Annotated in this window: 106 protein-coding genes, 4 tRNA genes and 2 pseudogenes (2 of these 112 only partly in view); 73 read left to right on the top strand and 39 right to left on the bottom strand. The window is 64.3% G+C overall.

Annotation, left to right across the window (positions count from 1 at the left end; all coding sequences use genetic code 11):
- The 3 genes from nusB to AC0L20_RS15760 form a co-directional block, all read left to right on the top strand.
- A protein-coding gene (gene nusB, locus AC0L20_RS15770; RefSeq protein WP_027518326.1) for a transcription antitermination factor NusB crosses the window boundary here: on the top strand, positions 1–75 show its 3' portion. 423 nt of this gene lie to the left of the window's left edge; the window shows 75 of its 498 coding nt (coding positions 424–498); its start codon lies beyond the left edge, outside the window; it ends in the stop codon at positions 73–75.
- Positions 76–191: 116 nt separating this feature from the next.
- Positions 192–1,190: a thiamine-phosphate kinase gene (thiL, locus tag AC0L20_RS15765; RefSeq protein ID WP_473289474.1), complete on the top strand. Its 999-nt coding sequence runs from the start codon at positions 192–194 to the stop codon at positions 1,188–1,190.
- A gap of 236 nt (positions 1,191–1,426) precedes the next feature.
- Positions 1,427–3,547 (top strand): sodium-translocating pyrophosphatase, encoded by a 2,121-nt coding sequence (locus AC0L20_RS15760; protein WP_473289471.1) that lies wholly within the window; start codon positions 1,427–1,429, stop codon positions 3,545–3,547.
- Between the two features lie 305 nt (positions 3,548–3,852).
- Here the strand turns inward: AC0L20_RS15760 and AC0L20_RS15755 are convergent, their stop codons facing one another.
- Both AC0L20_RS15755 and AC0L20_RS15750 read right to left on the bottom strand, forming a co-directional pair.
- The gene (locus AC0L20_RS15755; protein WP_027567257.1) at positions 3,853–4,854 is read right to left on the bottom strand and encodes a Bug family tripartite tricarboxylate transporter substrate binding protein; all 1,002 of its coding nucleotides are present in this window, start codon (positions 4,852–4,854) and stop codon (positions 3,853–3,855) included.
- A gap of 86 nt (positions 4,855–4,940) precedes the next feature.
- The gene (locus AC0L20_RS15750) at positions 4,941–5,426 is read right to left on the bottom strand and encodes an outer membrane protein assembly factor BamE (RefSeq protein WP_247435105.1); all 486 of its coding nucleotides are present in this window, start codon (positions 5,424–5,426) and stop codon (positions 4,941–4,943) included.
- Between the two features lie 98 nt (positions 5,427–5,524).
- On the opposite strand from AC0L20_RS15750, the gene AC0L20_RS15745 reads away from it, so the two are divergent.
- The 7 genes from AC0L20_RS15745 to AC0L20_RS15715 all read left to right on the top strand — a co-directional run bounded on the left by AC0L20_RS15745 (position 5,525) and on the right by AC0L20_RS15715 (position 10,257).
- Positions 5,525–6,091 carry a ubiquinol-cytochrome C chaperone family protein gene (locus AC0L20_RS15745; RefSeq protein WP_473289468.1) on the top strand — a complete coding sequence of 189 codons (567 nt, stop codon included), beginning with the start codon at positions 5,525–5,527 and terminating at the stop codon, positions 6,089–6,091.
- Positions 6,088–6,651, top strand: a complete 564-nt coding sequence (locus tag AC0L20_RS15740) for a YceD family protein (RefSeq protein ID WP_473289466.1) — start codon at positions 6,088–6,090, stop codon at positions 6,649–6,651. Before AC0L20_RS15745 ends, AC0L20_RS15740 begins: the two co-directional genes overlap by 4 nt.
- Positions 6,652–6,949: 298 nt before the next feature.
- Complete coding sequence (gene plsX, locus AC0L20_RS15735) at positions 6,950–8,011, top strand: phosphate acyltransferase PlsX (protein ID WP_473289464.1); 1,062 nt, start codon at positions 6,950–6,952, stop codon at positions 8,009–8,011.
- A complete protein-coding gene (locus AC0L20_RS15730; protein WP_026233249.1) occupies positions 8,008–8,988 on the top strand; it encodes a beta-ketoacyl-ACP synthase III in 981 nt (326 codons plus the stop codon). The genes plsX and AC0L20_RS15730 overlap by 4 nt, the downstream gene beginning before the upstream one ends.
- Positions 8,989–9,121: 133 nt before the next feature.
- Positions 9,122–9,463, top strand: coding sequence for an integration host factor subunit alpha (locus tag AC0L20_RS15725; protein WP_018456841.1), 342 nt, complete (start codon positions 9,122–9,124; stop codon positions 9,461–9,463).
- 27 nt (positions 9,464–9,490) lie between these two features.
- The gene (locus AC0L20_RS15720) at positions 9,491–10,069 is read left to right on the top strand and encodes a MerR family transcriptional regulator (protein ID WP_219685258.1); all 579 of its coding nucleotides are present in this window, start codon (positions 9,491–9,493) and stop codon (positions 10,067–10,069) included.
- A gap of 110 nt (positions 10,070–10,179) precedes the next feature.
- Positions 10,180–10,257, top strand: a tRNA-Pro gene (locus AC0L20_RS15715).
- A gap of 479 nt (positions 10,258–10,736) precedes the next feature.
- On the opposite strand, the gene AC0L20_RS15710 is transcribed toward AC0L20_RS15715, so the two are convergent.
- Together AC0L20_RS15710 and AC0L20_RS15705 are read right to left on the bottom strand one after the other, a co-directional pair.
- Positions 10,737–12,461: a P-loop NTPase fold protein gene (locus AC0L20_RS15710; protein ID WP_473289459.1), complete on the bottom strand. Its 1,725-nt coding sequence runs from the start codon at positions 12,459–12,461 to the stop codon at positions 10,737–10,739.
- A 519-nt stretch (positions 12,462–12,980) separates the two neighbouring features.
- Positions 12,981–13,220, bottom strand: a complete 240-nt coding sequence (locus tag AC0L20_RS15705) for a hypothetical protein (RefSeq protein ID WP_007603449.1) — start codon at positions 13,218–13,220, stop codon at positions 12,981–12,983.
- Between the two features lie 330 nt (positions 13,221–13,550).
- On the opposite strand from AC0L20_RS15705, the gene AC0L20_RS15700 reads away from it, so the two are divergent.
- The 3 genes from AC0L20_RS15700 to AC0L20_RS15690 all read left to right on the top strand — a co-directional run bounded on the left by AC0L20_RS15700 (position 13,551) and on the right by AC0L20_RS15690 (position 16,953).
- Complete coding sequence (locus tag AC0L20_RS15700) at positions 13,551–14,459, top strand: dihydrodipicolinate synthase family protein (RefSeq protein WP_473289456.1); 909 nt, start codon at positions 13,551–13,553, stop codon at positions 14,457–14,459.
- Positions 14,460–14,604: 145 nt separating this feature from the next.
- On the top strand, positions 14,605–15,576 hold the full coding sequence (locus tag AC0L20_RS15695; RefSeq protein WP_473289454.1) for an SDR family NAD(P)-dependent oxidoreductase: 972 nt from the start codon (positions 14,605–14,607) through the stop codon (positions 15,574–15,576).
- A 264-nt stretch (positions 15,577–15,840) separates the two neighbouring features.
- Entirely contained in the window at positions 15,841–16,953 is a 1,113-nt protein-coding gene (locus AC0L20_RS15690) for an alpha/beta hydrolase family protein (RefSeq protein ID WP_473289452.1), read from the top strand.
- 10 nt (positions 16,954–16,963) lie between these two features.
- Here AC0L20_RS15690 and AC0L20_RS15685 read toward each other — a convergent pair whose 3' ends face one another.
- A complete protein-coding gene (locus tag AC0L20_RS15685) occupies positions 16,964–17,470 on the bottom strand; it encodes a MarR family winged helix-turn-helix transcriptional regulator (protein WP_027567247.1) in 507 nt (168 codons plus the stop codon).
- 404 nt (positions 17,471–17,874) lie between these two features.
- On the opposite strand from AC0L20_RS15685, the gene AC0L20_RS15680 reads away from it, so the two are divergent.
- Entirely contained in the window at positions 17,875–19,431 is a 1,557-nt protein-coding gene (locus AC0L20_RS15680; RefSeq protein ID WP_456764052.1) for a porin, read from the top strand.
- Between the two features lie 332 nt (positions 19,432–19,763).
- Here AC0L20_RS15680 and AC0L20_RS15675 read toward each other — a convergent pair whose 3' ends face one another.
- The 3 genes from AC0L20_RS15675 to AC0L20_RS15665 all read right to left on the bottom strand — a co-directional run bounded on the left by AC0L20_RS15675 (position 19,764) and on the right by AC0L20_RS15665 (position 21,655).
- Complete coding sequence (locus AC0L20_RS15675) at positions 19,764–20,243, bottom strand: GcrA family cell cycle regulator (RefSeq protein WP_473289445.1); 480 nt, start codon at positions 20,241–20,243, stop codon at positions 19,764–19,766.
- Between the two features lie 72 nt (positions 20,244–20,315).
- On the bottom strand, positions 20,316–20,513 hold the full coding sequence (locus tag AC0L20_RS15670) for a hypothetical protein (protein WP_007603456.1): 198 nt from the start codon (positions 20,511–20,513) through the stop codon (positions 20,316–20,318).
- Between the two features lie 200 nt (positions 20,514–20,713).
- Positions 20,714–21,655: an acetamidase/formamidase family protein gene (locus tag AC0L20_RS15665; RefSeq protein WP_473289443.1), complete on the bottom strand. Its 942-nt coding sequence runs from the start codon at positions 21,653–21,655 to the stop codon at positions 20,714–20,716.
- 182 nt (positions 21,656–21,837) lie between these two features.
- Between AC0L20_RS15665 and AC0L20_RS15660 the strand changes: the two genes are divergently transcribed.
- The 4 genes from AC0L20_RS15660 to AC0L20_RS15645 are packed head-to-tail and all read left to right on the top strand — an operon-like array spanning position 21,838 to position 25,823.
- Entirely contained in the window at positions 21,838–22,587 is a 750-nt protein-coding gene (locus AC0L20_RS15660) for a YdcF family protein (protein ID WP_473289441.1), read from the top strand.
- Positions 22,588–22,644: 57 nt separating this feature from the next.
- Positions 22,645–23,427 (top strand): DUF169 domain-containing protein, encoded by a 783-nt coding sequence (locus tag AC0L20_RS15655; RefSeq protein ID WP_219682248.1) that lies wholly within the window; start codon positions 22,645–22,647, stop codon positions 23,425–23,427.
- A 14-nt stretch (positions 23,428–23,441) separates the two neighbouring features.
- Positions 23,442–24,620: a saccharopine dehydrogenase family protein gene (locus AC0L20_RS15650; RefSeq protein ID WP_473289438.1), complete on the top strand. Its 1,179-nt coding sequence runs from the start codon at positions 23,442–23,444 to the stop codon at positions 24,618–24,620.
- A 27-nt stretch (positions 24,621–24,647) separates the two neighbouring features.
- A complete protein-coding gene (locus tag AC0L20_RS15645) occupies positions 24,648–25,823 on the top strand; it encodes a saccharopine dehydrogenase family protein (protein ID WP_473289435.1) in 1,176 nt (391 codons plus the stop codon).
- On the opposite strand, the gene AC0L20_RS15640 is transcribed toward AC0L20_RS15645, so the two are convergent.
- A complete protein-coding gene (locus tag AC0L20_RS15640) occupies positions 25,774–26,280 on the bottom strand; it encodes a hypothetical protein (RefSeq protein ID WP_473289432.1) in 507 nt (168 codons plus the stop codon). The two genes, AC0L20_RS15645 and AC0L20_RS15640, sit on opposite strands and share 50 nt — an antisense overlap.
- A 117-nt stretch (positions 26,281–26,397) precedes the next feature.
- Between AC0L20_RS15640 and AC0L20_RS15635 the strand changes: the two genes are divergently transcribed.
- The gene (locus tag AC0L20_RS15635) at positions 26,398–26,871 is read left to right on the top strand and encodes a MarR family winged helix-turn-helix transcriptional regulator (RefSeq protein WP_473289429.1); all 474 of its coding nucleotides are present in this window, start codon (positions 26,398–26,400) and stop codon (positions 26,869–26,871) included.
- 87 nt (positions 26,872–26,958) lie between these two features.
- On the opposite strand, the gene AC0L20_RS15630 is transcribed toward AC0L20_RS15635, so the two are convergent.
- Positions 26,959–28,155 (bottom strand): FAD-dependent monooxygenase, encoded by a 1,197-nt coding sequence (locus tag AC0L20_RS15630; RefSeq protein ID WP_473289427.1) that lies wholly within the window; start codon positions 28,153–28,155, stop codon positions 26,959–26,961.
- A gap of 146 nt (positions 28,156–28,301) precedes the next feature.
- On the opposite strand from AC0L20_RS15630, the gene AC0L20_RS15625 reads away from it, so the two are divergent.
- On the top strand, positions 28,302–28,778 hold the full coding sequence (locus tag AC0L20_RS15625; protein ID WP_473289546.1) for a MarR family transcriptional regulator: 477 nt from the start codon (positions 28,302–28,304) through the stop codon (positions 28,776–28,778).
- Here the strand turns inward: AC0L20_RS15625 and AC0L20_RS15620 are convergent.
- The 3 genes from AC0L20_RS15620 to AC0L20_RS15610 all read right to left on the bottom strand — a co-directional run bounded on the left by AC0L20_RS15620 (position 28,747) and on the right by AC0L20_RS15610 (position 32,966).
- Entirely contained in the window at positions 28,747–30,003 is a 1,257-nt protein-coding gene (locus AC0L20_RS15620) for an O-antigen ligase family protein (RefSeq protein ID WP_473289425.1), read from the bottom strand. The genes AC0L20_RS15625 and AC0L20_RS15620 overlap by 32 nt on opposite strands.
- A 157-nt stretch (positions 30,004–30,160) precedes the next feature.
- Positions 30,161–31,711: an undecaprenyl-phosphate glucose phosphotransferase gene (locus AC0L20_RS15615; RefSeq protein ID WP_473289422.1), complete on the bottom strand. Its 1,551-nt coding sequence runs from the start codon at positions 31,709–31,711 to the stop codon at positions 30,161–30,163.
- A gap of 121 nt (positions 31,712–31,832) precedes the next feature.
- On the bottom strand, positions 31,833–32,966 hold the full coding sequence (locus tag AC0L20_RS15610) for a glycosyltransferase family 4 protein (RefSeq protein WP_473289420.1): 1,134 nt from the start codon (positions 32,964–32,966) through the stop codon (positions 31,833–31,835).
- A 203-nt stretch (positions 32,967–33,169) separates the two neighbouring features.
- Here AC0L20_RS15610 and AC0L20_RS15605 point away from each other — a divergent pair, with 203 nt between their 5' ends.
- Positions 33,170–35,428, top strand: coding sequence for a GumC family protein (locus AC0L20_RS15605; RefSeq protein ID WP_473289418.1), 2,259 nt, complete (start codon positions 33,170–33,172; stop codon positions 35,426–35,428).
- Positions 35,429–35,680: 252 nt separating this feature from the next.
- Here AC0L20_RS15605 and AC0L20_RS15600 read toward each other — a convergent pair whose 3' ends face one another.
- The gene (locus AC0L20_RS15600; protein WP_473289416.1) at positions 35,681–36,862 is read right to left on the bottom strand and encodes a GNAT family N-acetyltransferase; all 1,182 of its coding nucleotides are present in this window, start codon (positions 36,860–36,862) and stop codon (positions 35,681–35,683) included.
- A gap of 127 nt (positions 36,863–36,989) precedes the next feature.
- On the opposite strand from AC0L20_RS15600, the gene AC0L20_RS15595 reads away from it, so the two are divergent.
- Entirely contained in the window at positions 36,990–38,033 is a 1,044-nt protein-coding gene (locus AC0L20_RS15595; protein WP_473289414.1) for a polysaccharide deacetylase family protein, read from the top strand.
- Here the strand turns inward: AC0L20_RS15595 and AC0L20_RS15590 are convergent.
- Positions 38,023–38,244 (bottom strand): DUF2842 domain-containing protein, encoded by a 222-nt coding sequence (locus tag AC0L20_RS15590; RefSeq protein ID WP_473289411.1) that lies wholly within the window; start codon positions 38,242–38,244, stop codon positions 38,023–38,025. The genes AC0L20_RS15595 and AC0L20_RS15590 overlap by 11 nt on opposite strands.
- Before the next feature lie 93 nt (positions 38,245–38,337).
- Here AC0L20_RS15590 and AC0L20_RS15585 point away from each other — a divergent pair, with 93 nt between their 5' ends.
- Entirely contained in the window at positions 38,338–39,420 is a 1,083-nt protein-coding gene (locus tag AC0L20_RS15585) for a COX15/CtaA family protein (protein ID WP_473289409.1), read from the top strand.
- Between the two features lie 13 nt (positions 39,421–39,433).
- Here the strand turns inward: AC0L20_RS15585 and AC0L20_RS15580 are convergent, their stop codons facing one another.
- From AC0L20_RS15580 to AC0L20_RS15565, 4 genes are all read right to left on the bottom strand, one after another.
- On the bottom strand, positions 39,434–39,778 hold the full coding sequence (locus AC0L20_RS15580) for a hypothetical protein (protein WP_247289433.1): 345 nt from the start codon (positions 39,776–39,778) through the stop codon (positions 39,434–39,436).
- A 119-nt stretch (positions 39,779–39,897) separates the two neighbouring features.
- Positions 39,898–41,178: an O-acetylhomoserine aminocarboxypropyltransferase gene (locus AC0L20_RS15575; RefSeq protein WP_027567230.1), complete on the bottom strand. Its 1,281-nt coding sequence runs from the start codon at positions 41,176–41,178 to the stop codon at positions 39,898–39,900.
- Positions 41,179–41,316: 138 nt separating this feature from the next.
- The gene (locus tag AC0L20_RS15570) at positions 41,317–41,901 is read right to left on the bottom strand and encodes a CoA-binding protein (protein WP_456764066.1); all 585 of its coding nucleotides are present in this window, start codon (positions 41,899–41,901) and stop codon (positions 41,317–41,319) included.
- Positions 41,902–42,019: 118 nt separating this feature from the next.
- Complete coding sequence (locus tag AC0L20_RS15565; protein ID WP_456764067.1) at positions 42,020–42,844, bottom strand: enoyl-CoA hydratase; 825 nt, start codon at positions 42,842–42,844, stop codon at positions 42,020–42,022.
- Between the two features lie 86 nt (positions 42,845–42,930).
- Between AC0L20_RS15565 and AC0L20_RS15560 the strand changes: the two genes are divergently transcribed.
- From AC0L20_RS15560 to AC0L20_RS15535, 6 genes are all read left to right on the top strand, one after another.
- Positions 42,931–43,359 carry a PaaI family thioesterase gene (locus tag AC0L20_RS15560; RefSeq protein WP_473289404.1) on the top strand — a complete coding sequence of 143 codons (429 nt, stop codon included), beginning with the start codon at positions 42,931–42,933 and terminating at the stop codon, positions 43,357–43,359.
- A gap of 158 nt (positions 43,360–43,517) precedes the next feature.
- Positions 43,518–43,982, top strand: a complete 465-nt coding sequence (gene rplM, locus AC0L20_RS15555; RefSeq protein ID WP_092028874.1) for a 50S ribosomal protein L13 — start codon at positions 43,518–43,520, stop codon at positions 43,980–43,982.
- 1 nt (position 43,983) lies between these two features.
- A complete protein-coding gene (gene rpsI / locus AC0L20_RS15550; RefSeq protein ID WP_007603485.1) occupies positions 43,984–44,463 on the top strand; it encodes a 30S ribosomal protein S9 in 480 nt (159 codons plus the stop codon).
- A gap of 229 nt (positions 44,464–44,692) precedes the next feature.
- Positions 44,693–45,925: a GGDEF domain-containing protein gene (locus AC0L20_RS15545; RefSeq protein WP_473289399.1), complete on the top strand. Its 1,233-nt coding sequence runs from the start codon at positions 44,693–44,695 to the stop codon at positions 45,923–45,925.
- 57 nt (positions 45,926–45,982) lie between these two features.
- A complete protein-coding gene (locus tag AC0L20_RS15540) occupies positions 45,983–46,219 on the top strand; it encodes a hypothetical protein (RefSeq protein WP_473289397.1) in 237 nt (78 codons plus the stop codon).
- 100 nt (positions 46,220–46,319) lie between these two features.
- Positions 46,320–46,616 carry an antibiotic biosynthesis monooxygenase family protein gene (locus AC0L20_RS15535; protein WP_473289395.1) on the top strand — a complete coding sequence of 99 codons (297 nt, stop codon included), beginning with the start codon at positions 46,320–46,322 and terminating at the stop codon, positions 46,614–46,616.
- A gap of 6 nt (positions 46,617–46,622) precedes the next feature.
- Here the strand turns inward: AC0L20_RS15535 and AC0L20_RS15530 are convergent, their stop codons facing one another.
- Positions 46,623–47,756, bottom strand: coding sequence for an AI-2E family transporter (locus AC0L20_RS15530; RefSeq protein ID WP_473289393.1), 1,134 nt, complete (start codon positions 47,754–47,756; stop codon positions 46,623–46,625).
- Between the two features lie 133 nt (positions 47,757–47,889).
- Between AC0L20_RS15530 and AC0L20_RS15525 the strand changes: the two genes are divergently transcribed.
- Positions 47,890–48,594: a hypothetical protein gene (locus AC0L20_RS15525; protein ID WP_473289390.1), complete on the top strand. Its 705-nt coding sequence runs from the start codon at positions 47,890–47,892 to the stop codon at positions 48,592–48,594.
- A 90-nt stretch (positions 48,595–48,684) separates the two neighbouring features.
- Entirely contained in the window at positions 48,685–49,458 is a 774-nt protein-coding gene (locus AC0L20_RS15520) for a gamma-glutamyl-gamma-aminobutyrate hydrolase family protein (RefSeq protein ID WP_456764073.1), read from the top strand.
- A 19-nt stretch (positions 49,459–49,477) separates the two neighbouring features.
- Here the strand turns inward: AC0L20_RS15520 and AC0L20_RS15515 are convergent, their stop codons facing one another.
- A complete protein-coding gene (locus tag AC0L20_RS15515) occupies positions 49,478–50,455 on the bottom strand; it encodes a GlxA family transcriptional regulator (RefSeq protein WP_473289386.1) in 978 nt (325 codons plus the stop codon).
- A 152-nt stretch (positions 50,456–50,607) separates the two neighbouring features.
- Between AC0L20_RS15515 and AC0L20_RS15510 the strand changes: the two genes are divergently transcribed.
- Positions 50,608–50,865, top strand: a complete 258-nt coding sequence (locus AC0L20_RS15510) for a tautomerase family protein (protein ID WP_473289384.1) — start codon at positions 50,608–50,610, stop codon at positions 50,863–50,865.
- A gap of 156 nt (positions 50,866–51,021) precedes the next feature.
- Here AC0L20_RS15510 and glnA read toward each other — a convergent pair whose 3' ends face one another.
- Positions 51,022–52,431: a type I glutamate--ammonia ligase gene (gene glnA, locus AC0L20_RS15505; RefSeq protein ID WP_007603494.1), complete on the bottom strand. Its 1,410-nt coding sequence runs from the start codon at positions 52,429–52,431 to the stop codon at positions 51,022–51,024.
- 149 nt (positions 52,432–52,580) lie between these two features.
- On the bottom strand, positions 52,581–52,919 hold the full coding sequence (locus tag AC0L20_RS15500) for a P-II family nitrogen regulator (RefSeq protein ID WP_007603495.1): 339 nt from the start codon (positions 52,917–52,919) through the stop codon (positions 52,581–52,583).
- A gap of 381 nt (positions 52,920–53,300) precedes the next feature.
- Between AC0L20_RS15500 and AC0L20_RS15495 the strand changes: the two genes are divergently transcribed.
- Complete coding sequence (locus AC0L20_RS15495) at positions 53,301–54,800, top strand: NAD(P)H-hydrate dehydratase (RefSeq protein ID WP_473289382.1); 1,500 nt, start codon at positions 53,301–53,303, stop codon at positions 54,798–54,800.
- Positions 54,800–55,231 (top strand): annotated as a pseudogene (locus AC0L20_RS15490) (GNAT family N-acetyltransferase); the annotation flags it as partial. The gene AC0L20_RS15495 and the pseudogene AC0L20_RS15490, both read left to right, overlap by 1 nt.
- 14 nt (positions 55,232–55,245) lie before the next feature.
- Here AC0L20_RS15490 and AC0L20_RS15485 read toward each other — a convergent pair.
- Positions 55,246–56,550 (bottom strand): multicopper oxidase family protein, encoded by a 1,305-nt coding sequence (locus AC0L20_RS15485; RefSeq protein WP_473289380.1) that lies wholly within the window; start codon positions 56,548–56,550, stop codon positions 55,246–55,248.
- A 152-nt stretch (positions 56,551–56,702) separates the two neighbouring features.
- Here AC0L20_RS15485 and AC0L20_RS15480 point away from each other — a divergent pair.
- The 8 genes from AC0L20_RS15480 (at position 56,703) to AC0L20_RS15445 (ending at position 65,341) form a co-directional block, all read left to right on the top strand.
- Positions 56,703–56,787: transfer RNA gene (locus AC0L20_RS15480), tRNA-Leu, on the top strand.
- 173 nt (positions 56,788–56,960) lie between these two features.
- On the top strand, positions 56,961–58,322 hold the full coding sequence (gene tig, locus AC0L20_RS15475) for a trigger factor (RefSeq protein ID WP_456764078.1): 1,362 nt from the start codon (positions 56,961–56,963) through the stop codon (positions 58,320–58,322).
- Between the two features lie 305 nt (positions 58,323–58,627).
- Positions 58,628–59,263 carry an ATP-dependent Clp protease proteolytic subunit gene (locus tag AC0L20_RS15470; protein ID WP_007603501.1) on the top strand — a complete coding sequence of 212 codons (636 nt, stop codon included), beginning with the start codon at positions 58,628–58,630 and terminating at the stop codon, positions 59,261–59,263.
- A gap of 440 nt (positions 59,264–59,703) precedes the next feature.
- Positions 59,704–60,975 carry an ATP-dependent Clp protease ATP-binding subunit ClpX gene (gene clpX, locus AC0L20_RS15465; protein WP_007603503.1) on the top strand — a complete coding sequence of 424 codons (1,272 nt, stop codon included), beginning with the start codon at positions 59,704–59,706 and terminating at the stop codon, positions 60,973–60,975.
- Positions 60,976–61,296: 321 nt separating this feature from the next.
- The gene (lon, locus tag AC0L20_RS15460) at positions 61,297–63,720 is read left to right on the top strand and encodes an endopeptidase La (protein ID WP_456764079.1); all 2,424 of its coding nucleotides are present in this window, start codon (positions 61,297–61,299) and stop codon (positions 63,718–63,720) included.
- 87 nt (positions 63,721–63,807) lie between these two features.
- The gene (locus AC0L20_RS15455; protein ID WP_473289375.1) at positions 63,808–64,212 is read left to right on the top strand and encodes a GFA family protein; all 405 of its coding nucleotides are present in this window, start codon (positions 63,808–63,810) and stop codon (positions 64,210–64,212) included.
- A gap of 63 nt (positions 64,213–64,275) precedes the next feature.
- Positions 64,276–64,352 (top strand) — tRNA-Val (locus tag AC0L20_RS15450).
- A 128-nt stretch (positions 64,353–64,480) separates the two neighbouring features.
- Positions 64,481–65,341 (top strand): class I SAM-dependent methyltransferase, encoded by an 861-nt coding sequence (locus tag AC0L20_RS15445; protein WP_473289373.1) that lies wholly within the window; start codon positions 64,481–64,483, stop codon positions 65,339–65,341.
- Positions 65,342–65,465: 124 nt separating this feature from the next.
- Here AC0L20_RS15445 and AC0L20_RS15440 read toward each other — a convergent pair whose 3' ends face one another.
- The 6 genes from AC0L20_RS15440 to AC0L20_RS15415 all read right to left on the bottom strand — a co-directional run bounded on the left by AC0L20_RS15440 (position 65,466) and on the right by AC0L20_RS15415 (position 72,665).
- Complete coding sequence (locus AC0L20_RS15440; protein ID WP_473289371.1) at positions 65,466–66,428, bottom strand: cation diffusion facilitator family transporter; 963 nt, start codon at positions 66,426–66,428, stop codon at positions 65,466–65,468.
- Positions 66,429–66,430: 2 nt separating this feature from the next.
- Complete coding sequence (locus AC0L20_RS15435; RefSeq protein WP_473289369.1) at positions 66,431–69,649, bottom strand: efflux RND transporter permease subunit; 3,219 nt, start codon at positions 69,647–69,649, stop codon at positions 66,431–66,433.
- Entirely contained in the window at positions 69,642–70,631 is a 990-nt protein-coding gene (ihpB, locus tag AC0L20_RS15430) for a divalent metal ion exporter adaptor subunit IhpB (RefSeq protein ID WP_473289367.1), read from the bottom strand. The genes AC0L20_RS15435 and ihpB overlap by 8 nt, the downstream gene beginning before the upstream one ends.
- Positions 70,628–71,902, bottom strand: coding sequence for a divalent metal ion exporter subunit IhpA (gene ihpA, locus AC0L20_RS15425; RefSeq protein WP_473289365.1), 1,275 nt, complete (start codon positions 71,900–71,902; stop codon positions 70,628–70,630). Before ihpA ends, ihpB begins: the two co-directional genes overlap by 4 nt.
- A gap of 55 nt (positions 71,903–71,957) precedes the next feature.
- On the bottom strand, positions 71,958–72,320 hold the full coding sequence (locus AC0L20_RS15420; RefSeq protein WP_473289363.1) for a hypothetical protein: 363 nt from the start codon (positions 72,318–72,320) through the stop codon (positions 71,958–71,960).
- Positions 72,321–72,440: 120 nt separating this feature from the next.
- Positions 72,441–72,665, bottom strand: coding sequence for a hypothetical protein (locus tag AC0L20_RS15415; protein ID WP_473289361.1), 225 nt, complete (start codon positions 72,663–72,665; stop codon positions 72,441–72,443).
- Positions 72,666–73,016: 351 nt separating this feature from the next.
- Here AC0L20_RS15415 and AC0L20_RS15410 point away from each other — a divergent pair, with 351 nt between their 5' ends.
- Complete coding sequence (locus tag AC0L20_RS15410; RefSeq protein WP_473289359.1) at positions 73,017–73,910, top strand: hypothetical protein; 894 nt, start codon at positions 73,017–73,019, stop codon at positions 73,908–73,910.
- Positions 73,911–73,965: 55 nt separating this feature from the next.
- Here AC0L20_RS15410 and pepT read toward each other — a convergent pair whose 3' ends face one another.
- From pepT to AC0L20_RS15380, 6 genes are all read right to left on the bottom strand, one after another.
- Complete coding sequence (gene pepT, locus AC0L20_RS15405) at positions 73,966–75,216, bottom strand: peptidase T (RefSeq protein WP_473289357.1); 1,251 nt, start codon at positions 75,214–75,216, stop codon at positions 73,966–73,968.
- Between the two features lie 102 nt (positions 75,217–75,318).
- Entirely contained in the window at positions 75,319–75,648 is a 330-nt protein-coding gene (locus AC0L20_RS15400) for an HU family DNA-binding protein (protein WP_007603525.1), read from the bottom strand.
- A gap of 195 nt (positions 75,649–75,843) precedes the next feature.
- Positions 75,844–75,920, bottom strand: a tRNA-Asp gene (locus tag AC0L20_RS15395).
- A gap of 157 nt (positions 75,921–76,077) precedes the next feature.
- The gene (locus AC0L20_RS15390) at positions 76,078–76,281 is read right to left on the bottom strand and encodes a hypothetical protein (RefSeq protein WP_026232877.1); all 204 of its coding nucleotides are present in this window, start codon (positions 76,279–76,281) and stop codon (positions 76,078–76,080) included.
- Between the two features lie 141 nt (positions 76,282–76,422).
- Positions 76,423–77,718 carry a spinster family MFS transporter gene (locus AC0L20_RS15385; RefSeq protein WP_473289355.1) on the bottom strand — a complete coding sequence of 432 codons (1,296 nt, stop codon included), beginning with the start codon at positions 77,716–77,718 and terminating at the stop codon, positions 76,423–76,425.
- 61 nt (positions 77,719–77,779) lie between these two features.
- Positions 77,780–78,970, bottom strand: coding sequence for a Rieske 2Fe-2S domain-containing protein (locus AC0L20_RS15380; RefSeq protein WP_473289353.1), 1,191 nt, complete (start codon positions 78,968–78,970; stop codon positions 77,780–77,782).
- Positions 78,971–79,151: 181 nt separating this feature from the next.
- Here AC0L20_RS15380 and AC0L20_RS15375 point away from each other — a divergent pair, with 181 nt between their 5' ends.
- The 29 genes from AC0L20_RS15375 (at position 79,152) to AC0L20_RS15235 (ending at position 108,800) form a co-directional block, all read left to right on the top strand.
- On the top strand, positions 79,152–79,667 hold the full coding sequence (locus AC0L20_RS15375) for a MarR family winged helix-turn-helix transcriptional regulator (RefSeq protein ID WP_473289351.1): 516 nt from the start codon (positions 79,152–79,154) through the stop codon (positions 79,665–79,667).
- Between the two features lie 190 nt (positions 79,668–79,857).
- Positions 79,858–82,110 (top strand): TonB-dependent siderophore receptor, encoded by a 2,253-nt coding sequence (locus AC0L20_RS15370; RefSeq protein ID WP_473289544.1) that lies wholly within the window; start codon positions 79,858–79,860, stop codon positions 82,108–82,110.
- Positions 82,111–82,684: 574 nt separating this feature from the next.
- Positions 82,685–83,050, top strand: a complete 366-nt coding sequence (locus AC0L20_RS15365; protein ID WP_007603535.1) for an NADH-quinone oxidoreductase subunit A — start codon at positions 82,685–82,687, stop codon at positions 83,048–83,050.
- On the top strand, positions 83,041–83,628 hold the full coding sequence (locus AC0L20_RS15360; RefSeq protein WP_007603537.1) for a NuoB/complex I 20 kDa subunit family protein: 588 nt from the start codon (positions 83,041–83,043) through the stop codon (positions 83,626–83,628). Before AC0L20_RS15365 ends, AC0L20_RS15360 begins: the two co-directional genes overlap by 10 nt.
- An 11-nt stretch (positions 83,629–83,639) precedes the next feature.
- The gene (locus tag AC0L20_RS15355) at positions 83,640–84,254 is read left to right on the top strand and encodes an NADH-quinone oxidoreductase subunit C (RefSeq protein WP_018455092.1); all 615 of its coding nucleotides are present in this window, start codon (positions 83,640–83,642) and stop codon (positions 84,252–84,254) included.
- Between the two features lie 2 nt (positions 84,255–84,256).
- The gene (locus AC0L20_RS15350; protein ID WP_473289349.1) at positions 84,257–85,453 is read left to right on the top strand and encodes an NADH-quinone oxidoreductase subunit D; all 1,197 of its coding nucleotides are present in this window, start codon (positions 84,257–84,259) and stop codon (positions 85,451–85,453) included.
- Positions 85,453–86,415 carry an FkbM family methyltransferase gene (locus tag AC0L20_RS15345; protein WP_473289347.1) on the top strand — a complete coding sequence of 321 codons (963 nt, stop codon included), beginning with the start codon at positions 85,453–85,455 and terminating at the stop codon, positions 86,413–86,415. Before AC0L20_RS15350 ends, AC0L20_RS15345 begins: the two co-directional genes overlap by 1 nt.
- Positions 86,416–86,427: 12 nt before the next feature.
- A complete protein-coding gene (gene nuoE, locus AC0L20_RS15340; protein ID WP_473289345.1) occupies positions 86,428–87,039 on the top strand; it encodes an NADH-quinone oxidoreductase subunit NuoE in 612 nt (203 codons plus the stop codon).
- Complete coding sequence (locus AC0L20_RS15335) at positions 87,039–87,242, top strand: hypothetical protein (RefSeq protein WP_247289471.1); 204 nt, start codon at positions 87,039–87,041, stop codon at positions 87,240–87,242. Before nuoE ends, AC0L20_RS15335 begins: the two co-directional genes overlap by 1 nt.
- Positions 87,243–87,257: 15 nt before the next feature.
- Positions 87,258–88,583 carry an NADH-quinone oxidoreductase subunit NuoF gene (nuoF, locus tag AC0L20_RS15330; RefSeq protein WP_007610981.1) on the top strand — a complete coding sequence of 442 codons (1,326 nt, stop codon included), beginning with the start codon at positions 87,258–87,260 and terminating at the stop codon, positions 88,581–88,583.
- A 5-nt stretch (positions 88,584–88,588) separates the two neighbouring features.
- On the top strand, positions 88,589–90,664 hold the full coding sequence (gene nuoG, locus AC0L20_RS15325; protein WP_473289343.1) for an NADH-quinone oxidoreductase subunit NuoG: 2,076 nt from the start codon (positions 88,589–88,591) through the stop codon (positions 90,662–90,664).
- 4 nt (positions 90,665–90,668) lie between these two features.
- Positions 90,669–91,736, top strand: coding sequence for an NADH-quinone oxidoreductase subunit NuoH (gene nuoH / locus AC0L20_RS15320; RefSeq protein WP_007603555.1), 1,068 nt, complete (start codon positions 90,669–90,671; stop codon positions 91,734–91,736).
- A 14-nt stretch (positions 91,737–91,750) separates the two neighbouring features.
- Entirely contained in the window at positions 91,751–92,239 is a 489-nt protein-coding gene (gene nuoI / locus AC0L20_RS15315; RefSeq protein ID WP_026232873.1) for an NADH-quinone oxidoreductase subunit NuoI, read from the top strand.
- A 9-nt stretch (positions 92,240–92,248) separates the two neighbouring features.
- On the top strand, positions 92,249–92,887 hold the full coding sequence (locus AC0L20_RS15310) for an NADH-quinone oxidoreductase subunit J (RefSeq protein WP_473289340.1): 639 nt from the start codon (positions 92,249–92,251) through the stop codon (positions 92,885–92,887).
- Positions 92,884–93,192, top strand: a complete 309-nt coding sequence (nuoK, locus tag AC0L20_RS15305) for an NADH-quinone oxidoreductase subunit NuoK (RefSeq protein ID WP_007603558.1) — start codon at positions 92,884–92,886, stop codon at positions 93,190–93,192. Before AC0L20_RS15310 ends, nuoK begins: the two co-directional genes overlap by 4 nt.
- A 61-nt stretch (positions 93,193–93,253) precedes the next feature.
- Positions 93,254–95,353, top strand: coding sequence for an NADH-quinone oxidoreductase subunit L (gene nuoL, locus AC0L20_RS15300; RefSeq protein ID WP_456764098.1), 2,100 nt, complete (start codon positions 93,254–93,256; stop codon positions 95,351–95,353).
- Between the two features lies 1 nt (position 95,354).
- Positions 95,355–96,863: an NADH-quinone oxidoreductase subunit M gene (locus AC0L20_RS15295; RefSeq protein WP_456764099.1), complete on the top strand. Its 1,509-nt coding sequence runs from the start codon at positions 95,355–95,357 to the stop codon at positions 96,861–96,863.
- A 22-nt stretch (positions 96,864–96,885) separates the two neighbouring features.
- Entirely contained in the window at positions 96,886–98,322 is a 1,437-nt protein-coding gene (gene nuoN, locus AC0L20_RS15290) for an NADH-quinone oxidoreductase subunit NuoN (protein WP_473289338.1), read from the top strand.
- Position 98,323: 1 nt separating this feature from the next.
- Entirely contained in the window at positions 98,324–99,130 is an 807-nt protein-coding gene (locus AC0L20_RS15285) for a biotin--[acetyl-CoA-carboxylase] ligase (protein ID WP_473289335.1), read from the top strand.
- Entirely contained in the window at positions 99,130–100,800 is a 1,671-nt protein-coding gene (locus AC0L20_RS15280; protein ID WP_473289333.1) for a ribonuclease J, read from the top strand. Before AC0L20_RS15285 ends, AC0L20_RS15280 begins: the two co-directional genes overlap by 1 nt.
- A 13-nt stretch (positions 100,801–100,813) precedes the next feature.
- Positions 100,814–101,218, top strand: coding sequence for a methylmalonyl-CoA epimerase (gene mce, locus AC0L20_RS15275; RefSeq protein ID WP_007603572.1), 405 nt, complete (start codon positions 100,814–100,816; stop codon positions 101,216–101,218).
- Between the two features lie 9 nt (positions 101,219–101,227).
- Positions 101,228–101,503 (top strand): DUF1467 family protein, encoded by a 276-nt coding sequence (locus tag AC0L20_RS15270; protein ID WP_473289330.1) that lies wholly within the window; start codon positions 101,228–101,230, stop codon positions 101,501–101,503.
- A gap of 30 nt (positions 101,504–101,533) precedes the next feature.
- Entirely contained in the window at positions 101,534–101,881 is a 348-nt protein-coding gene (locus tag AC0L20_RS15265; RefSeq protein ID WP_027518238.1) for a hypothetical protein, read from the top strand.
- An 88-nt stretch (positions 101,882–101,969) separates the two neighbouring features.
- The gene (gene mtnK / locus AC0L20_RS15260) at positions 101,970–103,253 is read left to right on the top strand and encodes an S-methyl-5-thioribose kinase (protein WP_473289327.1); all 1,284 of its coding nucleotides are present in this window, start codon (positions 101,970–101,972) and stop codon (positions 103,251–103,253) included.
- Between the two features lie 133 nt (positions 103,254–103,386).
- Complete coding sequence (locus tag AC0L20_RS15255; protein WP_473289325.1) at positions 103,387–104,976, top strand: ABC transporter substrate-binding protein; 1,590 nt, start codon at positions 103,387–103,389, stop codon at positions 104,974–104,976.
- A gap of 60 nt (positions 104,977–105,036) precedes the next feature.
- Positions 105,037–105,960 (top strand): ABC transporter permease, encoded by a 924-nt coding sequence (locus AC0L20_RS15250; RefSeq protein ID WP_473289542.1) that lies wholly within the window; start codon positions 105,037–105,039, stop codon positions 105,958–105,960.
- A complete protein-coding gene (locus AC0L20_RS15245; RefSeq protein ID WP_027518234.1) occupies positions 105,957–106,778 on the top strand; it encodes an ABC transporter permease in 822 nt (273 codons plus the stop codon). The genes AC0L20_RS15250 and AC0L20_RS15245 overlap by 4 nt, the downstream gene beginning before the upstream one ends.
- Positions 106,775–107,755 carry an ABC transporter ATP-binding protein gene (locus tag AC0L20_RS15240; RefSeq protein ID WP_473289323.1) on the top strand — a complete coding sequence of 327 codons (981 nt, stop codon included), beginning with the start codon at positions 106,775–106,777 and terminating at the stop codon, positions 107,753–107,755. The genes AC0L20_RS15245 and AC0L20_RS15240 overlap by 4 nt, the downstream gene beginning before the upstream one ends.
- Complete coding sequence (locus AC0L20_RS15235) at positions 107,748–108,800, top strand: ABC transporter ATP-binding protein (RefSeq protein ID WP_473289320.1); 1,053 nt, start codon at positions 107,748–107,750, stop codon at positions 108,798–108,800. Before AC0L20_RS15240 ends, AC0L20_RS15235 begins: the two co-directional genes overlap by 8 nt.
- Before the next feature lie 97 nt (positions 108,801–108,897).
- On the opposite strand, the gene AC0L20_RS15230 is transcribed toward AC0L20_RS15235, so the two are convergent.
- The 3 genes and pseudogenes from AC0L20_RS15230 to AC0L20_RS15220 form a co-directional block, all read right to left on the bottom strand.
- Positions 108,898–109,524, bottom strand: coding sequence for an alpha/beta hydrolase (locus AC0L20_RS15230; protein ID WP_473289318.1), 627 nt, complete (start codon positions 109,522–109,524; stop codon positions 108,898–108,900).
- Between the two features lie 2 nt (positions 109,525–109,526).
- The gene (locus AC0L20_RS15225; RefSeq protein ID WP_473289316.1) at positions 109,527–109,832 is read right to left on the bottom strand and encodes an isochorismatase family protein; all 306 of its coding nucleotides are present in this window, start codon (positions 109,830–109,832) and stop codon (positions 109,527–109,529) included.
- Between the two features lie 472 nt (positions 109,833–110,304).
- Positions 110,305–111,243 (bottom strand): annotated as a pseudogene (locus AC0L20_RS15220) (alpha/beta fold hydrolase); the annotation flags it as partial.
- A 105-nt stretch (positions 111,244–111,348) separates the two neighbouring features.
- Between AC0L20_RS15220 and AC0L20_RS15215 the strand changes: the two are divergent.
- On the top strand, positions 111,349–111,951 hold the 5' portion of the coding sequence (locus AC0L20_RS15215; RefSeq protein WP_473289313.1) for a LysR family transcriptional regulator. It continues 357 nt past the right edge of the window; 603 of the gene's 960 nt are visible here — the first part of the coding sequence; the start codon lies at positions 111,349–111,351; its stop codon lies beyond the right edge, outside the window.

Raw genomic sequence — 111,951 nt, 5'->3', positions numbered from 1 at the left:
GAGACCGGCATGGTCAACGCGGTGCTCGACCAGATCGGCCGCCAGTTTCGCGGTGACGAGTTCGGGCGGGGGTAGATATGGGGTCGTCATTGCGAGGAGCGTAGCGACGAAGCAATCCACACTGTTTCTTCGGAAGCAGTCTGGATTGCTTCGCTTTGCTCGCAATGACGGGGAGATGACGGATCGAGCTCATGACCAGCCCGCACAATCCCTCCGCCGAAGACTCCCTCATTGCGCGCTATTTCAAGCCGCTGGCGACTGATCCCGGCGCGTTCGGGCTGGTGGACGATGCCGCCATCCTGCAGCCTCTCGGCAGCGACATCGTCGTCACCACCGACGCGGTGGTGGAGGGTGTGCATTATCTTGCCACCGATCCGCCCGATACCATCGCGCGCAAGGCGCTGCGGGTGAACCTGTCCGATCTCGCTGCCAAGGGCGCCGTGCCCGCCGGCTTCGTGCTGACACTGGCGCTGCGCAGCAGGGAAGACGGCTGGCTCAGGCCGTTCGCGGACGCGCTCGGCGAGGATGCGAAAACCTTCGCCTGTCCGCTGCTCGGCGGCGACACGGTGTCTACGCCGGGGCCGCAGATGATCTCGATCACCGCCTTTGGCCGCGTGCCGCAGGGCCGGATGGTCGGCCGCACGGGCGCCAAGCCGGGCGATCGTATCCTGGTCACGGGGACAATCGGCGACGCCGCGCTTGGCCTCGATGTGCTCAAGGGCGGCGCGGTGGCGAATGCGCTGGCCTCCGATCCGCACGCGCGCGAGACGCTGATCTCGCGCTATCGCGTGCCGCAGCCGCGCAATGCTCTCGCGCACGGCGTGCGCGACCATGCAACGGCTGCGATGGATGTCTCCGACGGGCTTGCCGGAGACCTGATCAAGCTCTGTGCGGCGTCAGGCGTCTCGGCCACGATCGACGTGACCAGCGTGCCGCTCTCGGCCGCTGCCGCCGGCCTGATCGCGAGCAACGTCGTTTCCGTTGAGACGCTGCTGGCCGGGGGGGACGATTACGAGGTGCTGTGCACCGTTCCGCCGGCGCAAGGCGACGCGCTGATTGCCTTGGGGCGGGCGGCCGGCCTTGCCGTCACGGCCATCGGCACGATCGTCGCGGGCCATGAGGGGCCGCGCTTCCTGGACGGGCAGGGCCAGGAGCTGGTGTTGAAGCGGCTGTCCTACAGCCACTTCTAGGAATTGCTCCAAACCGGCGTCCAGGCTCCCACGACCGGCTAAATACCTGCCGAGATCGGCTTTTCGGCCTTATCTGGCGTTGCACCCTCAATTTGATTTTGGCAAGGTCGTGACCGACTAGGGCCGCGCCTTCGGGCAAGGAGCGGCCTTGTTCAAAATCAAGGCGCCGCACCGCACGACGGAAAAACAAAAGGCGCCGGGGGTACGTTCATCAAGGATCTGAGGCAAAAAATCACATGACAGCATTATGGTTGATTGTGCTCTGCGGAGTGCTTTCCGTCGTCTACGCGATCTGGGCGACGTCTTCGGTTTTGAGCGCGGATGCGGGGTCTCCGCGCATGCAGGAAATCGCGGCAGCGGTGCGCGAAGGCGCACAGGCGTACCTGCGGCGTCAGTACACCACGATCGGCATGGTCGGCATCGTCATCTTCGTGCTGCTTGCCTATTTCCTGGGGCTCTATGTCGCGATCGGTTTTGCCATCGGCGCGATCCTGTCGGGGGCGGCCGGCTTCATCGGCATGAACGTCTCGGTCCGCGCCAATGTGCGCACCGCGCAGGCGGCGACGACGTCGCTCGCGGGTGGTCTTGAGCTTGCCTTCAAGGCGGGCGCCATCACCGGCATGCTGGTGGCGGGTCTCGCGCTGCTTGGCGTGACCCTCTATTTCGGCTTCCTGGTCCATTCGCTGAAGCTTGCGCCTGACAGCCGCGTCGTCATCGACGCCATGGTGGCGCTCGGCTTCGGCGCCTCGCTGATCTCGATCTTCGCCCGTCTCGGCGGCGGCATCTTCACCAAGGGTGCGGACGTCGGCGGCGACCTCGTCGGCAAGGTCGAGGCCGGCATCCCCGAAGACGATCCGCGCAACCCGGCCACCATCGCCGACAACGTCGGCGACAATGTCGGCGACTGCGCCGGCATGGCCGCCGACCTGTTCGAAACCTATGCGGTGACCGCGGTCGCCACCATGGTCCTGGCGGCGATCTTCTTCGCCAAGACGCCGATCCTCGCCGATATGATGACGTTGCCGCTCGCCATCGGCGGCATCTGCATCATCACCTCGATTATCGGCACCTTCTTCGTGAAGCTCGGGCCGAGCCAGTCGATCATGGGCGCGCTTTACAAGGGACTGATCGCAACCGGCGTCCTGTCGCTGGTCGGCATTGCCGGCGTGATCTATTACCTGATCGGCTTCGGCAAGCTCGCCGGCGTCGATTACACCGGCATGGCGCTGTTCGAGTGCGGCGTGGTCGGCCTCGCCGTCACTGCGCTGATCATCTGGATCACCGAATACTACACCGGCACCGACTATCGTCCGGTGAAGTCGATCGCCCAGGCCTCGGTGACCGGCCACGGCACCAACGTGATCCAGGGCCTCGCCGTCTCGATGGAATCGACCGCGCTGCCCGCGCTCGTCATCATCGCCGGTATCCTCGTCACCTACAGCCTCGCCGGCCTGTTCGGCATCGCGATCGCGACCGCCACGATGCTCGCGCTCGCCGGCATGGTCGTCGCGCTCGACGCGTTCGGTCCGGTCACAGACAACGCCGGCGGCATTGCCGAGATGGCGGGCCTGCCGAAGGAGGTTCGCAAGTCGACCGACGCGCTCGATGCGGTCGGCAACACCACCAAGGCGGTGACCAAGGGCTACGCGATCGGCTCCGCCGGTCTCGGCGCCCTGGTGCTGTTCGCGGCCTACAACGAGGATCTCAAGTTCTTCATTGCGGACTCCGCGCACCACGCCTACTTCGCCGGCGTCAAACCGGACTTCTCGCTCAACAACCCCTACGTCGTGGTGGGCCTGTTGTTCGGCGGTCTGTTGCCGTATCTGTTCGGCGCGATGGGCATGACCGCCGTGGGCCGCGCGGCGAGCGCGATCGTCGAGGAGGTCCGCCGACAATTCCGCGAGAAGCCGGGCATCATGCAAGGCACCGACAAGCCGGATTACGGCAAGGCGGTCGACCTTTTGACCAAGGCGGCGATCAAGGAAATGATCATCCCCTCGCTGCTTCCGGTGCTGTCACCGATCTTCGTCTACTTCGTGATCTATGCGATCGCGGGAGGCGGGGCGGCCGGCAAGTCGGCGGCGTTCTCGGCCGTGGGCGCGATGCTGCTCGGCGTGATCGTGACAGGCCTGTTCGTCGCGATCTCCATGACTTCGGGCGGCGGCGCCTGGGACAACGCCAAGAAGTACATCGAGGACGGTCATTTCGGCGGCAAGGGCAGTGACGCCCACAAGGCGGCCGTGACCGGCGACACCGTCGGCGATCCCTACAAGGACACGGCCGGCCCGGCGGTGAACCCGATGATCAAGATCACGAACATCGTGGCGCTGCTGCTGCTCGCGGTGCTCGCGCACTGAACCAGAGGCAACTTTCCTGCGACAAACCCGCGGTGCAAGCCGCGGGTTTTTTGTCGGCTGCCAGCCGGGCGCGGCGATTCTTCTGGAGAAGTTGGGCACCATGAAGTTCGAGATGACCAGGTGCAATCAGTGCGGTAGCGATATGCCGATGGGCACGACCCTCTGTCCAAGCTGCGGCAAAGCGCAAACCGGAGCCAGGAGATCAGGCTCGCTTCAGCCGCGCACCCTCCTGGCGGTTGCGCTGGCGGCGGCGGTGCTCCTCGTTTTCAACTGGATCAAAGCCCCGGCGCCGCAGACCGCCCCCGTCATTGCACGTCCATCTGCAGCCCTTCCTTCTGGATGATGCCGGCGAACTTCTTCGTCTCGGCGTCCACGAAGGCGGCAAACTGGTCGGGCGTGCCGTAGTCGGCGCGGGCGCCCATGGCCACGATGTTCTTCTTGATGTCGTCGCGCTCGAGCATCGCCTTCACTTGGAGGTTGAGCGCTTCGACAACGGCGGGCTGCACACCCTTCGGCAGGAACACCGAGAACCACGACGAGACGTCGAAAGCCGCAAGCTCCGGCGCGCTCTCGCGCATGGTCGGCAGGTTCGGCGCAAGGTCGCTGCGCTCGGTCGTGGTGACGCAGAGGCCGGTCAGGGTGCCGTTCTGCACCTGCGGCAGGCTCGGATAGAGGTTGTCGAACAGGATCTGGATGTCGCCGGCGAGCGCCGCCTGGAGCGCGGGACCGGCGCCGCGGAACGGGATATGTGTCATCTTCAGGCCGGTGAGCTGCAGGAACCAGGCGCCGGTGAGGTGAGGGCTCTGGCCGACACCGGAGGAGGCGTAGCTGAGCTTGTCCGGATTGGCCTTGAGATAGGCGACCAGCTCGGCGATCGACTTGATGCCGGTCTTGGGATGCGCCGAGACGATGTTCGGGATCCGGATCATGTTGGAGACCGGCTGGAGCTGGTCCGGCTTGTAGGTGAGGTTCTTGAAGATGCTGTAGGCGATCGCGTTCGGACCGGGATTGCCGATCAGGATGGTGTGGCCGTCCGGCTTGGCGCGGACCACCTCGGCCGTGCCGATCGTGCCGCCGCCACCGGAACGGTTTTCCACCACGGCCGATTGGCCCCAGGCGGTTTGCAGATGCGCGGCAAGGAGCCGACCCATCACGTCGGTCGAGCCGCCGGCGGCAGCCGGCACGACGAGGCGGACGTTTTCGGTGGGCTTCCAGTCCGCCAGGCTCGATCGCGGCAGGATCGCTGCGGCCGAGAGGGCGGCAGCACCGGTGAGCACGCGACGGCGGGACAACAACTGTTTGGGCACGAATCCACTCCCTGCATCTTGTTTTGCAGGGAGCGTATGGAACAGGACGCGCAACGGCAAGCCGCACGAAGCCGCAGGCTGAAGGCTCAGTTAAAGCTGAGCAGTTTGAAGATCGGCGTGAGGTAGCTCATCTCCTGGCCCGACGTGGGCGTGGTCCGGCTGATGAAGTCGAAGATCTTGCCGTCCTGGAGCCCGTAATTCGCAAGGCGGCGCACGCGCCGGTTCTTGTCGAAATAGACCGCGATGACGCGCTGATCGACCACCCTCTGGTTCATGAAGGCGACCATGCGCTCGGAGCGCTGCGAGATGTAATAGAACACTTCGCCGTCGAGGGTTGCGACCGTGGAGGGGGTGCCCATCACGATCAGCACCTGATCCTGGCTCGCGCCAATCGGGATCTGCTCCAGCGCGTTGGGCGGCAGGATGTAACCCTTCTGGAACTGCTCGCCGGTGCAGCCCGCAAGCGCAGCCCCAACCAGGGCCGCGGCCGCGAACAGGCGCAAGCCGCGCCAACGTGCTTGAAGGCCGCGCCGCTTGTCTGCACGCAGGCTGGTCTGGTTCGTTATCGTCATAGCGGAACTGATTCCGTCCCCTTGCGTCGCGCGAGGCGCTGAAGTACCGGGCGGAGGCTCTGAATGCAACACGCGCGCGCCCGCTTGCGGAAACCACAATGCTTTGGCCGTTCAATCACTTCAGGAAACCCCGCCTAGCCTCGCCGGGCACCATTGAAGCCATCTATGGCATGATCGTGACGCAGGCGCGAGAACCCATATTTTACCGCGACTTGGGCGTGCCGGATACCGTTAACGGGCGTTTCGATCTGTTGCTGCTGCACCTCTGGCTGCTGCTGCGCCGCCTGCGCACGGTCGAGGGCGCCTCCCGACAAGGCGCCTCCGAGCTGTCGCAGGCGCTGTTCGACCGCTTTTGCGAGGATATGGACGACAATCTGCGCGAGATGGGGATTGGCGACCAGACCGTGCCGAAGCGGATGCGGGCTTTCGGCGAGGCGTTTTACGGCCGGGTCCAGGCCTACGATCAGGCCATGGAAAGCGGCGGCGAGGCGCTGGCATCGGCGATCTGCAAGAATATCTTGAATGGGGCCGGCATGGACCAGGCGCAGCGGCTCGCGGCCTATGCCAGGGCTGCCGAGGCCGACCTCGCCCGGACCGGCGAGGCCGCATTGTTGGCCGCGTCTTTCAAGTTTCCCCCAGCGTTCCCTGAGGATGTCACGCCATGAGCCGACCGATTACCCCATCCGGGCCCGATCCCTGGCAGGTGCCTGTCATCGTTGCACAGATCCCGGACACCGGCCTGCATCGCAAGCTCGAGGCCTCGGCCGCCGAGCGGCAGGCCATGGCTGAGACGGCAGGGTTGCGCGAGGTTGTCTCGGTCCAGGCTGATTTCGATGTTGTGCCGAAAAGCGGCAACCAGATCCAGGTCACGGGGCACGTCCGCGCCCGGATCGGCCAGACCTGCGTGGTCACGCTTGACCCGATGGAGAGCGAGATCGACGAGGCGGTGGACCTGATATTCGCCCCCGAGGCCGAGGTCCGCCGCTTGGCCGACCTGCTGGAGGAGGGGCACGACGATCAGGAGCAGGTCGCCGACCCGCCGGAGGCGATCGTCAATGGCATCATCGACCTCGGGAGACTTGCCACCGACGCCCTGTTTCTGGCGGTCGATCCCTATCCGCGGAAGCCGGGGGTGGTGTTTGAGCCCGAGGTCACCGCCCCCGATCCGGAGGACCATCCCTTTGCGGTCCTGAAGGCGCTCCAGGACAAGAAGAAAGACCAATAGCTACCGTCTTTCCCAGAGGACCGCTTTGCTACGGGGCGCGAGGTGTTTGCGATCGTGGTTTGAAAGGTCGAATTATCTGTTTGATTTTGATGTGTTTCTTGTGAATTCGGCCGTCTGCGGCCGGATCGTCCCGAATGCAAAAGGCTGGGGGCAAGAGGTTGTTTCGGGATAACAAAACGCTATTGTCGCGCCCCGGTCCGGGTGCGGCGTGGCGCTTGACCGACCGCCATGTTCGTGGCGAACCCATTTGCGGCCCCGCTCGTTCAAGACCGCACCAGACCAGGTTTCCAGGACTTTTATGCCAAGCAAGGTTCGCATCGCGCTTGACGCCATGGGGGGCGACGCCGGCGCCGCGGTGGTCATCCCAGGCGCCGCCATCTCGCTTCACAGGCATCGCGAGATCGAATTCCTGCTGATCGGGGACCGCGCCAAGATCGAGCCCGAGCTCGACCGCCACCCCGCGCTGAAGGCGGCTTCGAAGATCATCCATACCGATGTCGCGGTCAGCGGCGAGGAAAAGCCGAGCCAGGCGCTGCGGCGCGGCCGCAGGACCTCCTCCATGTGGCTTGCCATCGATGCGGTGAAAAAGGGCGAGGCGGATGTCGCGGTCTCGGCCGGGAATACCGGCGCGCTGATGGCGATGTCGCGCTTCCACCTGCGCACGCTGCCGGGCGTCGACCGTCCGGCCATCGCCGGCATGTGGCCGACCAGGCGCGGCGATTCCGTGGTCCTCGACCTCGGCGCCAGCATCGGCGGCGATACCCACCATCTGGTGTCGCTCGCCATCATGGGCGCAGCGATGGCCAGCGTGTTGTTCAACAAGAAGCGTCCCACGGTCGGCCTGCTCAATATCGGGGTGGAGGAGATCAAGGGGCACGAGGAAATTCGCGAGGCCGGCGAAATCCTGCGCGCCAGGAACCTGCCCGAGCTCGACTATCTCGGCTTCGTCGAGGGCGACGGCATCGGCAAGGGGGTGGCGGACGTCATCGTCACCGAAGGCTACAGCGGCAACATCGCGCTGAAGGCCGCGGAGGGAACCGCGCGGCAGATGGCGGAATTGCTCCGGGACGAGATGAAGCGGAGCTGGCTGTCAAAGCTCGGCTATCTCTTTGCGCGCAACGCCTTCCAGGCCCTGCGGAACAAGATGGATCCGAACAAATCCAACGGCGGCGTGTTGCTGGGGTTGAACGGGATCGTGGTCAAGAGCCATGGCGGAATCGCTGCCGAAGGCTTTGCCTATGCGATTGATGTTGGCTATGAGATGGTCAAATTCGATCTCCTCAACAAGATCAATCAGATGCTCAACCGCGAAGGTGGTGCACTCAATTCCGTGCAAGCCGCGCAGGAGGCTGTTTCGTGACTCAGATTCGTTCGGTCGTGCTGGGCTGCGGCTCTTATTTGCCGGAGCAGGTGGTGACCAACGCCCAATTGGCGGCGCGCATTGACACGTCCGACGAGTGGATCGTGCAGCGCACCGGCATTCGCGAGCGGCATATCGCGGCCGAGGGTGAGTTCACCTCGCACTTAGCGCTCAAGGCGGCGCAGGCCGCGCTCGCCGATGCCGGCGTGGACGCGCAGTCGATCGACCTGATCGTGCTCGCGACCTCGACCCCTGACAACACTTTCCCCGCCAGCGCGGTCGCCGTGCAGCACGGGCTCGGCATCAACCATGGCGCGGCCTTCGACCTTCAGGCGGTGTGCTCGGGCTTCGTGTTCGGGCTCGCCACCGCCGACAATTTCCTGCGCACGGGCGCCTTCAAGCGCGCGCTGGTGATCGGCGCGGAAACCTTCTCGCGCATCCTCGACTGGACCGATCGCGGCACCTGCGTGCTGTTCGGCGACGGCGCCGGCGCGGTGGTGCTGGAGGCGCAGGAGCAGCCGGGCAATGCCGCGACCGACCGCGGGATCGTGACCACGCATCTGCGCTCCGACGGCCGTCACAAGGCGAAGCTGTTCGTCGACGGCGGCCCGTCCTCGACCCAGACCGTCGGCCATTTGCGCATGGAGGGCCGCGAGGTCTTCAAGCACGCGGTCGGCATGATCACCGACGTGATCGTCGACGCCTTCAAGGCGACCGGGCTCAATGCCGACAGCATCGACTGGTTCGTGCCGCACCAGGCCAACAAGCGAATCATCGACGCATCCGCGCACAAGCTGCATATCGCGCCGGAGAAGGTGGTGCTGACGGTGGACCTTCACGGAAACACCTCGGCGGCCTCGATTCCGCTGGCGCTGTCGGTTGCGCGCAAGGACGGCCGCATCAAGCGTGGCGACCTGGTTCTGCTCGAAGCGATGGGTGGCGGCTTCACCTGGGGCTCCGCGCTGGTGCGCTGGTAAGCCACAGTCGATAAAATTTTGCCCGAATCAGAGCGGATTATCGATGCGCCTGCATTGATGAGCGCTGTTGACCGCCGTATCGTAAGCTCATAATTTCAGACAACAATTGTTCGCCGTGATGTGGGGCAGGGCGATGACCGATCAAAGTAAAACCGTAACGCGTGTCGATCTGTGCGAAGCCGTCTACCAGAAGGTGGGGCTGTCGCGCACGGAATCGTCCGCCTTCGTGGAACTCGTGCTGAAGGAGATCACCGATTGCCTTGAGAAAGGCGAGACGGTGAAGCTGTCCTCGTTCGGCTCCTTCATGGTCCGCAAGAAGGGTCAGCGCATCGGTCGCAACCCCAAGACCGGCACCGAGGTGCCGATCTCGCCGCGCCGGGTCATGGTGTTCAAGCCGTCCGCGATCCTGAAGCAGCGGATCAACGCCCAGCACCGCACCAATGGCGACGCCAGCAAGGCGCAACCCGAGGCGTAATCCGCCTTCCGGATAAGGATTTGGCATTTGGACAAGGCGCCGGATGCGTTCCGAACCATCAGCGAAGTAGCGCAGGAACTCGACATTCCGCAGCACGTGCTGCGGTTCTGGGAGACGCGTTTCTCCCAGATCAAGCCGATGAAGCGCAGCGGCGGCCGTCGCTATTACCGCCCCGACGACGTCGACCTGCTCAAGGGCATCCGCCGTCTGCTCTACGGGGAGGGCTACACCATCCGCGGCGTGCAGCGGATCCTGAAAGAACACGGCGTCAAATCGGTGCAGGGCCTCGCCGACGGCGCGGCCGCGGTCTCGTTCGGCGCCATCGAGGACGCCGTCGGCGCCAGCCTGATGGAGCCCGAGGAGGAGACCGGCGTCCGCGGCGCCCGCGACAGCGACGATGACGACTACCAGGGCGAGGAGGAGGAGGGCATCGACTTCCGCTTCTCCGAGACCGACGACGAGGAAATCCTCACCACCTTCCGCAAGGGCGGCACCCCAGCCGCGCCCGCCGGCCCCAGCGCCATCGACCGGGAGCGCCTCGGACGGGTGCTCGCCGAGCTCATCGCCTGCCGCGAAATGCTGGATCAGGCGCTCAAGGACGCCTGACGCCGGATCTCCTCGGCTTTGGGGCAGTTCCGGTGCCTTTCGGCAGAGGCAGCAAAATGGTGTCACCTCGCCTTGCGCAAAGCGGCGATCCTAGCTAATGGAACGACGTTCGGAGCGTGGCGCAGCCCGGTTAGCGCACTAGTCTGGGAGACTAGGGGTCGGAGGTTCAAATCCTCTCGCTCCGACCATTTTTTCAAAGCATCTGTCGGGTGGATCGAGGGGCGGCGTGGAGCCAGCTGCCGCCGATGACGCATGCGCCGCGAGCGGTAGCGGGTGGCTGCTTCGGTGGCCGGCAAACCGAAATGCCGAAAACAACCCCATGCACAGTAGCGATGTCATTGGTTAGCTTATGTTTTTCCGAAGCGATTTGACGCGTCGGGCAAAACAGGGGTATGGTGTCATCATGCCGGCCTTACGAGATGGGGAAGAGACAGCGGGGCTTAAGTGCTGTGCGGGGATTCGCAGTGCGCCTCAGGGCGGCGGCCCAGTAATACCCCAGTCTGAGAGACCAGGCGGCGGGGTTCAAATCCTCTCGCGCCGATCAATCAGATCAAAGACCTAGCGGGAAGCGTTTTTTCTCGAGATCTTTCGAAACGCCACTGAGTCGCCATCGCGAATGGTCCTAGCTCGGTACCGGCGCGGTCCGTAGGCGGAGAGGCATCATCGGCTACTCGATTGATCGCCCAGCATCAAGTGGCTCATCGGAGTCTAGTGACACGCCATATTTACTCGCTCGGATTGCATTTAGCTTGGACGTATTCGCTATTCGCCTCAGAGCCTCCTTGACCTTGGCCGCGATCAGCTTTGCATCGTCACTTATGCCTCCGACCTTGCCCAATTCCAGAGGCGCGTAAATGTAGCTTCTCAGCTGTTCGCCAGAGCTGTCTTTGAATAGTTGTTCAAATCGTTCCACGGGTACGGCCGCCAGCAAGGCCAGCTTCTCGCGCTTCAAGCTTTCCACCGAGCGCAAGTCATTCTCGAAATCAAGGGTCGGCTGCGCTACCCGTCGTCGCTCTTGCATAACTTGTAGGATGCGCTCGTTCTTCACCCCGCGATAGAAAGGGTCGTCGGACGTCCAAAACTCCGAGCTGCCGTTTGCCGCCGCGTAGTCGATCAAGTTGGCCGCGTCGCTATCGCGCCCAATTTCCTCGAGTATCGCAACAGCTGCATCGAGGCTTGGACGCGATACTACAGCGAAATTGTCTTTGATCCCATGAACGATGCTCGCGGATACTTCGTCTTCGTTATCCTTGAAGCTGTCATGGAACGGACGCCAGCACTGTTCAAACGCTTCCATTTGTTTCCGCTGACCTAAGCCATTTTCGACTTCTTTCGCCCTCGACAATAACTCGTCCGCATCCAAGAGGCTCGTTTCAACGAAATTCAGGAGCGCTTTATCAAGATCGTCCATCATTCCCCAACCGTAACCGTCGAGAATTACGTCCCAACGCTCACGTTCTGGGTCGTCACTACCGTGCTCTTCGTCTTGGAATTCACCGCGCCCCATCGTGTACCGCTCGAACTGTCCACGCATGAGGTAAGAACTCGGCGGCGGTGCGGCTCCGGCATCCAGCTTGCGCCACCCAAACATGACCATCGAGTGAACAATCTGACGCATAACGTCAGGCGAGCATTTGCTGAGAATCTGTTCGTCGAGCATCCGTATTAGACGCTCGATTTTCTTGATAACGCGAATATTCGAGATGTTCAGCCTCTCGCAGTGTTCCCGAATGAGGCTGGATAGATCGTCACTATCAGTGATCGCGATACCAAGTGCCTCTGCACTGGTCGGGGCAAGAACGAGTTGCGTATCAATGACTTTCTCAAAGTAATCATCGAACTGCTTCTGTCCGGCATCGTCCAGTTGCGCCGGATTGAGCAAAAACACAGCTTTGCACGCTCGCTGTTCGCGCAAGTAAGAGATTAGACCAAAGACATCTTTCACCGAAATCGAGCCGCGCCTCTCAAGATCATCGACGCAAACGATTTGATTGCGGATCGCCGAGAATAGAAGCGGCTGCGCCTTCGATAATGCGCCACCCAGATAAGGAACGGGGAGGGCAGAGAGAGCGCCCGCCAGCTTTTTTCCGCCTTTAAAAGCCGCATTACCTCCTGAGAGAAATCGTTCAAGACTTGTGCTGCCTTCTGGTAGCAGAAATTCCAAGTTCTCGAATATTGCCGTCTTCATTGCCTCCAGAGAGTCAATTCCAAAGAGTGAAACATAAGAGTGTCGCGACAGTCCCGTTTCATGTTTGCTCCGAACGCGATCTAGAATCGTTTGCCACGTATAGGTTTTTCCAACGCCCCACGATCCGGTAATGCACAGCACTTCGGGGGCAGGAGAGCGTAAGAACCGTTCGATCTCGCGTTTTACTGCTTCGGTGGATGTCATTGCCTAGTCAGGGTCCAGATTGAGAGACTTTCGCTGAGTTCAACAATATCTTCTATGTTGGCACCGCGCCGAACAATCGTAAGGCAGCGGTCCACAAATGAGCGCAACTGCACGAGGTTCGACCTTACCTCAAATACCCCACCGCCATATCCTCGTCGTTCCGTCCACCAGGGTCCTCACCATCTTCTCCGACGGCATCTCAGCGTGTTCCAGATCTACTCTATCTGACCGCGTCGATGTCGCAGACCGCGGGGGGCGGCGGGCCTGCCGGTCGAGCTGCATCTGCTCCGCGACCAGCCGCACACTGATGCGCTGATGCCGCCGCCGGGGGCGACGCGCGCGTGCAATCATTCTGCGGGCGGTGGCTTAAAAGGAAGGTGTGATCGTTGTCACAAAGCGCGCCGCCGCAATGGGGTCTGGCGCTGTCGATGCCCGCGCGGAAAGACCATGCGGCCTCCGGGGCGTTTCCTCGTTGATAGTCTTGGTTCGTCGTCTTGGTATCAGTAGTTTTGCGGGGCCTTAGGCGTGGCCCTTGATCTCGTAGCGACCCGGAACGCATTTGTAGCGATCGAGCCGCCAGTTGGCGTGGTAGATCGGATGCTCGCCCATCCATTTCGCCAGGGGGGCCTGTGCGCCGATCGCACACTGCATCATCGACATCTCGGGCGTCATGTTGCTGTCGGTCACGATTTCCTCGATGCAACTGCCTGAGCTGGCTGCACTCAGCCGGCAGAGCACGGCAACGACGGTCACGAACATTCCAGTCACCTCATCGGTAGTTTCTGACCACGAAGAGGATGCAAGCGGAGTGCCAGAGCCTGTGACGCAAACAACACGCTGGCCTGGCCGACTCGACCCAGCGTCCGGACTCCATTTAGCGATTCGGATTGTAAAAAAATTGCCCATAAACCGAAGCCGGGCAAATACGGGGAACCGGGTGGGTGAGTCGCAGGGATGTGGAATTCCGGGGGCAGCGCCGCGCCGGTGGCGCTTCACAGGCCGCGCGCAGCCGGTAGGCTCGGAAGCACCGTGGCCACCCGCCAAAAGAGCGGGACCGCCACAAGGGATATGGAAACGCGAGGGCAGACCATGAAGGCACGACCGACCGGCGTGATCCCGCCGATGACGACGCCGTTCCGCAAGGATGGCGAGATCGACTACACCTTGGTGGCGCACCAGGTCGACTGGATGATCGGCGCCGGCGCGCATGGCGTCGCGGCCGGCGGCTCGACCGGCGAGGGGCACACGCTCGATCACGAGGAATATCGCGACCTGATGGAAGCGACGGTTGCGGCGGTGAAGGGACGCATTCCCGTCATCGCCGGCATCATCGTCGATTCTACGCGCGATGCGATCCGCCGCGGCAAGCTCGTGCGCGACATGAATGTCGCGGCGCTCCAGGTCACGCCGGTGCATTATCTGTTCAAGCCGGACGACGAGGCGATGGTGGCGCATTTCCGCGCCATGGCGGACGAGACCGGCATGCCCATCATCATCTACAACGTGGTGCCGTGGTCGTATCTGTCGCCGGCGCTGCTGACGCGGATCATGACCGAGGTGCCGCTGGTGGTCGGCGTCAAGCAGAGCGCGGGCGACCTGAAACTGTTCGCGGACCTCATGATGATGGCGCCGGACAAGCTGATCTACAGCGCGGTCGATGCCCTGATGTATCCGTCCTACACGTTGGGGGCGCATGGCTCGATCGCCGCGATCCTGACCGCGGCGCCGCATGCCTCCGTCGCGCTGTGGGATGCGGTGAAGGCGGGTGACCATCCGCGCGCGCTCGACCTGCACAAGAAGCTGCTGACGCTGTGGAACGCCGTGATCGCCGACAATCTTCCGGCCTGCACGCGCTATGCGCAGACGCTGCAGGGGCTGCCCAGGACTTATCCGCGCGCGCCGATGCCGGAGGCCTCAAGCGCGCAGCAGGCGGCGATCCGCAAGGCGCTGGACGGGCTCGGCGCGTTGAACGGGCGGCGTGTCGAGGCGGCCGAATAGTCCACGCCCCGAAATAACTGATGACCACGGCAGCGCCGATCCGCTTTTACCTGCGGATGCGGCGCTGCTACATTTTGTGCGCGCTCCGATGCGCGCGGCGCTGGCTGTGAAGAAACATACCGTCAAGGGAGGGGCCGAAAGTCCCATGAAGGATTTTGCAGGAAAGATCGCCGTCATCACCGGCGGCGGCACGGGAATGGGACGCGAGCTCGCGCGGCAGCTCGTCGCCGAGGGCTGCAATGTCGCGATGTGCGACGTCTCCGAAGCCGCGATGGCCGAGACCAAGCGGCTGTGCGAGGTCGAGAAGCTGCCGCAGGGCCTGCGCGTCACGACCCATGTCGCCGACGTCTCGATTGAGGATCATCTCAAGCGATTCCGCGACGAGCTCGCCGAGCAGCAGAAGACCGACCGGATCCATCTTCTGTTCAACAACGCCGGCATCGGCGGCGGCGGCAGCCTGTTCACCAACACCCGCGAGCAGTGGGAGCGCACCTTCAACATCTGCTGGGGCGGCGTCTATCTCGGCGTCCGCACCTTCCTGCCGATGCTGGTCGCGGCCGACGAGGCCCACATCGTCAACACCGCGAGCGTCAACGGCTTCTGGGCCTCGATCGGCATGACCCAGTCGCACACCGCCTACAGCTCGGCAAAGTTCGCCGTGAAGGGATTTACCGAAGCGCTGATCAACGACCTCCGCCTGCACGCGCCGCATGTCAAATGCTCCGTGGTGATGCCCGGCCATATCGGTACCTCGATCGTCTCCAATTCGCGCAAGGTGCAGAGCGCCGACGGTTCGGAGCGGCTCAATGCCGACGAGGTCGCGCTGACCCGCAAGCGCATGGTCGCGGCCGGCGTGCCGGATGCCGACAAGATGTCGGACGAGGACATCCAGGCGGCGTTCGCCGAGCGCGCCCGCAGCTTCCTCGAGGATGCGCCGACGACGGCGGCGCAGGCTGCCAGGATCATCCTCGACGGGGTCAAGGCGGAGCAATGGCGCATTCTCGTGGGCGAGGACGCAAAGCGCCTTGACGAGCGCGTGCGCGCCACACCGGAGCAGGCCTACGACCGCGCCTTCTTCGAAAGCTTTACGCAAGAGGTCGGCTGGCGGCTCGGCTGAGGCGGTCAACGAGCGCGCGCGGATACAGGTATGATGCTCATCATGGCAAGAGGCGCGCAGGCAATTTCGCGTGCCACCTCTTGCCAGTCTTCTTGCGGGTGTTCGGTCACGCATGACGAATAGGAATGTCACGCATGCAACACGTCCCTGCGTTCAAGCGATGGTGATCTCGAACGGCTCTCATTCGGCGCACGGCAGCTTGGTCAGGGAACCAAAATAGTTTACTCAGTCATGTGTAAGGCGATGACCAGAGCGTAGCTCCCGATGATACCCGCATGCCTCTCCGACGACTGGACCCTTTGCCCGGAGCGAGAGGACATCTCCGCTGAGTTCACGCGGCTCCTGACCGCGGCCCAGGAGGGCGGCGCCACGATCGCCGAATGCCTGATGATCGCGCGGCAGCTGAAGCGGGGCAACGACCAATCCTGGCATCGCGAGTGGAAGAATCTGGCGCAGGCCAATCGGCTTCGTGCCGAGGCCGCGTTCGCGGAAGGTCACAGGGCGACCGCGCAGCGCAACTGGCTCCGCGCCATGAATTACTACAGCGCGGCCGCGATGCCGCTCGATCCGGCGGACGAGCGCCGCTGGGTCGCGGTGCTCGCGATGCAGGATTGCGCCCGCCGCTTCCTCGCCGCGCGCGATCCGGCCGGGGAAGTCATGACGATACCCTGGCTCGACGGCCATTCGTTGCAGGGCTATTTCTTGCCCGCACCGTCGGGACGCGTGCGAGCTCCGACCGTGATTTGCATCGGCGAGCCCGGCCACCGCAAGGAGGAATTTCTGTTCAAGCTCGCGCCGCATGCGCGCGAGCGCGGCTTCTCGCTGCTGGCGCTGGACCTGTTCGGCGAGCAGCGCGACGATCATCTCGACACGCTGTTGCGGCGCCGGGATCTCGAGAGTGCGATTCCGTGCGTGATGGACTATCTGGAGACGTGCAGCGAGGTCGATTTCGCACGTGTCGCGATCGTCGCCGATGGCTGGGGCTCTTCCTTCGTGGCGCGCGCAGTGTTGCAGGAGCCGCGGCTTGCCGCCGCCGTCTGCGATGGCGGCCTGTGGGACCTGCACGAACGGGCCTTCTTTGCCAGCCGATTCGCGATGAGCGACGTCAGCATCGTTCCGGTGCCGCATGCGCCGCTGATGGCCTCCAGCGCCGACTGTCCCGTGCTGATCACGCTCGGCGAGGACGGCTGGCTCAAGGCCGATCGGGCACGTCAGATTGTCCAGACGTCCCGGCTCGGCAGTTCGGATGTCATGTTGAAGGTGTTCACCGCGGCCGAAACCGGCGCGGCGCAGGCCCACGCGGACAATCCGAGCCTTGCCAACGAATACATCTTCGACTGGCTCGAATCGCGGCTCGGCGCGGCGGGACGCATCTGAGGACGTCGCCTCAGAAGTCGAGGGTCAGGCGGACGCAGGCCTTTTCGAGACGGGTCTTCAGCATTGCGAGCTTGGTGGTGAATTCCGTCAGCTCTTTCTCGTCGAACTCCTGGAAGACGAATTCCTTGATCGTCTTGTACTGCTCGTTGAGGCTCGCCAGGTGCTTCTGCGTCTTCTCGGTCAGGGACAGCCGGACCACCCTTGCGTCGGTCGGCGAGGGACGACGGCGCAACAGGGCCTTCTTCTCGAGCAGCTTGGACTGGGTGGTGACGAACGACGGATCGACGTGGAGGAGTTTCGAGACGACGTTGACCGGAATGCCGTCGTCCTTGTCGAGGTCGGAGATCGCCATCAGGATCAACCATTGCGGACCGCTGATGCCGAGCGTTCTCGCCCAGAACTGACGCAGCTCCTCCAGATACATGTTGATCGACGATATCTCCCAGGTGAAGCGCCTGATGATATCCAGATTGCCGATGGAGCGGAGGCGCGCCCCTTCTTTCCTCGTCGCTGACACAGCGTCACTCCCGTGATCTGATTTGTATGCGGCCGGTGTCGTGCAAGCCATAGTCCACGCAAGCCTGCTCTGACGCAAGTGCAGAGCAGGGTAATTTCGTCACTAAAACTACAAAGATGATCAGCTCATGGAATCGCGTCGCCGTGGTGTTGCGCACTGGGCACAGGTTTGGGGAAACCACAAACCTGATCAAATAAGGTATTTTGATTAGTGAACGGCGCAGGCATATTGCGTCGTGACGGTGGGGGTACTCGATCGTCCCGTTGCAGGTGGTTTGCTCACGTCCCTCGCGTGGAAAGAGGGTGTGTCCGAAAGCGCAAAGCGGCCGAGCGGATTTGAAATACGGGGATCTGGGGGGCCTCACGGTCCGGTCTTCGTAACATGAGCAACTTGGAGGTTTTAATATGAAATTGGTGAAGAGCCTTTTGCTCGGCACTGCGGCGGGTCTGATCGCCGTCGGTGGAGCTCAGGCGGCTGATCTTCCGGTCAAGGCCAAGGCGGTCGAGTACGTGAAGGTCTGCTCGCTCTACGGCGCGGGTTTCTACTACATCCCGGGCAGCGACACCTGCATCAAGCTGGGCGGCTATCTGCGTGCCGAAGTGGCGCTCAATGCCGGCGGCAATTACAGCGCCCAGTACAACAACGTCTTCGCGGCGAACAACCGCCTGACCAACTACTACTCGATGCGCGCTCGTGAAGATCTCAACATCGACACGCGCACCGCGACCGAGTACGGCGTTGTCCGCACCTATTTCGATGCGGTCTTCACCTGGACGACCGGCAACTATGTCGGCGCCGGTTCGGGAACGGGTGCCACCCAGTACAGCAGCACGCTCGGCGTCAACGCCGCAGGCACGGGTCTGATCGGGTCCAGCGGCGGCGCCATCAACGGCACCGACGGGGGGATCTCGGGCGGCGCGCTCGGCGTCTACTACGCCTTCATCCAGTTCGCCGGTTTCACCATGGGTAAGGCGGTGTCGCAGTTCGACGCGCCCTGGATCAACTATCCCGGCAACAACTTCGACCAGCTCGTCGGCGGCAGCGGCAGCACCAACGGTGTTGCCCAGTTCACCTACACCGCCGATCTCGGCCAGGGCGTGACGGCGATCGTCTCGGCCCAGGACCAGACGCAGGTCTTCCAGACCGCCCTCTGGAATACGGCCGGCATGTCCACCACCGGCGTCCTCGGCGGTGCCTACGGCTCCAACGATCTCGGCGGCACCCGCGCCCCCGATCTCGTCGGCACGCTCCGTGTCGACCAGGCCTGGGGCCTGTTCCAGGCCTCGGTCGCGGCGCACGACAACCATGTCGCCTATTACGGCGCGAGCGAAGCCACCGGTCATCCTGAAGACAAGTGGGGCTGGGCCGTCCAGCTGGCTCTGTCGATCAAGAACATCCCGACCGGCGCCGGGGACTTGATCAACATCTCGGGCGTCTACACTGATGGCGCGAGCCGCTACAACTTCCAGGAGCTGGCAGCGACCAACTACTCGATGTTCGGCGGTTCGGGTGGCGCGTATCAGAGCATCGGCTTCGCCGGCGTGTCTGACGCGGTGTTCGCACCCGGCAGCGGCCTCGAGCTGACCAAGACTTACGGCTTCCGTGGTGCCTACACCCACAACTGGAGCCCGTACTGGAACTCGGCGCTCTATGGTGCGTGGGCCGCCGTCAACTACAGCGGCACGGCCAAGGGCATGATCTGCGGCAGCGCCGCGTTCGCGACCCTGACCGGCACCTGCAACCCGGACTTCAACATCGGCCAGATCGGTGTCATCACCCGCTGGACCCCGGTCAAGAACCTGACCTTCTCGGCTGACTTCACCTACAGCCACCTTGACCAGAAGTACTCGGGCGTGATCACGACGCCGGCGCTCACCAGCGTTGCCAAGCCTGCAGCGGCTTATGAGCTGAAGGACCAGGACACCTACAGCCTGCTCGTTCGCGCTCAGCGCAACTGGTAAGCCTTGATCGTCGGACCTGGTCTTCGGACTTGGTCTTCAGATATGGGTCTTCGGATATGACGCAGCCCCGGCGGGACACCGCCGGGGCTTTTTTACGAGCTGGGCCTTTCGCGGGATGGGCGTTCGGAAAATCCGGCGGCTCGTGCGGGCGACGAAGACGAGCCATGCAATTCGATCGGCCCAAATTTATTTACTTACCTGAGTTACTAAGCTATATAGGTCTCAGCCGATGACGAAAGTTGCGGCTCTGACTTGATGCTAAACCTCCAGAAACCTCCGGCAATGCCCTGCCGGAGGTTTTTCGTTTGAGGACACGGCTCTAGGATATGGTTCTAAGCGCGCATGACGCGCGCGCGGGAATTCGGCCGATAGGCGAGGCGGCTGTGGCCGGCGCAATAGGACTGGCCGTCGGGTGCGGAATTGCCGCAGAAGCAGAAATCGTCGGCGCCGGGCGTCGAGATCGGCCAGCGGCAGCGGTTCTCGGCAAGCTCGAGCAGTGAGCAGCGATTGGCGTCGTCGATCGGACCGGTGACTATCGGCGCATCGGTCTCGCCGTAGATCGTGGCGAGCATCTCGTATTGCAGCCGCGGCACGGTCCGCGACGTGCGCGAAGGCGCCAGGCCCCTGTCCTGAACCTTGCGATCGTCGACGGTTCGGCCGCGCGTCAGATTGAGGCGAGACAGCTTGCCGATCACGGCATTGCGGCTGACGCCGATGTCGGCGGCGATCTCGCGGCAGGAGAGGCCGGCCTCGAAATGCTGCTTCAAAAGTTCAAGTCGTTCGTCGGTCCAGGTTGGTGAGAGAACAGGCATTGGTGCGGTCCCAGGTTGCAGATGTCGGCCATCCGCCTCTCGAGATCCGTCCGCCTCACGTTCGGCGCGCGCTCACGTCCTGCCATTGTCGCGGATCGACAAAAGCCCGTCCTTGATGGCGAGACGGATGCCTTCCTCGATCAAGGTACGTGCGACGCCGGGAACGCTGGTGCCGTGGGTGCCCTGTCTCACCAGCTTCTCCAGATAGGTGATGGTCGAGAGCGCCAAGGTTACGGGGATGCGGTCAGTCTCGGCTTTTTCGGTGGCCATGCCTAAACGCTAGCCTCATACGCGGGTACATAAAAGTTACGATTAAGACTCTATTTAGGTTTGGCAGCGAAAGTCAAATGCAGGCTGCGACGCTCGGTCAGCTCGTTGGAATCGCGAGAGAAATCAGGCGCGGCAGGACACGCTGCGCGAGCAGGCAGGCGGCGGCGTGGCCTCGAGGGGTCAGGAGAGGGCGGGTCGGCTCAGCCGTGCACGATCGCCTTGTCGATCATGCAATGGATCCCCTTGGAGCCGTTGACGGTCTGGGTCACCCGCAGATCCGCCGCCAGGCTGCACAGCGTATAGGCGTCCTCGCGCGACAAATTGCGCCTCTCGCCGAGCAGCACGATCATGTCGCGCAGCGCCCGCACCACGCACTGGTCGAGGTCGGGGTCCATCGCCATGGTCATGTAATGCGTCGCCGTCTCGCCGCGGGGATAGTCGAGCCTGAGATCCTTGCGCAACGTCAGGCGAAAGCGGCCCTGGAGTGCGGTCTCGATCGCGGTGACGCAGACCTCGCCGTCGCCCTGCACGCCATGGCCGTCGCCGCAGGAGAACAGCGCGCCCGGGACGAACACCGGCAGGTACAGCGTCGCGCCGGCGCCAAGCTCCTTGTTGTCGAGATTGCCGCCCATGGCGCGCGGGACCAGCGAGGAGATACGGCCCCAGGCCGGAGGCGGCGAAACGCCCATCACGCCGAAGAACGGCTTGAGCGGCAGGTCGAGCCCCCACGGCATGCGGGCGACCATCCGTGACCGGTCGAGCGGGATGTTCAGGATGCGCGTCTCGTGAAAATCGTCGGGCAGGGTGCCGGACAGCGGCTTGATCATGTTCCAGCCCCAATCCTGCCGGAGCTGGACGTCGAGGATCTCGACCGCGAGCACGTCGCCGGGCTCGGCCCCCTCGACCGCGATCGGGCCGGTGAGGATATGGCCGGGCAGCATGCGCTCGTTCTTGGCGTGAACCTCGTGCATCTCGGGCGGAATGTGAAACTTGCTGGGGTCGGGCAGCATGTCCGGACCGCCGCTGATGGTGTCGATCGTGACCTCGTCGCCGCTCGCGATGGTGAGGACGGGCTTGAGCGCGGCTTCGAAGAAGCCCCAATGACAGGTCTCGGGGCTGGAATGCAGGTGGTGATGGGTCATGTGGTATCCGTCCATTTCGCAGGCCCGGGCTTGACCAGGCAATCGATCCTCTTCCAAGAAGCTTTCTGAAGATCGACGGGCGGGTCAAGTCCGCGCGCACCAGGCACGATCATTCCAGCGAGGCTCCCCTGCTTTTTGTCCTGTCCAAGACCCTCGGCACTGCGGTGCTGCCGATCAACTTGATGATCGAGCTCGGGATCGCCTCGGTCGTCCTGATGGCGACGCGCTTTGCCGCCTTCGGCCGCAAGCTCGCCGCGGCCACGCTGATCATGCTGGCGCTCGCCGCGTTTTCGCCGCTCGGCAACCTTTTGCTCTATCCGCTGGAGTCGCGTTTTCCGCCGTGGGATCCGTCGCGCGGTGCGCCCGACGGCATCATCGTGCTCGGCGGCTCGGTCGATACCGATCTGTCGGCGGCGCACCGCACGCCGGTCGTCGCGCACGCGGCCGATCGCCTGTTTGCGCCGGCCGAGCTCGCGCGCCGCTATCCGAACACGCGCGTTGTTTTCACCGGGGGCACCGCGAACCTGGTTTCGACAGGCGCCCGGGAGGCCGACTACTCCGCGCCGATCCTGGAGAATTTGGGCATCGCGAAGCAGCGCCTGATCCTCGAGCGGGACTCTCGCAACACCTACGAGAATGCCATCTTCACCAAACAATTGGTGGCGCCCAAGCCGGGCGAGCGCTGGCTCCTGGTCACCTCGGCCTTTCACATGCCGCGTTCGATGGGGATCTTTCGCAAGGCGGGATTTGACGTCGAAGCCTATCCCGTGGACTGGCGAATGGGCGGGCGCGACGATCTCTTCTCTTTCACTAATGTCGGCACGGACGGGCTCGGCCGAACCGAGGTCGCGGTGCGCGAATGGATCGGGCTCGTCGCCTACCGGCTGATGGACCGGACTGGCGAGTTGCTCCCGGGACCGGCGAAGGACTAGAACCGTTCAAGAAACAATAACAGCGCCGGTGCGCGAACGCCCGGCCGGGAGGACGCCATGCAACAGCAGAGTGCAGACAGCATCGATCTTGCCGGCCTCGTTGCCGATCTCAACAGCCTGCTGCGGCTGAAGACCACGGTGATCGGCATGAAGCTGTTCGCGCGGACCGCGGACATGGAGGCAATCCCGAAAATCCGGCGGCCGAACGCAGTCCACACCACCGATCAGATCGTCAGCATGGCGGCGCGTCTGGGCTGGACCGTCGGCATCACGGCCGACGATCTCGTCGGCGCACAATGCCGCGCGGTGATCGGCCTTGCACCACAGGACGAGAAATGGCTCGCCGGCGAAAACTATGTCGGGGTCTGGCACGGCACCGCGGAGGACGCACGCAAGCGCCAGGAGGCGCTGGACGTGGTTCCGTTCGGGCAATATCAGGCGCTCGCAGTCAGCCCGCTGGCGAGCGGCCGGCTCGATCCGCCGGACATCTGTCTCGTCTATGCGACGCCGGGGCAGATGATCATCCTGATCAACGGGCTGCAATATACCGGCTACAAGAAGTTCGAATGGGGCGTGGTCGGCGAGACCGCTTGCGCCGATTCCTGGGGCAGGGCGCTCAAGAGCGGTGAGCCCAGCCTGTCCTTGCCATGCTATGCCGAACGGCGCTATGGCGGCGTACCGGACGAGGAGATGCTGATGGCCCTGAAGCCGGAACATCTCGCCAAGGCGGTTGTGGGCATGAAGGCGCTGGCGAAGAACGGCCTGCGTTATCCGATCCCGCCCTATGGTATTCAAAGCGACGTCCGTGCCGGCATGGGCGTGAGCTACGCGAAGAAGTAAAGTAAAGGCCGACCATGAGCTCTGCGAAATTCGACATCGTCGTCTATGGCGCGACCGGTTTTACCGGCCAGCTCGTCGCCGAATATCTGACCCAGCATTACAAGAGCGACCATTCGCTCAAATGGGCGATGGCGGGCCGCAGCCTCGGCAAGCTGAAATCAGTGCGCGATGCGATCGGCGCGCCCGGGAATACAGAGCTCATTGTCGCGGATGCGTCGGATGCGGCCTCGCTGAAGGCGATGGCGGAACGGACGATGTCGGTGATCACCACCGTCGGTCCGTATCAGTTCTACGGTGAGGAACTGCTCGCGGCCTGCGTCGCCACCGGCACGGATTATTTCGATCTCTGCGGCGAGCCGATCTGGATGCGCCAGATGATCGACAAGTACGAGGCGGCTGCAAAAGAAAGCGGCGCGCGGATCGTGTTTTCGTGCGGCTACGATTCCGTGCCGTTCGAGCTCGGTACGTTCTTCGTCCAGGAAGAGGCCAAACGTGTCTTCGGCGCGCCGGCCCCGCGGGTGAAAGGGCGTGTGCGCGACATGCGCGGCACGCTCTCGGGCGGCACCGCCGCGAGCGCGAAGGCGACCTTCGATGCCGTGGCCAAGGATCTCAGCCTCGTCGCCATTCTCAACGATCATTTTGCACTGACGCCCGGCTTCACCGGCCCGAAGCAGCCGAAAGGCAACAGGGCCGCCTTCGAGGACGACCTGCAATCCTGGGCGGCGCCGTTCATGATGGCGCTGATCAACACGCGCAACGTTCACCGCTCCAACATGCTGATGGGATTCCCCTACGGCCAGGACTTCGTCTATGACGAGATGGTCCTGACCGGTCCCGGCGAGAAGGGCGAGGCCAACGCCAAGCTCGTGATGGCCGCCAATGCGGGCAAGACCGGCCCCGACGCACCGAAGCCGGGCGAGGGGCCGTCGAAGGAAGAGCGCGACAACGGTCTGTTCGATCTGCTCTATATCGCGATCGCGCCCGATGGCCGCATGGTTCGCGCCGGCGTCACCGGCGACCGCGATCCCGGCTACGGGTCGACCTCGAAGATGATCTCCGAATGCGCGATCTGCATGCTGCGTGACACGACCGACGTCGCAGCCGGCTTCTGGACGCCGGGCGCGGCGATGCAGCACAAGCTGATCAAGCGGTTGGTCGAGAACGCCGGGCTGACGTTCGCCGTGGAAGCTTAAAGCCCACGATCCCCGGGAAGCCGATCCGTGTCCGCAAAATTCGACATCGTCGTCTATGGCGCAACCGGATATACCGGCCAGCTGGTCGCCGAGTACCTGGCCGCGCATTACGTCGGTGACGGCGCGCTGACATGGGCGATGGCGGGGCGCAGCAGTGACAAGCTCGCATTAGTCCGCGATGCGATCGGCGCGCCTGCCGACACGCCGCTCATCGTTGCGGACGCAGCCGATTCTACGTCATTGCGGGCGATGGTCGATCAGGCGAAGCTGGTCATCACCACGGTCGGTCCATACCAGCTCTATGGCTCCGATCTGCTTGCGGCCTGCGTCGCGTCGGGCACCGACTACATGGATCTCTGCGGCGAGCCGATCTGGCTGAAGCAGATGATCGACAAGCATGAAGCCGCGGCGAAAGCGAGCGGCGCCCGGATCCTGTTCTCCTGCGGATTCGATTCGGTGCCGTTCGAACTCGGTGCATTCTTCGTGCAAGAGCAGGCCAGGCGCGTGTTCGGCGCACCGGCGCCGCGCGTCAAGGGCCGCGTCCGCGACCTCAGCTGGAAATTCTCCGGCGGCACTTCGGCAAGTGCAAGGGTCACCTTTGAGGCGGTGGCGCAGGACCTCAGCCTGGTGTCGATCCTCAAAGACCCATTTGCCTTCACGCCGGGGTTCGAGGGACCGAAACAGCCGCGCGGCAACAGGCCCATCTTCGAGGAGGACTTGCAATCCTGGTCCGCACCGTTCGCGATGGCGATCCTCAATACGCGCAATGTCCATCGCTCGAACATGCTGATGGGATTCCCCTATGGCGGGGACTTCGTCTACGACGAAATGGTGCTGACGGGGGCGGGGGAGGAAGGGCAGGCCAACGCCAAGCGCGTCATGGCCGCCAACGGCGAAAAGACCGGTCCTGAAGCGCTCAAGCCCGGCGAGGGCCCCTCAAAGGAGGAGCGCGACAACGGTCATTACGACCTGCTCTATGTCGCAATTGCTCCCGATGGCCGCCAGGTTCGCGCGGCGGTCAAGGGCGATCTCGATCCGGGTTATGCGTCGACGGCGAAGATCATCTCCGAATGCGCAATCTGCCTGTTGCGCGACACGCCAGCCGTACCGGCTGGTCTCTGGACGCCGGGCGCAGCGATGCAGCACAAACTGATCAAGCGGCTGGTCGAGAACGCGGGGCTGACGTTCGCAGTGGAGAAGTAGCTGTCACCTTCGCCTCTCCCACGCGGCGAAACCGACCTTTCATCCTCAAGCCGTCTCGCGTGTTGAGCACGAGCAAGGTGATGTTCATAGCTCCTGCGGCAAGCTCGACAGCCTGCACCGCATAGAACACTGCATCAAGCTCGGCGGCACTCGCCTTATGTGCGAGGAACAGTGCGGCGGGGACCAGCACCAGGATGCCATTGCCGGCGATCAGCGGCATTCGCTTGATCTTCGCGCCGACCATGCCGGCTCGCCGACCCCGTGCCAGTGTAAAGCCCGTGCCGCCCGCCGCCGCCAGCGCCGGGACCAACAAAAGAAAGCCCCATGGTATGGCCGTCTTGACGGCGGTGATGACGGCTTGGGACGCGAAAAGCTCACTGAGCGCAGTCGACAGCCAAAATGTCGAAATGGTCAGAAGCGCGATGGCGCCAGCGATGGGATGAATCACCTTGATCATAATTAGGTTTCCTTGACCGAGAACGGCTAGCTTGTTCAATGTGACACGATGGTGTCGATATTTATGCTTCAAGGAACCATATTGACATTATGATGTCAATAAATTCATGGTGACAATATGCGCGCTACGAAGCGATCTCCGGCTGGTGATGCCTTGACTGACCTCATTCTCGATCTGTTCAGGGTCAATAACCTGACCGTGACGTGGGGCGACCGGCTGGTCGCTTCGCTCGGCCTGACAAGCGCCCGCTGGCAAATTCTGGGGGCAATCGTAGCCGCGGATCGCGCCCAACCGGTCGCCTGGCTCGCCCGCGACCTCGGAGCGAACCGCCAGAACGTTCAGCGCATCGTCAATGACCTGGCGCAGGACGGGCTCGTTACGTTTGAGCCCAATCCACATCACCGTCGCGCCCACCTCGTGGTGCTGACGGACAAGGGGCGGAAGACTTACGACGCTGCCATCCGCCTGTATGACCCAAGGATCAACTCCCTTGTGCAAGGTCTTCCTATGGAAGACCTCAGGACCGCCGGTCGCCTCATGAAGGCGCTGCGCAAGAGGCTTGAAGACCAAGAGAGTGCTACAGAGGCTTGATCAATCGTCGTGCCGACATCGACTAAGTGGTGACGCTCTGCGTCCTTCTAGCGCCGCCCGTACCGAGGCCGCTTCGACCTGATGCGCTTACACCGCCCGCGCGTCGTAGGCGTACATGAAATCCATGCTCTTTGCGCCCAGTGGCAACAGCCACTTCATCATCCGATTGCGGATCCACGCGCCGGTGGCGCTGAATTCGCGCTTGCTGTTGCCGTTGCGGCGGGCCAGCGCGACGATCTTTTCCGTGCGCGGGCGCCGTTCGGCCTCGAAGGCCTGGAAGGTGGCGCCGAGCTCCTGGCCTTGCTGCATCAACCGGGCGAGGCGCATCGCATCCTCCAGCGCGAGCGAGGCGCCCTGGCCGGCGTGGGGGCTGGTCGCATGGGCGGCATCGCCGATCAGCAGCGAGCGCTTGCGCGACCAGGTCGGCAGGGTGGCGACGTCGAGCGTGTCGGTGACCACGATGTTCTCGGCTGCCTCGATGATGCCGGGGATCGGATCGTGCCAGCCGCGGTGGAAGCCGCGCAGGTGCTGCTTCAGCGTCGCACGGTCGAGCGCGCGGAACATCGCCGCGTCCATGCCGTGCGCGGGCTGCGTGCTCCACCACATCACGCCGTCGTCCGGATCGGGACTGCAATAGCCGTAGCCGAAGAAGCCGCTCTGCCCGAACGTGGTCTCGACATGCCGGCCGATCGGCCGGCCGTCGAGGACGGCGTGCGGCACGAAACCGCCGAAGCCGATCAATCCGGTGTCGAACGGCTGCGGCCCGTCCGGCACCACCTGGCGGCGCGCTACCGAGTGCACGCCGTCGGCGCCGATCAGGAAGTCGCCCTCGGCCGTGGTGCCGTCGGCGAAGTAGGCGATGATCGGCTGGTCGCCGCGATCCTCGATCTTGATCAGGCGCTTCTCGAAATAGAGTGAAACGCACGCGCACCAGGCCTTGTCGATCAGCATCTCGTTCAGCGTGGCGCGGCAGACATTGACCGCGGGCTGGCCGAAACGCCGCGCCATGTCGCGATTGATCGAGCCGAGCCTCTTCCCGCCTTGCGAATAGAAGTCGAACGATTCCGCGATCGAGCCGCGGCTGATCAGCTCGTTCGAAAGGCCGATCTCGTCCATGACCTGCATGCCGTTCGGCGCGATCTGAAGGCCGCCGCCGATGCCTTTCGAATAGGGCCAGGCCTCGTAGATCGCGGACTCGATGCCGGCGCGGCGCAGCAGAACCGCCGCGACGGGGCCGGCAATGCCGGCGCCGATGATCAGGGCCTTGCGAGGACGATAGGACATGGCTTGCTCCCGACGTTTCCGTGGTGCTAGGAGAATTATGGTCGCTAAATATCTTAGTGACTAAGATATATATCGAGTAAGATACGAGGTCTGTCTTGTCAAGGACGAAGGCGCGCGCTGCGCTGCTGCAGGAACTCGAGGAGGCGATGCGCAGGTCGTCCGCGCAGGGCGTGCTCTATGGCCAGACCGTTGCGAACGTTGCCGGAATTGCCAATTCCGACCTCGAATGCATGGACATCCTGTATCTCGAAGGCCGTGTCACCGCCGGCCGGCTCGCCGAAGTCACGGGGCTCACGACGGGGGCCATTACCGGTGTGGTCGACCGGCTCGAAAAGGCAGGCCTGGTGCGTCGTGAGCGCGACGATGCCGATCGTCGCAAGGTCTTCATTGCCGTCGTGCCGGAGGCGATAGAAAGGCTTGGCCAGTTCTACGTGCCGATGCAGCAGGCGATGGAAAAGGTTTTCGGCAGCTATTCCGACCAGGAATTGCGTCTGCTGCTACGCTTCGCCAATGAGGGCTACAAGGGCGTGCTGGCGGCGACCGCGGCGCTGAAGGGCCTGCTTGACACGCCGCCGGAGAAACGCCCCGATCTCAAGCTGAAGAAGCTTCGTCGCCAGTCCTAGCCTTGTAGATCTGCGCGGCCGCGATCATGCCCCACATCGCGCCCAGCATCATCCAGAAATGCCGCCAGTGGTCGGTGTCGATCACAAAACTTTCGCCGACGGTGCCGACGAAGCCGGAGAACACCGCCAGATAAGCGCGCTGCCAGGGCACGGGCACGAAGATGTGCCTGACACCCATGATGACGGTCGTGAAGACCAGCGCGGGATAGCAGATGCCTGACAGCCAGCCGCCGGACATGAAGGCGTTGAGATAGGAGTTGTGGGTGTCCTCGGGGAAGAAGCGGTGGAATTGTAGAGGGCCGATGCCGAACGGCAGGTCGAGCGCCATCTCCGCTCCCAGGATGTGCCGGCCGAACCGGCCGAACCTGCCTTCGTCATAGCTTTGGTCGAAGCTCGCGCGCTGCTTGAACATCTCGGCGGTGGAATCGAACGACATCAACACCGCGATCAGCGCGAGGCCCAGCACCGCGGCCAGGATCGCCATGACGATGATTCGCGAGCGTTGCGCGTTGGTGCGGCTGGTCAGCACCATCAGCGCCAGCATGAAGGCGGATGTCAGCACCAGCCCGCCCCAGGCGGCGCGGGAGAACGCGAGCAGGATCGCCAGCGACATGATGCCAAAGGCAATGACGTTGCGAAACGCCTTGCCGAACTTGTCGGAGACGACGCTCTGCAACGAGAACAGTGCCGGCAGGATCAGGAAGGCGCCGAGCACGTTCGGGTCCTTGAAGGTGCCGCGCGCGCGTCCGTACAGTGTGAGGAGGTCGTCGCCGCCGGGAACCAGGTGGAAGTAGCCGGCGACCGCCAATAGCGAGGCGACCATCGCGCCGACCACGAGCCCGCGGCGGAGCATGTCGAGCCGGGCCGCGGTGTCCTCCGACGTGACCATGGCGAAGAACACGACCGTCACCGCCATGTACCAGGAGGTTGCAATCCAGCTGACCACCTCGGACTGCTCGAACAGCGGGATCGCGCTGATCGTGTAGCCGATATTGAGCAGGACCAGCATCAGCACCAGTGGCATCAAAGCGAGCCGCAGACGCAGGCCGGTAGCGAAGAAGGTGACGGTGGCCAGCAGCGTCACGATCTCGTAGGGACTCGGCTCGATGAAGACGATCGCGCCGGCGGCGCCGACCAGCCATACCAGTGCGCGCTGGAGGGCCAGCACGCCGGGCGCAGCGCGAACCGCTGCATTCATCTCGCCGGCTGTCGCCGCATACGCCATCACACGCTCATACGTTACGCTACTCATACGCCACAAACATCGCTGTCATCGCCCGGCTTGACCGGGCGATCCAGTACTCCGAGACAGCGAGGCTCTATGGCGGCGCCGCGGCGTACTGGATGCCCCGCCTTCGCGGGGCATGACGGAGAAATTCAACTCAATACGCGTTCTCGTTCTTGGTCAGCAGCGAGATCGGCGTCTTCAGCAGAATGACGAGATCGAACAGCACCGACCAGTTCTCGATGTAATAGAGGTCGAACTCGACGCGCTTCTGGATCTTCTCTTCATTGTCGATCTCGCCGCGCCAGCCGTTGATCTGGGCCCAGCCGGTGATGCCGGGCTTGACCCGGTGGCGGGCGAAATAGCCGTCGACGGCTTCGTCGAACAGACGGCTCTGCAGCTTGCCTTGCACCGCATGTGGACGCGGGCCGACCAAAGAGAGATCGCCGGAGAAGACCACGTTGAAGAGCTGCGGCAGCTCGTCGAGGCTGGTCTTGCGGATGAAGCGGCCGACGCGGGTAACGCGCGAGTCGTTCTTGGTCACGACCTTCGAGGCCGTCGGATCAGCCTGATGATGGTACATCGAGCGGAACTTGTAGACGTCGATGCGCTCGTTGTTGAAGCCGAAGCGCTTTTGGCGGAACAGCACGGGGCCGGGACTGTCGAGCTTCACGGCCAGCGCCACCAATCCCATCACCGGCAAGGCCACGAGCAGCGCGAGCGTGCCGACGACGCGGTCGAACAGCCATTTCATCACCAGGTCCCAGTCGGTGATCGGCGCCTCGAACACATCCAGCGTCGGCACCTCGCCGATATAGGAATAGGAGCGGGGGCGGAAGCGCAGCTTGTTGGTGTGCGCGGAGAGGCGGATGTCCACCGGCAGCACCCAGAGTTTCTTCAGCATCTCCAGGATGCGCGTCTCGGCGGAGATCGGCAGCGCGAACAGCACGAGATCGACGCGGGTGCGGCGTGCGAACTCGACGATGTCGTCGACCTTGCCGAGCTTGCGCGCGCCGGCACAGGTGTCCAGCGCGCGGCTGTCGTTGCGGTCGTCGAACACGCCGAGCACGTGGATGTCGGAATCCTCCTGCTCCTTCAGCGCCTCGACCAATTGTTCGCCGTTGCGGTCGGAGCCGACGATGATGGTGCGGCGGTCGAGCCGACCCTCGCGTCCCCAGGCGCGCACCAGCGAGCGCAGCACCAGACGCTCGCAGAGGAGCGCGGCGAGCCCGAGGACGTAGAAGGCGGCAAGCCACAGCCGCGATATTTCGCTGCCGAACTTGGCGAAGAAGGAGATGCCGATGAACAGCAGGAAGACGAACGACCAGGACGAGATCATCCGCGTCATCTGCCGGAGCTGGCCGCGGAACAGCTGTACCTGATAGATGTCGGCGGCCTGGAAGCAGACCACGGCGGAAACCGCGACGGCGATGACCTGCGCGGGATAGATCCAGCTGAAGGAGCCGGCGTGCGGCATGACATAGCCGAGATAGAGGACGATGCCGACGAGGCTCAGCAGCGCGAAATCGGCGAGGCGTACGAAGCCGGTGATCACGATCGGTGAATAGGCGCGGGCGACTTTCTGGTTGACGACGTCGAGCGCGGCGGACGAGAGCCGCTGGCGGCGCTCCACAAAGGGCCGGTCAGCCGGCTTCGCCGCGGCGCTGGTCGCGGCATCGAGCATCGAGCGTGCGTTGAGCGGTTCCACGGGCGTCCACGTCCATTCCAAAAACCCGCGGGGCCGCGTCCTTGCGCCCCGGGCGAGCATCCCCTGGCGCTTGGATTATCGGACAAATCGGAAGATTCTCTAAAGCGGGTCTTAAGAGTGGTTAGTGATTGGTAAATGCGTCGCGATAGCCCGCGAGCACGCCCTCGACCATCGCCTGCTGGGAGAAATGCGCGGAGATGCGCTCGCGAAGCGACGAGGCGCGCTGCGCTGTTCCCAGCGGATCGTCGAGCGCGGCCGCAATCGCCTCCGCCATGGCGTCCGCGTTGCTCGGCGCAAACAGCGCCGGGTTCTCCGCGCCGAAAATCTCGGGAATGCCGCCGATCTTGGATGCGATCATCGGAATGCCGGCGGCACCGGCCTCGATCACGACATAGGGCATGGAATCGCCACGCGAGGGAACGACCAGCAGCCGCCCCTTGGAAAAGCCGTAGCGTGCCTTGACGTGACCGATGAAGCGGATAGCGCTGGAGAGGCCGAGCCTCTCGACTTGCGCCTTCAGCGCCGCGGTCTCCTCGCCATCGCCGCCGAGCGTCAGCGTGACCTTCTTGCCGCCCTCGTGCAGGCGCGCCACCGCGTCGACCAGCAGATCGGCACCCTTGATGTGCCTGAACTCACCGACATAAGCGAGGTCGGTGGCGTCGTCGGCCATGACGACAGGTTCGAATTCCTCCGGCGTCACGCCGTTGAAGACGCAATGCACCACGCCCTTCGGCTTGCCGACGATGCGCTGATAGGTGTCGCGGGCAAACGCGCTTTCGAACAGGAACAGGTCGGTCGCGTCCATCAGCGTACGCTCGAGCCGCGCGTAAAACTCGCCCTTGAAGGTGTTGAGGGGATAATGCAACGAGCCGCCATGCGGGGTGTAGATGCGGATGCTGTCGCCGGATCGCCGCCGCATGCGGATGAAAGCGCCGGCCTTGGCACCGTGGCCATGCATCACGTCGGGCTTGAGCGTGGCGATCAGGCGCCGCAAGCGGAACCAGACCAGGACATCGTCGAGTGAGGGTTCGCGGCGGATCGCCATCCGGTGCACGCCGAGCTTCAGCCGCGGTGCGAGCTCGGCAAGGGCCTTGTCGGCGCGCTCACCGCCGGTGAGACTGTCGGCGAGGATGCCGACATGATGGCCACGATCGACCTGACCGTTGGCGACATCGAGGATGTGGCGGAAGATGCCGCCGACCGGAGCGCGCACGGCGTGCAGGATGCGAAGCGGCTGGTCGGGAGAGGGGGGCATGATCAAAACCAGCGCTCGACGGCGAATGCTCGAACAATCTGACGAAATATCGAGACGGATTAAGAGCCCTCGTGGTTAACAAACGGTGACGGACGTGCACGCGCGAGCTGCCGCACGCCGCGATTAACCCAGCGGCAACCTTAATGGAGTGTAATCGCCCCGGTTGAGGTAGGTTCGTGGCGTTGCGCCTGCGGGAGTGTTCGATGCGTTTAGCGTTCTGGCGTGCCGACAAGGACAAGGCGGTGGTCGAGCGGGCTGTCTCGAAAGCTGCAGCCAAGCGGGCCGAACCCGATCCCCGGATTGAAGCAAAGCCTGCGCCCATCGCTCCACGGCCCGCGCCAGTCGAATCCGGCGACATCGACCTGCACGCGCTCGGCGCGGCATTGGCGCGCAAGCGGAGCTGGATCATCGTGCCGACGGTGCTGGCACTCGTCACGTCCATCGCGATCGTCAATCTCATCACGCCGCGCTACAAGTCCGAATCCCGCATCCTGATCGACGGCCGCGAGAACGTGTTTCTGCGCCCCAACAGCGATCGCGCCGAGGAACGGCAGGCGCTCGACGCCGAAGCCGTCACCAGCCAGGTGCAGCTCGTGCTGTCACGCGATCTCGCGCGCGAGATCATCAAGAAGAACAAGCTTGCGGAGCGGCCCGAGTTCGATCCGGTGCTGCAAGGCATTTCGCCACTGAAGTCGCTTGCGGCGCTGATCGGCATCGGCCGCGATCCGTTCTCGATGACGCCGGAAGAGCGGGTGCTGGACGCCTATTACGAGCGCCTCCAGGCCTACGCCGTCGACAAGTCGCGCGTGATCGTGATCGAATTCCAGTCTGCCGATCCAGATCTCGCCGTGCGCGTCGCCAATTCGATCGCCGACGGCTATCTCGTGCTCCAGCAGGATGCGCGCCAAGATCAGGCCCGAAACGCCAGCCAGTGGTATGCCGGCAGGATCGACGAGCTGCGACGGAATGTCTCCGAGGCCGAAGCGAAGGCCGAGGACTTCCGCTCCAAGTCGAGCCTGTTCGTCGGCACCAACAACACGACCTTGTCGAACCAGCAGATGGGCGAGGTCAACACCCAGCTCAACAATGCGCGCGCGCTCAAGGCCGACGCCGAGTCCAAGGCGCGCCTGATCCGCGAGATGATCCAGAGCGGCAAGCCGATCGAATCGTCGGAAATTTTGAACTCGGAATCCATGCGGACGCCTTCGCAGCAGCGCGTGGCATTGCGGGCGCAGCTGGCCGAGCAATCGTCGACGTTGCTCGGCAACCATCCGCGGATCAAGGAATTGAAGGCGCAGCTCGCCGACCTCGATACCCAGATCCGCGACGAGGCCGCCAAGCTCGCCCGTACGCTCGAAAACGATGCGCGTGCCGCCAGCGGCCGCGTTCAGGAATTGTCGGCGAGCCTCGAGCAGCTCAAGAAGCAGGCGACGGCCACCAACGGCCAGGACGTGCAGCTCCGCGCCCTCGAGCGTGAGGCCAAGGCCCAGCGCGACCTGCTCGAAACCTATCTCGCGAAGTACCGTGAAGCCAACACCCGCGAGACGATCGACACCGCGCCGACGGATGGCCGCATCATCTCGCGCGCCGTCGTCTCGAACACGCCGGCCTATCCGAAGAAGCTGCCGATCGTGCTGATCGCGACGATCGCGACACTGCTGCTCTCGTCCGGCGTCGTCGTCACCGGAGAATTGTTGCGCCAGACCGCGCCCCGTGCCGTGGCGGTGTTCACGCAAACGCGGACGCCGGCGCGCTATGAATCGGTTGCCCAACCGATGGTCGTCGAGCCCTTCGTCGATCCGGTCACGGCAGAACCCGCGCCGCTTCAGCCGGAGATGACGGCTGATGCCGATGTCACCGAATTCGCGGAGATCGAGCATCTGGCCGACAGCCTGCGCGCCGCCGGGGCCATGGCGAAGAAAGTCACGGTGCTCGGCACTGCGAGCGGCGAAGCCATCACGCTGTCGACGCTGACATTGGCCCGGCACCTGGCGCGCGATGCGCGGGTCGTCGTGGTCGATCTCGCCGCGTCCTCGCCGACCATGGCCGCCGTGTCCGTCGATGCCTCGGCACCCGGCCTTGCCGAGCTGATGCAGGGCGAGGCGTCGTTCGCGCAGATCATCACCCGGGACAAGCTCTCGCGGCTGCATCTGGTCATGGCCGGCCGTCCCGGCTTCGATCGCAGCCTGTTGCAGTCGCCCCGCGTGACGCTCGCGATCGACGCGCTGCTGCGCGCCTACGACCACGTGCTGCTCGATGCCGGCAGTGCCTCCGACCTTCCGGCCGAGCTCCTGACGGCGAATGCCCGCGCCGTCGTGGTGCCCGAGGTGTCGATGACGCCGGATGCGCGAGCGCTGATGTGCGAGCAGCTCGGCGCCGTCGGCTTCAGCGAAGTGACGATGCTGAGCAGGCCGGTGCAGCCGTCGGATGCGAGGGACGCGCCACGCGTCGTGGCGGCGTGATTGTTTTTCCCTCTCCCCTTGCGCGAGAGGGTGGCAGAGGCGGCCTTCGGCCGCCGTTCTTAAGGACGCCGATGCATCGCATCGGCTATCGCGATAGCGGCGAGACGGGTGAGGGGTATCTCTCCGCGAGTCCCGTCGTCTTTTTGAGTCTGAGGATAGATACCCCTCATCCGGCGCTTCGCGCCACCTTCTCCCGCAAGGGGAGAAGGGAAGGGCAGCTCGCAAGTGGCGAGAGATCAAGAGGCTGAGAACTTACCCGAACGCTCGCCGCAGCCGCTGCGCCAGGTCGAACAGCATCTGGTTCTGCTTCACCAGCCGCTTGCCGTGGCTCAGCGAGGACATCGCCATCGCCGCGAGCTTTCCGCGTGACGTCAGCGGAACGAAACTGTCGAAGATGTCCTGGTCGTCCTTGCAGAACATCCGCTTGTACTCGTCCGAGCCGATGCCGAGGTCGAGCGAGCGGTAGCCGCGTTCGGCGCAGCGGTCGATGATGTAACGCATCAGGATCAGCCCGGGACTGTAGCGGGCGTGCTCGGACATCGTGTAGGTGTTGAACATCATCGAGAAGCGCTGGCCGTCGGCGACGCCGGCGAAGATCGCGATCACCTCGTCGTCGCATTCGAGCGCATGGATGTCGATGGCGCGGCCGTCACCGCGTGGCGCAAGGCAGGCGCTGCGGACGAATGGCTCGACGCCGGGCTCGGCGAAGACGTTGGGAAGCTTCTGTTCGGCCATCCGCGCCGGCTTGACGCGGAAGAACCAGTCGAGCAGGCGGGTGACATCCGCATCGGTGGTCGCCAAATGATAGCGATAGCCGGCGAGCGCCTGGAGCTTCTTCTCCTTGCTCTTGAGGCGGCGGCGGAAGGAGTTGCTGATCCGCGATGCCGGCGGGCCGCCCGGTTCCATCGTGAGCAGCGGGCAGCCATTGATCGCGCTCTGGCGCGGCAAATGCGCGAACGGGTTCTGCTGGTCGTTCCAGTGCAGCGGCTGCTGCGTCAGTGCGAGCACGTCGGCATGCTCGCCGAGCGGCGCAAACAGCGCGTCGAGATCGCCGATGGCGATCTGCGCTGCAAATTCGGCGTTCCACAGGCCCATGTTGAAGGTCGTATGCTTGCCGCCCATGAAGCAGGCCGTGCGGACGCCATGGTTCTGGCGCAGCGAGAGCGGCAGCAGCAGCAGCGGCTGATGCTCGGCGTCGCGGGCCACGACGACGAAAGGGCGGGCGCGTTCGTGCTCGCCGACCAGACGCTGCCAGGGACTGAGCAGATCAAATCGCTGATAGGGCGTGAAGAGGTGGCCGGGCCGCTCGAAGGTGCGCCAGACGGCCTCGGCCGCGCCGAGATCGGTGACGATATCGACATGCGCGATACGGCCCGCTTTCGACCGCGCTGGCAATTCTGCCGTCCGGCTTTGCATCGCCGCAGCCATGGTCATTCGCGAACCTGTCGAGAAATCAAAAATATGCGTAATTCGGCCTGTGGCCGACCTTTGCAAAGAAATGTCAACAAAGAGTAATGACTATAAGAGGGGGAACGGCCGCCGACCGGCGCGAGGTGGGATATTGGCATCCGACGACAGATGGCTGGAACGGCTGCGCCTCGAGCTGACCTGGCTCACGGGCCAGGCCGCGCTGCGCAGTCGTGGTGCCGGCGCCATCCTGCGCTTTGCGCATGTGCGGCCGCGGCGGCGCGGCGGGTTTCAGCCGCTGCGCGAGAGCGAGATCACGCCGCATTTCCTCGATCGCGCCATTCGCGCGCTGAAGCGGTGGAAGTATGATTTTCTCGGCATGGACGAGGTCTGCCGGCGCGCGGTGACGCTATCGGAACGGCGGCGCTTCGTGGCGCTCACTTTCGACGATGCCGGCAAGGACTTGATCGACTTTGCCTACCCGGTGCTGGCGCGCCACGCCGTGCCTTTCACGATCTATGTGCCCACTGCGTTTCCCGACGGCGTCGGCGAGGCCTGGTGGCTCGGACTCGAGCAGGTGATCGCGCGCGAGAGCCGTGTCAGCCTGATGATGGGCGAGAAGGAGCAGCGCTTTACTGTGACTGGCAACGCCGAGAAGCAGGCGCTGTTTTCGTTCGTCGAGGCCTGGCTGCGCTCGCTGCCGCCGGCGGATGTGTCGGCTGCGATCGCAGACCTCTGCACGCGCTACCGGGTCGACCTTGCCGCGCTCTCGCGCGAGGCATCGATGAATTGGGAGGATCTGGCGAGGCTTGCGGCCGATCCGCTGGTGACGATCGGCAGTGCGACCGTGAACTATCCCGTTCTCGCCAACATGAAGGATGCGGCCGCGTTGCGCGAGATGACGATGGGCAAGGCGGTGGCGGAGGCGGCCTTCGCTCGCGACATCCGGCATCTCGCCTTTCCGTTCGGCGATCGCGCCTCGTTCCGGCGCAGCCATGTCATCATGGCGGAGGAGGCCGGCTTTGCCAGCGCGGTGACGACGATCCCGGGCGTCGTGGACGCGGAGGGACGCACCAATCTGCGCGCGCTGCCGCGCATTTCCTGGGATGGCCGGGTGCGCTCGCTGCGCATGATGCGGGTGCTGGTGTCGGGGGTTGCTTTTGCGCCGGTGAAGCCGACGGGCGGAACTACGAGCTAGTTTTCGCGCGGTCCGGTCGCTGCATCCAGCTCACAATCGGCATCGCCGGCAGCACCCAGCCCATGCCGACCACCACATAATAGATTGCCTGCCGCCAGCCGGATTCGGCGATCCACGGCATCTGCGCCAGCGCCATGCCGAGCAGGGCCCAGACGGTGGCGAGCAGCAGGAGCAGGATGGTGCCGAGGAACTTGCGGGTGCGGATCGTCATGAAGGAATATCGCGGCTTTCGCGTAACTTGCGCTGCGGAAGCGGGGGACTATAAGGGGCACGCAGTCCCGTTCAAGCTCTGGTTTTGCCTCGAATGACGACGATTTCCGCCCCGTCCGAGCCGCATCGCGCCGTGCGCTGGTGGCTGATCTCAGTCGCTGCGCTGATCGCGCTGATGGTGTTGGTCGGGGGCGCGACGCGGCTGACGGAATCCGGACTGTCGATCGTCGAATGGAAGCCGGTCACGGGCAGCGTTCCGCCCCTCTCGGAAGCGCAGTGGACGGCGGCCTTCGAGGCCTACAAGACGATCCCGCAATATCGCGAGCTCAACGCCGGCATGAGCCTGTCCGAGTTCAAGGAGATCTTCTGGTGGGAATGGAGCCACCGGCTGCTCGGCCGTTTCATCGGCGTCGCCTATCTGTTGCCGTTCCTGTTCTTCCTCTGGCGCGGCGGCCTGTCCGGTGAGTTGAAGCGGCGGTTGTGGTTGTTGTTCGGGCTCGGCGGGCTTCAGGGCGCGGTGGGCTGGTGGATGGTGGCCTCGGGGCTATCTGAACGCGTCGAGGTGTCGCAATATCGGCTGGCGACGCATCTTGTGCTCGCGCTCGTCATCTTCGCCGGCATCGTCTGGACGGTGCGGCGGCTCGCAGAACGGCCGCAGATCGCAGCATCGTCGCGGCTGCGCTTCACGAGCGCCTTGCTCCTGGTCGTGACCTTCATCCAGATCTATTTCGGTGCGCTGGTTGCGGGCCTACGCGCCGGCCGCGCCTACAACACCTGGCCGCAGATCGACGGCGCGTTCATTCCCTCAGGGGAGCGGTTGTGGTTCGAGACGCCGTGGTGGCGCAACATGTTCGACAATGTGCTGACGGTGCAGTTCGAGCACCGCATGACGGCCTATGCGCTGTTCGCGCTGGCGGCGTTGCACGCGTTCGATGCGGTGCGTTCACGCGCGGGGTCTGCGGCGAGCGGCGCGCTTTTGCTGCTGGGCGCGGTCAGCCTGCAAGGCGTGCTCGGCATCCTCACGCTGCTCAACCAGGTGCCGATTGACCTCGCGCTCGCGCATCAGGCGGTCGCGATCGTGGTGCTGACGCTTGCGGTGATGCAGGCCGAGCGGCTCGCGACGCGTAGCTCAACCGAAGCGCAGCCGCGCGCGGTTCCCGTCGGTCAGCCCGGCTGATCGGATCTGCTCTTCAGCAATAGCCGTAGATGCCGCACGAGTAGGGCAGGCGCCAGAAATAATCGACCTGCTTCCCGCCGTAATACGCACCTTGGTAATCGTAGTCCCAGGGGCGGCCGTAATAACCCGGCAGCGTGTGCGAGCCCGGCAGCAGTGGCGTCCCCGGCAAATTGCGGATGTAGCTGCCGATGCCGTAGGCCGGCGAAATCAGCGCATCAGGATCGGTCTCGACATAGACCTGCGGCGGCTCCTGTGGCGGAGCGGCAGCCCGCCGCCGCGGCGTGGCCGGCAAATCGGCCGCAATCGCAGCTGAGACCGTCAGCATCGCCGCAAGGGCAGGCACCATCCAGCGCAGCATCGTCGGCTCCGAATCAAAAGGGCGATCCAGTGACGATGTATGCGGCAGATATGGTTAATGACTGTTAACTGGAACCATGTTCCGGGGCGCACTCAGGCGCCCCGGAATGACCAGGACAGCTACGCGCCCAGCGCCTGCTCCAGATCGGCGATCAAATCTTCCTTGTCCTCGATGCCGATCGAGAGCCGCACCACGTCGGGGCCGGCGCCGGACTTGACCTTGGCGGCGTCGTCGAGCTGGCTGTGCGTGGTCGAGGCCGGATGGATGACCAGCGAGCGGGTGTCGCCGACATTGGCCAGATGCGAGAACAGCTGCAACTTCGACACTAGGCTGACGCCGGCGTCGTAGCCGCCCTTCAGGCTGAAGGTGAACACGGCGCCGGCACCCTTCGGCGCGTATTTGCGCGCGAGCTGGTTGTACTTGTCGCTCGCAAGGCCCGCATAGTTCACCGCGGCCACCGCCGGATGGCCGGCGAGGAATTCGGCGACCGCTTTCGCATTGTCGCAGTGCTTCTGCATGCGCAGCGGCAATGTCTCGATGCCGGTGAGGATCATGAAGGCGTTGAACGGCGACAGCGCGGGTCCGAGGTCGCGCAGGCCGAGCACGCGGCAGGCGATCGCGAAGGCGAAATTGCCAAACGTCTCCTGCAGTCGGATGCCGTGATATTCGGGCCGCGGCTCCGACAGCATCGGATATTTGCCGCCGGTCGACCAGTCGAAGGTGCCGGCATCGACGATGATGCCGCCGATCGAATTGCCATGGCCGCCGAGAAACTTCGTCAGCGAGTGCACGACGATGTCGGCACCGTGGTCGATGGGACGGATCAGATAGGGCGAGGCCAGCGTGTTGTCGACGATGAGCGGTACGCCCGCCTTGCGCGCCACCGTCGAGATCGCCTCGATGTCGGTGATGCTGCCGGCGGGATTGGCGATGGACTCGATGAAGATCGCTTTCGTGCGCGGCGTGACCGCGCGTTCGAAGCTCGCGATGTCGTCGGGATCGGCCCACACCACGTTCCAGCCGAAGCTCTTGAACGCGTGCGTGAACTGGTTGATCGAGCCGCCATAGAGCTTTCGCGCCGCGATGAACTCGTCGCCGGGCTGGAGCAATTGCTGCAGCACGACGACCTGCGCGGCATGGCCCGATGCCACCGCAAGCGCGGCCGTGCCGCCTTCGAGGGCTGCGACGCGCTCTTCCAGCACCGCGTTGGTGGGATTGCCGATGCGGGTATAGATGTTGCCGAACGCCTGCAGGCCGAACAGCGAGGCGGCGTGGTCGGCGTCGTTGAAGACGAACGACGTCGTTTGATAGATCGGAGTCGCGCGCGCACCGGTGGTGGGATCGGGCTGTGCACCGGCATGCACGGCGAGGGTCGAAAATCCCGGAAGGCGATCGCTCATTGAGGGCGTCCTGTTCTCGTGGTCTGAAATCGCGCGGCATGCTGATTGGCGCCGCGGCTGCCGTCAAGGCGCGGCTTCACATCGGAACGATCGTGCTACGCATTGTCGCGTTCGCGAAATGAAACCTTCGCAACTGCGTCAGCTTTGCTCGCTCTTGTTCTTGGCGGCGCGGTCCGATGCCGCGGTTTCGCCGCCGCCGACACTCATCCGATTGAGGGATAAGCGCATGCCCTGCGTCGGCACCGGGGCGCGTTTGGAGCTCAGCGTGCGTGAATTGACGCCCATCCACGATATCTCCGAGGAGAGGCGGCCATATTCGATCTTGGGGCAGCGGTTCATCACCACCTTGATACCGACCGATTCCGCCTTCAGCGCCGCCGCATCGTCGCGCGCCCCCAACTGCATCCAGATTACCATCGGCAGCGGATCGAGCGTGAGGGCTTCCTCGACCACCGGCATGATGTGACTGGAGTTGCGGAAAATGTCGATCATGTCGACGGGACGGCCGATGTCGGACAGTGAGGCGACGAAGGGTTTTCCGAGCAGCTCCTTGCCGACATGGCCGGGGTTGACCGGAATCATGTCGTAGCCGCGCTGGGCCAGATATTTGAACGCGAAATAGCTCGGCCGCACGTTGGCAGGCGAAGCGCCGACCATCGCGATCGACTTCACGTTGTTGAGGATGCCCCGGATGTAATTGTCGGGATAGGCGTCGTGGTTCATTGGCTCATCTTCTTGGGCTCATCGTTTCGCTGTCATTGCGAGGAGCGAAGCGACGAAGCAATCCAGTCTGTCTGCGAGGAGGGATTCTGGATTGCTTCGCTTCGCTCGCAATGACGAATTACTCATCCCGCCATGTCGGCGTGCGCTTCTCGATGAAGGCGCCGATGCCTTCCTCGGCGTCTCGCGCCATCATGTTCTCGGTCATCACCTCGGCCGCATAGCGATAGGCGTCTGCAAGGCTCATCTCGGCCTGGCGATAGAACGCCTCCTTGCCGAGCTTGACGGTGTAGGCGGATTTCAGCGCGACCTGTTCGGCCAGCGCAATGGCGGCAGCGCGCTCGGTGCCGGCCGCGACGACACGATTGACGAGTCCGATCTCGCGGGCGCGCGCGGCCGGGATCGGCTCGCCCGTCAGCAGCATCTCCATCGCTTGCTTGCGCGGCACGTTGCGCGACAGCGCCACCATCGGCGTCGAGCAGAACAGGCCGATGTCGACGCCGGGCGTGGCGAAGTGTGCTGCTTCCGAGGCGATCGCGAGATCGCAGCTTGCCACGAGCTGGCAGCCCGCGGCGGTGGCGATGCCCTGGACGGATGCGACCACAGGCTTGGGCAGGTGCACGATCGCCTGCATCATCGCACTGCAGGCGGTCATCATCTCGGCGAAGAAGGCACGGCCACGGTCCGGGTCGGTGCGGCGCGCGGTCAGCTCCTTCATGTCGTGGCCGGCGGAGAAGGCGGGACCGTTGGCCGCGATCACGACGCCGCGGATGGCCTTGTCGTCCCGGATCTCGTTGAGCTCGGCATGCAGGCTTGCGATCATCGTCGCCGACAGGCTGTTGCGGGCGGCCGGGCGGTTGAGGGTCAAGACCGCGATGGGGCCCACGGTCTCGCGCAGCAGGATCGGTGGTTGCGGGGAGGGGACGCGGGCGGCCTGGACGGACATCGAAGCGTTTCCGGTTGGATTATTGCGATTGGATGACGCAGATAACTTAATGTAACAGGGGACGTGAAGCGAGGGTGAGGGGTAGCATGGCGTTAGCGAAAATGAGCGTGGCGGAGCTCGAGCAGTTCCTCCGCAACGAGTTTCCCCAAGCCTTCAGCAGCGACGACATCACGATCGAGAGCGCGGACGGTCAGGCCTGCCTTTTGCGTCAGCGCTATAGCGAAAAGATGCTGCGGCCGGGCGGAACCGTGTCCGGCCCGACCCTGATGGCACTCGCCGATTTCGCGATGTACGTGGTGCTGTTGTCGGCGATCGGGCCGATCGGGCTCGCCGTCACCACCAATCTCAACATCAACTTCCTGCGCAAGGGGCAACCCGGGCAGGACGTGCTGGCGGAGGCGCGGCTGCTCAAGCTCGGCAAGCGCCTCGCGGTCGGTGAGGTGAAGCTGTTGTCCGGTACCTCGCCCGATCCGATTGCCCATGTCACCTCGACCTATTCCATTCCAAACGTTTGAGCTTTTTGCAGGTATCTTAATACCATATTTCTAAGCAATTGATATTGCACGTGTAAATTACGCCTTTGGGCATTGACCGCGGCGCCCCTGTTCTCTAGAAAACCGCCCAGTCCGGTGCGGTGTTCGCGCCGATGCTCCCCGTCCACGGAAACTCTGACATGAAAACCTTTTCGGCAAAGCCGGCTGAGGTGACGAAGAAGTGGGTATTGATCGACGCCAAGGGTCTGGTCGTCGGCCGTCTCGCCACCATCGTCGCCATGCGCCTGCGCGGCAAGCACCTCCCGACCTACACCCCGCACGTTGATTGCGGCGACAACATCATCATCATCAACGCGCAGCATGCGGTTCTCACCGGCCGCAAGCGCGAGCAGAAGACCTATTACAAGCACACTGGTTACGTCGGCCACATCAAGGAGCGCACCGCGCGCCAGATCCTCGAGGGCAAGCATCCCGAGCGCGTGCTCGAGAAGGCCGTCGAGCGCATGATCCCGCGTGGTCCGCTCGGTCGCGTCCAGATGGGCAATCTCCGCGTCTATGGCGGCGCCGATCATCCGCACGAGGCCCAGACGCCCGAGAAGATCGACATCGCCAAGTTGAACCGCAAGAACACGAGGGCCGCATAACATGGCCGAATCCATCCAGTCGCTCGACCAGCTCTCGCAGCTCAAGACGGCGGCCGCGCCCGACGCGCCCAAGCACGAGAAGAAGGTCGACAAGTTCAACCGCGCCTACGCCACCGGCAAGCGCAAGGACGCGGTCGCCCGCGTCTGGATCAAGCCGGGCGCCGGCAAGGTCACGGTCAACGCGCGCGAGGTCGAGGTCTATTTCGCCCGTCCGGTGCTGCGTATGATGATCGAGCAGCCGTTCTCCGTGGCCGCGCGCTCCGGCCAGTATGACGTGATCTGCACCGTCGCCGGCGGCGGTCTGTCCGGCCAGGCCGGTGCCGTCCGTCACGGCATCTCCAAGGCGCTGACCTATTTCGAGCCGGAGCTGCGCACCGTGCTCAAGAAGGGCGGCTTCCTCACCCGCGACTCCCGCGTGGTCGAGCGCAAGAAGTACGGCAAGGCCAAGGCTCGCCGGTCCTTCCAGTTCTCGAAGCGTTAATCACTTCGGTCGCATTCGCCGCGAAAGCGGCTTCAATGAGATGCAAAAGGGCGCTGATTTCAGCGCCCTTTTTGCTGTTCGTTTGTATGCAAATTGATGGCGTGTTTCCTGAAAACTTGGGCCCGCATGAAAACCTGAATGGAACCCGCGAGACATAGCGTCGCATTTGGAAGGGCGCGCAAATCGGTGGAGCCGATCGCGTAACTGCTATGTCTAGAAGGGGGCCGACATGATGTCGCTCGATAGCATCACGCTCTATTTGGTCGCCACCATGGTCGCCGCACTGCTCGGCGCCATGATGGTATTTTTCGGAAGGCAGGAGAACAGCCCTGCGCTGAAATGGTGGGGCACCGCGTATCTCCTTGGCGCTGCATCGGTCGCGCTCTGGACGGCGGCCGGCGAGAAGTTGGGGCCGCATCTTTACCTTGCGCTGAACGCGGTCGGCTTCGTCGCCTGCGGCATGGTGTGGAATGCGGCGCGTGTCTTCCACGGCCGCAAGCCGAACTGGCCGGGTCTCCTGGTCGGCGCGCTCGCCTGGACCGCTGCCGCCACGCTGCTCGATCCCGCCGCGTCCATGCTGCGCATGATCGTCGGCGCCGGCATCGTCTCGGTCTATGCGGCGCTGACGGCGAGCGAGCTCTGGGTCGAGCGGCGCAAGAGCCTGCAACGGCGCTGGCCGGCCTTCGTGGTGCCGGTGATGCACGGCTGCGTCTTGATGCTGCCGATCGTGCTCGGCAGCTTCCTGCGCCCGAACGATGCCGGCTTCTCCACCAGCATCTGGGTCACCGTGTTCGCGGTCGAGCTCGTGCTCTATGCCGTCGGCACCGTGTTCGTGATCTTCATGCTGGTGTCCGAGCGCACGGTCACCGCGCACCGGACCGCCGCGTCCACCGATCCGCTGACCGGCATGCTCAACCGCCGCGGCTTCTCGGAAGCCTGCGGACGCGTGATTGAGCGCGAGGCCAAGGCCGGCCGTCCCGTGACCGTGATGATCTTCGACATCGATCATTTCAAGTCGATCAACGACCGCTTCGGCCACCCCGCCGGCGACGAGATGCTGAAACTGTTCTCGACCGTCGTCGTCAGCAATCTGCGCATCAGCGACATGTCGGGTCGAATCGGCGGCGAGGAGTTCGCAGCCCTCCTGCCGTGTTCGCTGGAGGAGGGCGTGCTGGTGGCCGAGCGCGTGCGCGAGGCCTTCGAGACCTCCGGGGTCGTCGTCGACGAGGGCCCGGTCGACACCACCGTCAGCATCGGCGTCGCGGGCGGTCCGGCCGGCACCGAGCTCGAAGTGCTGCTGGCCTCGGCCGACACCGCGCTTTACCAGGCCAAGCGCGGCGGCCGTAACCGCGTCGAGGCGGCGGAGGAGCTGCCATTGTCGCTGGAGAACTGGCGCCGCCAGAGTGCCGCACGGATCGGCGTCTCCAACACGCAGTCCAAGGCGCAGACGGCGACAGCCTAGGCAAAGGAGGTCTTGCGGTAATCCCCTGTTTACCATTCGATCCCTACCATTGCGGTCATGGAATCGATCCGTCGACAGAACCCGCAGACCGCCCTGATGTCGCTCGAAGCCGCGGCGACTTCGGCACGCGGCGGCTTCGCCTGCCTGTTCTCGACCGCGGACGAATACGAGAGCGCGCTGATCACCGAGCGCCGCGCCCAGGGGCATTACACGCAAGGCCGCAATTACTGGCCGCTCGCGCTGTTCGCCGGTTGTGCGCTGATAATGGCGGGCACCGTTCTGCTGCTTGCCTGAGTGATCTGCATTTTTGGACCGGGCAGGCGCCGTTTCGGCGCCTTTTTCTTTGTCGCGGGCTGCGGTAGACACGTCCATCGAACAAAATGGGTGGAAACAAATGATCACCGAGATCGCGCAAATCGACGTCAAGCCGGGCAGCGAGAAGGACTTTGAGGCCGCCGTCGGTAAGGCCAAGGCCGCTTTCGGCCGCTCCAAGGGTTTCCATGGTTTCGAGCTGCACAAGTCGATCGAGAAGCCGCAGCGCTATCGTCTGATGGTGAAGTGGGAAACGCTCGAGAACCACACCGTCGATTTCCGCGGCTCCGAGAATTTCACCGAATGGCGCGGCCTCGTCGGCCAGTATTTTGCGGCACCCCCTGAGGTCGAGCACACCGAAACCGTGCTCACCACCTGAGGCGGCTCAGGCCGCCTCAGCCAGAGGCGGCGCTTCATAGGTCTTGAAGTGGTCGATCACGACCTTGGCGATGGCGACCAGAGGCAGCGCCAGCGCCAGGCCCCAGATTCCGAACACGACGCCGAGCAGGATCTGGAACGCGAACAGCGTGGCCGGCGGGATGTCCAGTGCCTGCCGCTGCAGGATCGGCGTCAGCACATAGCTCTGCATGGCGTGCACGCCCATGAAGAGGAGAAAGGCCGACAGCGCCGGAATCCATCCCGAGGCGAGGCTCGCCAGCACGACCACCACGCCGGCGATGATGGCGCCGACGGTCGGGATGAAGGCGAGCAGGCCTGCCTGGATCCCCAGGATGAACGAGCCGGGAATGCCGATAAGGACGAGCCCGATCCAGGTCACCACGCCGACCGCAAGCATCACGATGATCTGCGCGATCAGCCAGCGCTCCAGCGTCTCGCCGATGCCGTCGATGATGAGGGTGATGCGGGCGCGATGCCTGGCCGGCGCCAGAAACAACAGGCCGTCATGATAGACCGCGGGCTGCGCGGCGAAGGCGAGCCCCAGGAACAGCACGATGAAGATGTTGCCGACCGCGCTGATGGTGCCGAGCAGCAGCTTGAAGGTCTGGCTCACGATCGCCCCGCCGCTCGAGGCCAGCGCGCCTGCGCCCGGCAATCCGCCGTGCGAGCCCGGGGTCGGGGCGGGCGTCGGCGTCGCATCGGTGGAGGCAGCGGGTGCGGCGTTGCCGAGATCGAAGAAGCTGGTGTCGATCCCATGGTTTTCGAGGAAGGACCGGACGTTGGTGATCTGCGACTTGATCGTCTTGCTCAGCAGCGAGGCCTGCTCGGCAATGGTGGCGCCGCCGAGATAGGCAACGCCTGCGAGCATCACCGCCAGCGCGGCACAGACGATCGCGAGCCGGACCGCGTGGGGCAGGTGCACGCGGCGGCCGAGCGCGTTGGTCAGCGCGTTGAGGCCGACGCCGAGCAGCATTCCGGTGAAGATCAGGAGCAGGGTGGCGGCAAAATACCAGGTGAAGACCAGCATTGCCGTGAACAGCACGATGCCGACGCCCCCGACCGAGATCGACCAGGCCAGATCGGTGCGGGTCAGGGGCCGTTCATCTGCGGGAATGGTCACATCGGGTCCTTTTCAGCGCGGTGCGCCGTACTCTTTCGACAAACGCGATCCGGATCAAGACCGCGTCAACGCGCTGGTTTGACGCTGCCGCGTGAACGGTGCAGAGCGATGAGGAAAGAACAGGTGAGGGCGCTTGAGTTTCATCAGCAAGTGGGCCGGTCTGCTCGGCCTTCTCGCCGTGCTCGTGATAGGCGACCAGATCCGGATCAACCGGCCCGGTCACAAATATCGCCTCACGGTCGAGGTGACGACGCCTGACGGGATCAAGACCGGCTCGGGCATTCTGTCCGTCGTGCCCGATCGCGGCTATAGCCGGGGCGGCCGCACCACGATGCGCGGCGAGGCTGTGTTCGTCGACCTCGGCCGGGGAAAGAATGTGGTGGCATTGCTCGCGCATCAGCAGGGCGCGAAGCTCGATCTCGACGACATCAACTATGTCGCGCTCCGCGCTTATGGCGCCGCGCGCGGCAACCGCGTCTCGTTCAACGAGCTCAACCGGCAGACCGGCGTCGTCGCGGTGCAGGGGGACCTAATGCCCGTGCTCGTGAGCTTTGGCGATCCCCTCGACCCTGCGACCGCGCGGCTTGTCACCGGCGACCATGCGGAGGCGGTCCTGGGCGACGGCTATGCACTCCATGGCCTTACCGCCGAAATGGTGCCCAACGGGCTTTGGCCGATCGATTTCGGTGGCGCGCTCGGGGAGTCCGTGACGCGTGGAATCGAGACGAAACTGCCCTGGCTGGCTGCGCCGGGCGACCCGGCGGCGACCGCACTGAAGGCCGCCGGCCTGCCCCTCGGCGGCGCGATCGTGGCCCGGGAGGCATTTGCGCGAAAATAGCATTGCCGTCCCGCGTACCCTTCTGTTGAATTTGTTCCATCCCAGGGGCATGTTTGGAGAATCTTCTTCGGCGAGAGGTCTGAACGGGAGATGAGAAAGCCGGTCGTCGGCGTGATCGGGAACGCCCATCGCGTTGAAAATCGATTTCAGGTCCAGATGGTCGGCGAGCGTAATCTGCGCGCCGTGGCCGAGGTTTCCGGTGGCCTGCCGGTGATGTTCGCGGGCTCGCCCGACATCACCGATATCGGCGCGCTGCTCGATACCGTCGACGGCATCGTGCTCACCGGCGCCCGGGCCAACGTGCACCCGACCCGTTTCAACGTCGATCCCTGTGAGGCGCACGAGCCCTACGACATCCACCGCGACGAGGTGGCGCTGGCGCTCTCGGTCGCCTGCGTTGCCCGCGGTATCCCGCTGTTCGGCATCTGCCGGGGCCTCCAGGAGATGAACGTCGCCTTCGGCGGCTCGCTGCATCCCGAGATCCGCGAAATCCCCGGCCGCATGAACCATCGCATGCCGAGGCTCGAGAACGGTGAGATCCATCCCGATCCGACAGTGGTGTTCGCCGATCGTCACGACGTCGATCTGACGCCGGGCGGCGCATTCGCAGAATTGCTCGGCTGTGACAAGATCAGGGTCAATTCGCTGCACGGCCAGGGCATCCTCGATCCCGGCAAGCGCGTGCTCATTGAGGGCATTGCCGAGGACGGCACCATCGAGGCAATCCGCATCGCGGAAGCCAAGGCCTTTGCGCTCGGGGTGCAATGGCATGCCGAGTACGATCCGCAGCACAATCCGATCAACCGAAAACTGTTCGAGGCGTTCGGTCAGGCCATGGTGGCGAAGCAGCGCGCGGCGGCGTAGCTGCGAGCGTTCCGGCCTGCTACGCCGCGCGCTCCATCCGTCGCGCGCGATAGGCCTGCGGCGACATCAGGGTGAGCTTGCGGAACGCCTTGCGAAAGCTGCTCTCGTCCTCGTAGCCGGCCGATCTCGCGATGGTCTTGACCGGCTGCATCGTCGTCTCCAGCAGCGTGCGGGCGTGCTCGACGCGGCGACGCATGATGAAGGCCTGCGGCGGCTCGCGGGTGAGCTCCTGAAACTTCCGGTTCAGCGTGCGCTCGCTGAGGCCGAGCGCATCGGCAAGACGTTTGACGGTCATCGGACGCTTTCCGGTGCGTCGCACCAGCAGGTCCGCCTGGGTCAGCAGCGGGTCCTGCGAGAGCAAATAGCCGACCGGCATGAAGATCGACTGGGTGCGCTGCGCGGTGTCGATGACGACGTAGTCCGCGCATAGTTTTGCGATCTCCTTGCCGTCGACCATCTCGATCAGCCTGAGCAGGAGGTCGACCCACGACATCGGTCCGGCCGCGCAGACGATGCGGTCGGCGCTGGTGATGACGGCGTCGGCAGCGAGGTCGATGGCGGGATGACGCTGCCGCAGCTCGCTTTGCAGCCACCAGGTGATGGTGGCGCGGCGGTTGTCGAGCAGGCCGGCGCCGGCCAGGAGGAACACGCCACTGCAGAACGCGCCGATCAGCCGTCCGTTCGCGTGCTGCTGCCGCAGCCAGGCGCCGGCCCGGGCATATTGCGGCTGCAGGCGCTCGGCCGTGACGTGATCGACGAGGTTGCCTGGGACGAGGATCGCGTCAAAGCGACCGCGTCTTCCAATGGCGTCGTCGACCGCGACCATCTGGCCCCCGCCGGACCGCACGGCCTTGCCGTCGAGCGAAAGCGTCTGCCAGGCGAAGTCGGGTTTGGCGCCGCTCTGCTGCATGACGTGGTTGGCGAGCGACAGGATGTCGGCGACGCCCGAGATCGCCGAATGCATGCAGCCTTCCAGCGCCAGTATTGCGAGCTTCATGGGACCTCCAGACAGAACGCGGCAATCCTACCCGATCGGCGCGCCGGCGCCATGGCGGAAATTGCCCGATCTCTGTCTTATCCGCCACTGCCGTCTCCGGCAGGCCAGGTTCAATCTCTCAACCGTCGTCACACGACATATTGGAGAGAGACATGCCTTACGTTACCATTTCCACCGTTCGCGGCATCCTGGATGTCGCGCAGAAAAAAGCACTACTCGAGCGCGTCACCGACCTCCTGGTCGAGGTCGAAGGGCAGGGCAACCCGGAATTCCGCCGCAACGTCTGGGTCAGGATCGAGGAGCAGGAGCCCTCGCATTGGTCGCTCGGCGGCATGCAGCCGACGAGCGAGATCATCGCCGGCACGTTCGGCGCGATCGGGACGGATGGGGTGCGGATCGCGAAGACGTAGAGCGGTAGGATGGGTAGAGCGCAGCGAAACTCATCGCCCTCGCAAGTTCCGAGATGATGGGTTTCGCAAGGGCTCTACTCATCCTACGTTTCCCCAATACGAAAAGGCGCCACCTTTCGGGAGCGCCTTTTGCTTGTCGCAGGAATTTCCGGCGGCTTAGCCCGAATAGTACATCTCGAACTCGACCGGGTGCGGGGTCATTTCGAAGCGGGCGACTTCGGTCATCTTCAGCTCGATATAAGCGTCGATGAAGTCGTCGTCGAACACGCCGCCGTTCTTCAGGAAGCCGCGATCCTTGTCGAGGTTTTCCAGCGCCTCGCGCAAGCTGCCGCACACCGTCGGGATCTGCTTCAGCTCTTCCTTCGGCAGATCGTAGAGGTCCTTGTCCATCGCCGGACCCGGATCGATCTTGTTCTTGATGCCGTCGAGGCCCGCCATCAGCATCGCGGCGAAGCCGAGATAGGGATTGGCGAGCGGATCGGGGAAACGCACCTCGACGCGCTTGGCCTTCGGCGAAGCAGTGTAGGGGATGCGGCAGGAAGCCGAGCGGTTGCGCGCGGAATAGGCGAGCAGCACGGGAGCCTCGTAGCCCGGGACCAGACGCTTGTAGGAGTTGGTCGACGGGTTGGTGAAGGCGTTGATCGCCTTGGCGTGCTTGATGATGCCGCCGATGTAGTGGAGGCAGGTCTCCGAGAGGTCGGCGTATTTGTTGCCGGCGAACACCGGCTTGCCGTCCTTCCAGATCGACTGGTGCACGTGCATGCCCGAGCCGTTGTCGCCGAACACCGGCTTCGGCATGAAGGTGGCGGTCTTGCCGTAGATGTGCGCGACCTGGTGGATGCAGTATTTGTAGATCTGCATGTGGTCGGCCATCAAGGTCAGCGTGTCGAACTTCATGCCGAGCTCGTGCTGGGCGGAGGCGACTTCGTGATGGTGCTTCTCGACCTTCACGCCCATCTTGGCCATGGCGCCGAGCATCTCCGAGCGCATGTCCTGTACGGAATCCTGCGGCGGCACCGGGAAGTAGCCGCCCTTGGTACGGACACGATGGCCGAGATTGCCGCCTTCATATTCGGTGTCGGAGTTGGTCGGCAGCTCGGAAGAGTCGAGACGGAAGCCGGTGCTGTAGGGATTGGCGGAGAAGCGCACGTCGTCGAATACGAAGAACTCGGCTTCGGGGCCGACGAACACGGTGTCGCCAACGCCCATCGACTTCACCATCGCCTCGGCCTTCTTGGCGATGCCGCGGGGGTCGCGGTTGTAGGGCTCGCCGGTGGTCGGCTCGAGCACGTCGCAGGTGATGACCATGGTGGTCTCGGCGAAGAACGGATCGATCGTCGCGGTCACCGGATCGGGCATCAGGCACATGTCGGACTCGTTGATCGCCTTCCAGCCGGCAATCGAGGAGCCGTCGAACATCGTTCCTTCGGCGAAAATGTCCTCATCGATCATGCTGATGTCGAAGGTGACGTGCTGCCACTTGCCGCGCGGATCGGTGAAGCGCAGGTCGACGTATTTGACGTCGTTGTCCTTGATCGATTTCAGGACGTCTTTGGCGGTCTTCATGCATACCCCTTTTGGCTCTGCGGGTCGGTTTCCAAACTTCGAGCGACCGTGTTCACGCTTCTTGAGGCGCGCGAGGCACAAACAAAACGAGGCCGCCGAAGCAGCCTATTTCTTGTCAGAATGTCGCAAAATGCGGGATAGCACCCGGCTCAGATAGCGTCCAGCCCGGATTCGCCGGTTCGGATGCGGATCGCCTCTTCGATGTTGGAGACGAAGATCTTGCCGTCCCCGATGCGCCCGGTTTGCGCGGCGCGGCGGATCGCGTCGATGGCGCGCTCGACCAGATCGTCGCCGATCACGATCTCGATCTTCACCTTGGGCAGGAAGTCGACGATGTATTCTGCGCCGCGGTACAGCTCGGCGTGACCCTTCTGCCGGCCGAAGCCCTTGGCTTCGGTGACGGTGATGCCCTGAAGGCCGACTTCCTGAAGCGCTTCCTTCACCTCGTCGAGCTTGAATGGCTTGATGATGGCTTCGATTTTCTTCACTGCGCGCCTCCCGGCCTTTCGAACAAATAGCAACGTCTTCGTCAGGATGCGCTTTTCATGACGCACGATCTTGTCTTCGCTATGCCGGGATCCCTGACCAGTCCGGCAACAACGGCCGGCCACACCCTGATAAATGCCAGTGAGCACGACGAACCGAAGCGACTTCCGCGAAAGCAGGGTCTATGCCAAGTTGCAAATGCCCTGATTATTGGAGCGTTATCAGCCTTTTAACGCGCAGCTCTGATAGGTGGCGCCGACCCGCACAAAATACCGCAGACTACGAAATAGGCAAACGGTTCAATATCTGTGCAGATCGTTGTTCCGTTGCATGGGCCGGCGCGGAACGTGCCTGTTGAGAAGGCTTTTGGACAGGGAAGTGGCATGGAAGTTCTGACCAACGCCGAAATGCAGCGCGCCGACCAGCTCAGCATTGCGGCAGGCACCCCCGGCTTCAAGCTGATGCTCAGTGCCGGCCAGGCGGTCGCCGAGGCCGCCCACGCGCTGGTGGAGGAGGGGCCAATCCTGATCGTGGCCGGCCCCGGCAACAACGGCGGGGACGGTTTTGTCGCAGCCGCCGAGCTCGCCGCGCAAGGCCGCGAGGTCTCGGTGATCCTGATGTGCGAGCGCGACCAGCTTCAGGGCGATGCGGCCTCGGCCGCGCGGGGCTGGAAGCACCCGGTGCTTCCGTTCAACCCGCAGGCGATCGGGCGACCGGCGCTGATCGTCGATGCGCTGTTCGGCGCGGGCCTAAGCCGTCCCGTCGACAGCGAGGCGCGTGCGATGATCGAGGCGATCAACGCCAATGGTACGCCGGTGCTCGCGGTCGACCTGCCGAGCGGCATCAACGGCACCAGCGCGGCCGTGCTGGGCGTGGCGGTGAACGCCACCGAGACCGTCACCTTCTTCCGCAAGAAGCCGGCGCATCTGCTGCTGCCGGGGCGCATGCATTGCGGCCATGTCCGGGTCGCCGACATCGGCATCGAGGCGCAGGTGCTGGACGAGATCGCGCCGCAAATATTCGAGAACGATCCGGACTTCTGGGGCGCGGCCTTTCCGGTGCCGCGCATCGACGGCCACAAATACGCGCGCGGCCATGTGCTGGCGGTCTCGGGCGATGCGGCGGCGACCGGTGCCGCGCGGCTCGCCGCGCGCGGGGCGCTGCGGGCAGGTGCGGGCCTCGTGACTCTGGCAACGCCGCGCGATGCGCTCGCGATCAATGCCGCCGCGCTCACTGCGGTGATGGTTCGCCCCGTCGATACCGCCATCGAGTTCGGCGAGCTGCTCGGCGACAAGCGTTACAACACCTGCATCATCGGTCCCGGCGCGGGTGTCGGCGAGCGCACCTGCGATCTCGTCCACACGGCGCTTAATGCCCAGCGGCATCTGGTGCTGGACGCGGATGCGCTGACGAGCTTTGCCGCCAATCCCGAGCGCCTGTTCGAATCGATCAAGACGTCGCAGGACAAGGCGGTGGTGCTGACGCCGCACGAGGGCGAGTTCCCGCGGCTGTTCTCCGACCTCAGCAATAAACATCCGGGGCGCTCGAAGGTCGAGCGCGTGCGCGCCGCCGCCGAGCGCTCCGGCGCCGTCGTGCTGCTGAAGGGCCCGGACACCACGATCGCCGCGCCCGACGGCCGCGCCACCATCGCCGCCAACGCACCGCCCTGGCTCGCCACCGCGGGCGCCGGCGACGTGCTCGCCGGCATCATCGCAGGCCTCCTTGCGCAAGGCGTCCCGGCATTCGAAGCCGCCAGCATCGCGGTGTGGATGCATGGCGAAGCGGCGAGCGAGGCGGGGCCGGGCCTGATCGCGGAGGATCTCACCGAGACGCTGCCGGCCGTGCACCGGCGGATCTATGGTGCGCTGGGGATCGAGTACTAATGCTCAGGCAGCTCGCGCTCACCGATATGGGCGCGGCGGCGCAGGTTCACCGGGCTGCATTCGACCATGCGATGCCCTGGCTCGCTGGGCTGCATACGCGGGACGAGGACCGCTGGTTCTACCGCGAGCGTGTCTTCGCGACGTGCCGCGTGTGGGGACGCTTCGATGCCGATGTACTGAGCGGGATCATCGCTTTCCGTGACGGCTGGATCGAGCAGCTTTACGTGCTTCCTGCTGTGCAAGGCCGCGGCGTCGGCACCGAACTGCTCGATGTCGCCAAGCAAGCCAGCGAACGGCTGGAGCTCTGGACCTTTCAGCGCAATGCGCGCGCAAGGCGCTTCTATGAACCGCGCGGGTTTACGTTGGTCGAGCAGACCAACGGGACCCGAAACGAGGAGAAAGAACCGGACGCTCGCTATCTTTGGATGCGTCCAGGCCGACAGCTTCACTCCACCGCGTACCAACGCACGAGCCGCGGCGCGGCCCAATCGGTGACGACGGATTCGATCAGCCACCGCCCGGGGGAGGCCGCAGCGAACGCGATGCGCTGGGTCTGGCCGGGTTCGATCGCGAGCGTGTCGAGCCAATAGGGCTTCCAGCCGTCGTCGAGCTTGTCGAGCAGGCGGAAATGGTGGCCGTGGAGATGGAAGACGGTGGCGAGGGGGACGGGGTTCTTGAGTGCCAACACGACGGTGCGGCCGGCCTTGGTGCGAAAAGCGGGGGCGGAGGACGTCGCGAAATTTGCGGGCCGTGCCCACCCGGCGTCGGCTGCCCCGAGCGCGACATCGAACCGCAGGGCGCCTTTCAGATCGAGCTTCTCGGGCAGGTCGTTCGAAGGGAGGGGCTGTGGATCGAACAGCGGCACACGCCGCTCTAACCGGCCGGTGATTGCGAGGCTCCCGATCTGGCGCGCCTCTTTGCCGTCATGCAGGAGGAATGGGGCCGATTTGGCAGTATCCACAAACGCGTCGGCGCGCCCGCCGGGGGCCAGCACCAAGGCGCCGTTGCGCGCCGGGAACGGCTCGGCTGGCTGACCGTCCAAGGCCATCACCCGTAGCTCGTAGCTCTCCAATTTGATTGCCAGGACAGTGCGTTGCGAGCCGTTGATAATGCGCAGCCGCAGCCGCTGATTACCCATCGCTGAGAGTTCGAATGAAGTCTGCCCGTTAATTGTGTAGAGCGGCGTGGTGTCCTTCGGGTCCCAGCCTGGCGGAACCGCGGTTCCGTCCTGCCGCAGCCGCCATTCCTCGATCAAGATGACCACGTCACGATCGACGCCGACCGGGTCGGTCTCGGCGGCGATGATCGGAAGCGGGCGCGCGGGCTGCTTCAGGCCGTCCTCGAACAGCCGGAAGTCGGCGAGCAGAGTTCCCGCGTTTGGCACTGAAATGATTGATGTTTCCGTCGCATCCGGTGCCGTCGGGGCGCGTCCCCGAAGCGGGTCGACCGCGGCCGGGCCATTGAGGCCGTACCAGACTGGTGCAAGCGGGACAGGCAGGTCGTTGCGGAAGACGACCTCGCAGCGGTCGCCCCGCTTGAGACGGACATCCCCCAGGTGGCTGACGGCGGCCAGCTCCCAGACGGGGGTAGCCGGCTGATCCGGCCTCAGAGCCAGCGTTGCCGGCCTTGCCTGAAGCGCGAGCTGGGCGGTCACGAGCGGGCTTGCGCCGCCCCCCATCAGCCCGGCTGCCGAGGCTCCAAGTCCGGCTAAAACCTCGCGCCTCGTCGGGTCGAAGATCCGCGTTTTCATGGCCGATCCGGACCACGCCGTGCTGGATAAGTCCAGCCGTCGTGCCTAGGTGAAGCCTGCCTCTATCGGGCCATTTTTTTGCTGCGAACAGGCGGGCACATGCTATAAGCCCGCCGCCCGCGGCATCGCGGCCGGTCTTGATGCAAATCTACGCGGGCGTGGCGGAACTGGTAGACGCGCTGGATTTAGGTTCCAGTGACGAAAGTTGTGGGGGTTCGAGTCCCTCCGCCCGCACCAAGCGCTTTCAGCGTTTGCACGGATTACGCGATCTGCTCCTGCGCGGATGTTTGTCCGCCGGAAGCCGGTCCGATGAACCACCGGCGTTGAGGCGTTCGCCTCGCGCCGGATCGATTAATGACAGCGTCCCGACGCATGCGCGCCGGGACCGAACGAGAAGAAGATTGGACACCATGCAGGTCACAGAAACCCTCTCGGAAGGTTTGAAGCGCGAGTTCAAGATCAGCGTTCCCGCGTCTGATCTCGACGCCAAGGCCGGTGCCAAGCTCGTCGACCTCAAGGACAAGGTCAAAATCAACGGCTTCCGTCCCGGCAAGGTGCCGGTCACGCACCTCAAGAAGGTCTATGGCCGCTCGGTGATGGCCGAGACCATCGACCAGACCATCCGCGACACCAACACGCAGCTGTTCTCCGAGCGCGGCTTCCGCTTGGCGACCGAACCGAAGATCACCATGCCGACCGAGCAGGCCGAGGTCGAAGAGCTGCTCAACGGCAAAACCGATCTGACCTACACGGTTGCGATCGAAGTGGTGCCGTCGATCGCGCTCGCCGACTTCAAGACCTTCGAAGTCGAGAAGCCCGTCGCCGAAGTCACCGACGCCGACGTCGACGAGGCGATCAAGCGCATCGCCGATTCGAACCGTGGCTATGCCGCGAAGGGCGAGGGCGCCAAGGCCGAGTCGGGCGATCGCGTCACCGTCGCCTTCAAGGGCACCATCAACGGCGAGCCCTTCGAGGGCGGCGCCGGCGAGGGCATCCAGGTCGTGATCGGATCCAACACCTTCATCCCCGGCTTCGAAGAGCAGCTCACCGGCATCGCCACCGACGAGACCCGCACGCTGAAGGTAGCATTCCCCAAGAACTACATGAACGACAAGCTCGCCGGCCAGCCGGCAGAGTTCGAGACCACCGCAACGCTGATCGAGGCGCCGCAGGATCTCGCGATCGACGACGAGTTCGCAAAGACGCTCGGCCTCGAATCGCTGGACAAGCTGAAGGAAGCGGCACGCGAGCGGCTGGTCGCCGAGTTCGCGACCGCGACGCGCCAGCGCGTCAAGCGCGCGCTGCTCGACCGCCTCGACGAGGCCCATCGCTTCGAGGCTCCGCCTTCGCTGGTGGACGAGGAGTTCAATTTGATGTGGAACTCGGTGAAGGCCGAGATGGACTCCGCCGGCAAGACCTTCGCCGACGAGGACACGACCGAAGAGGCCGCCAAGGAAGAGTACCGCAAGATCGCCGACCGCCGCGTGCGGCTCGGCCTCGTGCTCTCCGAGATCGGCGAGAAGAACAAGATCTCCGTGACCGACGACGAGGTCGGCCGCGCCGTCATCGAGCGGGCGCGCTCGATGCCGGGCCGCGAGAAGGAGGTCTGGGACTATTACCGCAGCAACGCCCAAGCGTTGGCCCAGCTTCGTGCACCGATCTATGAGGACAAGGTCGTCGACTTTATCCTCGAGCTCGCCAACGTGACCGAAAAGAAGGTTTCGCGCGACGATCTCTACAAGGACGACGAGGCGGAAAAGACCGCCGCTTGATGGCTCTAGGCGAGCCCTTGGGATAGGCTTGCATTAAGGATGATCAGCAAAGAGGTCGAGCTAGCCAGGTGGCCGGCTGGGCCTCTTTGTACGAATCAGCTTCAACTGCCACACGGATTAAGCCTTAATTCGCTCCGCACTTGTCAGGCGCGAATTGGGCTATATCTGTCGCTACGCCTTCCGCTTCTACCAAGTTCGTCTACCAAGTTCCTGCATCACGGGACGTCCATCGGCCTTCCGGCAGATCCAGCCCGACTGGCAGCCGGGCCTGGCGATGTCCGCCTCTTCAAAACCCTAGGTGACTCATGCGCGATCCGGTTGAAACCTACATGAACCTCGTGCCCATGGTGGTCGAGCAGACCAACCGTGGCGAGCGCGCCTACGACATCTTCTCGCGCCTTCTGAAAGAGCGCATTATTTTCCTGACCGGGCCGGTCGAGGACGGCATGTCGACGCTGATCGTGGCGCAGCTGTTGTTCCTTGAGGCAGAAAATCCGAAGAAGGAAATCTCGATGTACATCAACTCGCCGGGCGGCGTGGTGACGTCGGGCCTCGCGATCTACGACACCATGCAGTTCATTCGCCCGCCGGTCTCGACGCTGTGCACGGGCCAGGCCGCCTCGATGGGCTCGCTGCTGCTCTGCGCCGGCGAGAAGGACATGCGCTTCTCGCTGCCGAACGCGCGCATCATGGTGCATCAGCCCTCCGGCGGCTTCCAGGGCCAAGCCACCGACATCATGCTGCACGCCCAGGAAATCCTGAACCTGAAGAAGCGGCTCAACGAGATCTACGTGAAGCACACCGGCCAGACCTACAAGGCGATCGAGGACGCGTTGGAACGCGATAAGTTCCTGACCGCGAGCGACGCCAAGGAGTTCGGCCTGGTCGACAGGGTCATCGACAAGCGCGCCGAGGAAACCGCGGCGCCGAAGACCCCGTAGCACTACTGCGGCGGCGAACCCTCGGGCTCGCCGGCGCCATCAGGGAGCGTTCACGTTAAGGACACGTGCGCGCGTCGCAAAACGCAGTTTTGCGCCCTGCGACAGGCAGAAAGTTCCGCTTTCGTGCTTGTTTTTCGTGGCAATCCAGCAACGCCGGGGTGATTTCGATCACTTCGCCCGTGCCAAGACCGGAAATCACGGTATTGTCACGGGTAGCCGGCGACCCCCGATTAGCGAATTCTTGATAGTCGGGTGACAGCATGGTTCGCTACGACTGATCGGCTATGATCGCGGGGAATCGAGTGACCGTGATTCGCACGGCATGTAACGCGTAGGGTCTTTTTTGGTACGGAATTTGCTCTATTTGAAGGACTGTACCGGCTGTCGTGCCGGAATAGGGCGATCGAGCGGACGGGATCGAACCGCGGACGGAGACATGAATGAGTAAGGTCGGCACGAGCGACTCCAAGAACACGCTGTATTGCTCGTTCTGCGGCAAGAGCCAGCACGAAGTTCGCAAACTGATCGCGGGTCCCACGGTCTTCATTTGCGACGAGTGCGTCGAGCTCTGCATGGACATCATTCGCGAGGAGAACAAATCCTCGCTGGTGAAGTCGCGCGACGGGATTCCGACGCCGAAGGAAATCTGCAAGGTGCTGGACGATTACGTGATCGGCCAGAACCATGCGAAGAAGGTCCTCTCGGTCGCGGTGCACAATCACTACAAGCGCCTCAACCACCAGACCAAGCACAACGACGTCGAGCTTGCGAAGTCGAACATCCTGCTGATCGGTCCGACCGGCTCGGGCAAGACGCTGCTCGCGCAGACGCTCGCCCGCATCCTGGACGTGCCGTTCACGATGGCGGATGCGACGACGCTGACCGAAGCCGGCTATGTCGGCGAGGACGTCGAGAACATCATCCTGAAGCTGCTCCAGGCCGCCGACTACAACGTCGAGCGTGCCCAGCGCGGCATCGTCTATATCGACGAAATCGACAAGATCAGCCGCAAGTCCGACAATCCCTCGATCACGCGCGACGTGTCGGGTGAGGGCGTGCAGCAGGCGCTGCTCAAGATCATGGAAGGCACGGTGGCTTCGGTCCCGCCGCAGGGCGGCCGCAAGCATCCGCAGCAGGAATTCCTGCAGGTGGACACCACCAACATCCTGTTCATCTGCGGAGGTGCGTTCTCGGGCCTCGAAAAGATCATTTCGGCACGCGGACGTTCGACCTCGATCGGTTTCGCCGCCCAGGTGCTCGCGCCGGAAGACCGCCGCACCGGCGAAATCTTCCGTCACGTCGAGCCGGAGGATCTCCTGAAGTACGGCCTGATCCCGGAATTCGTCGGCCGTCTGCCCGTCGTGGCGACGCTGGAGGATCTGGACGAGGCTTCGCTCAAGAAGATCCTGGTCGAGCCGAAGAACGCGCTGGTGAAGCAGTACCAGCGGCTGTTCGAGATGGAGAACATCGAGCTGACCTTCGCCGACGAGGCGCTTGGCGCGGTTGCCCGCAGGGCGATCGAGCGCAAGACCGGTGCGCGCGGACTGCGCTCGATCCTCGAGGCGATCCTGCTCGAGACCATGTTCGACCTGCCAGGCCTCGAAGGTGTGGAAGAAGTCGTGATTTCCCGCGAAGTCGTGGAAGGAACGGCGCGTCCGCTCTACATCTACGCCGATCGGTCCGATCGCGCCGTCGAGAACGCCAGCGCCTGATTTCGGCGCTGGAACGCTCCAATCGTCTCCTCAAGCAAGGGCTGCGGAAAGTATCTCCGCAGCCGGTGTTGCGTCGCTTATTTGCGTGCGTAAGCGCCTGATGGCGCGCGTCTTCAATGACTTGACACCCCCCGGGTCGATAGCCACCTAATGTCGGCGGCGAGCAAAAATTCTCTTCAAGATTCGCCTCAGTTCCGATCCGGCAGGCCGGTCCAATCTCAAAGGGACCGACCCGTTTTGTGGATCACCTCGGCACCTTGTGGCGGTTGCGCATGAGCATGGCGGGCTGCGTGCAAGGGGGCAAAGCAAAAGGAAAAGGCCATGACCAATCCAAAACCCAGGCCAACCATCGTCCATGGCGAAACGCACGCGTATCCCGTGCTGCCCCTGCGCGACATCGTCGTCTTCCCGCACATGATCGTTCCGCTCTTCGTCGGCCGCGAGAAGTCGATCCGCGCGCTCGAAGAGGTGATGAAGAACGACGCGTTGATCATGCTCGCGACCCAGAAGAACGCGTCCGACGATGATCCGGCACCCGATTCCATTTACGAGACCGGTACGCTTGCCAGCGTGCTCCAGCTCTTGAAGCTTCCCGACGGCACCGTGAAGGTGCTGGTCGAAGGACTCGAGCGGGCGCGCGTGCAGAAGTACACTGACCGCGCCGACTATTACGAAGCGACCGCGATTGCGCTCGCCGACACCGATGCGAAGTCGGTCGAGGCCGAGGCCATGGCGCGCTCGGTCGTGTCCGACTTCGAGAGCTACGTGAAGCTCAACAAGAAGATCTCGGCCGAGGTCGTCGGCGTCGTGCAGGCGATCACCGATTTCGCCAAGCTCGCCGACACCGTCGCCTCGCATCTCGCCGTCAAGATCGCGGATCGCCAGGGCATCCTGGAGACGCTGTCGGTCACGCAGCGCCTGGAGAAGGTGCTGGGCCTGATGGAGAGCGAGATCTCGGTGCTCCAGGTCGAGAAGCGCATCCGTTCGCGCGTCAAGCGCCAGATGGAGAAGACCCAGCGCGAGTACTATCTCAACGAGCAGATGAAGGCGATCCAGAAGGAGCTCGGCGACGACGACGGTCGCGATGAGCTCGCCGATCTCGAAGAGAAGATCTCCAAGACCAAGCTCTCCAAGGAAGCGCGCGAGAAGGCGCAGCATGAATTGAAGAAGCTGCGCCAGATGTCGCCGATGTCCGCGGAAGCGACCGTCGTGCGCAACTATCTGGATTGGCTGCTGTCGATTCCGTGGAACAAGAAGTCCAAGGTGAAGAAAGATCTGGCGGCCGCACAGGCGGTTCTGGATGCCGATCACTACGGGCTTGAGAAGGTCAAGGACCGCATCGTCGAGTACCTCGCCGTGCAGTCGCGCGCCAACAAGCTGACCGGCCCGATCCTGTGCCTCGTCGGCCCTCCCGGCGTCGGCAAGACCTCGCTCGGCAAGTCGATCGCGAAGGCGACCGGGCGTGAGTTCGTGCGCGTGTCGCTCGGCGGCGTGCGCGACGAGGCCGAGATCCGCGGTCACCGCCGCACCTATATCGGCTCGATGCCCGGCAAGATCATCCAGTCGATGCGGAAGGCGAAGTCGTCCAATCCGCTGTTCCTGCTGGACGAGATCGACAAGATGGGCGCCGATTTCCGCGGCGATCCGTCCTCGGCGCTGCTCGAGGTCCTCGACCCCGAGCAGAACGCGACCTTCAACGACCACTATCTCGAGGTCGACTACGATCTCTCCAACGTGATGTTCATCACGACTGCGAATACGCTGAATATTCCCGGGCCGCTGATGGACCGCATGGAGATCATCCGGATCGCGGGCTACACCGAGAACGAGAAGGTCGAGATCGCGCGCAAGCACCTGATCCCGAACGCGGTGTCCAAGCACGGCTTGGACTCCAAGGAGTTCTCGATCGACGACGACGCACTGCTGCTTCTGATCCGCCGCTACACCCGCGAAGCGGGCGTGCGCAATTTGGAGCGTGAGCTCTCTACACTCGCCCGCAAGGCGGTGAAGGAGCTGATGATCTCCAAGAAGAAGTCGGTCAAGGTCACCGAGAAGACTCTGGAAGAGCTGCTCGGCGTGCCGAAGTACCGCTACGGCGAGATCGAGAGCGAGCCGCAGGTCGGCATCGTCACCGGCCTGGCCTGGACCGATGTCGGCGGCGAGCTGCTGACGATCGAAGGCGTCATGATGCCCGGCAAGGGCAAGATGACGGTCACGGGCAATCTGCGTGACGTGATGAAGGAATCGATCTCGGCGGCGGCGTCCTACGTCCGCTCGCGCGCGATCGTCTACGGCATCGAGCCGCCGCTGTTCGACCGGCGCGACATCCACGTGCACGTGCCGGAAGGCGCGACGCCGAAGGACGGTCCGTCGGCGGGCGTTGCGATGGCCACCGCGATCATCTCGGTCATGACCGGCATCCCGGTCCGCCACGATGTCGCGATGACCGGCGAGATCACGCTGCGCGGCCGCGTGCTGCCGATCGGCGGCCTGAAGGAGAAGCTGTTGGCTGCCGCCCGCGGCGGCATCAAGACGGTGCTGATCCCCGAGGACAACGCCAAGGATCTCACGGAGATTTCCGATGCGATCAAGGGCGGCATGGAGATCATCCCGGTCTCGCGCCTCGACGACGTCGTCGCCAAGGCGCTGGTCAAGAAGCCGGTGCCGATCGTCTGGGAAGAGGACACCAAGGTGACGGTGAAGCCGGACGGCGACGAAGCCGCCGGCGGCCTGACCGCTCACTGAGATCGCAGCTCGAAAAGATGATAAAACGGCGCCTTCGGGCGCCGTTTTTGTTTGGGGGCATTTTGTTTTGGGCAGTGGATGACGACCATGCATATCGACGGGCAATGCCATTGCGGCCAGATCACCTTTGAAGCCGAGATCGACCCGGAGACGGTGTCAGTCTGCCACTGCCGGGACTGCCAGACCCTAACTGGATCGCCGTTCCGGGTGACGGCGATCTGCACCAAGGCCGACGTCAAGCTGACCGCCGGCACGCCCAGGATCTACGGCAAGCGCGGCGACAATGGTCGGATGCGCTTCCAGCACTTCTGCGCCGAGTGCGGTTCCCCGCTGTTCACGAGCGGCGAGGGCGACCAGGCGGACGATTGGGGCATCCGCTGGGGCAGCATCCGCCAGCGCGACAAATTGCGGCCCGTCAGGCAGATCTGGTGCCAGTCGGCGGCGGTGTGGATCGACGCGGTGCCATTGCTGCCGGGCCGGCCGGGGGATTGAGGGCCTGGAATTGGCGTTCCGCGCTTGCCCGCTCGGGGCAGGTGGGGATAAAGAAGCGGCGAGGGGCGGTTAGCTCAGCTGGTTAGAGCATCTCGTTTACACCGAGAGGGTCGGGAGTTCGAATCTCTCACCGCCCACCAGCCTTTGCTGGCTTCGCGAGCTTCGGCTCCGCGAGCCAGCCTCACACGTTATTGGCGCGAAGCGAACGAAGGCTGCCGCGCCGAAGCCGATAGGCGCAGGCGGGCGATACCGAGCCACAGAGGCCCTGATGCAACCACCAAGCGGACACGAGCAGAACGCCGACCAGATCGCTTACTGGAACGGCCCCAGCGGGCAGCGCTGGGCGGATCGCCATGCGGCGCAGGAAAGCCTGCTTGGACGCATTGCCGATGTGCTGATCGCCCGCGCCAAGCCGAAGCCGGGCGAGCGCGTTCTCGATGTCGGCTGCGGCTCCGGCGCGACGACGTTCGCGTTCGCGAAGGCGGTCGCGCCTGATGGCTTCGCACTCGGGCTCGACGTCTCCGAGCCGATGCTGTCGCAGGCGCGTGCGTTTGCGCCAAAGGGCCTGCCGCTCGATTTCGTGCTGGCGGATGCGACGGTGCATCCGTTCGAGCCGGCGAATTTTGATCTGCTGGCCTCGCGGTTCGGCGTGATGTTCTTCGCTGACCCGATCGCATCTTTCACCAACCTTCGCCGCGCGCTGAAGCCGACGGGGCGACTGGCATTTGCCTGCTGGCGCGAGCCGAAGGAAAATCCCTGGATGATGGCGCCGCTGATGGCGGTCTACAAACACGTGCCCAAGATGCCGCCGGTCGGGCCGGACGAGCCGGGTCCGTTCGCCTTTGCCTCCGAAGAGCGCGTGACGCGCATCCTGAAGGGGGCCGGGTTCGTCGATGTGGCGATGGAGCCGCACAATCTCGCGATGGATGTGGCGATCGGCGGCGGGCTCGATGCCGCGGTCGAGGGATCGCTCCAGATCGGCCCGGCCAGCCGCGCGCTCCAGGGCCATCCGCCGGAGACGCATGCTGCCGCAAAAGCCTCGATCCGCGAGATGCTCACGCCGTTCCTGAAGGGACAGTCGGTGGCGTTGCAAGGCGCGATCTGGATCGTGACGGCGAGGGCGGCGTAGGCGCCGCGCTATCCCCCGTCATTGCGAGCGCAGCGAAGCAATCCAGACGGCTTCCGCGGAGACAGCCTGGATTGCTTCGTCGCTTCGCTCCTCGCAATGACGACCTGGAGGGGGCCGTGACCGCTCACACCACATCATCCGGCGCCAGCGCGCAGCCGTTGTCGGGATGGGTCTCGACCTGAAGGGTGGTGTGACCGATGCGGTGGGAGCGCTTCAGCATCTGCGCGGTTTCCATCAGGAACGCATCGCCGGCGCCGGTGGGCATGACGAGGTGGCAGGTCAGCGCCGTCTCCGTTGTGCTGATCGGCCAGACGTGGAGATCGTGGATCGCAGTGACGCCGGGTCGCTCCAGCAGTAGGGTCTTGATCGCGGCAATGTCGGTGCCCCTGGGCGCTGCCGCCATCGACATGTCGATGGAGCCGCGGAGCAGGCTGGTGGTGCTCCAGAGAATGGTGGCGCAGATGACGAGGCTGGTGACGGGATCGAGCCAGAGCCAGCCGGTCCAGATGATCAGCGCCGCCGAGATGACGACGCCGAGCGAGACCGCGGCGTCGGCCGCCATGTGCAGATAGGCGCCTTCGATGTTGATGTCGTCCTTGCGTCCGCGCGCGAACAGCATGGCTGTAAAACCGTTGACGAGGATGCCGATGCCGGCGACCGCCATCACGGTGATGCCGGCGACCGGCTCCGGCTCACGCAGACGCAAAAACGCTTCCCAGCCGATTGCGCCGGTTGCGACCAGCAGGAACACCGCGTTCGCCAGCGCCGCCAGGATGGTGGAGGCGCGCAGACCATAGGTGAAGCGGCCGCTGGGCGCGCGCCGTGCCGCGATCGATGCGCACCAGGCCACGACCAGGCCGAGCACGTCGCTAAGATTATGGCCGGCGTCAGCGAGGAGGGCGGTGGAGTTGCCGATATAGCCGTAGACGGCCTCGGCCACGACCAGCGCGGTGTTGAGCGAAATGCCGATCGCGAATGCCTTGCCGAAACTGGCGGGCGCATGGACATGGGCGTGGCCACCATGATCGTGATCATGGCCGTGGCTATGATCATGGTGATGATGACCGTGATGGTCGTGGCTGCCCACCTCTACCGCTCCCCGGACGCTGCCAAATCAGGCGCCATTGTAGGCGTTTCGGCAGCCCCGTCACGGCGGAACAGCACGTAAAGCGCCGGCAGCACCAGCAGCGTCAGCACGGTCGAGGAGATGATACCGCCGATCACCACGGTCGCAAGCGGCCGCTGCACCTCGGCACCGGCCCCGGTGGCAAGGGCCATTGGCACGAAGCCGAGCGACGCCACCAGCGCCGTCATCAGCACCGGACGCAGGCGTGTCAGCGCGCCCTCGCGCACGGCGTCGGCGACGGGGTGCCCCTCGCTGCGCAGCCGCTCGATGAAGGCGATGATGACGAGCCCGTTGAGGACGGCGACGCCCGACAGCGCGATGAAACCGACGCCGGCGCTGATGGACAAGGGAATGCCGCGCAGCAGCAGCGCCGCGACGCCGCCGGTCAGCGCCAGCGGCACGCCGGAGAACACGAGCGCCGCGTCCGCCGCCGATCTCATGCCCATGAACAGCAGCAGGAACACGAGCAGCAGCGCCACCGGCACCACCAGCGTCAGCCGCTTGGTGGCGGAGACCAGTTGCTCGAACTGTCCGCCCCAGCCGATCCAGTAGCCCGGTGGCAGCTTGACCTTCTCCGCGACGGCTGCCTCGGCCTCGGCGACAAAGGAGCCGAGATCACGCGCCCGGACATTGGCAGTGACGACGATGCGCCGTTTGCCGTTCTCGCGGCTGATCTGGTTCGGGCCGGGCGTCGCATCGACGGTGGCGACCGACGACAGCGGCACATAGCGCATCTGGGCGAGAGGAGAGCCGGGCAGTGCGGTCCGGATCGGCGCACCGATTGTCGCTTCCTCACCCGGCGGCAGCGGGATCGGGATCGCCCGGATCGCCTCGAGATTGCCGCGCAGATGTTCCGGCAGGCGCACGACGATATCGAAGCGGCGGTCGCCCTCGAACAGCTTGCCGGCCGACTTGCCGCCCACCGCGATCTCGACAATGCCCTGCACCTCGCTGATGCTGAGCCCGTACCGGGCGAGCGCCTGGCGGTCGAGGCGGACGGTGAGGATCGGCAGGCCCGAGACCTGCTCGATCTTGACGTCGCTGGCGCCGCGGATGCCGCGGATCGCGGCCTCCACCTGTTTTGCCGCGCCTTGCAGGATGTCGAGGTCGTCGCCGAAGATCTTGACGCCGACGTCGCTGCGGACGCCGGAGATCAGCTCGTTGACACGGAATTGGATCGGCTGGGAGATTTCATAGGCGCTGCCGGGGATGTCGTCGGCGGCACGGTCGATGGCCTCGATCACGTCAGACTTGGGCCTGCCCGGGTCGGGCCATTCGGCGCGCGGCTTCAGCATGATGTAGCCGTCGGTCTGCGCCGGCGACATCGGATCGGTTGCGATCTCGGCAGTGCCGATGCGGGTGAAGAACTCCTTCACCTCCGGAATCTGCTTGATGCGCTTTTCCAGCGCCTTTTGCAGGTCCAGCGACTGGGTCAGGCTGGTGCCGGGAATCCGGATCGAGGCCAGCGCAACGTCGCCTTCGTCCAGGCTCGGAATGAACTCACCGCCCATGCGCGCGGCGGCAACGCAGCTTGCGACCACGATGATGGCGGCCATGATTGCGACGCTGAGGCGATGGTCGATCGCCAGCCGGAGCAGGGGGAGATAGGCGCGCTTGGCCAGCCGCATGAACAGGTTTTCGTGTTCCGACACCTTGCTGGTGACGAAGATCGCGACCGCCGCCGGCACGAAGGTGATGGAGAACAGCACCGCTGCACCGAGCGCCATCAGCACCGTCAGCGCCATCGGGGTGAACATCTTGCCCTCGACGCCGGTCAGCGTCAGCACTGGCAGGTAGACCACCGCGATGATCAGCGTTCCGAACAGGCTCGGCTTGATCACCTCGCTCGACCCGCGCCGGATCGCACGCAGCCGTTCGGACATCGTGAGCAGGCCGCCTTTCTCGCGCTGGGCCTCGGCCAGCATGCGCAGGCAGTTCTCGACGATGATCACGGCGCCGTCGACGATGATGCCGAAATCGATCGCGCCCAGGCTCATCAGATTCGCACTGACCTTGGTCTCGACCATGCCGGTGACCGTCATGGCCATCGACAGCGGAATGACGCAGGCCACTACCAGCGCGGCGCGAATGTTGCCGAGGATCAGGAACAGCACGGCCACGACCAGGGCCGCGCCCTCCACCAAATTGTTCTCGACGGTGCGAATGGTGGCTTCGACCAGATCGGTGCGGTCATAGACGGTCCGCGTCACGACGCCGTCGGGCAGCGATTTGGCGATATCTTCGAGCCGGGCCGCGACACGACGCGCCACGGTGCGGCTGTTCTCGCCAATCAACAGCATGGCGGTGCCGAGCACGGTTTCCTCGCCATCGCGCGTCGCGGCTCCGGTGCGCAGGTCGCGGCCTTCGGTGACGGTCGCGATATCGCTGATCCTGACGGGATTGCCGCCGCGCGAACCGATGACGATGTCCCTGAGTTCGCCGACATGTCCGACTTGGCCCGGCGAGCGAACCAGATATTGCTCGCCGTTGCGCTCGATATAACCGGCGCCGACATTGGCATTATTGGCGGCGAGCGCCGTCATGACGTCGCGAAAGCCGAGCCGGTAGGCCATCAGCTTGCCGGGATCGGGGAGCACGTGGAATTGCCGCTCGAAGCCGCCGATGGTGTTGACCTCGATCACCCCCGGCACGTTGCGAAGCTGCGGCTTGATGATCCAGTCCTGCACGGTGCGCAAATCGGTCAGCGAATAGTCGTGACCGCTTTGCGTCTTCGCGCCCGCCTTGGCCTCGACGGTGTACATGAAGATTTCGCCGAGCCCGGTCGAGACTGGTCCCATCGCGACCTCGACCCCGGCCGGAAGCTGGTCCTTCGCCTGCTGGATGCGCTCGCCTACGAGCTGGCGGGCAAAATAGATGTCGGTGCCGTCCTTGAAGACGACGGTCACCTGGCTCAGGCCGTAGCGCGACAGTGAGCGGGTGTAGTCGAGTTTCGGCAGGCCGCCCATGGCGGTCTCCACCGGGAAGGTGATGCGCTGCTCGGTTTCCAGCGGCGAATAGCCGGGGGCACGGGTGTTGATCGGGACCTGGACGTTGGTGATATCAGGCACGGCGTCGATCGGCAGGCGCTGGAAATTCCAGGCGCCGAAAGCGACGGCGCCGAGCGCGAGCAGCAGGACCAGCCAGCGCTGCTGCAGCGAGACCGCGATGAGGCGCTCAATCATGCTCGGCCTCGCCCTTGCCCATTTCCGCCTTCACGACGAAGCTGTTTTCCGCGACGTAATGCTCGCCGGCCGATAGACCGGCCCTGATCTCGACATGGCGTGGATCGGAATCGCCCAGCTCAACGGGGCGCGCCTCGATCTTGTCGCCGTCCTCGCGGACGAACACGATGGTTCTGTTCTCAAGCGTCTGGATCGCGCTTCGGCGCACCGCGACCGCGACGTTGCGTGCGGCGAGGATCAGCCGTGCCGTGACGAACAGGCCGGGACGCAAGCGTCCGTCCGGATTTGGCAGCACCACGCGCGCCAGCGCGGTCTGGGTCTCGCTCGAGCCAATCGGGGCCATGTAGGAGATGGTGCCCTTGATCTCGCCGCGGCCGTCGTCTGGATCGATCAGCACCTCGTCGTTGAGGCGAACGCGCCGCAGATCCTGCCGATAGATCGACAGATCGACCCAGATGGTGGTGAGGTCGGCGACGACGAAGGCCGGCTTCTGCTCGGAGGCGTATTCGCCGAGCGAGATCTGCCGCTCGATGATGGTGCCGGCAAGCGGCGCCTTGAGCTCGTAGACGGTGAGGCTCTGGTTGCTCTCGATCGCGGCGAGCAGATCGTCCTTGCCGACCTTGTCGCCGATGCGCTTCTGGATCGATTTGGCGACGCCGGGAAAGCGCGGCGTCACCTGCACCACGGCTTCCTGGTTGGCGCGCAGGATGCCGTTGAAGGCGAGCGTGTCGGTCAGCGTGACGCTCGCGGCTTCCGCCAGCGTCACGCCTGCGGCTGCAAGCTTGACGTCGGAAATGCGGATGCGGTCGGCGCCGTGCTCGTCCTGCTCGACATGGTCGTTCGGCTTCTCCGGCCTCTTGTCCGCGGCGTGTTCGGCCTGCTCGACCCGGGCCGGGCCGAGCAGGGAATAGCCGTAAGCGCCAAGTGCGGTGCCAAGTGCGGCGGCAAACAATGCGACGAGGATGGTGGAGGACGTCTTCATCGTGCGCTCTCCCGCGCCAGCGTGAAGGGATTGCCGACGAGGCCTTCGATGGTCGCCACCCCCGCGTGGAAATTCTGCAGCGCCTCCTGCTCGCGCAGCCGCGCCTGGGTGACGCTGGCCTGGGCATCGAGCACTTCGAGCAGGCTGAAGCGGCCCTGGCCGTAGCCTTGAGCGATGGCGTCCGAGGCTTCGGTGGCCTTGGGAATGGCGCTCTCGCGCAGCACCGCGAGCTCGCGCAATGAGCCCTGCAGCGAGTCGTAGGCGCGGCCCGCGACCACGATCAGCGTGTTGCGGTTGGCCTCGCGCTCGGCCTTGGTCTTGGCAAGGCTTTCCTGCGCCGAGAGGATATTGCCCTGGTTCTGGTCGAACACGGGGATCGGCACCGAGACGGTGAGGCGCGCCGCGTCGTCATTGGTCTCGTTGAAATGGCGCCAGCCGGCGGCGATCCGCACGTCGGGATAGGGCCGCAGCCGCGCCAGCAACAGCTCGGCGTTGCGCTGGGCATAGATCGCGGTCCAGCGCACCAGCTGCGGATTGGCATCGATCGCGGCGACGACCGACTGGAATGTCGGCGGCCGTCCCATGGTGTCGAGCCGTCCGGAGACCTCGCCGAATTTCGGTGCCGCGTCGCCCATCAAGACCGCAAGCTCGCGCCGGGCGCTGGCTAGCGTCGCCTTGAAGCGCTCGCGATCGGCCTTCACCAGGGCGGATGCCACTTCCGCACGGCCGGTCTCGGCCGGCGAGGAGGCGCCGGCCTCGACGCGTCGGCGCAAAAGCGGCGTCAGCCGGTCAATGGCGGTGATCTGCTCGTCGAGGATCTGGATGCGCCGCTGCGCGCCGAGCACGCTGAGGAAAGCGATCGCGGTCTCCGACAGCACCTCCAGCCTGACGGCCTTGCGCTGGATCGCGGCGACTTCGATGCCGGCGACGCCCGCGGCGATCCGCGCGTCGCGCTTGCCGAACAGCTCGAAGGCCTGGCTGATCTGGAGCGTGGTCTCGGCCGATCGCGTGCCGCGATAGATGCCGGACCCGAACGAATTGTCCTGTTCGTAGGTCAGCTCCGGATTGAGAAGCGCACCTGCCTGGATGCGCTGGCCCGTGGCGATGCCGACATCGCGCTCCGCCGCGGTCAGCCGCGGGCTCGCGCCCAGCGCGCGCGAGAGCGCGCTCCGCATCGTCAGAGTCTGGGCGTGAGACGGCGCAAGCGCCGATCCGGCAATCAGACATGCTGCCGCGCACGCCAGGCGCGCGGCCATTCCCCTGCAAAACATGAAACCGACCTGTGAAGGATGAACCTCATGGGCGCGGAGCGCCCGACCAATCCGTTCAGGCCATATGTTTGGGAGGCGGGGAGTCGGTATCGGGAATAATGCCGGCGAGCCGGGTTGCGCGTTGCGGTCGCGATGCAGACACGAGCCCGATCGATGTGGCCGGTGGCGCCGGCTGCGCCACCGTCACCGAGAAGCAGCCATGGCAATGATGCCCACCGATGGCCTTGTGGTCGTTGTGATCCGCGGAGCTGTCAAGGACGGCGCTGATCTCCGAGCCGCCACCGGGCGTGGTGACGTCGATGTCGTGCAGGCCATGCAGCACTCCCGCGAGCAGGTAGGCCGCCGCGATCAGCACAGACAGCAGCCCGCGCCAGTTGCGCGGCCGGCATGATCCTGAGGGCTGGCGGTTCGCGAGCACGATTTCACTCTGGTTGCGGTCTGTGTCCGGCCTAGCATGGGGGCGGGAACAGTGTCGACCCGCAACATTGTTACGCCCCTGGAACAATTGCCGCAGCGATGGCGAAGACGACAGCGCTTCTTATTGGCGCGTGATCAGGCTCAACTGGGCATCGGCTGACGCTCCGCTTGCTGCATTCGGCAAATCGCCGGCTTCGACCGTCACGACGGCGCGACAGCCGGCTTCCATGGCGCGTTCCAGCCATTTGATGGCTTCATCAATCCACTGGTCGTGGTGCTCGGGATCGGCGATTGCCTTTTCCCGGAATGCATCTGCCTGATGAAGGCACGCGGTTCTGCGATCCACGCGGCTCTCCCGATCCGGAGGTTCCGCCCCGATCGCATCCTTGATGATCGGACAGCCGGCGTCGTTAACATAGGACAGGAACCGCCCCCCAAAAAGAAAGCCCCAGCCGGGACTGACCGGCTGGGGCTTTCGTGCTCACAAACTTCATCCTTGGAACTTGGACAGGTAATCCGCAGCGCGCCGGTTCGTTCCCGCGCCTCGGTCCAGTTTGGAACGTTCTTTCTTCGTTGTGATTAGCGACGAGGAGACATTGAGGAGGACGGACCATGGACGGATTGATTTATCTCATCGGCTTGATCGTGGTGGTCATGGCGATCTTGTCGTTCTTCGGCCTGCGCTGAGAGAGCGGCGATGACGATGGAAACTCTCATACGGGAAGAGATCATGGAAGGCGGCGGCGTCGCTGCCGATGACCGGCGCACCATCCAGTGGAGCTCGGTCATCGCAGGCGCTTTGGCTGCCGGCGCAATGTCATTCATCCTGGTCGGTTTTGGCGTCGCCGTCGGCCTGGGCGTCAGTTCAGCCTCGCCGACATGGCGCGATGCATCGGCGGCGCTGGCTTTGCTGTCGGGGCTGTATCTGATCATCCAGGCGATTATCAGCTTCGGCTTCGGCGGCTATGTCGCCGGCCGGACAACGCGACCAGCCCCGGCGATCACAACGATCGAAGACGACGGCGAACGGCGGGACGGGCTGCATGGCCTGATGTCCTGGGCGCTTGCCGTGCTGCTTGGTGCCGCGCTGCTCGCGATACTCGGCGCAGCTGCGATTGATCGTTCGCCGATGCGCAGTTCGGCGAGCAATACCTCCGCCGCCGAGCCTCTGTTGAGCTACGAGCTGGACAAGCTGTTTCGCGCGCCGCGGCGGCCCCCTAACACGGACCTCAGGGAAGCCCGCGCCGAAGCAGGACGCATCCTGATGACGTCATCGAGCCACAGCGGCGTCAGCACCGATGATCGCACCTATCTGGTGCAGCAGGTGGCCGCGCTGACGGGACTCGCGGCACCCGACTCGGAACGACGGGTTGACGCGCTGATCGCGGATTCAAGGACAGCGATCAATCGGGCGCGGCGTAATTCCATCATCGTCGCCTTCTCCGTTGCCGCAGCAACCCTGATCGGCGCTGCCGTGGCCTGGGCTGCGGCGGTGGCCGGCGGGCGGCACCGCGACGGAGAGCCGCTGCCGAACTGGATGGCAAGCTCGAACCGCTTCCATCGCAATCCGCGCGCGATGCCGGTGCCGTAACCTGCAGGAAGATGGCCGGGAGCGATCCCGGCCATATTGCCTTTGACGAGAGGCGCTAGGCCTTCTCCTCCCAGATCATGGCGAGGTGGACGATCGTTTGCACCGCCTTCTCCATGTCCTGCCGGCTGACCCACTCCAGACGCGAATGAAACGCGTGCTCGCCGGCGAAGATGTTGGGGCAGGGCAGGCCCATGAAGGACAGGCGGGAGCCGTCGGTGCCGCCGCGGATCGCGGTGCGCATCGGGCGCAGGCCGGCACGGCGGATCGCTTCGATGGCGTATTCGAGGATGTGCGGGTGGCGATCGATCACCTGCTTCATATTGCGGTACTGCTCCCGCACCTCGAATGTGTAGGTCGAGCGCGGAAAATCCTTCATCACGTCCTTGACGATGTTCTCGAGCAGGATCTCCTTTTCCTTCAGCCCGTCCTCGGTGAAGTCGCGCACGATGAAGGAGAGCGTCGCCTGCTCCAGCGCGCCCTCGATGCCGATCGGATGCAGAAAGCCTTGCTTGCCTGACGTCGTCTCGGGCGAGCAGCCTTCGCGGGGCAGGCGCTCGACGATGGCGGCGGCGATCTTGATCGCGTGCTCCATCTTGCCCTTGGCATAGCCGGGATGGGCGCTGACGCCATTGATGGTGATGGTGGCGCCGTCTGCCGAAAAGGTCTCGTCCTCGACGCAGCCGGCGCTCTCGCCGTCCATCGTGTAGCCGAACTCGGCGCCCAGCTTCTTGATGTCGACATTGTCGACGCCGCGGCCGATCTCCTCGTCGGGCGTGAACAGGATCTTGATGGTGCCGTGCTTCACGTCCGGGTTGTTGATGAAGAAATGCGCGGCATCCATGATCTCGGCCACGCCGGCCTTGTTGTCGGCGCCGAGCAGGGTGGTGCCGTCGGTGGTGATGATGTCGTTGCCGATCTGGTTCTTCAGCGCCGGATGCTCGGCGAAGCGGATCACCTGGCTGGTGTCGCCCGGCAGTGTGATGTCGCCGCCGCGATAGTTCTTCACCATCTGCGGCTTGACGTCCTTGCCGGTGACGTCGGGCGAAGTGTCCATGTGCGAGCAGAAGCAGATCACCGGCACCTTCTTGGTCGTGTTCGCCGGGATCGTTCCGTAGACGTAGCCGAAGTCGTCGAGATGCGCGTCCTCGACACCCATGGCCTTCAGTTCGGCGGCGAGCACACGGCCGAGGTCCTTCTGTTTCTCCGTCGAGGGCGAGCTCGGGGATTCGGGATCGGACTGGGTGTCGATGGTGACGTAGCGCAGGAAGCGCTCGGTCACGGTATGCGAAAAGGTGAGGGAGGACATTTCTGGTCAAACCGCCGGGTCAGGGGAGAGGGGCGGTATACCAGAAAAGCAGGGCGCGGTGAGGCCGGAGGACGCTGATCAGGCTTAACGAAACGTGAGGGGTCAGATCGCCTCTTTCAGTTCCTTCACCGGGCGAAAAGCGACCTTCTTGCTGGCCTTGATGTGAATGGGCTCGCCGGTGGCGGGATTACGGCCGGTACGGGCGGCGCGCTTGCGAACCTGGAGGATTCCAAGCCCGACGATCCGGACACGGTCGCCCTTCTTCAGGTGCTTGGTGATCAGGTCGACCATGTCGGTCAGAACGGCCTCGGCGCGCTTCTTCGACAGGTCCTGGCTCTCCGCAATGTCGGCAGCGAGGTGCTTGAGCGTGATGGTGGCGGGAGCGGCAGCCTTCTTCGCCGAATCCTTCTTGGCCGAGTCTTTCTTAGCCATGTCTGGCCTCCTCAATCACAGGGGCCCCGGAAAAAACCGCTAAAAGCGTGGGGATCCCTCCAAGTCCTGGAAGGCCTAGACGATTCGGGCTTGGGCTGACTATGGCGCGAATTCTCGACGGATGCCGGCAATCGCCGTCACAGCCGCGAAAGGCGTGTAGAAGTTTGCTCTAAGGCTATGAAGGAATTGCCAAAATGGCGCGAGAGACGGGGCTCGAACCCGCGACCTCCGGCGTGACAGGCCGGCGCTCTAACCAACTGAGCTACTCCCGCGTGGTTCGCTGAAAGCGCGCGGAACGAGGGGGGACTTAAAGGCGGGGCTGGGTGAAGTCAAGGATGTTGCACTTTGCCAGGCCTCGCCGGCTAAGTATTGTTTGGAAAACGAAAAGGCCGCCCGCAGGCGGCCATTGGTCATCCCGGAACAGGGTTGTCAGCGGATCTCCGACGTCCCGGCGCTGGTGACCACGACCGGCTTGCCGGCCTTGATCACGTGGGCGGACTGGGCGGTCTGGCTGTAATCGGCATTGGTGCGAGCTGCGATCCCGAAGCCGGCCACCGTAATGCCAGCCACCAGCGCCACCACCACGATCTTCAGGTGGGTCGCACGATCAGCGGAGTGAATGGAGTGGTTCATCTGAGCCTCCCGACGGGCTTTGCCGCCGTCTATGGCTCTTGTTGTAAGGACCGTCTGTTTCCGGATTGTTTCGCGGGTTCCGCAAAATGGTTTCATGAATACGCCCGGTTGGTTTCGCCGGGCTTGCAGCCTGCACCGGCCTCAGGCGGCCGCCCGGCCGATATCGTCCCGGATCGAGCGGGCCGCCCAGACGAACAGGAGCGCCCCCAGAATGGTCGTGACCGCCGCCGAGAGCAGGGAATAGCGCACCGCATCGGCGCCGTAAGCGCCCTTCAGGGCGTCGTTGACCATGCCCACGGCGAGCGGACCGACGCCCTGGCCGAAGCAGGTGGCGGTGAGTGCGATCAGGGCGGAGGCCAGCGCCCGCATGCTCGGCTTGGCGACCGTCTGCGCGATCGCGAAGATCGGTCCGAGATGGAAGCCGACCAGGAACGAGGTCAGCGCCAGCATGGCGACCATCATCTTGAAGTCCTGCGTCAGCATGCACAGCGCGAACACCGGCCCGGCAAGGCCCGAGGTGATCGCAGGGGCCCACAGCTTCCAGCGGTCGTCGCGGCGGCTGATCTGCGCCACCACGAAGCCGCCGAGCAGGGTGCCGGCCATGCCGGCGAGCCCCTTGAAGGTGCCGGCATAGGTGCCGATCTCGGCGCTCGACAGATGGTGCACCCGGGCCAGGAACGGCGGGATCCAGGCTGCGGTCGCGTAGTTCGTGTACGTGGTCAGACAGAAGCCGATCAACACGATGATGAAGCTCTGCTGCGAGGCCAGGAAGCGCAGTGTCGGCCCGAGCGGCTCAGGCACGAAATTCTCCTGCATGGCGCCGCGCTTCGGCTCGGAGATCGTCAGCCACAGGACAATAGCGAGCAGGATGCCGGGGAGGCCCGCGACGTAGAACGCCATCCGCCAGCCATAGTGCTGGTTGACGTAGCCGCCGACGAAATAACCAAGGAAGACGCCGAGATAGGTGCCGACGGCGTAGATGCCGAGCGCGCGCGGACGCTCGTTCTTGGCGAAGAGGTCGGCGACGATGGATTGCGAGGCGGGCGAGCCCGCGGATTCGCCGATGCCGACGCCGATCCTCGCCAGCGCCAGCGACGTGACGCTCGAAGCAGCGCCGCACAACGCCGTCATCGCGCTCCAGAACGCAAAGGCGACGGCGACGATGTTGCGCCGGTTGAGCCGGTCGGCGACGCGCGCGATGGGAATGCCGAGCAGGGAATAGAACAGGGCGAAGCCGAAGCCCGCGAGCAGGCCCATCATGGTGTCGCTGAGCTGGAACTCCTTCTTGATCGGCTCGATCAGCACGTTGAAGATCGTGCGGTCGAGGAAGTTCAGCGCGTAGATGATCGTGAGCAGGCCCAGCACGTAATAGCGCCGCGCCGAGGGTTTTTCCGTCGCGGCCGTTTGCACCGACATTTGTGACGTCACATCGACCATCGCTTCCCCCAATTAGTCTTTGTTGTCGTTGTCGGTCCAGCTTTGATTGGAGCTGGTTGCTTCACGCGTCGCGGATGTAATTCCCCGCTTCGAATTCGACCAGAGGCGCGCTCACATCGAACGAGATTCCGATCGGATCGCGGCCTGCTTCCATCGCCTCGAGCTGCTCGCTCAGCATGCGCCGGATCATGAGGATGCCGCGGTCGCTCTGGCCGAAATGCTCCTCGGAATGGATCGTCTGCGGTCCCTGGCCGACCTGGGCTTCGTAGTCGCCCGGAAATTGCTGGTGTTCTTCCTCGGTCATGTCCCACCAGAATTTGCCGTTGAATTTCGAGCGCATGCGGCCGATGTCGCCGGGGTTCTTGACGCGGCCGGCGACGTAGATGCGGAACGAGGTGTCGTCGATCGGCAGCGTCCAGCCGATCGACTCGACGCGGGCGAATTGCGCCACGCGCGGGTTTGGCACGACGCGCAAGGTGGGGAGAGCCGCCTCGGTGACGCGGTAAAACACGCGGCCGTCATCCTGCTTGCGGATCGAGCGCACGGCGATCCCGCGCGGCGTCTTGTCGAACGTCACCTCCGGCATCGACGCCATCATGTTGGTGAATTGCGGACCCGAGAAGGAGCCGTGCAGCACCGGCACGTGGTAGGGATCGACCACGTTCTCGAAATGCTGGAGCCAGTTGCAGGGGATGATCGCGGGACCGCCGCCGCCGATCGAGGAATCGTCGGCTTCGACGAACTCGCCGTCGTCCATGGTCTTCAGGCATTGATAGGCCGGCAGCACCGGGCGTTTCTCGGCCGGGCCCATATAGGCGAAGATCAGCCCGTAGCGTTCCTCGACCGGATACCAGGGCTGGCGCACCTTGTCCTTGAACTGGCCGCCGTCGGGCTCGCAGGGCTGCTCCAGGCAACGGCCCTCGGTGTCGAACTTCCAGCCGTGATAGCAGCAGCGGATGCCGTCCTCCTCGACCTTGCCGTAATAGAGCGTGGTGCCGCGGTGGCAGCAGCGGGCGTGCAGCAGGCCGGCGCGGCCGTGCCTGTCGCGGAACAGCACCAGATCCTCGCCGAGCGCGCGAACCTTTTTCGGGGTGTCGGTGGCATCGCTGATGAGCCCGACCGGATGCCAGTAACGTCGCAGCAGTTCGCCCATCGGCGTGCCGCGCACGACCGAGGTGAGCTCGGTGCGCGTGTGCGCCGGCTTCATCGCATAGGCCGTGCCGAGATCGCGATCCCGCTGGGTGATGCTCATGCTGGTCCTCCCGCAGTCGGCCGTACCGGCCGGGCCTTTTTTGATGCCTTGTGCTAAGTGAAGATTAGATCGATGACAATGTCAACGACTTCCAAATACCTCTTAGTCGCATTCGGATCAGGCTGGGGAGGTTGCGCTACCAAGACTTGGCACGCCGCGGCTTTCTTGGCAGAGGTGGATCATGAGCCAGACATCAAGCAGGGCCGGGCGCGCATCGTCCGATGCGGACGAAAGTCAGTCGCCGGCGCCGATCACTGTCATGCTGTCGTCGCGGCTGATGGTGCTGGCCAATTTGCTCAAGCGCGGCGCCATCTTGCGCTACAAGCGTCTCGCCGGATTGTCCTCGGTCGAGTTTGGCCTGGTCGCCTCGCTCGGCCGGCGGCCGCCGATGAGCGTGGCGCGGCTTGCGGAAGCTGTCGGCCAGGACAAGGGGCAGATCAGCCGCGCGCTTGCGGAACTCGTGTCGCGCAAGCTGATCGCGAAATCGGCCAACCCGAAAGACAGCCGCGAGGTTCTGGTCTCGCTGACCGCAACCGGTCTTGCGGCGCATGATGCGATCGTCGCCGGTGCGCAGGAGCGTAATCGGCGCTTGCGCGAACATCTGAGCGAAGCCGAGTTCGAGGCGCTGCTGCAGCAGGTCGATCAATTGACGGCGATCGCCGCCGAGCTGCTCGAGAGCGAGAAGATTTCGCGCTGACGTTCCGGCAATCCCGGAACATGCTGGATCGCTTTCAAGACTCTTTCTAAGACTCTTTCTAAGAGGCTTTCAATTAGGGAATTCGCACGCGCTCCCCTAAGCGTCACCGCAAGCGCATGCCGTCACCGGAGTGACGGCATGTGCAAATCAAAACACGCAGTTTTGGGGTTGCGCGTTGAACAGTCTTGGAATGCTGCGGTCGGCCGTATTGGCGACCGCATCCGCTTGGGTTTTGCTGCCGCAGGCATCGCTTGCACAATCTCCTGCGCAGAGTGGCGCGCAGAACATTCCGTCGGTGACCGTCACCGCGCCGGAAGCGCGCCGCCGGGCGGCGCCCTCCGTCCAGCGCCGCGCGCCGCGATCATCCCAGCAGACCGTCAACCGAAGCAGGCCGCAGCCGCAGCGCAATGTCGGTTTCGTGGAGACCCCGCTCGGCCCGGTGCACGGCTACGTCGCCGGCCGCAGCTCGTCCGGCACCAAGACCAACACGCCGATCATGGAGACGCCGCAGGCGGTGTCGGTGATTGGCGCGGAGCAGATCCGCGACCAGAAGGCGAACAAGCTCGACGAGGTCCTGCGCTATACCGCCGGCGTCCGCGCCGGGACCTTCGGCGCGGACACGCGCAACGACTGGTGGCTGATCCGCGGCTTCAAGTCCGACGAAGTCGGACTGTTCCTCGACGGCATGCAGCTGTTCTCCACGTCCTATGCGACCTGGAAGCTCCAGACGCCCAACATGGAGCGCGTCGAGGTGCTGCGCGGTCCATCGGCCGTGCTCTATGGCGGATCGAGCCCGAGCGGCATCGTCAACGTCATCAGCAAGATGCCGCCCGCGGAGCCCGTCCGTTTCATCGAGACCGGCGTCAACAATTTCGGCAACGCCTATGTCGGCTTCGATGTCGGCGGTCCGGTCGCGACGAACCCTGAGAACGGCAAGCTGTTCTACCGCGTCGTCGGCCAGGTCCAGAACGGCCCGACACAGGTCAATTTCACCCCGGACAACAATTACTTCATCGCGCCGTCGGTGACCTGGAAGCCGGACGCCGACACGACGTTCACGGTGCTGGCGTCAGCTTCCCGGCAGGAAACCCGCGGCATCAACTTCCTGCCCTATGAGGGCACGGTGACCAACGCTCGGTTCGGCAAGATCCCGACCAGCTTTTTCGCCGGCGATCCCAGCGTCGACAAGTTCACGCGCGAGCAGGAGATGCTGGGCTATCAGTTCGAGCGCAATCTCACCGACGATTTGACGTTCCGGCAAAATGCGCGGTTTGCCCATGTCGACGTGACCTATCGCGGTTACGTCGGCAACAATTGGGCTGACATCAACACGGCCAGTCTCGGTCGCTATAATTGGTATGCGAAGAACACCGCCAACCAGGCCAATCTCGACAACCAGCTGGAGTACCGCTTCAACACCGGCGCGGTGCGGCATACGATGCTGTTCGGGGTCGATTTGAAGGGCTACCAGATCGACGACTATCAGGCTTTCAACTTCGGCACCGTTCCTTCGATCAACGTCTTCAATCCCGTCTATGGATTTGACATTCCGTTGACGGGCGCACCGTTCCGCAACTTCCAGATCACGCAGAAGCAGGCCGGCACCTATCTTCAGGACCAGATGAAGCTCGGCAATTTCACGCTGGTGCTGAGCGGCCGCAACGATTGGGTCGAGACGACGCAGGCTGGCCGTGATACCGGCGCCACGCTCGCCAGCCGCGACGACAGCAGGTTCAGCGGGCGCGCCGGGCTGATCTACAATTTCGACAACGGCATCGCGCCCTATGTGTCTTACGCCACGAGCTACAATCCGATCATTGGCCTCAACGCGCAAAACCAGCTGTTCCTGCCGGAGACCGGCCAGCAGGCGGAAATCGGCGTGAAGGTCGCGCCGCGGGGATTTGACGGCTATTTCACCGCCTCGGTGTTCGACCTGAAGCGCCAGAACGTGGCAACCACTGATCCTGTCGTCACGACCTTGCAGAACCAGACCGGCGAGGTGACCTCGCGCGGCATCGAGCTCGAAGCGGTGGCGAACGCCACGCGTGAGCTGAAGCTGATCGGCTCGTTCACGGCCTACCATTTGTTCAACAGCAGGGATCTGGACCCGTCGTTGGTCGGCAAGACCCCGACCAACACGCCTGAGCTCCTGGTGTCCGGCTGGGCGGACTACACCTTCAAGGACGGGCCGCTCGCGGGGTTCGGCTTCGGCGGCGGTGTCCGCTATGTCGGTTCGTCGTGGGCGGATACCGCCAATACCCTCGAGGTTCCCGCGGTCGTGCTCGGCGATCTCGCGCTCCACTACGAATGGCAGAACTGGCGCACCGCACTGAACGTGGTCAATCTGACCGACAAGATCTACGTCGCGAGCTGCGCGGCGGCGTCCTCCTGCTTCTACGGCGACCGCCGGCGCGTCACCGCCAGCGTCTCCTACAAATGGTGAGGCAGATGACGAGAACAGGCGAGGGAAGGCCATCGTGAGAGCCTGACCGGCTCGTCACCCGGCTTCCACCACGAGATCGATGAGCTCGCGGGCAATGCCCCCCGGCCCGAAGCTCATGCGAGCGCGGCGCGCGACGACCCAGCCACGTTGCCGCCGCGCTCGCCACTGATTTTCCGCCGCGGCGGAAGCGGGCGCCGCCCACCCGACGCATTCGCCAAACGAGCCCGGGTCCGATCGTGATGCATGGCTCCCGGATCGCTCGCCCGACGCTGGGCGCGCCTGTCCTCGTTGTAATCTGGACTTTGTTGCGTCGCGGCCTAGATAAAGTGAGCCTTCACAACAATGGACGTCACGGCCCAGCGCGTGTGGACTGATCGGGGCGCCCTTGCTGGGGCGGTCGATCTGCTCCATACCAGCCGTGGGGTGATTCCGGGATTTCCACCGTTTTGAAGGCGACAAAGGGCCTAAAAAGAGCGTGTCTTGCGCCCATTGGTGCACTGCGCTAAGGCTCAGAACAATTCCAAACTGGACGAATCCGTGGCTGTCCCGAGGCTGCGGGAAAAAGGGCTCGTCAATGAGCGGCATTCTGCAGAACTATCTTCCACTCGTCGTCTTCATAGGGGTAGCGGGCCTCATTGGTCTGGTGCTGCTGATCGCGCCGTTCATCGTGGCGTTCCAGCAGCCGGACCCGGAAAAGCTGTCGGCGTATGAGTGCGGTTTCAACGCCTTCGACGACGCCCGCATGAAGTTCGACGTCCGTTTCTATCTCGTCGCCATCCTCTTCATCATCTTCGATCTGGAAGTGGCGTTCCTGTTTCCCTGGGCGGTGGCGTTCGGCAAGCTCGGCGCGACCGGCTTCTGGTCCATGGTGGTGTTCCTTGGCGTTCTGACGGTCGGGTTCGCCTATGAATGGAAGAAAGGCGCACTCGAATGGGATTGAACCCTGTGTCGTCCGCCGGACCGGTTCTCGCGCCGGCCCCCAAGGGCATCCTGGACCCGTCGACCGGCAAGCCGGTCGGGGCCAATGATCCGTTCTTCCTCGAGGTCAATTCGGAACTGTCCGACAAGGGCTTCTTCGTGGCCGCGACCGACGACCTCATCACCTGGGCGCGCACCGGCTCGCTGATGTGGATGACCTTCGGTCTCGCCTGCTGCGCGGTCGAGATGATGCAGGTCTCGATGCCGCGTTACGACGTCGAGCGCTTCGGCTTCGCGCCGCGCGCTTCGCCGCGTCAGTCGGACGTGATGATCGTCGCGGGGACCCTGACCAACAAGATGGCGCCTGCGCTGCGCAAGGTCTACGACCAGATGCCCGAGCCGCGTTACGTCATCTCGATGGGCTCCTGCGCCAACGGCGGCGGCTATTATCACTATTCCTACTCGGTCGTGCGCGGTTGCGACCGCATCGTGCCGATCGACATCTACGTGCCGGGCTGCCCGCCCACGGCGGAAGCGCTGCTCTACGGCGTGCTGCTGCTGCAGAAGAAGATCCGCCGCACCGGCACCATCGAACGCTAAGGTTTTACGTCATGGACGACGCCAAGCTCGACGCCCTGGGGCAGACGATCGTTAGCGCGCTTCCGGGCGCCGCCATCGGTCATTCGGTGGCCTTCAACCAGCTCACGGTGGATGTCGAGGTCAGCAAGATCGTCGAGGTGGTCAAGTACCTCCGCGACGACCCGAACTGCCGCTTCATCAACTTCACCGACATCACGGCGGCGGACTATCCCTCGCGCGAGAAGCGCTTCGACGTGATCTATCACTTCCTGTCACCGACCCTGAACGCCCGGATCCGGCTCAAGGCCCAGGCCGACGAGACCACGCAGGTGCCGTCGCTGATCGAGGTGTTTCCCGGCGCCGACTGGTTTGAGCGCGAAGCCTACGACCTCTACGGCGTGATCTTCGTCGGTCATCCCGACATGCGCCGCCTCCTGACCGATTACGGCTTCGAGGGTCATCCGCTGCGCAAGGATTTCCCGACCACCGGCTTCCTCGAGGTCCGCTACGACGACCAGGAGAAGCGGGTGGTATACGAGCCGGTCAGGCTCAACCAGGAATTCCGCAAGTTCGACTTTTTGTCCCCGTGGGAGGGCGCCGACTATCCGGTCCTTCCGGGCGATGAAAAAGCGGGGCCGAAGGTCTGATCATGAACGAGCAACCCGAACAGCTTCGCAACTTTACGATCAACTTCGGACCGCAGCATCCGGCTGCGCACGGTGTTCTTCGTCTTGTGCTTGAATTGGATGGTGAGGTCGTCGCCCGCGTCGATCCCCATATTGGCCTGCTCCACCGCGGCACCGAAAAGCTGATCGAGCAGAAGACCTATCTGCAGGCGATCCCTTATTTCGACCGTCTCGACTACGTCGCGCCGATGAACCAGGAGCACGCCTTCTGCATGGCTGCGGAAAAGCTGCTCGGCATCGAGGTGCCGCGCCGCGCGCAGCTGATCCGCGTGCTCTATTGCGAGATCGGCCGCATCCTGTCGCATTTGCTCAACGTCACCACGCAGGCGATGGACGTCGGCGCGCTGACCCCGCCGCTGTGGGGTTTCGAAGAGCGCGAAAAGCTGATGGTGTTCTACGAGCGCGCCTCCGGCAGCCGCATGCATGCAGCCTACTTCCGCGTCGGCGGCGTGCATCAGGACCTGCCGCAGAAGCTGGTCGACGACATCGACGCCTGGTGCGATCCGTTCCTGAAAGTGGTCGAGGATCTCGACCGGCTGCTCACCGCCAACCGCATCTTCAAGCAGCGCAACGTCGACATCGGCGTGGTGTCGCTGAAGGAAGCTTGGGAGTGGGGCTTCTCCGGCGTGATGGTGCGCGGTTCGGGCGCGGCCTGGGATCTGCGCAAGTCGCAGCCCTATGAATGCTACGCCGAGTTGGATTTCGACATCCCGATCGGCAAGAACGGCGACTGCTACGACCGCTATCTGATCCGCATGGAAGAGATGCGCCAGTCCGTGCACATCATGAAGCAGTGCATCCAGAAGCTGAACGCTCCAGACGGGAAGGGTCCCGTCGTCGTCGAAGACAACAAGGTCGCGCCGCCGCGGCGTGGCGAGATGAAGCGCTCGATGGAAGCGCTGATCCATCATTTCAAGCTCTACACCGAAGGTGTCCACGTGCCGGCCGGCGAGGTCTACGCCGCGGTCGAGGCGCCGAAGGGCGAGTTCGGCGTCTTTCTGATCTCGGACGGCACCAACAAGCCCTACAAGTGCAAGATCCGCGCGCCCGGCTTTGCCCATCTCCAGGCCATGGACCACATCTGCCGCGGTCATCTGCTCGCCGACGTGTCGGCGATCCTCGGCTCGCTCGACATCGTGTTCGGAGAGGTCGATCGGTGATGGCGCAGGCGCCGATCCAGTTTGACCGTGCCTCGGGGGCCCTCGAAGGGGCCAACCTGTGGGAGCGGACGGCTGCCTTGGCGCTGGTGACGGGATCGAAGATCTCCTCGCACTTCTCGCATATGGGCTACATCGCCTGCGCGAACCTGCTGCGGAAGACGCTGCCCGAGCGCAACATCGCGATCAAGCTCAACCCCGACGCCGTGTTCGAATTTCCCTATGGCGACGGCTACTGGAGCAAGCTGCTCAACCGCTCCTACAATTACGAGGACGAGCTGGAGCTGTTGTTCGCCGACTCCATCGACGTCGACTACACGCTGCTCGATTGCGGCGCGAATTACGGCTATTGGTCGGTGCTGGTGTCGAGCAAGCCGTTCGGTTCGCACAAGGCGATCGCGATCGAGCCGTCGGGTCAGAACCATCCGAAGCTCGCCAACAACGCCCGCATCAACGGCAGCCGCTTCGAGACCATGAAATGCGCGATCGGCGCGGCCCGTGGCACCGCTCGTCTCTCAGGCACCAAGCACGAGGCCTTCAGCATCGCCGGCGATGCGTCGGCGGGCGGCGAGGACGTGCCGGTCATCGCGCTCGATAATCTGATCGACGACGGCAAGATCGCTAGCACCGGCAAGTACCTGATCAAGCTCGACGTCGAGGGCGTCGAGATCGAGGCGATCAAGGGCGGCGCCCGGCTGCTCCAGGCCGACAGCGTCATCATGTGCGAGGAGCACGGCAGCGACCGCTCGCATGCGGTCTCGCGCTACATCCTCGAACACACCCCGCTGAAGCTGATCGTCTACGATCCCAGCACAAGGCGTATGGAGACGGTGACCGAGCTGTCGATCCTCGACCGCATCAAGGTCTCGACCCACGTCGGCTACAATGTTTTCGGCACCGCAAGCGCATTCTGGCAGGACAGGATCAATGCCCTGAATGCGAAAACCGCGCGCCGCGTGCAGTGAGAGATTGAAGAGATGTCCGTTCGCCGATTAGCACCGAAGGAAGTCCAGCCCGCGAGCTTTGCGTTCACGGAGGAGAACCTCGCGTTCGCCAAGCAGCAGATCGCGAAATATCCGGCCGGCCGGCAAGCCTCCGCGGTCATCGCCATTCTCTGGCGCGTACAGGAACAGCACGACGGCTGGGTCTCGGAGGCCGCCATCCGCGCTGTCGCCGAGATGCTCGACATGCCCTATATCCGCGTGCTCGAGGTCGCGACCTTCTACACGATGTTCCAGCTGGCCCCGGTCGGCAAGAAGGCCCACGTCCAGGTCTGCGGCACCACGCCGTGCCGCCTGCGCGGCGCCGAGGATCTGATCCACGTCTGCGAGCACCGCATCCATCACGAGCCCTTCCATCTCTCCAAGGACGGCAATTTCAGCTGGGAAGAGGTGGAGTGCCTCGGTGCCTGCGTGAACGCGCCGATGGTGCTGATCGGCAAGGACACCTATGAGGATCTGACCAAGGAAAGCTTCGGCAAGGTGCTCGACGGCTTTGCGTCTGGCAATCCGCCCAAGCCCGGTCCGCAGAACGGCCGCCAGTTCTCGGCGCCGACCGGTGGGCCAACCACGCTGAAGGAAATCACCTGATGCGTGATCTCTCGCCGCCAGCTGAAGGGAGCAGTGTTGTGAAGAAGTGGGGCTTCGTCGCAATGCATTCCGCCGTGGCGGCCACGTTCATTTTCCTGCTTCAGCGCTTCGCCCTGAACGCGTCGCTGGAATCCAGTCTGCTCTGGGCGCTGACCTTCGCCGTCTGCGCCGCCGGGCTTGCCTACAAGCAAGCCAACCGTTGATCGGAAAGCACTGACATGCTCGAGGACAAGGACCGCATCTTCAAGAACCTCTACGGCCTCCACGATTGGGGGCTCGAGGGCGCGCGGCGCCGCGGCGCCTGGGATGGTACGAAGAACATCATCGACAAGGGCCGTGACTGGATCATCAACGAGATGAAGGCGTCGGGGCTGCGCGGCCGCGGTGGCGCCGGCTTCCCGACCGGCCTGAAATGGTCGTTCATGCCGAAGGAATCGACCGACGGCCGGCCGAGCTATCTCGTCGTCAACGCCGACGAGTCCGAGCCCGGGACTTGCAAGGATCGCGAGATCATGCGGCACGATCCGCATCTCCTGATCGAGGGCTGCCTGATCGCGAGCTGCGCGATGAACGCGCATGCCTGCTACATCTATGTCCGCGGCGAGTTCATCCGCGAGCGCGAGCATCTCCAGGCGGCGATCGACCAGGCCTATGAGGCCAAGCTGGTCGGCAAGGACAATGTCAACGGCTGGCCGTTCGACATCTACGTCGCCCACGGCGCCGGCGCTTACATCTGCGGCGAGGAAACCGCGCTGCTCGAGAGCCTCGAGGGCAAGAAGGGCCAGCCGCGTCTGAAGCCGCCGTTCCCGGCCAATGTCGGCCTGTACGGCTGCCCGACCACCGTCAACAATGTCGAGTCGATCGCGGTTGCGCCGGACATTCTGCGCCGTGGCGCGGCGTGGTTCGCCGGCATCGGGCGTCCCAACAATGTCGGCACCAAGCTGTTCTGCATCTCCGGCCATGTCGAGCGGCCCTGCAACGTCGAAGAAGCCATGGGCATTCCGTTCCGTGAGCTGATCGAGAAGCATTGCGGCGGCGTCCGCGGCGGCTGGGACAACCTCAAGGCCGTGATCCCCGGCGGCTCCTCGGTGCGCATGGTGCCGGCCGAGCAGATCATCGACACGCCGATGGATTTCGACAGCTTGAGCAAGCTGCGCTCGGGTCTCGGCACCGCGGCCGTGATCGTGATGGACAAGTCGACCGATTTGATCCGGGCGATTGCCCGCATCTCCTATTTCTACAAGCACGAGAGCTGCGGTCAGTGCACGCCGTGCCGCGAGGGTACCGGCTGGATGTGGCGCGTCTTGACCCGCATGGCCGACGGTCGCGCCCACAAGCGCGAAATCGACATGCTGCTGGAAGTCACCAAGCAGGTCGAAGGCCACACCATCTGCGCGCTCGGCGACGCGGCGGCGTGGCCGATCCAGGGCCTGATCGCGCATTTCCGTCATGAGATCGAAGCGCGCATCGACCAATATTCGCACAAGGCCGACATTGACGATGCCGGCGTCCGCGATCCCGTGAACATGGTCGCGGCGGAGTAGAGACAATGACCAAGCTCATCATCGACGGCAAAGAGATCGATGTCCCCGCCGAATACACGCTGCTTCAGGCGTGCGAGGCGGCCGGCGCAGAGATTCCGCGCTTCTGCTATCACGAGCGGCTGTCGATCGCCGGCAATTGCCGGATGTGCCTCGTCGAGGTGAAGGGCGGCCCGAAGCCGGTCGCGAGCTGCGCCTGGGGCGTGCGCGATTGCCGTCCGGGTCCCAAGGGCGAGCCGCCGGAAATCTCCACCCGTTCGCCGATGGTGAAGAAGGCGCGCGAAGGCGTGATGGAGTTCCTTCTCATCAACCATCCGCTGGATTGCCCGATCTGCGACCAGGGCGGTGAGTGCGACCTGCAGGACCAGGCGATGGGCTATGGTGTCGATACCAGCCGCTTCGCCGAGAACAAGCGTGCGGTCGAGGACAAATATCTCGGCGCGCTGGTCAAGACCTCGATGAACCGCTGCATCCAGTGCACCCGCTGCGTCCGCTTCTCGGCGGAAGTGGCCGGCGCCCCCGAAATGGGCGCGACCGGCCGCGGCGAGGACATGGAGATCACGACCTATCTCGAGCACGCGCTGACGTCTGAGCTTCAGGGCAATCTCGTCGACATCTGTCCGGTCGGCGCGCTGACCTCGAAGCCTTATGCCTTCGCCGCGCGCCCGTGGGAGCTCGGCAAGACCCAGTCGATCGACGTGATGGACGGCGTGGGCTCTGCGATCCGCGTCGACACCCGCGGCCGCGAAGTGATGCGTATCCTGCCGCGCATCAACGAGGCCGTGAACGAGGAGTGGATCTCCGACAAGACCCGCCACGTCGTCGACGGCCTGCGCACCCAGCGCCTCGACCGGCCCTATATCCGCGAAGCCGGCAAGCTGCGCGCGGCGAGCTGGCCCGAGGCCTTTGCCGCGATCGCCGCGAAAGCGGCGCGCACCGACGGCAAGCGGATCGGCGCGATCGCGGGCGACCTCGCCGCCGTCGAAGAGATGTTCGCGCTGAAGGATCTGCTGGCCAAATACGGTTCGGCCAATCTCGCAGTGCAGGGCGGCGATGCCTTCGACCCCGCGCTCGGCCGCGGCTCCTACATCTTCAATCCGACGCTCGCCGGCGTCGAGCAGGCCGATGCGCTGCTCATCATCGGCGCCAATCCGCGGAAAGAGGCGGCCGTGTTCAACGCCCGCATCCGCAAGCGCTGGCGCGCCGGCGGCTTCAAGGTCGGCGTGATCGGCGCCAAGCCCGACTTGACCTACGATTATGACCATCTCGGCGCGGGCACCGACACGCTCGGTGAGCTCGCGGCCGGCAAGCACTCCTTCATGGACGTGCTGAAGAACGCCAAGAACCCGATCATCCTGGTCGGTGCTGGCGCCGCCTCGCGCCACGACGGCGCCGCCATTCTCGCAGCCGCGGCCAAGCTCGCGCTCGATGTCGGCGCGCTCAAGGACGGCTGGAACGGCTTCGGCGTGCTGCACGAGAGCGCCTCGCGCGTCGGCGCGCTCGATATCGGCTTTGTCGCCGGTCAGGGCGGGCTGAATGCGGCGCAGATGACGACGTTCGGGACGCTCGATCTGCTGTTCCTGCTCGGCGCCGACGAGATCAAGCCGTCGGACGGCACCTTCGTCGTCTATATCGGCACCCACGGCGACCGCGGCGCCCATCGCGCCGACGTCATCCTGCCGGCAGCCGCCTATACCGAGAAGTCCGCGATCTACGTCAACACCGAAGGCCGCGTGCAGATGACCGGACGGGCCGCATTCCCGCCGGGTGAGGCCCGCGAGGACTGGGCGATCGTCCGCGCGCTGTCGGAGGCGCTCGGCAAGAAGCTTGGCTATGACTCGCTTTCGGCCCTGCGCCAGGCGATCTTCAAGGCCGTGCCGCATCTGATCCGTCTGGACCAGATCGAGGCCGGCGCGGCCGACCAGATCAAGAAGCTCGCGGGGAAGGGCGGCACGACGGAGAAGGCTCCGTTCAAGCCGCTCGTCGAGGACTTCTATTTGACCAACCCAATCGCGCGTGCGTCCGCCGTGATGGCGGAGTGTTCGCGGCTTGCCTCCGGGCAGATGCTGACCGCAGCGGAGTGAGCTGATGGAATTCTTCGAAAGCGCCTTCTGGACCGGGTTCCTCTGGCCGCTGATCATCATGATCGCGGAGAGCGTCCTGGTGCTGGTCGTCCTGCTGGTGGCGATCGCCTACATTCTGCTTGCCGACCGCAAGATCTGGGCGGCGGTGCAGATCCGCCGCGGCCCGAACGTGGTAGGGCCCTGGGGCCTGCTGCAATCCTTCGCCGACCTCCTGAAGTTCGTGCTGAAGGAGCCGATCATCCCGTCCGGCGCCAACAAGGGCGTGTTTCTCCTTGCGCCCCTGGTCTCGTGCGTGCTCGCGCTGGCCGCCTGGGCGGTGATCCCGACCAATCTCGGCTGGGTGATCTCCGACATCAATGTCGGCGTTCTCTTCATCTTCGCGATCTCGTCGCTGTCGATCTACGGCATCATCATGGCCGGCTGGTCGTCGAACTCGAAATATCCATTCCTGGCGGCGCTGCGCTCGGCGGCGCAGATGGTGTCCTACGAGGTCTCGATCGGCTTCGTCATCATCACGGTGCTGCTCTGCGCCGGCACGCTGAACCTCTCGGCCGTGGTCGAGGCGCAGCATGTCCGGGGCCTCGCCAGCCTGATCGGGTTGCCGCAGCTCACCATCCTGAACTGGTACGTCTGGCCGCTGTTCCCGATGTTCGTGATCTTCTACGTCTCGGCGCTGGCTGAAACCAACCGTCCGCCGTTCGACCTCGTCGAAGCGGAATCCGAGCTCGTCGCCGGCTTCATGGTCGAGTACGGCTCGACGCCGTATCTTCTGTTCATGCTCGGCGAGTATGTCGCGATTGCCACGATGTGCGCGATGGCGACGATCCTGTTCCTCGGAGGCTGGCTGCCGCCGGTGGACCTGCCGCCCTTCAACTGGGTGCCGGGGATCATCTGGTTCTCGCTAAAGCTGTTCTTCATGTTCTTCCTGTTCGCGATGGCCAAGGCGATCGTGCCGCGCTACCGCTACGATCAACTGATGCGCCTCGGCTGGAAAGTGTTCCTGCCGTTGTCGCTGGCGATGGTGATCGTGGTGGCAGGTGTGCTGCACTTTGCCGGCATCGCGCCGAAGTGAGGGCTGTCATGGGTATCAACATCAACGCCACTGCACGCTCGCTTCTGCTGTCGGAATTCGTCTCGGCGTTCTTCCTCGCCATGCGCTATTTCTTCCAGCCGAAGCCGACGCTGAACTATCCCTTCGAGAAGGGCCCGATCTCGCCGCGCTTCCGCGGCGAGCATGCGCTCCGCCGCTATCCGAACGGCGAGGAACGCTGCATCGCCTGCAAGCTGTGCGAAGCGGTCTGCCCGGCCCAGGCCATCACCATCGAGGCCGGTCCGCGCCGCAACGACGGCACCCGCCGCACCGTGCGCTACGACATCGACATGGTGAAGTGCATCTATTGCGGCCTCTGCCAGGAAGCCTGTCCGGTCGATGCCATCGTCGAAGGTCCGAACTTCGAGTTCGCGACCGAGACCCGCGAGGAGCTGTTCTATGACAAGGCCAAGCTGCTCGCCAATGGCGATCGCTGGGAACGCGAGATCGCGAAAGCGATCGAACTCGACGCGCCGTACCGGTGAGATGAGAGCATGATCCTTCCCGCGCTGTTCTTCTATCTGTTCGCCGGCGTCTGTGTCGCCTCGGCGGTGATGGTGATTGTCTCGCGCAATCCCGTGCACTCCGTGCTGTACCTGATCCTGGCCTTCGTCAACGCCTCCGGCCTGTTCGTGCTGATGGGCGCCGAATTCCTGGCGATGATCCTGATCGTAGTCTATGTCGGCGCGGTCGCGGTGCTGTTCCTGTTCGTGATCATGATGCTCGACGTCGATTTCCTCGAGCTGCGCGAGGGCTTCATCGAGTACCTGCCGGTCGGCCTCGTGATCGGCGGCATCTTCCTGTTCGAGCTGCTGCTCACCGTCGGCTTCTGGGTCATCAACCCCGGCGTCGCCAAGACGATCACGGCGGCGATCCCGACCAACGTCTCCAATACCGAGGCGTTGGGCCTGGTGCTCTATACCAAGTACATCCACTACTTTCAGCTCTCGGGCATGGTGCTGCTGGTCGCGATGGTCGGCGCCATCGTGCTGACGCTGCGGCACAAGGCGAGCGTCAAGCGGCAGGACATCAACGTTCAGAACGCGCGCACGCCCGAAATAGCGATGGCGATCCGCAAGGTGGCGCCGGGGCAGGGGCTCCAGGACTCTGACGCGGCGGAGTGGGTGAAATGACGATCGGGCTCGGACACTATCTTGCGGTCGGCGCGATCCTGTTCACGCTCGGGATCCTCGGCATCTTTCTGAACCGCAAGAACATCATCGTCATCCTGATGTCGATCGAGCTGATCCTGCTTGCGGTCAACGTCAACCTCGTGGCGTTCTCGACCTTCCTCGGCGACATCGTCGGGCAGGTCTTCGCGCTCCTGGTGCTCACCGTCGCGGCCGCTGAAGCCGCGATCGGTCTCGCCATCCTGGTGGTCTATTTCCGCAACCGCGGCTCGATCGCGGTTGAGGACGTCAATCTGATGAAGGGCTGATCGCATGATCCGGAAAAGTGGATACCGGTTTTCCGACCAGATCATGCGGAAAGATTAAATCATGGTCCAGGCAATCGTCTTCCTGCCTCTGCTGGGCGCCATTCTGGCCGGCCTGATCGCGCTGTTCGGCGCGCATGCCCGCAACCCCTCGGGCGACACGGTCGAGCATCACGATGATCACGGCCATGGCGCGCACGCCCATGCGTCCGACACCATCAACGAGGATGCGTCGGTCATCCACGAAACCCATCACGAACCCGGCGACGGCCACGACGACCACCACGTCTCCGAGCCGCCCGCGGCGGGCTCGCGCGGCGCCGAGCTGATTACAACGGCGTTGCTGTTCGTGTCGGCCGCATTGTCCTGGATGACGCTGGTCGATGTCGGCTTCATGCACCATGACATGCGCATTCCGCTGCTGCCGTGGATCCTCTCCGGCGATCTCCAGGTCTACTGGACGCTGCGGGTCGACACGCTCACCGCCGTGATGCTGGTGGTGGTGACCACCGTGTCCTCGCTCGTGCACCTCTATTCCATCGGCTACATGGACGAGGACCCGAACCGGCCGCGCTTCTTCGGCTATCTCTCGCTGTTCACCTTCGCCATGCTGATGCTGGTGACCGCGGACAACCTCGTGCAGCTGTTCTTCGGCTGGGAAGGCGTGGGTCTGGCGAGCTACCTCCTGATCGGCTTCTGGTACCAGAAGCCGTCGGCGAACGCCGCTGCCATCAAGGCCTTCGTGGTCAACCGCGTCGGCGATTTCGGCTTCGCGCTCGGCATCTTCGCGATCTTCCTGCTGGCTGGCTCGACCGATTTCGAGACCATCTTCCACGCTGCGCCCGGCTTAACCGGCAAGACCATCGACTTCCTCGGCTGGCATGCCGACGCACTGACCTTGACCTGCCTGCTGCTGTTCATGGGCGCGATGGGCAAATCGGCGCAGTTCCTGCTGCACACCTGGTTGCCGGACGCGATGGAAGGCCCGACCCCGGTGTCGGCGCTGATCCACGCCGCGACCATGGTCACCGCCGGCGTCTTCATGGTGGCGCGCCTGTCGCCGCTGTTCGAGCTCGCGCCGAACGCGCAGGCCGTCGTGATGTTCTTCGGCGCCACCACGGCGTTCTTCGCGGCGACCATTGGCCTGGTCCAGAACGACATCAAGCGCATCGTCGCTTACTCGACCTGTTCGCAGCTCGGCTACATGTTCGTGGCGATGGGGGCAGGGGCCTATTCGGTCGGCATGTTCCATTTGTTCACGCATGCCTTCTTCAAGGCGCTGTTGTTCCTGGGCTCCGGCTCGGTGATCTACGCGATGCATCACGAGCAGGACATCCGCAACATGGGCGGCCTGTGGCGCAAGATCCCCTACACCTACGCGGTGATGGTGGTCGGCACGCTCGCGCTCACCGGCTTCCCGCTCACCGCCGGCTATTTCTCCAAGGACGCGATCATCGAGTCCGCCTACGCCTCGCATAATCCGTTCGCGATGTACGGCTTCCTGATGACGGTCGTCGCGGCCGGCCTGACCTCGTTCTACTCGTGGCGCCTGATCTTCAAGACCTTCCACGGCGAGCCGCATGACGATCACCACTACGAGGCCGCGCATGAAGCGCCGATCTGGATGCTGATCCCGATCGGTGTGCTCGCGGTCGGCTCCATCCTGGCCGGCTTCCCGTTCAAGGAGTTGTTCGCCGGTCACGGCATCGAGGAGTTCTTCCGCGAATCCGTGAAGATGAACCCGCATATCATCGAGGAGATGCACCACATCCCCGAGACCATCGCCTTCCTGCCGACGGTGATGATGGTGCTGGGCTTCCTGGTGTCGTACCTGTTCTACATCCGCCGGCCCTATCTGCCGGTCGAGCTCGCGAACACGCAGCCGATGCTGTACAAGTTCCTGCTCAACAAATGGTACTTCGATGAGCTCTACGACATCATCTTCGTCCGCCCGGCGAAGTGGATCGGCTACCAGCTCTGGAAGAAGGGCGACGGCTTCATCATCGACGGCCTCGGCCCCGACGGGGTCTCGGCCCGGGTGCTGGACGTCACCCGCAACGTCGTGAAGATCCAGACCGGCTATCTCTACCATTACGCGTTCGCCATGCTGATCGGTGCCGCCGGCCTGATCACCTGGTTCATGTTCGGCTTTGGGGGCCAGTAAAATGACGACCTGGCCAATTCTATCCGTCACGACGTTCCTGCCGCTGGTCGGCGCGCTGATCGTCTATCTCAGCCGCGGCGACGACGAGGCTAGCAGGCGCAACTCGCGCTGGATCGCGCTGTGGACCACGCTGATCACCTTCGCGGTGTCGGTGATCCTGGTCATGCGGTTCGATGCGTCGAGCGCCGACTTCCAGTTCGTCGAGAAGGCGAACTGGCTCGCCACCGGCATCACCTATCACATGGGCGTGGACGGCATCTCGTTGCCGCTGGTGATCCTGACCACCGCCATCATGCCGTTCTGCATTATCGCGAGCTGGAAGGCGATCACCAACCGCGTCCGCGAATACATGATGGCGTTCCTGATCCTGGAAACGCTGATGATCGGCACCTTCTCGGCGCTCGATCTCGTGCTGTTCTACCTGTTCTTCGAAGGCGGCCTGATCCCGATGTTCCTGATCATCGGCGTCTGGGGCGGTCCGCGCCGGGTCTATGCGTCCTTCAAGTTCTTCCTCTACACGCTGCTCGGCTCGGTCCTGATGCTGCTCGCCATCATGGCGCTGTACTGGAACGGTGGCACCACCGACATCCCGACCCTGATGCACACCGCCGTGCCGCGTTCGCTGCAGACCTGGGCGTGGCTTGCCTTCTTCGCCTCGTTCGCGGTGAAGATGCCGATGTGGCCGGTGCACACCTGGCTCCCCGACGCCCACGTCGAGGCGCCGACCGCCGGCTCGGTGGTGCTGGCTGCGATCATGCTGAAGATGGGCGGCTACGGCTTCCTGCGTTTCTCGCTGCCGATGTTCCCGCTCGCCTCGCATGACTTCGCGCCGCTGATGTTCACGCTCTCGGCCATCGCCATCATCTACACCTCGCTGGTGGCGCTGATGCAGGAGGACATGAAGAAGCTGATTGCGTACTCCTCGGTGGCGCATATGGGCTTCGTCACCATGGGCATCTTCGCGGGCACCATGCAGGGCGTCGCTGGCGGCGTGTTCCAGATGATCTCGCACGGCATCGTCTCCGGCGCGCTGTTCCTCTGCGTCGGCATCGTCTACGACCGCATGCACACCCGCGAGATCGCGGCCTATGGCGGCCTCGTCAACCGGATGCCGCTCTACGCGCTGACCTTCATGGTCTTCACCATGGCCAATGTCGGTCTGCCCGGCACCTCCGGCTTCGTCGGCGAGTTCATGACGCTGCTCGGCACCTTCAAGGTCTCGATCCCGACCGCGTTCTTCGCCACCTTCGGCGTGATCCTGTCGGCTTGCTATGCGCTGTGGCTCTACCGAAAGGTGGTGTTCGGGGCGCTGGTCAAGCCGTCGCTGATGAGCATGAAGGATCTCACCTTCCGGGAGGGCCTGACGCTGTTCCCGCTGATCGCGCTGACGATCCTGTTCGGCATCTATCCGAAGCCGGTGCTCGACATGTCGGCGGCCTCGGTCCAGCAACTCGTCAACAATTACAACACCGCTGTGACGGCCGTGAAGGCCGCCGCACTGCTCCAGTGAGCGGGCAGGTCAGGATATCGCCATGAGCTTTGAGACTGCAGGTTATCAACTGGCGCCGGTGCTGCCCGAGCTCGTGCTCGCGGTCGGGGCCATGGCACTCCTGATGCTCGGCGCCTATCGCGGGCAGGAGACCACCAAGACGGTCACGACGCTTGCGGTGCTGCTCCTGATCGTGGTCGGCGTGCTCGAATACATGCTGCCCGCGGGCAAGCACGTGACCTTCGGCGGCAGCTTCATCGTCGATGATTTTGCGCGCTTCATGAAGATCCTGGCCCTGATCGGCTCGGCGGTGACGCTGGTGCTGTCGACCGAGTTCCTGTCGGATCCATCGCGCCGCATCTTTGAATACGCGATCCTGGTGCTGCTCTCGACGCTCGGCATGATGGTGCTGATCTCGGCCGGCGATCTGATCTCGCTCTATCTCGGCCTCGAATTGATGTCGCTGGCGCTTTACGTCGTGGCGGCCTCGAACCGCGACAACGCCAAGTCGACCGAAGCCGGCCTGAAGTACTTCGTGCTCGGCGCGCTGTCCTCGGGCATGCTGCTCTACGGCTCCTCGCTGATCTACGGCTTCACCGGCACGGTCGCCTTCACCGGCATCGCGGCGGCCGCGACGATCTCGAATGTCGGCCTGGTATTTGGCCTCGTTTTCCTGCTCGCCGGCCTCTGCTTCAAGGTCTCGGCTGTGCCGTTCCACATGTGGACACCGGACGTCTACGAAGGCGCACCGACGCCTGTGACAGCCTTCTTCGCCTCGGCCCCGAAGGTGGCCGCGCTCGCGGTCTTCACCCGCGTTACGCTGACCGCATTCCCGGGCATCGTCTCGCAGTGGCAGCAGATCCTGGTGTTCGTGGCGATCGCCTCGATGGCGCTGGGCTCGTTCGCCGCGATCGGGCAGAGCAACATCAAGCGCCTGATGGCTTATTCCTCGATCGGCCATATGGGCTTTGCCCTGGTCGGCCTCGCCGCAGGCACGGTCGAGGGCGCGCAAGGCGTCTTGATGTACATCGTGATCTATGTCGCGATGACGCTGGGGTCGTTCGCGGTCATCCTGGCGATGAAGCGCAACGGCCAGCCGGTCGAGCAGATCAGCGATTTCGCTGGTCTCTCGCGAACCAATCCGCTGCTCGCCTTCATGTTCGCGATGCTGCTGTTCTCGCTCGCCGGCATCCCGCCGCTCGCCGGCTTCTTTGCCAAATGGTACGTCTTCGTCGCCGCCATCAAGGCGAACCTGTTCACGCTCGCCGTGATCGGCGTGCTGACCAGCGTGGTCGGCGCCTACTACTATCTCAGCATCGTCAAGACGATGTATTTCGACGAGCCGGCCGGACAGGTCGATCCGGTGCGCGTCGAAGTCAAGACGGTGCTGGCGGTCGCGGGCCTGTTCAACATTCTGTTCGCTCTGTTCGCAGGTCCCGTGGTGAGCGTCGCCTCCGCCGCGGCAAAGTCGCTGTTCTAGGATGGCATTCGCGCTCGGTCCTCGTGCGGCGTCGGCGGGCTACAAGCTCGCAGCTTTCGAACGGACCGGCTCGACCAACACCGAGGCGATCGAGCACGCAAGGGGCGGCGAACGCGGCCCGATGTGGTTCGTGACGTCGGAGCAGACCGCCGGCCGTGGCCGCCGCCAACGCGCCTGGATCGCACCGAAGGGTAACCTCGCAGCCAGCGTCCTCGAAGTCCTCGACGTCGCCCCTTCCGTCGCCGCGACGATCGGCTTTGCGGCCGGGCTGGCCGAGGAGGCTGCGCTGGAGAAGGTCAGCCTGGAGGCGGCACTGCGCCTCGGCGAGGGCCGTCCCCGCTACACCCTGAAATGGCCTAACGACGTGCTGGCCGGCGGCAAGAAGCTGGTCGGCATCGGCCTGGAGGCCGAAGCCATCGGCGAGCGTCTTGCCATCGTGGTCGGCATCGGCACCAACGTCGTCGCCGCGCCCGAGGGCACGCCCACACCTGCGGTGTCATTGGCCGCGCTCGGCGTCCAGATCAGCGCGGAGGAGTTGTTCTCGGCGCTCTCCGATGCCTGGGTGGAATTCCGCGGCATCTGGGACAATGGCCGCGGCTTCGCCGCTATCCGCAAGCTGTGGCTGGAGCGCGCCGCCGGCCTCGGCGAGCGGGTCGCGATCCACACGGGAGTGATGACGCTGGAAGGCATTTTTGACACGATCGACGACACCGGCTGCCTGATCGTCCGCACCGCGGAGGGCCGGCGCGTGCCGGTGGCCGCGGGCGAGGTGTTCTTCGGCACGGCCGCCTCCGTGGGAGCTGCGTGATGGCGAAGCCTGAAGAACTGGTATTTGCACCGCTCGGCGGCGTCGGCGAGATCGGCATGAATTTGTCGATCTACGGCCTCGGCAACCGCCAACAGCGGGCCTGGCTGGCGATCGATCTCGGTGTCTCCTTCGGTGACGAGGAGCATCTGCCGGGCATCGACCTGATCATGCCGGACGTCAGCTTCCTGGAGAAGGAACGCAAGAACCTGATGGGGCTGGTGCTGACCCACGCCCATGAGGACCATTTCGGCGCCATCATCGACCTGTGGCCGAAGCTGAAATGCCCGATCTACGCGACCCAGTTCAGCGCCGCGCTGTTCGAGGCCAAATGCGCCGCCGAGCGCAATGCGCCGAAGATCCCGGTGACGGTAGTGCCGTCGGGCGGGCGCGTCGATATCGGGCCGTTCAACGTCGAGTTCATCCCGGTCGCGCATTCGATTCCGGAGTCGCATGCGCTGGCGATTCACACCGACGTCGGCACGGTGCTGCACACCGGCGACTGGAAGATCGATCCGACCCCGATCATCGGCCGCCCGACCGACGAAAAGCGGCTGCGGGAGCTCGGCGATGCGGGCCTGCTCGCCCTGATCGGCGATTCCACCAACGCCGTGCGCGACGGCCGCTCACCCTCGGAAGCCGAGGTTGCGAGATCCATCACCGAGCTCGTCAAGGCCGCCAAGGGCCGCGTCGCGGTCACGACCTTTGCCTCCAACGTCGCGCGCCTCAAGGCGGTCGCCATCGCTGCGAAGGCCGCCGACCGTGAGGTCGTCGTGGTCGGCCGCGCCATGGAGCGCGTGGTGCAGGTCGCGCGCGAGACCGGCTATCTCGACGGCGTGCAGAGCTTCCGCTCGCCCGACGTCTACGGTCATCTGCCGCAGGACAAGGTGCTGGCGCTCTGCACCGGCAGCCAGGGCGAGCCCCGCGCCGCGCTGGCGCGCATCGCCAATGACGACCATCCCGAAATCACGCTCAACCGCGGCGACAGCGTGATCTTCTCCTCGCGCACCATTCCCGGCAACGAGAAGGCGGTCGGCGCCATCATCAATGGCCTGGTCTTGCAGGGCGTGGAGGTCATCACCGACCGCGACCAGCTGGTCCATGTCTCCGGTCATCCCCGCCGCGACGAATTGCGCGACATGATCGCCTGGACCAGGCCGCAGCTCCTGATCCCGGTCCATGGCGAGGCCCTGCACCTGAACGAGCACGCCAAGCTCGCGCGTGCCGCCGGGGTGCCGCGCGTGCTGGTTTGCCGCAACGGCGATCTGGTCAAGCTCGGCCCCGGCGATCCCGGCATCATTGGGCAAGTGCCCGCGGGCCGTCTCTACAAGGACGGCACGATTCTGGAGGACTCCAAGTCCCGCGCGGTGGTCGAGCGGCGCCGCATGGCGTTCTCCGGCTGCGCCTTTGTCGCCATCGTCATGACGGAGCAGGGCGAGCTTGCCGACGATCCCGCGGTCGAACTGGTCGGCATCCCCGAGAAGAACAAAGCGGGCGAGCCCTTCGACGACATCGTCTTCGACGCTGTGGTCTCCACTGTCGAAGGCCTGCCGAAGGCGCGCCGTCGCGACGCGGACGCGCTGGCGGAGTCGGTGCGACGCGCTGTCCGCTCCGTGATCAACGAACATTGGGGCAAAAAGCCCCCCTGTCTGGTACACGTCCTGACAGTGTAACGGGAGAAGAACAATGCTGGGCCGGCTCAACCATGTCGCGATCGCGACCAAGGACGCCGTCAAGGCCGCCAAAATCTATGGCGCCGCGTTCGGGGCCCAGATCTCGGAGGCCGTCGCGCTGCCCGAGCATGGCGTCACCACCGTGTTCGCGACGCTGCCCAACACCAAGATCGAGTTCATCGAGCCGCTCGGCGAGGCCTCGCCGATCGCAAAGTTCCTCGATCGTAACGCCGACGGCGGCATCCACCACGTCTGCTACGAGGTAGTCGACATCATCGCCTCGCGCGACACGCTGGTGAAGGAGGGCGCGCGGGTGCTCGGCGACGGCGTGCCGAAGATCGGCGCCCACGGCAAGCCGGTGCTGTTCCTGCACCCGAAGGATTTTTCCGGTGCGCTGGTCGAAATCGAGCAGGCATAGGCCGAAGCCATGGCCATCCAGATCTCAACCGCAATCGCGATCTACTTCGTCATCTGGTGGGTCGCGCTGTTCCTGACGCTGCCGTTCGGCGTGCGCAGCCAGCATGAGGACGGCGTCGGAGTGCCGGGCAGCGACCCCGGCGCGCCGATCCTGACGCGAATGAGGAGCAAGCTGATCTGGACCACGATCATCTCGGCGATCATCTACGGGGTCGCCATGGTCGCCTATCACGCCGGCTATCTCTCGATCGAACGCCTGTCGAAATTGATGGGCATGCCGTTCTAAGAATTTTTGGTTGGCTTTGTTGGGGGACCAATGACTTTTCAGCGGATCGTCGTCGCGCTTCTGGTGCTGATCGTCGCCGGCCTCGGTGCCATCGGCTATTTCGAGTGGAAGATGGCCGTGCAGGTGCGCACCCTGAAGGCGTTCGTCGAGGGCTACGTCTTCAACGAGGCCGTGGTCGCCTGCGAGCAGGCCAAGAGCTCGACGCCGTTCAAGTGGAACGGCGGCAAGAGCACCGCGGTGATCGGCCTGAACTCGGTCAAAACAGACAAATACACCGTCAGCGCCAGCTACACGCTGGTGGCGGACAGCGTCTATTGTGATTACGATCCGATCAAAAGAAAGGCCGAGATCGGCTCGAGCTTCCTCGAGCGGGAGTAACGATCCGGCCCATATGGGAGCATGATCCGGAAAAGTGTGAAGCGGTTTTCCGGGAAGATCATGCTCAATAAAATGGGATGGGATCGTCATGACCGGAGACCGGGCAGGGGATTATCGGATTCTGCATGAGGCTGACTTGCGGGATTATCTCGCAGGCGTTGCGGATATCGCTGCGACCCTCGGCGGCGAGCCGGCCTCCTGGTCGATCACCGAAGTCGGCGACGGCAATCTCAATCTCGTTTTCATCGTGAAGGGCGGCCGTGGCGGCGTCGCCGTGAAGCAGGCGCTGCCCTATGTCCGCCTCGTCGGCGAGAGCTGGCCGCTGCCGCTGTCCCGGGCTCACTACGAATATCTCGCTTTGTCGCGGCAGGCCGAGCTCGCGCCCGGCCTCGTGCCGGCGCTGCTGCATCACAACGAGGCCCTGGCGCTGACGGTGATGGAGCTGCTCGAGCCCCACATCATCATGCGCAAGGGGATGGTTGCGGGGACGCAATATCCGCGCTTTGTCGATGACATCACCACCTTCATGGCGCGGACATTGTTCTTCACCTCCGACCTCGCGCTGTCGGCGGCCGAGAAGAAGCAGGGCATCGCAGCCTTCGCCGGCAACCATGCGCTGTGCAAGATCACCGAGGATCTGATCTTTACCGATCCCTACCGGATCGCCGAGCAGAACCGCTGGACTGCGCCCTATCTCGATGCGCTCGCCGCAGAGCTGCGCGAGGACATGGACCTGCATGTCGCGATCTCCCGGCTGAAGCTCAAGTTCATGGCAAGCCCCGAGGCGCTGCTCCACGGCGACCTGCACACCGGCTCGATCATGGTGACGGACGGCGAGACGCGGGTGATCGACCCCGAATTCGCATTCTACGGCCCGATGGGTTTCGATGTCGGCGCCGTGCTGGCCAACCTGCTGATGGCCTATTTTGCCTCCGCCGGCCACGAGCGCGTGGCGGGCGAACGGCGTGCGTTCGAAGCCTGGGTGCTGGAAACGGTCGAGCAGGTCTGGAACGCGTTCGCCCACAAATTCCTCGAGCTCTGGCGCGCTGGTGCCGCAGGCGATGCCTATCCCGCCTCACTGTTCGCCGGCGAGACAGGCGCGGCACGGCTGGAGGCCGAGCGGCAGGCCTACATGCAGCGGCTGTTCGCGGACACGGTCGGCTTTGCCGCGGCAAAAACCATCCGCCGCATCTTCGGCCTCGCCCACAACATCGATTTCGAGTTGATCGAGGATCCGCGCCGGCGCGCGATCAGCGAAGCACGCGCGGTGCGGCTGGCGCGCGCGATGATGCTGGAGACGGGGGCGTTTCCGACCATTGCGGACGTTACTTCTGCAGCGCGAAAATTACGCGACTGGCAGCCGGAGTTCTAGCGGGCGTCCTCGCAAATCGGCGGGACCCGCGCGCGACGCTCGCATACGTCAACCCCTTCAAGGCGCTTGCGCTCGACCCGCCGTGGATGGTCAACTCTCGGACCAGAGCACGGCTTGCGTTGTCGGAGGGACCATGATGTTCAGGATAGTGGCGATCGTCGCGGGTCTGGGGCTGGCACTGGCCGCCACGGCGGAGGCCCAGACACCGCGCAAGGGCGGAACCATCCGCATGACCGCGCCTTATGGCTCGAGTTTCACCAGCCTGGACATTCTTACCACGCAGCGCGCCCAGGACGAGATCTACGCCAAGGCCCTGCACCGGTCGCTCTACATCTGGAATTCCGCGGAAGGCAAACCGGTTCTGGAACTCGCCAAGGAAGATGTGATCTCGGGCGGCGGTCTCGTTCACACCTTCAAGCTGCGCGACGACGCTTATTTCCACAACGGCCGCAAGATGACGGCCGACGACATCATCTGGACCTACAACCGCATCATGGACGGCACCAAGGCATATCCCGGCGCGCGCTATGTCCGCGTGATCGAGGGCGCGGCGGCGGTCGAGAAGGGCCAGGCCAAGGAGATCTCCGGCCTGAAGAAAATCGACGACTTCACCATCGAGATGAAGCTGACCGAGAAAGTCGATCCTGGCTTCTACTTCTGGAACGCGATCACGTCGATCTATCCCGCCGACGAAGCCGCCAAGGACAGCTTTCTCCAGAAGCCGATCGGTCTTGGACCCTTTAAATTCGTCGAGCACGTGCCGGGATCGCGCATCGTTCTGGAGCGATGGGACCGGTTCTACAAGCCCGGCAAGCCCTACGCTGACAAGATCATCGTGTCGGTCATGGGCGAGGCCGCGGCCCGCGATGTCGCCTTCCGCAACAAGGAGATCGACACCTCGGTGCTGGGACCGGCGCAATATGTCGCCTATCAGAACGACGCCGACCTCAAGGGCACCGTGGTCGAAGTCGCCGAGGTCTTCACCCGCTACATGGGGATGAATCCCGCGTTCAAGCCGTTCGCCGACAAGCGGGTCCGGCAGGCGATCAACTACGCGATCGACACCGACCTGATCATCAACAAGCTGGTCAAGGGCAAGGCCTATCGCGCCACCGGCTGGCTGCCGCTGACCTCTCCCGCCTACGACAAGGCGATGAAGCCCTACGCCTTCGATCCCGCCAAGGCCAAGCAGCTGCTCGCCGACGCCGGCTATCCCTCAGGCTTCGAATTCGAATGGACCACCAGCCAGAACGAGAGCTGGGGCCTGCCGATCGTCTCGGCCGTGATCCCCATGCTGGACAGGGTGGGTATCAAGGCCAAGGTCAAGCAGGTCGAGACCGCGGTGCTGGCGGAGGTGGTTCGTAGCGGCGACTACCAGGCCTTCGTCTATTCGCAGGCGACTGGACCCGATCCCCAGGCCGCCCTCAAATGCTTCCACTCGGCGACGCCGCAATCGGCCTGCAACTACATGAACTTCAAGAATGCCGAATTCGACAAGCTGATCGACGAGGCCGGGCAGTCCGATGACGCTGCAAAGCGTACCCAGCTGCTGCAAAAGGCCAACGCGCTCCTTTACGAAGAGGCGCCGGTCTGGTTCTTCAACTACAACAAGGCGGTCATGGCGGTGCAGCCGTGGCTCAAGGGGGTTCAGCTGAACGCGACGGAACTCACCCATCAGAACGTCGAAGACCTCTGGGTCGACGAGACCTCGCCCGCGAAGTGACACGCGCTCTCGCGCTCCCTCCGTCGCCATGAACGACGGAGGGAGAGAGGAAAAGTGCCGATGCTCTCGTTCCTGTTCCGCCGCCTGCTGCAGACCATTCCGACCGTGCTCGCCGTGGTGGCTCTGGTGTTCGTGCTGTTCAGCGTCGTTCCCGGCAGCATCGTCTCGTCGATGAGCGACGATGCCGATCCGCAGGTCGAGTTGCGCATGAAGAAACAGCTCGGCCTCGACGATCCCGTCTACGTCCGCTTCGGCGTCTACATCGCCAAGCTTGCGACCGGTGATTTCGGAACCTCGTTCCGGACGCGCGAGCCGGTGACGTTCATGATCGCCAAACGGATATGGCCGACGCTCCAGCTCATCTTCACAGCCATGGTGTTTTCCGTCGTGATCGGCGTACCCCTGGGTTTCATCGCCGCGCTGAAGCCGGGGGGCATCGTCGACACGCTGGCCATGGTGGTGGCGGTGTCAGGTCTTTCGATCGCCAAATTCTGGCTCGGGCTGGTGCTGATGTATCTGTTTGCGTTGAAGCTCGGCTGGCTGCCGAGTTTCGGCTATGGCGATGGCGGACTGAAATATCTGATCCTGCCTGCCGTGACGCTCGGCGTCTCGCCGATGGCGCTGTTCGCCCGGACGACACGCGCCGCTGTCCTCGAGATCATGACCGCGGATTTCGTCCGCACTGCGCGCTCCAAAGGCATGAGCGAGACCCGGGTCGTGAAGTGGCATGTGATGCGCAACGTGCTTGTCATCATTCTCACCACCGTCGGCCTGCAGTTCGGCGCGCTGATGGGGCAGGCGGTCGTGGTCGAGAAGCTGTACTCCTGGCCGGGTATCGGCTCGCTGCTGGTCGACAGTGTCCTGCAGCGCGACATTCCGGCCGTCCAGGGCTCCATTCTTGTCGTGGTGCTATCCTTTCTCGCGATCAATCTGCTGATCGACGTGCTCTACGGCGTGATCGATCCCAGGATCAGATACGTATGAAGCTCCGCGCCAATCTCGTCATCGGTGGCGCGCTGTTCGCGCTTGCGATCCTGGTCGGCCTGCTCGCGCCCTGGCTGGCGCATACCGATCCTGTCCTGGACGCCAATCTGCTCAACGCGGAGGAGCCGCCGAGCTGGACCTGGTGGTTCGGCACCGACGACCAGGGCCGCGACATCTATTCCCGCGTCGTCTACGGCGCGCGCGTTTCGCTGACGGTCGGCATCGTCTCGCAGCTCATCAACAGCGTCATCGGCGTGGCGCTGGGCCTGAGCGCCGGCTATTGGGGCGGCTGGTGGGACGATGTCGTCAACGGCCTGACCAATCTCATGCTCGCGATTCCCTCGCTGATCTTCGCGCTGGCCATCATGGCGGTGCTTGGCCCCGGCCTGACCAGCCTTCTGATCGCACTCGGCTTGACCAACTGGTCCTTCACGTGCCGGATCGCGCGGGCCTCGGCGCTGTCGCTGAGGAGCCAGGGCTATGTGCAGGCCGCGACCGTGCTCGGCTACGGCGATCTGCGCATCATGATCACGCAGCTGCTGCCGAACATGCTGGGGCCGATCGTCGTCATCGGCACGCTCGGCATGGGCAGCGCGGTCTTGTCGGAAGCCGCATTGTCGTTCCTCGGCCTCGGCGTCCGCCCGCCGTTTCCGAGCTGGGGCAGCATGTTGTCGGATGCGCGCGATCAGATCACGACGGCGCCGTGGCTCTCGGTGTTTCCCGGCCTTGCGATCTTCCTGACGGTGCTCGGCCTCAATCTGCTCGGCGACGGACTGCGCGACATTCTCGATCCGCAATCGCGGAGCCGGCGGACATGACCGGCGAGCCGCTGATCGAAGTCGAGGATTTGCGCATCGATCTCGACGATGGATCGCGGCGCGTTGCGGCGGCCGAGGGCATTTCATTCCGCATCGATCGCGGCGAGACGTTCGGCCTGGTCGGCGAATCCGGTTGCGGCAAGAGCATCACGGCGCTCGCCTTGATCGGCCTGTTGCGGCAGCCTTTGTCGATCGGCGGCGGCACCATCCGGTTTGAGGGGCGGGAGATCCAGCACCTTTCAGCCGCCAGGCAACGGGAGCTGCGCGGCAATCGCATCGCCATGATCTTCCAGGAGCCGATGACGGCGCTGAACCCGGTCTCGCCGGTGGGCCGGCAGATCGCCGAGATGTTCGTGCTGCACAAGGGCAAGAGCTGGCGGGAAGCCGACAGACTGGCGGTCGAGGCGCTGGCGAGCGTCCGCGTTCCCGCGCCGGAGCGGCGCGTGAAGGACTACCCGCACCAGCTGTCCGGCGGCATGCGTCAGCGCGTGATGATCGCCATCGCATTGGCCTGCGGTCCGGATCTCCTGATCGCCGACGAGCCGACCACGGCACTCGACGTGACCGTGCAAGCCGAAATCATCGAGCTGATGCGGAATTTGTGCGCCGAGCGGGGAACTGCCATCCTGATGATCAGCCACGATCTGGGGCTGGTCGCCAATGTCTGTCGCCGCGTGGCCGTGATGTATGCCGGCCGCATCGTCGAGGAGCGCGGCTCAGCCGACATCTTCCGGGCACCTTCGCACCCCTATACGCGAGGCCTGGTCGCCTCGCTGCCGCGGCTCGGCAGTCGCGCAGCCCTTGGCCGCAGCCGGCTGACGGAGATCGCGGGTGTGGTCCCGGCCATCACGAATTTCCCCCACGGCTGCCGGTTCAATCCGCGTTGCGCGCAGGCGACCGATATTTGCCGGACCACCGCGCCGGGAGCGGATTTGCTGGAGGCCGGCGGTCTGGTCAGGTGTCATCACCATGCATGAGCCGCAAGAGAGGTTGGGTGAGACACGGCCAGACGACGATGTCATTCTCAGCGTCAGGGATCTCGCGGTCCATTTTCCGCTCGGAGGCGGCCTGCTGGGGCGCGGCCGTCGGCTGCTCCGTGCCGTCGACGGCGTCGATCTCACCCTGAAGCGCGGCGAATGCCTCGGCCTCGTCGGCGAGTCCGGCTCCGGCAAGTCCACGGTCGCATTGTCGATCCTTGGCCTCGTGACGCCGACGCGCGGCCGCATCGTGCTGGACGGACAGGACGTGACGAACAGGCCATCCGGCGATCGAAAGGCGCTGGCCCGCATCGTGCAGATCGTGTTTCAGGATCCCTACGCCTCGCTCAATCCACGCCAGACCGTTCGCCGCACGCTGGAAGATCCCCTGCGCGTGCATGGCGTCACGGCCAAGAGCGAGATCGAGGACCGCGTCGCGAAGATGCTGCGGCACGTGGGCTTGCGGCCGGAACAGGCCGACCGCTACCCGCATGAATTCTCCGGCGGCCAGCGCCAGCGCATCGGCATTGCGCGTGCGCTGATCCTCAACCCGAAGATCGTCATCTGCGACGAACCGGTCTCGGCGCTCGATGTCTCGATCCGCGCCCAGATCATCAATCTGCTGCTGGAATTGAAGGAGACGCTCGGTCTCTCCTACATCATGATCAGCCACGATCTCGGCGTGGTCGAGCACATGAGCGACAAGGTCGCCGTCATGTATCTCGGCCGCATCGTCGAGAACGGCCACTGGCGCGAGATTTTTGAACGGCCGGCGCACCCCTACACCCAAGCCCTGATCGCCGCCATCCCCGATCCGTTGCGTCATGCACCCCTGGCGACGACAGGGGGCGATCTTCCCAATCCGCTCAATCCACCGAACGGATGTGCGTTCAGTCCGCGGTGTCGTTATGCCGAGGCGGTGTGTCGCCGCGAGCCCGGGCCGGGGCTGGAGACGCGTGCTGACGGGCACGCGGTGCGATGCTGGCGAGCGGATGAGATTGCGGGGCAGGCGGCGTTGGTGTCGACCAATGGCGAACATTTTTAGCAAGGAGTGCGGCGACCGAAGCGGAAAAATTGGTGAGCCATCCGCTGCGTGGCCAGAAGCGGCAGTTGAGCTGCCCTCAAACACGAGCGACTGAACGCTATAGAAGGCATAGAAAGCGTCTCACGAATGTCAGCGCCGTCTGCGCCACCTCCCGCCAGCCGCTGTTTATGGGCAGCGAGCGGTCGCGTCGCGGAAGTTGGACGAACTCGGTAACAGGGTGCTTGTTGCGCTTCTGCCGTTCGTGGGCGGCGCAGGTGACCGATGGCGGCACGGTATGGTCGCGCTCGCCGGAGATCGTCAGCAGCGGTCCACGCCCGGCGGCCTCGACGTCGACGGGAGCCTCGGTCCAGACGGGCAGCTCCAGCACCCCGCGAAACGGAGCCGGTTCGATCGCCACCGTCGCAGCCGAAAGCCCGCGCCCGGCCAGGGTCTGCGCGATCAGCCCGCCAAACGAATGGCCGATCAGCGCCGGGCGGCGCTCCAGCGCCCCGGCGATGCGGGCGAAATGCGCCGCGACCTCGCCGATGGTTTCCGGTGCCGCGGCGCCGCCCAGCTCCGCCGGCCATCCGGGCGCCAACGGAGCATAGCCGGCGGCCTCGAACATTTCGGCCCATCGGTCCCACGAGCTGGGCTTCGACCACAGGCCATGGATGAAGATGACCGGCGGCTTCTGCGATGCGTTGGTCCGCTCGATCATCGCAGCGTCGACGGTCTCCATGATCATGATCAGTGGCCTTCGACCGCGAACAGGATCTCCGAAAAGCCGGTCACTGTTGCCGCGCGGTTCCAGTCCCGCTGCAGTTCGCAGATCAGCTGCACCCAGCTGGTGGGCTGGGCACCGGCTTGGACCAGGCGCAGCAGGCCGGCGTCGTGCGCCTCGCGGGAGGTGCCACCCACCGCGTCGACCACCGGATAGACTTCGAAACCCTCCTGTAGCGCGTCCAGCGCCGGGTCGATGATCACCAAAGCCGCATTATGCGGGGTCAACAGCTGGTCGGTCTTGGGATCGCGGATGGTGGGGAACGACGTCATCGGAATTTCCTTTGGATTTGAAGTGCTCTGGAGCAGGTCAGTGGGATGCGGGCGGGGCGACGAAAGCCGTGTCGCTGGGGCCGATCCCGGTCAGACGGACGACCGCACCCTCGGCTCGTGTGAAGGCGAAGTGCGCAACGCCGCCGGGCTCGGTGTAGAGGCCGCCTGCCGTCAATGGCTTGACCGGCGCGTCGGAAACCTTGCTGCCGTAACCGAAGTACCAGGTGCCGGAGATCACCGTGGCGAAGCGGTCGTCGCGGTGGGTGTGCGGTGCGATCGCGGTGTTCGGCGGCACATGAATTTCGAGCACATACGGGCCGGCCTTGGCGGGGTCGCCCGAGAGCAGCACGGTACGGATCGCAGCAACTCCGGAGGTGCCGGCGCCTGCGCCGGACTGCGGCATTGCCTGCGTCTGCTCCAGCGTCAGAGCGGTCTGACCCAGGTGCCCGTTCTCCGCGGCGACGGGCCGTTCGTTGAGGAAGGCCTCGATCGCGGCCGACGTAGCCGCGGGTTGCTCCTCCATCAGCCAGTGCCCGGAGCCTCCGATGACCCGCTCCTGCACGTCGACCGCGCCGGCCTGCATCACCGCCGCCATTGCCGGGCCGAAGGATGCACCGCCCCCGATCGCGAGAACCGGCATGAGCAGCTTGCCGTGCGCCGAGAGCCAGGCGCGGTTGTCGATCGCGTCCTGATCGAAGGCGGCGAACTGGCGGAAGCCGGCGTGCATGCGCCCCGGCGCGGCGTAAAGCTGCGCGTAGTGGGCTCGGGACGCCTCCGGGAAATTGGCCGGATTGGCCGAGAACTCGTTCCAGAACCGGTCGAGATAGATCCGCTCGCGGCCGGCCACCAGGCGCTCCATATCCGGCCCGCCGAACCGGAAGTGCCACAGCAACGGGTTCTTCAGGATTTCTTCCCACGGCCCGACGCCGGGCACCGGCGCATCCATCAGCACCAGTTTCGTCACCCGCCCGGCGTGCCGTGAGGCCAGAGCGAACGCGACCATGTTGCCGATGTCGTGCGCCACGATGTCAGCGCGCGGCGCTTGCAGCGTGTTCATCACGCCGACGATGTCTTCCGCCTGATTGACCTTCTCGAAACCGGCCTCGGCGCGGGCGGAAAGGCCCATGCCCCGCAGATCGGGTACGATCACCGTGTGATTGCGAGCAAGGTTCGTCGCGAGCGGCGCCCACATGTCTCCGGTCTCGCCATAGCCATGCAGCAGCACGACCGTCGGTCCAGACCCGCCGACCCGGACGTGGAGGGTCGTGCCATTGGTCGCGACCTCTTCGGTGTGGAAGGTATTCGGGAAATCCGTGGGCCCGTCGGCCGCCGACGCGGCGGCGGTGCCGGCCAGGATGGCGAGCGCGGCTCCGGTGAGGGCAAACCGGCGAAGCTGGTCGGGGACGTTCATGGGCGATCTCCTGTGTTGGCCTTTTTCGTAGACGCAAAGCTAGACGAGGAAGATCGTTGGGATTAGCTAGTACCCAGGCCAAGCATTTTTGACTGGAGCGCAAAGGTGGCAGCAGATACCGCGGACCGTGCCCGGGAACTGGAAGTGTTCTGCGCGGTCATCGACGGCGGCAGCTTCTCGGCTGCGGGCCGCGCGTTTGGACTGACGCCGTCGGCCGTGAGCCGCACTCTGGACCGGGTCGAGCAGCGGCTCGGCGTACGCTTGCTGTTGCGGACGACGCGCGCGTTGACGCCGACCGCGGAAGGCCGCGCCTATCTCAGCGCGGCCCGCCGCATTCTCGCCGATCTCGACGAAGCCGAGCAGGCGATCTCCGACCAGGGTTCTCCGCGCGGCCGCATCCGGGTCAGCGCTGCGGTCTCCCACGGGCGTCTTTGCATCGTGCCTCTGCTTGGCGAGTTCGTGCGCCGCTATCCGAACATCGTGGTCGACATCAATCTTGGCGACGGGATCGTTGACGTCGCTGCGGGGCAGGCGGATGTGGCGGTTCGCGGCGGTCCGCTGACTGACAGCGCGCTCACGGCGCGGCGCCTCAGCGAGAACGGCCGAACCATCGTCGCCTCGCCGGACTACCTGGGGCGCTGGGGCGTGCCCGAAACGCCGGAAGACCTCTACAACCACAATTGCCTGAATTTCAGTTTTCGCCGGGCC

Source organism: Bradyrhizobium sp. Kon58 (assembly GCF_055807455.1).
Note: the sequence above shows the minus strand (reverse complement) of the source record. Positions and strands in the feature narration are given on the sequence as shown.

What these genes read in the sequence shown, in the direction of transcription:
- AC0L20_RS15400 (WP_007603525.1), bottom strand. Translation starts at nt 75,648, where the DNA reads ATGGCTAAGAAAGACTCGGCCAAGAAGGATTCGGCGAAGAAGGCTGCC.
- AC0L20_RS15760 (WP_473289471.1), top strand. Translation starts at nt 1,427, where the DNA reads ATGACAGCATTATGGTTGATTGTGCTCTGCGGAGTGCTTTCCGTCGTC.
- AC0L20_RS15335 (WP_247289471.1), top strand. Translation starts at nt 87,039, where the DNA reads ATGCGTGATCTCTCGCCGCCAGCTGAAGGGAGCAGTGTTGTGAAGAAG.
- AC0L20_RS15270 (WP_473289330.1), top strand. Translation starts at nt 101,228, where the DNA reads ATGGCCATCCAGATCTCAACCGCAATCGCGATCTACTTCGTCATCTGG.
- AC0L20_RS15485 (WP_473289380.1), bottom strand. Translation starts at nt 56,550, where the DNA reads ATGAAAACGCGGATCTTCGACCCGACGAGGCGCGAGGTTTTAGCCGGA.
- rpsI (WP_007603485.1), top strand. Translation starts at nt 43,984, where the DNA reads ATGGCCGAATCCATCCAGTCGCTCGACCAGCTCTCGCAGCTCAAGACG.
- nuoE (WP_473289345.1), top strand. Translation starts at nt 86,428, where the DNA reads ATGTCCGTTCGCCGATTAGCACCGAAGGAAGTCCAGCCCGCGAGCTTT.
- AC0L20_RS15370 (WP_473289544.1), top strand. Translation starts at nt 79,858, where the DNA reads ATGCTGCGGTCGGCCGTATTGGCGACCGCATCCGCTTGGGTTTTGCTG.
- AC0L20_RS15620 (WP_473289425.1), bottom strand. Translation starts at nt 30,003, where the DNA reads ATGGCGTATGCGGCGACAGCCGGCGAGATGAATGCAGCGGTTCGCGCT.
- AC0L20_RS15520 (WP_456764073.1), top strand. Translation starts at nt 48,685, where the DNA reads ATGAGAAAGCCGGTCGTCGGCGTGATCGGGAACGCCCATCGCGTTGAA.
- nuoK (WP_007603558.1), top strand. Translation starts at nt 92,884, where the DNA reads ATGACGATCGGGCTCGGACACTATCTTGCGGTCGGCGCGATCCTGTTC.
- pepT (WP_473289357.1), bottom strand. Translation starts at nt 75,216, where the DNA reads ATGTCCTCCCTCACCTTTTCGCATACCGTGACCGAGCGCTTCCTGCGC.
- AC0L20_RS15670 (WP_007603456.1), bottom strand. Translation starts at nt 20,513, where the DNA reads ATGGCCACCGAAAAAGCCGAGACTGACCGCATCCCCGTAACCTTGGCG.
- ihpA (WP_473289365.1), bottom strand. Translation starts at nt 71,902, where the DNA reads ATGTTTTGCAGGGGAATGGCCGCGCGCCTGGCGTGCGCGGCAGCATGT.
- nuoH (WP_007603555.1), top strand. Translation starts at nt 90,669, where the DNA reads ATGGAATTCTTCGAAAGCGCCTTCTGGACCGGGTTCCTCTGGCCGCTG.
- AC0L20_RS15740 (WP_473289466.1), top strand. Translation starts at nt 6,088, where the DNA reads ATGAGCCGACCGATTACCCCATCCGGGCCCGATCCCTGGCAGGTGCCT.
- AC0L20_RS15655 (WP_219682248.1), top strand. Translation starts at nt 22,645, where the DNA reads ATGCAACAGCAGAGTGCAGACAGCATCGATCTTGCCGGCCTCGTTGCC.
- AC0L20_RS15455 (WP_473289375.1), top strand. Translation starts at nt 63,808, where the DNA reads ATGCATATCGACGGGCAATGCCATTGCGGCCAGATCACCTTTGAAGCC.
- AC0L20_RS15230 (WP_473289318.1), bottom strand. Translation starts at nt 109,524, where the DNA reads ATGATCATGGAGACCGTCGACGCTGCGATGATCGAGCGGACCAACGCA.
- AC0L20_RS15535 (WP_473289395.1), top strand. Translation starts at nt 46,320, where the DNA reads ATGATCACCGAGATCGCGCAAATCGACGTCAAGCCGGGCAGCGAGAAG.
- AC0L20_RS15725 (WP_018456841.1), top strand. Translation starts at nt 9,122, where the DNA reads ATGACCGATCAAAGTAAAACCGTAACGCGTGTCGATCTGTGCGAAGCC.
- AC0L20_RS15235 (WP_473289320.1), top strand. Translation starts at nt 107,748, where the DNA reads ATGCATGAGCCGCAAGAGAGGTTGGGTGAGACACGGCCAGACGACGAT.
- AC0L20_RS15355 (WP_018455092.1), top strand. Translation starts at nt 83,640, where the DNA reads ATGGACGACGCCAAGCTCGACGCCCTGGGGCAGACGATCGTTAGCGCG.
- AC0L20_RS15710 (WP_473289459.1), bottom strand. Translation starts at nt 12,461, where the DNA reads ATGACATCCACCGAAGCAGTAAAACGCGAGATCGAACGGTTCTTACGC.
- AC0L20_RS15750 (WP_247435105.1), bottom strand. Translation starts at nt 5,426, where the DNA reads ATGACGATAACGAACCAGACCAGCCTGCGTGCAGACAAGCGGCGCGGC.
- AC0L20_RS15285 (WP_473289335.1), top strand. Translation starts at nt 98,324, where the DNA reads ATGGCATTCGCGCTCGGTCCTCGTGCGGCGTCGGCGGGCTACAAGCTC.
- mtnK (WP_473289327.1), top strand. Translation starts at nt 101,970, where the DNA reads ATGACCGGAGACCGGGCAGGGGATTATCGGATTCTGCATGAGGCTGAC.
- thiL (WP_473289474.1), top strand. Translation starts at nt 192, where the DNA reads ATGACCAGCCCGCACAATCCCTCCGCCGAAGACTCCCTCATTGCGCGC.
- clpX (WP_007603503.1), top strand. Translation starts at nt 59,704, where the DNA reads ATGAGTAAGGTCGGCACGAGCGACTCCAAGAACACGCTGTATTGCTCG.
- AC0L20_RS15280 (WP_473289333.1), top strand. Translation starts at nt 99,130, where the DNA reads ATGGCGAAGCCTGAAGAACTGGTATTTGCACCGCTCGGCGGCGTCGGC.
- AC0L20_RS15265 (WP_027518238.1), top strand. Translation starts at nt 101,534, where the DNA reads ATGACTTTTCAGCGGATCGTCGTCGCGCTTCTGGTGCTGATCGTCGCC.
- AC0L20_RS15605 (WP_473289418.1), top strand. Translation starts at nt 33,170, where the DNA reads ATGCGTTTAGCGTTCTGGCGTGCCGACAAGGACAAGGCGGTGGTCGAG.
- AC0L20_RS15240 (WP_473289323.1), top strand. Translation starts at nt 106,775, where the DNA reads ATGACCGGCGAGCCGCTGATCGAAGTCGAGGATTTGCGCATCGATCTC.
- AC0L20_RS15375 (WP_473289351.1), top strand. Translation starts at nt 79,152, where the DNA reads ATGAGCCAGACATCAAGCAGGGCCGGGCGCGCATCGTCCGATGCGGAC.
- mce (WP_007603572.1), top strand. Translation starts at nt 100,814, where the DNA reads ATGCTGGGCCGGCTCAACCATGTCGCGATCGCGACCAAGGACGCCGTC.
- AC0L20_RS15540 (WP_473289397.1), top strand. Translation starts at nt 45,983, where the DNA reads ATGGAATCGATCCGTCGACAGAACCCGCAGACCGCCCTGATGTCGCTC.
- AC0L20_RS15700 (WP_473289456.1), top strand. Translation starts at nt 13,551, where the DNA reads ATGAAGGCACGACCGACCGGCGTGATCCCGCCGATGACGACGCCGTTC.
- AC0L20_RS15590 (WP_473289411.1), bottom strand. Translation starts at nt 38,244, where the DNA reads ATGACGATCCGCACCCGCAAGTTCCTCGGCACCATCCTGCTCCTGCTG.
- AC0L20_RS15365 (WP_007603535.1), top strand. Translation starts at nt 82,685, where the DNA reads ATGAGCGGCATTCTGCAGAACTATCTTCCACTCGTCGTCTTCATAGGG.
- AC0L20_RS15705 (WP_007603449.1), bottom strand. Translation starts at nt 13,220, where the DNA reads ATGTTCGTGACCGTCGTTGCCGTGCTCTGCCGGCTGAGTGCAGCCAGC.
- AC0L20_RS15545 (WP_473289399.1), top strand. Translation starts at nt 44,693, where the DNA reads ATGATGTCGCTCGATAGCATCACGCTCTATTTGGTCGCCACCATGGTC.
- AC0L20_RS15360 (WP_007603537.1), top strand. Translation starts at nt 83,041, where the DNA reads ATGGGATTGAACCCTGTGTCGTCCGCCGGACCGGTTCTCGCGCCGGCC.
- AC0L20_RS15695 (WP_473289454.1), top strand. Translation starts at nt 14,605, where the DNA reads ATGAAGGATTTTGCAGGAAAGATCGCCGTCATCACCGGCGGCGGCACG.
- AC0L20_RS15445 (WP_473289373.1), top strand. Translation starts at nt 64,481, where the DNA reads ATGCAACCACCAAGCGGACACGAGCAGAACGCCGACCAGATCGCTTAC.
- AC0L20_RS15295 (WP_456764099.1), top strand. Translation starts at nt 95,355, where the DNA reads ATGACGACCTGGCCAATTCTATCCGTCACGACGTTCCTGCCGCTGGTC.
- lon (WP_456764079.1), top strand. Translation starts at nt 61,297, where the DNA reads ATGACCAATCCAAAACCCAGGCCAACCATCGTCCATGGCGAAACGCAC.
- AC0L20_RS15580 (WP_247289433.1), bottom strand. Translation starts at nt 39,778, where the DNA reads ATGCTGCGCTGGATGGTGCCTGCCCTTGCGGCGATGCTGACGGTCTCA.
- AC0L20_RS15600 (WP_473289416.1), bottom strand. Translation starts at nt 36,862, where the DNA reads ATGACCATGGCTGCGGCGATGCAAAGCCGGACGGCAGAATTGCCAGCG.
- AC0L20_RS15410 (WP_473289359.1), top strand. Translation starts at nt 73,017, where the DNA reads ATGACGATGGAAACTCTCATACGGGAAGAGATCATGGAAGGCGGCGGC.
- AC0L20_RS15610 (WP_473289420.1), bottom strand. Translation starts at nt 32,966, where the DNA reads ATGCCCCCCTCTCCCGACCAGCCGCTTCGCATCCTGCACGCCGTGCGC.
- AC0L20_RS15635 (WP_473289429.1), top strand. Translation starts at nt 26,398, where the DNA reads ATGCGCGCTACGAAGCGATCTCCGGCTGGTGATGCCTTGACTGACCTC.
- AC0L20_RS15630 (WP_473289427.1), bottom strand. Translation starts at nt 28,155, where the DNA reads ATGTCCTATCGTCCTCGCAAGGCCCTGATCATCGGCGCCGGCATTGCC.
- AC0L20_RS15255 (WP_473289325.1), top strand. Translation starts at nt 103,387, where the DNA reads ATGATGTTCAGGATAGTGGCGATCGTCGCGGGTCTGGGGCTGGCACTG.
- AC0L20_RS15350 (WP_473289349.1), top strand. Translation starts at nt 84,257, where the DNA reads ATGAACGAGCAACCCGAACAGCTTCGCAACTTTACGATCAACTTCGGA.
- AC0L20_RS15225 (WP_473289316.1), bottom strand. Translation starts at nt 109,832, where the DNA reads ATGACGTCGTTCCCCACCATCCGCGATCCCAAGACCGACCAGCTGTTG.
- AC0L20_RS15570 (WP_456764066.1), bottom strand. Translation starts at nt 41,901, where the DNA reads ATGAACCACGACGCCTATCCCGACAATTACATCCGGGGCATCCTCAAC.
- AC0L20_RS15625 (WP_473289546.1), top strand. Translation starts at nt 28,302, where the DNA reads ATGCGCAGGTCGTCCGCGCAGGGCGTGCTCTATGGCCAGACCGTTGCG.
- AC0L20_RS15435 (WP_473289369.1), bottom strand. Translation starts at nt 69,649, where the DNA reads ATGATTGAGCGCCTCATCGCGGTCTCGCTGCAGCAGCGCTGGCTGGTC.
- ihpB (WP_473289367.1), bottom strand. Translation starts at nt 70,631, where the DNA reads ATGAAGACGTCCTCCACCATCCTCGTCGCATTGTTTGCCGCCGCACTT.
- glnA (WP_007603494.1), bottom strand. Translation starts at nt 52,431, where the DNA reads ATGAAGACCGCCAAAGACGTCCTGAAATCGATCAAGGACAACGACGTC.
- AC0L20_RS15515 (WP_473289386.1), bottom strand. Translation starts at nt 50,455, where the DNA reads ATGAAGCTCGCAATACTGGCGCTGGAAGGCTGCATGCATTCGGCGATC.
- AC0L20_RS15660 (WP_473289441.1), top strand. Translation starts at nt 21,838, where the DNA reads ATGATCGAGCTCGGGATCGCCTCGGTCGTCCTGATGGCGACGCGCTTT.
- AC0L20_RS15470 (WP_007603501.1), top strand. Translation starts at nt 58,628, where the DNA reads ATGCGCGATCCGGTTGAAACCTACATGAACCTCGTGCCCATGGTGGTC.
- AC0L20_RS15575 (WP_027567230.1), bottom strand. Translation starts at nt 41,178, where the DNA reads ATGAGCGATCGCCTTCCGGGATTTTCGACCCTCGCCGTGCATGCCGGT.
- AC0L20_RS15690 (WP_473289452.1), top strand. Translation starts at nt 15,841, where the DNA reads ATGATACCCGCATGCCTCTCCGACGACTGGACCCTTTGCCCGGAGCGA.
- AC0L20_RS15745 (WP_473289468.1), top strand. Translation starts at nt 5,525, where the DNA reads ATGCTTTGGCCGTTCAATCACTTCAGGAAACCCCGCCTAGCCTCGCCG.
- nuoF (WP_007610981.1), top strand. Translation starts at nt 87,258, where the DNA reads ATGCTCGAGGACAAGGACCGCATCTTCAAGAACCTCTACGGCCTCCAC.
- AC0L20_RS15640 (WP_473289432.1), bottom strand. Translation starts at nt 26,280, where the DNA reads ATGATCAAGGTGATTCATCCCATCGCTGGCGCCATCGCGCTTCTGACC.
- rplM (WP_092028874.1), top strand. Translation starts at nt 43,518, where the DNA reads ATGAAAACCTTTTCGGCAAAGCCGGCTGAGGTGACGAAGAAGTGGGTA.
- AC0L20_RS15680 (WP_456764052.1), top strand. Translation starts at nt 17,875, where the DNA reads ATGAAATTGGTGAAGAGCCTTTTGCTCGGCACTGCGGCGGGTCTGATC.
- AC0L20_RS15310 (WP_473289340.1), top strand. Translation starts at nt 92,249, where the DNA reads ATGATCCTTCCCGCGCTGTTCTTCTATCTGTTCGCCGGCGTCTGTGTC.
- AC0L20_RS15585 (WP_473289409.1), top strand. Translation starts at nt 38,338, where the DNA reads ATGACGACGATTTCCGCCCCGTCCGAGCCGCATCGCGCCGTGCGCTGG.
- AC0L20_RS15510 (WP_473289384.1), top strand. Translation starts at nt 50,608, where the DNA reads ATGCCTTACGTTACCATTTCCACCGTTCGCGGCATCCTGGATGTCGCG.
- tig (WP_456764078.1), top strand. Translation starts at nt 56,961, where the DNA reads ATGCAGGTCACAGAAACCCTCTCGGAAGGTTTGAAGCGCGAGTTCAAG.
- AC0L20_RS15665 (WP_473289443.1), bottom strand. Translation starts at nt 21,655, where the DNA reads ATGACCCATCACCACCTGCATTCCAGCCCCGAGACCTGTCATTGGGGC.
- plsX (WP_473289464.1), top strand. Translation starts at nt 6,950, where the DNA reads ATGCCAAGCAAGGTTCGCATCGCGCTTGACGCCATGGGGGGCGACGCC.
- AC0L20_RS15495 (WP_473289382.1), top strand. Translation starts at nt 53,301, where the DNA reads ATGGAAGTTCTGACCAACGCCGAAATGCAGCGCGCCGACCAGCTCAGC.
- AC0L20_RS15245 (WP_027518234.1), top strand. Translation starts at nt 105,957, where the DNA reads ATGAAGCTCCGCGCCAATCTCGTCATCGGTGGCGCGCTGTTCGCGCTT.
- nuoN (WP_473289338.1), top strand. Translation starts at nt 96,886, where the DNA reads ATGAGCTTTGAGACTGCAGGTTATCAACTGGCGCCGGTGCTGCCCGAG.
- nuoG (WP_473289343.1), top strand. Translation starts at nt 88,589, where the DNA reads ATGACCAAGCTCATCATCGACGGCAAAGAGATCGATGTCCCCGCCGAA.
- AC0L20_RS15390 (WP_026232877.1), bottom strand. Translation starts at nt 76,281, where the DNA reads ATGAACCACTCCATTCACTCCGCTGATCGTGCGACCCACCTGAAGATC.
- AC0L20_RS15560 (WP_473289404.1), top strand. Translation starts at nt 42,931, where the DNA reads ATGGCGTTAGCGAAAATGAGCGTGGCGGAGCTCGAGCAGTTCCTCCGC.
- AC0L20_RS15565 (WP_456764067.1), bottom strand. Translation starts at nt 42,844, where the DNA reads ATGTCCGTCCAGGCCGCCCGCGTCCCCTCCCCGCAACCACCGATCCTG.
- nuoL (WP_456764098.1), top strand. Translation starts at nt 93,254, where the DNA reads ATGGTCCAGGCAATCGTCTTCCTGCCTCTGCTGGGCGCCATTCTGGCC.
- AC0L20_RS15250 (WP_473289542.1), top strand. Translation starts at nt 105,037, where the DNA reads ATGCTCTCGTTCCTGTTCCGCCGCCTGCTGCAGACCATTCCGACCGTG.
- AC0L20_RS15345 (WP_473289347.1), top strand. Translation starts at nt 85,453, where the DNA reads ATGGCGCAGGCGCCGATCCAGTTTGACCGTGCCTCGGGGGCCCTCGAA.
- AC0L20_RS15380 (WP_473289353.1), bottom strand. Translation starts at nt 78,970, where the DNA reads ATGAGCATCACCCAGCGGGATCGCGATCTCGGCACGGCCTATGCGATG.
- AC0L20_RS15385 (WP_473289355.1), bottom strand. Translation starts at nt 77,718, where the DNA reads ATGGTCGATGTGACGTCACAAATGTCGGTGCAAACGGCCGCGACGGAA.
- AC0L20_RS15675 (WP_473289445.1), bottom strand. Translation starts at nt 20,243, where the DNA reads ATGCCTGTTCTCTCACCAACCTGGACCGACGAACGACTTGAACTTTTG.
- AC0L20_RS15650 (WP_473289438.1), top strand. Translation starts at nt 23,442, where the DNA reads ATGAGCTCTGCGAAATTCGACATCGTCGTCTATGGCGCGACCGGTTTT.